103 protein-coding genes and 1 tRNA gene (1 of these 104 running past the window's edge) are annotated in these 115,343 nt (G+C 53.5%); 54 read left to right on the forward strand and 50 right to left on the reverse strand.

What is annotated here, in order from left to right; genetic code table 11:
• Positions 1-264 precede the first annotated feature (264 nt).
• The 10 genes from ACQK2Q_RS11210 (at position 265) to ACQK2Q_RS11255 (ending at position 9,206) form a co-directional block, all read left to right on the forward strand.
• On the forward strand, positions 265-456 hold the full coding sequence (locus tag ACQK2Q_RS11210; protein WP_425411151.1) for a DUF3008 family protein: 192 nt from the start codon (positions 265-267) through the stop codon (positions 454-456).
• A gap of 14 nt (positions 457-470) precedes the next feature.
• Positions 471-974, forward strand: a complete 504-nt coding sequence (locus ACQK2Q_RS11215) for an MgtC/SapB family protein (RefSeq protein WP_425409831.1) — start codon at positions 471-473, stop codon at positions 972-974.
• A 17-nt stretch (positions 975-991) separates the two neighbouring features.
• Positions 992-1,624 (forward strand): hypothetical protein, encoded by a 633-nt coding sequence (locus ACQK2Q_RS11220; protein WP_425409832.1) that lies wholly within the window; start codon positions 992-994, stop codon positions 1,622-1,624.
• Between the two features lie 102 nt (positions 1,625-1,726).
• A complete protein-coding gene (locus ACQK2Q_RS11225; protein WP_425409833.1) occupies positions 1,727-2,353 on the forward strand; it encodes a cytochrome c oxidase assembly protein in 627 nt (208 codons plus the stop codon).
• Between the two features lie 5 nt (positions 2,354-2,358).
• The gene (locus ACQK2Q_RS11230) at positions 2,359-3,513 is read left to right on the forward strand and encodes a c-type cytochrome (RefSeq protein ID WP_425409834.1); all 1,155 of its coding nucleotides are present in this window, start codon (positions 2,359-2,361) and stop codon (positions 3,511-3,513) included.
• Positions 3,510-4,499 carry a cytochrome c oxidase subunit II gene (locus tag ACQK2Q_RS11235; protein ID WP_425409835.1) on the forward strand — a complete coding sequence of 330 codons (990 nt, stop codon included), beginning with the start codon at positions 3,510-3,512 and terminating at the stop codon, positions 4,497-4,499. The genes ACQK2Q_RS11230 and ACQK2Q_RS11235 overlap by 4 nt, the downstream gene beginning before the upstream one ends.
• Positions 4,500-4,501: 2 nt before the next feature.
• Complete coding sequence (locus tag ACQK2Q_RS11240) at positions 4,502-5,542, forward strand: sodium:calcium antiporter (protein WP_425411152.1); 1,041 nt, start codon at positions 4,502-4,504, stop codon at positions 5,540-5,542.
• Between the two features lie 2 nt (positions 5,543-5,544).
• Positions 5,545-8,088, forward strand: a complete 2,544-nt coding sequence (ctaD, locus tag ACQK2Q_RS11245) for a cytochrome c oxidase subunit I (RefSeq protein ID WP_425409836.1) — start codon at positions 5,545-5,547, stop codon at positions 8,086-8,088.
• Positions 8,085-8,459: a hypothetical protein gene (locus ACQK2Q_RS11250; RefSeq protein ID WP_425409837.1), complete on the forward strand. Its 375-nt coding sequence runs from the start codon at positions 8,085-8,087 to the stop codon at positions 8,457-8,459. The genes ctaD and ACQK2Q_RS11250 overlap by 4 nt, the downstream gene beginning before the upstream one ends.
• Before the next feature lie 18 nt (positions 8,460-8,477).
• Positions 8,478-9,206 (forward strand): ZIP family metal transporter, encoded by a 729-nt coding sequence (locus ACQK2Q_RS11255; protein WP_425409838.1) that lies wholly within the window; start codon positions 8,478-8,480, stop codon positions 9,204-9,206.
• A 266-nt stretch (positions 9,207-9,472) separates the two neighbouring features.
• On the opposite strand, the gene glk is transcribed toward ACQK2Q_RS11255, so the two are convergent.
• Positions 9,473-10,432: a glucokinase gene (gene glk / locus ACQK2Q_RS11260; protein WP_425409839.1), complete on the reverse strand. Its 960-nt coding sequence runs from the start codon at positions 10,430-10,432 to the stop codon at positions 9,473-9,475.
• A gap of 510 nt (positions 10,433-10,942) precedes the next feature.
• Here glk and ACQK2Q_RS11265 point away from each other — a divergent pair.
• From ACQK2Q_RS11265 to ACQK2Q_RS11275, 3 genes are read left to right on the forward strand one after another with little or no spacing between them, the layout of a single operon-like run.
• On the forward strand, positions 10,943-12,058 hold the full coding sequence (locus ACQK2Q_RS11265; protein WP_425411153.1) for a TRAP transporter substrate-binding protein: 1,116 nt from the start codon (positions 10,943-10,945) through the stop codon (positions 12,056-12,058).
• The gene (locus ACQK2Q_RS11270) at positions 12,058-12,840 is read left to right on the forward strand and encodes a TRAP transporter small permease subunit (protein ID WP_425409840.1); all 783 of its coding nucleotides are present in this window, start codon (positions 12,058-12,060) and stop codon (positions 12,838-12,840) included. Before ACQK2Q_RS11265 ends, ACQK2Q_RS11270 begins: the two co-directional genes overlap by 1 nt.
• Before the next feature lies 1 nt (position 12,841).
• The gene (locus tag ACQK2Q_RS11275) at positions 12,842-14,455 is read left to right on the forward strand and encodes a TRAP transporter large permease (protein ID WP_425409841.1); all 1,614 of its coding nucleotides are present in this window, start codon (positions 12,842-12,844) and stop codon (positions 14,453-14,455) included.
• Positions 14,456-14,517: 62 nt separating this feature from the next.
• Here ACQK2Q_RS11275 and ACQK2Q_RS11280 read toward each other — a convergent pair whose 3' ends face one another.
• The 10 genes from ACQK2Q_RS11280 to ACQK2Q_RS11325 all read right to left on the reverse strand — a co-directional run bounded on the left by ACQK2Q_RS11280 (position 14,518) and on the right by ACQK2Q_RS11325 (position 28,818).
• Positions 14,518-15,162, reverse strand: coding sequence for a helix-turn-helix domain-containing protein (locus ACQK2Q_RS11280; RefSeq protein WP_425409842.1), 645 nt, complete (start codon positions 15,160-15,162; stop codon positions 14,518-14,520).
• Between the two features lie 151 nt (positions 15,163-15,313).
• Entirely contained in the window at positions 15,314-15,643 is a 330-nt protein-coding gene (locus ACQK2Q_RS11285) for a high-potential iron-sulfur protein (protein ID WP_425409843.1), read from the reverse strand.
• A gap of 23 nt (positions 15,644-15,666) precedes the next feature.
• Positions 15,667-16,938: a cytochrome c gene (locus tag ACQK2Q_RS11290; RefSeq protein WP_425409844.1), complete on the reverse strand. Its 1,272-nt coding sequence runs from the start codon at positions 16,936-16,938 to the stop codon at positions 15,667-15,669.
• Positions 16,939-16,979: 41 nt separating this feature from the next.
• Positions 16,980-18,419, reverse strand: a complete 1,440-nt coding sequence (locus ACQK2Q_RS11295; RefSeq protein ID WP_425409845.1) for a hypothetical protein — start codon at positions 18,417-18,419, stop codon at positions 16,980-16,982.
• A gap of 16 nt (positions 18,420-18,435) precedes the next feature.
• A complete protein-coding gene (locus ACQK2Q_RS11300) occupies positions 18,436-19,761 on the reverse strand; it encodes a DUF1552 domain-containing protein (protein WP_425409846.1) in 1,326 nt (441 codons plus the stop codon).
• The gene (locus ACQK2Q_RS11305; RefSeq protein WP_425409847.1) at positions 19,758-21,485 is read right to left on the reverse strand and encodes a DUF1592 domain-containing protein; all 1,728 of its coding nucleotides are present in this window, start codon (positions 21,483-21,485) and stop codon (positions 19,758-19,760) included. The genes ACQK2Q_RS11300 and ACQK2Q_RS11305 overlap by 4 nt, the downstream gene beginning before the upstream one ends.
• A 20-nt stretch (positions 21,486-21,505) precedes the next feature.
• Entirely contained in the window at positions 21,506-22,627 is a 1,122-nt protein-coding gene (locus ACQK2Q_RS11310) for a hypothetical protein (protein ID WP_425409848.1), read from the reverse strand.
• Positions 22,628-22,762: 135 nt separating this feature from the next.
• A complete protein-coding gene (locus ACQK2Q_RS11315) occupies positions 22,763-23,929 on the reverse strand; it encodes a hypothetical protein (protein ID WP_425409849.1) in 1,167 nt (388 codons plus the stop codon).
• Between the two features lie 65 nt (positions 23,930-23,994).
• Positions 23,995-26,895 (reverse strand): TonB-dependent receptor plug domain-containing protein, encoded by a 2,901-nt coding sequence (locus ACQK2Q_RS11320; RefSeq protein WP_425409850.1) that lies wholly within the window; start codon positions 26,893-26,895, stop codon positions 23,995-23,997.
• Positions 26,896-27,114: 219 nt separating this feature from the next.
• The gene (locus ACQK2Q_RS11325; protein WP_425409851.1) at positions 27,115-28,818 is read right to left on the reverse strand and encodes an N-acyl-D-amino-acid deacylase family protein; all 1,704 of its coding nucleotides are present in this window, start codon (positions 28,816-28,818) and stop codon (positions 27,115-27,117) included.
• Between the two features lie 188 nt (positions 28,819-29,006).
• Between ACQK2Q_RS11325 and ACQK2Q_RS11330 the strand changes: the two genes are divergently transcribed.
• Positions 29,007-30,158, forward strand: a complete 1,152-nt coding sequence (locus ACQK2Q_RS11330) for an NAD(P)/FAD-dependent oxidoreductase (protein WP_425409852.1) — start codon at positions 29,007-29,009, stop codon at positions 30,156-30,158.
• A gap of 28 nt (positions 30,159-30,186) precedes the next feature.
• Here the strand turns inward: ACQK2Q_RS11330 and ACQK2Q_RS11335 are convergent, their stop codons facing one another.
• From ACQK2Q_RS11335 to ACQK2Q_RS11375, 9 genes are all read right to left on the reverse strand, one after another.
• Positions 30,187-32,400 (reverse strand): xanthine dehydrogenase family protein molybdopterin-binding subunit, encoded by a 2,214-nt coding sequence (locus tag ACQK2Q_RS11335; RefSeq protein WP_425409853.1) that lies wholly within the window; start codon positions 32,398-32,400, stop codon positions 30,187-30,189.
• On the reverse strand, positions 32,397-33,386 hold the full coding sequence (locus ACQK2Q_RS11340; RefSeq protein WP_425409854.1) for an FAD binding domain-containing protein: 990 nt from the start codon (positions 33,384-33,386) through the stop codon (positions 32,397-32,399). The genes ACQK2Q_RS11335 and ACQK2Q_RS11340 overlap by 4 nt, the downstream gene beginning before the upstream one ends.
• Complete coding sequence (locus ACQK2Q_RS11345; RefSeq protein ID WP_425409855.1) at positions 33,383-33,907, reverse strand: 2Fe-2S iron-sulfur cluster-binding protein; 525 nt, start codon at positions 33,905-33,907, stop codon at positions 33,383-33,385. The genes ACQK2Q_RS11340 and ACQK2Q_RS11345 overlap by 4 nt, the downstream gene beginning before the upstream one ends.
• 350 nt (positions 33,908-34,257) lie before the next feature.
• Complete coding sequence (locus ACQK2Q_RS11350; RefSeq protein ID WP_425409856.1) at positions 34,258-35,685, reverse strand: aldehyde dehydrogenase family protein; 1,428 nt, start codon at positions 35,683-35,685, stop codon at positions 34,258-34,260.
• Between the two features lie 148 nt (positions 35,686-35,833).
• A complete protein-coding gene (pobA, locus tag ACQK2Q_RS11355; RefSeq protein WP_425409857.1) occupies positions 35,834-37,003 on the reverse strand; it encodes a 4-hydroxybenzoate 3-monooxygenase in 1,170 nt (389 codons plus the stop codon).
• Positions 37,000-38,223, reverse strand: a complete 1,224-nt coding sequence (locus ACQK2Q_RS11360; RefSeq protein ID WP_425409858.1) for a cytochrome P450 — start codon at positions 38,221-38,223, stop codon at positions 37,000-37,002. The genes pobA and ACQK2Q_RS11360 overlap by 4 nt, the downstream gene beginning before the upstream one ends.
• Positions 38,224-38,257: 34 nt before the next feature.
• Positions 38,258-39,739, reverse strand: coding sequence for a sulfatase family protein (locus ACQK2Q_RS11365; protein WP_425409859.1), 1,482 nt, complete (start codon positions 39,737-39,739; stop codon positions 38,258-38,260).
• A 67-nt stretch (positions 39,740-39,806) separates the two neighbouring features.
• The gene (locus tag ACQK2Q_RS11370; RefSeq protein WP_425409860.1) at positions 39,807-40,811 is read right to left on the reverse strand and encodes a Rieske 2Fe-2S domain-containing protein; all 1,005 of its coding nucleotides are present in this window, start codon (positions 40,809-40,811) and stop codon (positions 39,807-39,809) included.
• Entirely contained in the window at positions 40,808-41,224 is a 417-nt protein-coding gene (locus ACQK2Q_RS11375) for a GlcG/HbpS family heme-binding protein (RefSeq protein ID WP_425409861.1), read from the reverse strand. The genes ACQK2Q_RS11370 and ACQK2Q_RS11375 overlap by 4 nt, the downstream gene beginning before the upstream one ends.
• 94 nt (positions 41,225-41,318) lie before the next feature.
• Here ACQK2Q_RS11375 and ACQK2Q_RS11380 point away from each other — a divergent pair, with 94 nt between their 5' ends.
• From ACQK2Q_RS11380 to ACQK2Q_RS11395, 4 genes are all read left to right on the forward strand, one after another.
• Positions 41,319-42,227: an AraC family transcriptional regulator gene (locus ACQK2Q_RS11380; RefSeq protein ID WP_425409862.1), complete on the forward strand. Its 909-nt coding sequence runs from the start codon at positions 41,319-41,321 to the stop codon at positions 42,225-42,227.
• A gap of 128 nt (positions 42,228-42,355) precedes the next feature.
• Positions 42,356-44,668 (forward strand): TonB-dependent receptor, encoded by a 2,313-nt coding sequence (locus ACQK2Q_RS11385; protein WP_425409863.1) that lies wholly within the window; start codon positions 42,356-42,358, stop codon positions 44,666-44,668.
• Between the two features lie 169 nt (positions 44,669-44,837).
• Complete coding sequence (locus ACQK2Q_RS11390; RefSeq protein WP_425409864.1) at positions 44,838-45,509, forward strand: GntR family transcriptional regulator; 672 nt, start codon at positions 44,838-44,840, stop codon at positions 45,507-45,509.
• 102 nt (positions 45,510-45,611) lie between these two features.
• Positions 45,612-46,904 carry an ester cyclase gene (locus ACQK2Q_RS11395; protein WP_425409865.1) on the forward strand — a complete coding sequence of 431 codons (1,293 nt, stop codon included), beginning with the start codon at positions 45,612-45,614 and terminating at the stop codon, positions 46,902-46,904.
• On the opposite strand, the gene ACQK2Q_RS11400 is transcribed toward ACQK2Q_RS11395, so the two are convergent.
• The gene (locus ACQK2Q_RS11400) at positions 46,901-47,659 is read right to left on the reverse strand and encodes a GntR family transcriptional regulator (RefSeq protein WP_425409866.1); all 759 of its coding nucleotides are present in this window, start codon (positions 47,657-47,659) and stop codon (positions 46,901-46,903) included. The genes ACQK2Q_RS11395 and ACQK2Q_RS11400 overlap by 4 nt on opposite strands.
• A 26-nt stretch (positions 47,660-47,685) precedes the next feature.
• On the opposite strand from ACQK2Q_RS11400, the gene ACQK2Q_RS11405 reads away from it, so the two are divergent.
• The 8 genes from ACQK2Q_RS11405 to ACQK2Q_RS11440 all read left to right on the forward strand — a co-directional run bounded on the left by ACQK2Q_RS11405 (position 47,686) and on the right by ACQK2Q_RS11440 (position 57,050).
• Positions 47,686-48,450: a hypothetical protein gene (locus ACQK2Q_RS11405; RefSeq protein WP_425409867.1), complete on the forward strand. Its 765-nt coding sequence runs from the start codon at positions 47,686-47,688 to the stop codon at positions 48,448-48,450.
• 48 nt (positions 48,451-48,498) lie between these two features.
• Positions 48,499-49,338 (forward strand): hypothetical protein, encoded by an 840-nt coding sequence (locus tag ACQK2Q_RS11410; protein ID WP_425409868.1) that lies wholly within the window; start codon positions 48,499-48,501, stop codon positions 49,336-49,338.
• Between the two features lie 53 nt (positions 49,339-49,391).
• The gene (locus ACQK2Q_RS11415) at positions 49,392-51,002 is read left to right on the forward strand and encodes an FAD-binding oxidoreductase (RefSeq protein ID WP_425409869.1); all 1,611 of its coding nucleotides are present in this window, start codon (positions 49,392-49,394) and stop codon (positions 51,000-51,002) included.
• A gap of 337 nt (positions 51,003-51,339) precedes the next feature.
• The gene (locus ACQK2Q_RS11420; protein ID WP_425409870.1) at positions 51,340-52,839 is read left to right on the forward strand and encodes a putative bifunctional diguanylate cyclase/phosphodiesterase; all 1,500 of its coding nucleotides are present in this window, start codon (positions 51,340-51,342) and stop codon (positions 52,837-52,839) included.
• Between the two features lie 104 nt (positions 52,840-52,943).
• Complete coding sequence (locus ACQK2Q_RS11425) at positions 52,944-53,582, forward strand: LysM peptidoglycan-binding domain-containing protein (protein WP_425409871.1); 639 nt, start codon at positions 52,944-52,946, stop codon at positions 53,580-53,582.
• A gap of 93 nt (positions 53,583-53,675) precedes the next feature.
• Entirely contained in the window at positions 53,676-55,367 is a 1,692-nt protein-coding gene (locus tag ACQK2Q_RS11430) for a protein kinase domain-containing protein (RefSeq protein WP_425409872.1), read from the forward strand.
• A gap of 7 nt (positions 55,368-55,374) precedes the next feature.
• Positions 55,375-56,304 (forward strand): type VI secretion system-associated FHA domain protein, encoded by a 930-nt coding sequence (locus ACQK2Q_RS11435; protein WP_425409873.1) that lies wholly within the window; start codon positions 55,375-55,377, stop codon positions 56,302-56,304.
• The gene (locus ACQK2Q_RS11440) at positions 56,304-57,050 is read left to right on the forward strand and encodes a PP2C family protein-serine/threonine phosphatase (RefSeq protein WP_425409874.1); all 747 of its coding nucleotides are present in this window, start codon (positions 56,304-56,306) and stop codon (positions 57,048-57,050) included. Before ACQK2Q_RS11435 ends, ACQK2Q_RS11440 begins: the two co-directional genes overlap by 1 nt.
• A 551-nt stretch (positions 57,051-57,601) precedes the next feature.
• Here ACQK2Q_RS11440 and ACQK2Q_RS11445 read toward each other — a convergent pair.
• Positions 57,602-58,762: an acyl-CoA dehydrogenase family protein gene (locus tag ACQK2Q_RS11445; RefSeq protein ID WP_425409875.1), complete on the reverse strand. Its 1,161-nt coding sequence runs from the start codon at positions 58,760-58,762 to the stop codon at positions 57,602-57,604.
• Between the two features lie 194 nt (positions 58,763-58,956).
• On the opposite strand from ACQK2Q_RS11445, the gene ACQK2Q_RS11450 reads away from it, so the two are divergent.
• The gene (locus ACQK2Q_RS11450; RefSeq protein ID WP_425409876.1) at positions 58,957-60,555 is read left to right on the forward strand and encodes a hydantoinase B/oxoprolinase family protein; all 1,599 of its coding nucleotides are present in this window, start codon (positions 58,957-58,959) and stop codon (positions 60,553-60,555) included.
• On the opposite strand, the gene ACQK2Q_RS11455 is transcribed toward ACQK2Q_RS11450, so the two are convergent.
• Positions 60,536-60,958, reverse strand: a complete 423-nt coding sequence (locus ACQK2Q_RS11455; RefSeq protein WP_425409877.1) for a nuclear transport factor 2 family protein — start codon at positions 60,956-60,958, stop codon at positions 60,536-60,538. The two genes, ACQK2Q_RS11450 and ACQK2Q_RS11455, sit on opposite strands and share 20 nt — an antisense overlap.
• A gap of 229 nt (positions 60,959-61,187) precedes the next feature.
• Between ACQK2Q_RS11455 and ACQK2Q_RS11460 the strand changes: the two genes are divergently transcribed.
• From ACQK2Q_RS11460 to ACQK2Q_RS11495, 8 genes are all read left to right on the forward strand, one after another.
• Positions 61,188-61,964, forward strand: a complete 777-nt coding sequence (locus ACQK2Q_RS11460; protein WP_425409878.1) for an enoyl-CoA hydratase/isomerase family protein — start codon at positions 61,188-61,190, stop codon at positions 61,962-61,964.
• Positions 61,964-63,094 (forward strand): acyl-CoA dehydrogenase family protein, encoded by a 1,131-nt coding sequence (locus ACQK2Q_RS11465; protein WP_425409879.1) that lies wholly within the window; start codon positions 61,964-61,966, stop codon positions 63,092-63,094. Before ACQK2Q_RS11460 ends, ACQK2Q_RS11465 begins: the two co-directional genes overlap by 1 nt.
• Positions 63,091-63,843, forward strand: a complete 753-nt coding sequence (locus tag ACQK2Q_RS11470; protein ID WP_425409880.1) for an SDR family NAD(P)-dependent oxidoreductase — start codon at positions 63,091-63,093, stop codon at positions 63,841-63,843. Before ACQK2Q_RS11465 ends, ACQK2Q_RS11470 begins: the two co-directional genes overlap by 4 nt.
• Before the next feature lie 78 nt (positions 63,844-63,921).
• Positions 63,922-64,575, forward strand: a complete 654-nt coding sequence (locus tag ACQK2Q_RS11475) for a TetR/AcrR family transcriptional regulator (protein WP_425409881.1) — start codon at positions 63,922-63,924, stop codon at positions 64,573-64,575.
• A gap of 36 nt (positions 64,576-64,611) precedes the next feature.
• On the forward strand, positions 64,612-65,595 hold the full coding sequence (locus ACQK2Q_RS11480; protein ID WP_425409882.1) for an amidohydrolase family protein: 984 nt from the start codon (positions 64,612-64,614) through the stop codon (positions 65,593-65,595).
• 104 nt (positions 65,596-65,699) lie between these two features.
• The gene (locus ACQK2Q_RS11485) at positions 65,700-66,491 is read left to right on the forward strand and encodes an enoyl-CoA hydratase/isomerase family protein (protein WP_425409883.1); all 792 of its coding nucleotides are present in this window, start codon (positions 65,700-65,702) and stop codon (positions 66,489-66,491) included.
• Entirely contained in the window at positions 66,469-67,383 is a 915-nt protein-coding gene (locus tag ACQK2Q_RS11490) for a 3-hydroxyacyl-CoA dehydrogenase (protein ID WP_425411154.1), read from the forward strand. The genes ACQK2Q_RS11485 and ACQK2Q_RS11490 overlap by 23 nt, the downstream gene beginning before the upstream one ends.
• The gene (locus ACQK2Q_RS11495; protein ID WP_425409884.1) at positions 67,380-68,579 is read left to right on the forward strand and encodes a thiolase family protein; all 1,200 of its coding nucleotides are present in this window, start codon (positions 67,380-67,382) and stop codon (positions 68,577-68,579) included. Before ACQK2Q_RS11490 ends, ACQK2Q_RS11495 begins: the two co-directional genes overlap by 4 nt.
• A 2-nt stretch (positions 68,580-68,581) precedes the next feature.
• Here the strand turns inward: ACQK2Q_RS11495 and ACQK2Q_RS11500 are convergent, their stop codons facing one another.
• The 7 genes from ACQK2Q_RS11500 to ACQK2Q_RS11530 form a co-directional block, all read right to left on the reverse strand.
• A complete protein-coding gene (locus ACQK2Q_RS11500) occupies positions 68,582-68,986 on the reverse strand; it encodes a GlcG/HbpS family heme-binding protein (RefSeq protein ID WP_425409885.1) in 405 nt (134 codons plus the stop codon).
• A gap of 31 nt (positions 68,987-69,017) precedes the next feature.
• A complete protein-coding gene (locus ACQK2Q_RS11505; protein ID WP_425409886.1) occupies positions 69,018-70,073 on the reverse strand; it encodes an NAD(P)-dependent alcohol dehydrogenase in 1,056 nt (351 codons plus the stop codon).
• On the reverse strand, positions 70,052-71,332 hold the full coding sequence (locus tag ACQK2Q_RS11510) for a cytochrome P450 (RefSeq protein ID WP_425409887.1): 1,281 nt from the start codon (positions 71,330-71,332) through the stop codon (positions 70,052-70,054). The genes ACQK2Q_RS11505 and ACQK2Q_RS11510 overlap by 22 nt, the downstream gene beginning before the upstream one ends.
• Before the next feature lie 28 nt (positions 71,333-71,360).
• Positions 71,361-71,519, reverse strand: a complete 159-nt coding sequence (locus ACQK2Q_RS11515) for a rubredoxin (RefSeq protein ID WP_425409888.1) — start codon at positions 71,517-71,519, stop codon at positions 71,361-71,363.
• Between the two features lie 65 nt (positions 71,520-71,584).
• Positions 71,585-73,666, reverse strand: coding sequence for a hydantoinase/oxoprolinase family protein (locus ACQK2Q_RS11520; protein WP_425409889.1), 2,082 nt, complete (start codon positions 73,664-73,666; stop codon positions 71,585-71,587).
• 30 nt (positions 73,667-73,696) lie between these two features.
• Positions 73,697-74,551, reverse strand: coding sequence for a hypothetical protein (locus tag ACQK2Q_RS11525; protein WP_425409890.1), 855 nt, complete (start codon positions 74,549-74,551; stop codon positions 73,697-73,699).
• Positions 74,552-74,581: 30 nt separating this feature from the next.
• Entirely contained in the window at positions 74,582-77,023 is a 2,442-nt protein-coding gene (locus tag ACQK2Q_RS11530; RefSeq protein WP_425409891.1) for a TonB-dependent receptor, read from the reverse strand.
• Positions 77,024-77,295: 272 nt separating this feature from the next.
• Between ACQK2Q_RS11530 and ACQK2Q_RS11535 the strand changes: the two genes are divergently transcribed.
• The 4 genes from ACQK2Q_RS11535 to ACQK2Q_RS11550 are packed head-to-tail and all read left to right on the forward strand — an operon-like array spanning position 77,296 to position 81,108.
• Positions 77,296-78,921: a GMC family oxidoreductase gene (locus ACQK2Q_RS11535; protein WP_425409892.1), complete on the forward strand. Its 1,626-nt coding sequence runs from the start codon at positions 77,296-77,298 to the stop codon at positions 78,919-78,921.
• Entirely contained in the window at positions 78,918-79,352 is a 435-nt protein-coding gene (locus ACQK2Q_RS11540; protein WP_425409893.1) for a hypothetical protein, read from the forward strand. Before ACQK2Q_RS11535 ends, ACQK2Q_RS11540 begins: the two co-directional genes overlap by 4 nt.
• 48 nt (positions 79,353-79,400) lie before the next feature.
• The gene (locus ACQK2Q_RS11545) at positions 79,401-80,168 is read left to right on the forward strand and encodes an electron transfer flavoprotein subunit beta/FixA family protein (protein WP_425409894.1); all 768 of its coding nucleotides are present in this window, start codon (positions 79,401-79,403) and stop codon (positions 80,166-80,168) included.
• 13 nt (positions 80,169-80,181) lie between these two features.
• The gene (locus tag ACQK2Q_RS11550; RefSeq protein WP_425411155.1) at positions 80,182-81,108 is read left to right on the forward strand and encodes an electron transfer flavoprotein subunit alpha/FixB family protein; all 927 of its coding nucleotides are present in this window, start codon (positions 80,182-80,184) and stop codon (positions 81,106-81,108) included.
• Positions 81,109-81,129: 21 nt separating this feature from the next.
• Here the strand turns inward: ACQK2Q_RS11550 and ACQK2Q_RS11555 are convergent, their stop codons facing one another.
• The 3 genes from ACQK2Q_RS11555 to ACQK2Q_RS11565 all read right to left on the reverse strand — a co-directional run bounded on the left by ACQK2Q_RS11555 (position 81,130) and on the right by ACQK2Q_RS11565 (position 84,727).
• Positions 81,130-82,776 carry an ATP-dependent acyl-CoA ligase gene (locus tag ACQK2Q_RS11555; protein WP_425409895.1) on the reverse strand — a complete coding sequence of 549 codons (1,647 nt, stop codon included), beginning with the start codon at positions 82,774-82,776 and terminating at the stop codon, positions 81,130-81,132.
• Positions 82,777-82,888: 112 nt separating this feature from the next.
• Positions 82,889-83,776 (reverse strand): fumarylacetoacetate hydrolase family protein, encoded by an 888-nt coding sequence (locus tag ACQK2Q_RS11560; RefSeq protein ID WP_425409896.1) that lies wholly within the window; start codon positions 83,774-83,776, stop codon positions 82,889-82,891.
• 9 nt (positions 83,777-83,785) lie between these two features.
• Positions 83,786-84,727 carry a fumarylacetoacetate hydrolase family protein gene (locus tag ACQK2Q_RS11565; protein WP_425409897.1) on the reverse strand — a complete coding sequence of 314 codons (942 nt, stop codon included), beginning with the start codon at positions 84,725-84,727 and terminating at the stop codon, positions 83,786-83,788.
• A 271-nt stretch (positions 84,728-84,998) separates the two neighbouring features.
• Here ACQK2Q_RS11565 and ACQK2Q_RS11570 point away from each other — a divergent pair, with 271 nt between their 5' ends.
• Both ACQK2Q_RS11570 and ACQK2Q_RS11575 read left to right on the forward strand, forming a co-directional pair.
• Positions 84,999-85,478, forward strand: a complete 480-nt coding sequence (locus ACQK2Q_RS11570) for a nuclear transport factor 2 family protein (RefSeq protein WP_425409898.1) — start codon at positions 84,999-85,001, stop codon at positions 85,476-85,478.
• Positions 85,479-85,612: 134 nt separating this feature from the next.
• Positions 85,613-86,905 carry an ACS family MFS transporter gene (locus tag ACQK2Q_RS11575; RefSeq protein ID WP_425409899.1) on the forward strand — a complete coding sequence of 431 codons (1,293 nt, stop codon included), beginning with the start codon at positions 85,613-85,615 and terminating at the stop codon, positions 86,903-86,905.
• A gap of 46 nt (positions 86,906-86,951) precedes the next feature.
• Here the strand turns inward: ACQK2Q_RS11575 and ACQK2Q_RS11580 are convergent, their stop codons facing one another.
• The 9 genes from ACQK2Q_RS11580 to ACQK2Q_RS11620 form a co-directional block, all read right to left on the reverse strand.
• On the reverse strand, positions 86,952-88,115 hold the full coding sequence (locus tag ACQK2Q_RS11580; RefSeq protein WP_425409900.1) for a thiolase family protein: 1,164 nt from the start codon (positions 88,113-88,115) through the stop codon (positions 86,952-86,954).
• Between the two features lie 3 nt (positions 88,116-88,118).
• A complete protein-coding gene (locus ACQK2Q_RS11585) occupies positions 88,119-89,672 on the reverse strand; it encodes a class I adenylate-forming enzyme family protein (protein WP_425409901.1) in 1,554 nt (517 codons plus the stop codon).
• Positions 89,669-90,079 carry a Zn-ribbon domain-containing OB-fold protein gene (locus tag ACQK2Q_RS11590; protein ID WP_425409902.1) on the reverse strand — a complete coding sequence of 137 codons (411 nt, stop codon included), beginning with the start codon at positions 90,077-90,079 and terminating at the stop codon, positions 89,669-89,671. Before ACQK2Q_RS11590 ends, ACQK2Q_RS11585 begins: the two co-directional genes overlap by 4 nt.
• Positions 90,076-90,942 (reverse strand): hypothetical protein, encoded by an 867-nt coding sequence (locus tag ACQK2Q_RS11595; RefSeq protein ID WP_425409903.1) that lies wholly within the window; start codon positions 90,940-90,942, stop codon positions 90,076-90,078. Before ACQK2Q_RS11595 ends, ACQK2Q_RS11590 begins: the two co-directional genes overlap by 4 nt.
• Positions 90,943-91,900: 958 nt before the next feature.
• A complete protein-coding gene (locus ACQK2Q_RS11600) occupies positions 91,901-92,344 on the reverse strand; it encodes an SRPBCC family protein (protein WP_425409904.1) in 444 nt (147 codons plus the stop codon).
• A gap of 9 nt (positions 92,345-92,353) precedes the next feature.
• Positions 92,354-93,400, reverse strand: coding sequence for an aromatic ring-hydroxylating oxygenase subunit alpha (locus tag ACQK2Q_RS11605; protein ID WP_425409905.1), 1,047 nt, complete (start codon positions 93,398-93,400; stop codon positions 92,354-92,356).
• A gap of 28 nt (positions 93,401-93,428) precedes the next feature.
• Positions 93,429-93,896, reverse strand: a complete 468-nt coding sequence (locus ACQK2Q_RS11610; protein ID WP_425409906.1) for an SRPBCC family protein — start codon at positions 93,894-93,896, stop codon at positions 93,429-93,431.
• Positions 93,884-96,208, reverse strand: coding sequence for a TonB-dependent receptor (locus tag ACQK2Q_RS11615; protein WP_425409907.1), 2,325 nt, complete (start codon positions 96,206-96,208; stop codon positions 93,884-93,886). Before ACQK2Q_RS11615 ends, ACQK2Q_RS11610 begins: the two co-directional genes overlap by 13 nt.
• A 146-nt stretch (positions 96,209-96,354) precedes the next feature.
• Positions 96,355-96,975: a TetR/AcrR family transcriptional regulator gene (locus tag ACQK2Q_RS11620; RefSeq protein WP_425409908.1), complete on the reverse strand. Its 621-nt coding sequence runs from the start codon at positions 96,973-96,975 to the stop codon at positions 96,355-96,357.
• 145 nt (positions 96,976-97,120) lie between these two features.
• Here ACQK2Q_RS11620 and ACQK2Q_RS11625 point away from each other — a divergent pair, with 145 nt between their 5' ends.
• The 7 genes from ACQK2Q_RS11625 (at position 97,121) to ACQK2Q_RS11655 (ending at position 104,374) form a co-directional block, all read left to right on the forward strand.
• Positions 97,121-97,513: a RidA family protein gene (locus ACQK2Q_RS11625; RefSeq protein WP_425409909.1), complete on the forward strand. Its 393-nt coding sequence runs from the start codon at positions 97,121-97,123 to the stop codon at positions 97,511-97,513.
• A 38-nt stretch (positions 97,514-97,551) separates the two neighbouring features.
• Complete coding sequence (locus ACQK2Q_RS11630; RefSeq protein WP_425409910.1) at positions 97,552-98,538, forward strand: thiamine pyrophosphate-dependent dehydrogenase E1 component subunit alpha; 987 nt, start codon at positions 97,552-97,554, stop codon at positions 98,536-98,538.
• A 7-nt stretch (positions 98,539-98,545) separates the two neighbouring features.
• Positions 98,546-99,571: an alpha-ketoacid dehydrogenase subunit beta gene (locus tag ACQK2Q_RS11635; RefSeq protein ID WP_425409911.1), complete on the forward strand. Its 1,026-nt coding sequence runs from the start codon at positions 98,546-98,548 to the stop codon at positions 99,569-99,571.
• A gap of 9 nt (positions 99,572-99,580) precedes the next feature.
• Positions 99,581-99,802: a biotin/lipoyl-containing protein gene (locus ACQK2Q_RS11640; RefSeq protein ID WP_425409912.1), complete on the forward strand. Its 222-nt coding sequence runs from the start codon at positions 99,581-99,583 to the stop codon at positions 99,800-99,802.
• Positions 99,803-100,444: 642 nt separating this feature from the next.
• Positions 100,445-101,260: a DUF547 domain-containing protein gene (locus ACQK2Q_RS11645; RefSeq protein ID WP_425409913.1), complete on the forward strand. Its 816-nt coding sequence runs from the start codon at positions 100,445-100,447 to the stop codon at positions 101,258-101,260.
• 109 nt (positions 101,261-101,369) lie between these two features.
• Complete coding sequence (locus ACQK2Q_RS11650) at positions 101,370-103,604, forward strand: TonB-dependent receptor (protein WP_425409914.1); 2,235 nt, start codon at positions 101,370-101,372, stop codon at positions 103,602-103,604.
• A gap of 26 nt (positions 103,605-103,630) precedes the next feature.
• The gene (locus tag ACQK2Q_RS11655; RefSeq protein WP_425409915.1) at positions 103,631-104,374 is read left to right on the forward strand and encodes a hypothetical protein; all 744 of its coding nucleotides are present in this window, start codon (positions 103,631-103,633) and stop codon (positions 104,372-104,374) included.
• 150 nt (positions 104,375-104,524) lie between these two features.
• Here the strand turns inward: ACQK2Q_RS11655 and ACQK2Q_RS11660 are convergent, their stop codons facing one another.
• From ACQK2Q_RS11660 to ACQK2Q_RS11670, 3 genes are all read right to left on the reverse strand, one after another.
• A complete protein-coding gene (locus ACQK2Q_RS11660; RefSeq protein ID WP_425409916.1) occupies positions 104,525-104,950 on the reverse strand; it encodes a group I truncated hemoglobin in 426 nt (141 codons plus the stop codon).
• Positions 104,951-104,964: 14 nt separating this feature from the next.
• Positions 104,965-105,846 (reverse strand): DUF3034 family protein, encoded by an 882-nt coding sequence (locus tag ACQK2Q_RS11665; RefSeq protein WP_425409917.1) that lies wholly within the window; start codon positions 105,844-105,846, stop codon positions 104,965-104,967.
• 130 nt (positions 105,847-105,976) lie between these two features.
• Complete coding sequence (locus ACQK2Q_RS11670) at positions 105,977-108,703, reverse strand: response regulator (protein WP_425409918.1); 2,727 nt, start codon at positions 108,701-108,703, stop codon at positions 105,977-105,979.
• Positions 108,704-108,816: 113 nt separating this feature from the next.
• Between ACQK2Q_RS11670 and ACQK2Q_RS11675 the strand changes: the two genes are divergently transcribed.
• The 4 genes from ACQK2Q_RS11675 to ACQK2Q_RS11690 all read left to right on the forward strand — a co-directional run bounded on the left by ACQK2Q_RS11675 (position 108,817) and on the right by ACQK2Q_RS11690 (position 110,771).
• The gene (locus ACQK2Q_RS11675; protein WP_425411156.1) at positions 108,817-109,149 is read left to right on the forward strand and encodes a cupredoxin domain-containing protein; all 333 of its coding nucleotides are present in this window, start codon (positions 108,817-108,819) and stop codon (positions 109,147-109,149) included.
• A 117-nt stretch (positions 109,150-109,266) separates the two neighbouring features.
• Positions 109,267-109,530, forward strand: coding sequence for a hypothetical protein (locus ACQK2Q_RS11680; RefSeq protein ID WP_425409919.1), 264 nt, complete (start codon positions 109,267-109,269; stop codon positions 109,528-109,530).
• Between the two features lie 57 nt (positions 109,531-109,587).
• Positions 109,588-110,283 (forward strand): integrase core domain-containing protein, encoded by a 696-nt coding sequence (locus ACQK2Q_RS11685; protein ID WP_425409920.1) that lies wholly within the window; start codon positions 109,588-109,590, stop codon positions 110,281-110,283.
• A gap of 59 nt (positions 110,284-110,342) precedes the next feature.
• Positions 110,343-110,771 (forward strand): hypothetical protein, encoded by a 429-nt coding sequence (locus ACQK2Q_RS11690; protein WP_425409921.1) that lies wholly within the window; start codon positions 110,343-110,345, stop codon positions 110,769-110,771.
• A 119-nt stretch (positions 110,772-110,890) separates the two neighbouring features.
• Here ACQK2Q_RS11690 and ACQK2Q_RS11695 read toward each other — a convergent pair.
• Positions 110,891-110,980: transfer RNA gene (locus ACQK2Q_RS11695), tRNA-Ser, on the reverse strand.
• A gap of 163 nt (positions 110,981-111,143) precedes the next feature.
• On the opposite strand from ACQK2Q_RS11695, the gene ACQK2Q_RS11700 reads away from it, so the two are divergent.
• The gene (locus ACQK2Q_RS11700; RefSeq protein WP_425409922.1) at positions 111,144-111,416 is read left to right on the forward strand and encodes a hypothetical protein; all 273 of its coding nucleotides are present in this window, start codon (positions 111,144-111,146) and stop codon (positions 111,414-111,416) included.
• A gap of 45 nt (positions 111,417-111,461) precedes the next feature.
• On the opposite strand, the gene ACQK2Q_RS11705 is transcribed toward ACQK2Q_RS11700, so the two are convergent.
• The gene (locus ACQK2Q_RS11705) at positions 111,462-112,259 is read right to left on the reverse strand and encodes a TerC family protein (protein WP_425409923.1); all 798 of its coding nucleotides are present in this window, start codon (positions 112,257-112,259) and stop codon (positions 111,462-111,464) included.
• Positions 112,260-112,372: 113 nt separating this feature from the next.
• Between ACQK2Q_RS11705 and ACQK2Q_RS11710 the strand changes: the two genes are divergently transcribed.
• Entirely contained in the window at positions 112,373-113,227 is an 855-nt protein-coding gene (locus ACQK2Q_RS11710; protein ID WP_425409924.1) for a DUF4105 domain-containing protein, read from the forward strand.
• A 305-nt stretch (positions 113,228-113,532) separates the two neighbouring features.
• Here ACQK2Q_RS11710 and kdsB read toward each other — a convergent pair whose 3' ends face one another.
• The 3 genes in view from kdsB to galE are tightly spaced (each overlapping or abutting the next) and all read right to left on the reverse strand, a layout consistent with a single transcriptional unit that may run on beyond the window.
• The gene (gene kdsB, locus ACQK2Q_RS11715; protein ID WP_425409925.1) at positions 113,533-114,312 is read right to left on the reverse strand and encodes a 3-deoxy-manno-octulosonate cytidylyltransferase; all 780 of its coding nucleotides are present in this window, start codon (positions 114,310-114,312) and stop codon (positions 113,533-113,535) included.
• Positions 114,309-114,728, reverse strand: a complete 420-nt coding sequence (locus ACQK2Q_RS11720; protein ID WP_425409926.1) for a VanZ family protein — start codon at positions 114,726-114,728, stop codon at positions 114,309-114,311. The genes kdsB and ACQK2Q_RS11720 overlap by 4 nt, the downstream gene beginning before the upstream one ends.
• Positions 114,721-115,343, reverse strand: partial view of a UDP-glucose 4-epimerase GalE gene (gene galE / locus ACQK2Q_RS11725; protein ID WP_425409927.1) — the 3' portion only. 364 nt of this gene lie beyond the right edge of the window; only the last 623 of its 987 coding nucleotides appear in the window; its start codon lies beyond the right edge, outside the window; the stop codon is at positions 114,721-114,723. Before galE ends, ACQK2Q_RS11720 begins: the two co-directional genes overlap by 8 nt.

Genomic DNA, 115,343 nt, shown 5'->3' on the forward strand with positions numbered 1-115,343 from the left:
GCCTTGTAACTGCCTGTCCGGGTGCGGCGCTCTTCCCTAAGTCTCTATAATTGCGTTTAGCGCTTTTCCTAGGAGCGCTTGATCGATTTTGACTATCTAGTTGTCGCCTTACGAATGAGCATGCCTCTACGGAAGCGAACGCCCGACGATCTCCCCTATTCCTCAATTTGTCTTGTTACGGGAACAACAGTTCCTGAATTTTGTTTCGCAAAGGGAAGTTATGCGCCGCCAACCCATCAATCGACCCTGATAGGAGCACGAGCAATGCCTGCTAAATCAAAAGCGCAACAACAGGCCGCTGGCGCAGCGCTTTCCGCCAAGCGCGGCGAAACGAAAACTAACGCTCTGCTAGGCGCATCAACAGAGATGTATGAGACGATGCCGGAAAAAGAACTTGAAGCGCTGGCGTCAACTGACCGCGGGGATTTGCCGGAGAAAAAACTGCAACAGGATTAAAAGGACCCTTTTTGATGGTTGAGGCCGCCGCCTTTGCGTTTGAAACGTCGACGCCCATTCTTGCGATATCAGCGCGCATGCTGGCGGCGTGCTTATTCGGATTTGTGATCGGCCTCGACCGGGAATATCGCGGCCGGCCCGCTGGTTTGCGAACGAATATGTTGACCGCTCTCGCTGCATGCGCTTTTGCTATCATAGCCATCGAGATGATTGCCGATCTGGGCGGCGACGATGACAGGACCCAGCTTGATCCGATACGTGTTGTTGAAGCCGTAACGGCGGGCGTCGCTTTCTTGGCCGCAGGCGCCATTATTCAATCTCGCGGTGATGTAAAAGGGCTGACAACCGGAGCCGGTATGTGGCTCGCCGGCGCCGTTGGCCTGGCGTGCGGCGCCGGTTACCTTGCTGTTGGATTTTTGGCGACCGCGTTCGCGGTGCTGATTTTGGCGCCGATGCATATCATTGAGCGCTGGTTGCCTGCAAAAGCCGATAAACTGAAAAATGAGCGCGAAGAGTGAATGCCGGGGAAAAACGCATGCGGTACGAATTTCGTATCTGGCCGGGGGACGCAACCCCGTTCATTGAAGACATGCAAACCGTTTTTGCATACAACGGTCGTGAAAAGAGAACCGATACATATCTGCTTGCGCCTGACCGGAATGATTTGCTTCCCAAAATTCGCGGCGCCGACCAACTGGATATAAAACAATGCCTGAGTGTCGATTCTTCGGGTGTTGAAAAGTGGGAAGTTATCGTGGCGGAAACATTTCCTGTTTCACCAGGAACGAAAAACTGGCTTCGTGAGATGTTTCCCGGCCTTCAGAAAAGTCAAGCCGCATTCCGGAATGTCGGCGATTTTCTCGAGGCGGTCTCCGGCGCCGCCGAAATTTACACTGTTGAAAAATCACGTCGCCTTTATTGCTGCAATCAGTGTAAAGCTGAGGTCACCCGCGTTACAGTTAACGCCAGTTCATTTAACACTGTAGCGCTGGAATGCGATGATCGGGAAATGCTGAAGCGTTTCATGCACAAGTTAAATTTCAACGGATACCGAAACATTCATTACGGCGTAGCGTTGCGCGAGCTTTACCTTGAAGCGCCATATAGTCGATTATACGACGCGCAGGATAAACGCCGGTTCGACAATCCCGGTCGGGTTGGCTGGTAAATGCCGGACTCGACCATAAACATTCACGCCAAATAGGGAATATTGAAAAAAATGCGGAACGTGACTATCAGCCAAGCCCAGCATGGGAATAGATCGTTGATAGTGGGCGCTATTTTTATTGGCGTCGGCCTCGCGGCGCTGACCGCAAGTATGCACAACAAAAGCGGTGCTCTTTCTCATCACATGTTTATGCACATTGTACTGATGAACCTTCTGGCGCCGGGCGCTGCGCTGGTTTTTCTCAGCAGTTTTCCGGTTCTGATGGAACGCATTGGAAATCGGCTCTGGTCTGCCTTTGTGGCGCAACTTGTCTTATTCCTGGGCTGGCATTCACCCATAGGTCTTGAAACGGCGTCTATGTCAGCTATGGCGGCTATGCTGATGCAGGCGAGCCTTGCGCTGGCTGCTTTCTGGTTCTGGGCATGCGTTTTTGCGTCTGTCCAATCACGACGATGGGAGACGGTCGGCGCTCTCATTTTAACCGGGAAGATTTTTTGCCTCTTCGCAGCTTTGCTCGTTTTTTCGCCCCGGGTTCTTTATTCGTCCGTCTCCCATGCATCATCTGTGCTTATCGCCGATCAACAATTAGCCGGACTGCTTATGTTAACCGCCTGTCCATTAACATATCTTGGCGCGTGCATGTGGTTTACGGCGAAATGGTTTTATAAACTCGATCATCAGTCCGGCGTTCGCTCAATACAAATTCCGTCACATGCGAGCCTGCGCTAAAATTCATGAATTGGATTCGCGCAAACATCTCCCCGATTTTACTATCCATAGCGGCCATACTGGCCTTAATACCACTCGGCGCCGTAGTCGTTGCTTATTCCGGGCTTTACAGCGTTGCGGCGAGCCGGGGCCATCCGGCATGGCTAAACTGGTTTCTTGAAACCGGAATGCGGCAGTCGGTTCAACACCACAGCGGCGCAGTTGACGCTCCTGCGCTTGATGCGCCAGGTCTCGCCCAGCTCGGCGCTGCACATTTTCAGGGCGGGTGCGCGCCATGCCACGGCGCTCCGGGCGAAATGGTCAATCCGCTTTACGGCTCCATGTTGCCTGCGCCGCCGAAGCTGGAAACCTATGCGCCAAACTGGTCCGATGAAGAACTTTTCTGGATCGTCAAGCACGGCATTCAATATGCAGGCATGCCCGCCTGGAGCGGGACCGGCCGTGACGATGAAATCTGGCCCGTTGTCGCTTTTTTGCGCCAATTGCCGACGCAAAACAGCAGTCAATATTTGCAAATGGCGAAAGGTAATGTGCAATTTGATCCGTATGAAGCGGATGCATTGATACATCAGGGGCGCACAACAGCCGCCCTCACCGCTTGCGCACGTTGTCACGATACGCCGGCCGCCGCACCGACAAGTTCGCAAGTTCCACGCCTGGCGGGTCAGCCGGCGGACTACCTTGCGGCAGCGCTTCGCCAATACAGGAATGACAGCCGTCAGAGCGGCATGATGGAGCCGGTCGCCGCCGAGATGAACGATGAAGACATTCAAGCGCTAGCCGAATTCTACGCGACGATGTCATCACCGCTCAACAATAGCGCAGCTCCTCAGGATCAGAATGCTATTGAACGCGGCCGGGTAATCGCCAATGAAGGGTTTGCAGCGGGAAGAGTTCCACCCTGTCAGTCATGCCATGGCGAGGAAGCGGTTCCAGCATATCCACGACTCGCCGGACAATCTGCGGACTATATGGAAGGGCAGTTGGAACTTTGGCGTAACGACGGGCGCGCCCAGACGCAGATTGGTGCGTTGATGGCGGAGATCGCTGTCAGGCTGTCGCCTGAACAGGCGGCGGACGTCTCCGCTTATTATCAATCACTGGCGCCGGCGCGCGCGGCGAATACGCCGCTTTCGCCCCCGGTGGAAACTAACGAGTGAATGCAGCAGCTACATATCGCGCCGCAGCGCTTTGCTTTGTGCTGCTGATTTTGACGGCCTGTGACGGACCGCAATCGGCGATGTCCGGCGGCGGGCCGGAAGCTGCGCGCACCTTGTTACTGGCCGAGATCATGTTCTGGGGCGGCGGCGTCATCACCGTTTTTATCCTGGCGCTCACTGCAATTGCCATATGGAGCCCGCCCCGGTGGAAGCAAAATTTAAAAGATGAGCGTGCGATTATCGCGGGCGGTATTCTTTTTCCGGTCGTCACGCTTTCAGCGCTCCTGTTCTACGGATTCATCGTTTTCAGCGCAAACGCGAATATCGTGGATGATCGAGACCCTGTCCGTATAACCATTACCGGCGAGCAGTGGTGGTGGCGTGTCGTTTATGAACAGGGCGATGGAACAACGACGGAAAGCGCAAACGAATTGCGCCTGCCGGTCGGCCAGCCTGTAGAATTGAAACTCAAGTCCGCCGATGTGCTGCACAGTTTCTGGATTCCGGCCTATGCCGGAAAAGTCGATATGGTCCCAGGGCGGACTAATGTCCTTCGCCTTGTTGCGGATGAAGCCGGCGTCGTGCGCGGTCAATGCGCGGAATATTGCGGCGGCGCGCATGCGTTCATGTCTCTATACGCCATCGCGATGCCTCCGGAAGCGTATGTCGATTGGATGACGCATGAGCGCAGCGTCGCCGCGCCCGTTGTCGATTCGCAGGGCGGGCGCCTGTTTCAAGCCAGCGGATGCGGCGGTTGCCACACAGTTCGCGGAACACAAGCGAACGGCGTCATCGGTCCGGACCTTACACATGTCGCAAGCCGGCGTTCTCTTGGCGCGGGCGTCCTTGCGAACAACCACGCCGCGTTTGCGGACTGGATCAAAAACCACGACAGCATAAAGCCTGATACGCGAATGCCGCCATTCGAATTTCTGACGGATGCTGAAATTGATCATATTGCGTCCTATCTGGCTGAACTGGATTAATGATGATTGAGTTCTCGTCACTTGGCATGCCAGTCAACATTGCGATATTTGCCGCAGCGGCAATCGCCGTCTGGATCGCGGGGACAAAGATCGCGTTTTATGCGGATCAAATCGCGCAACGGACCGGTCTCGGCGAAGCGTTGATGGGATTGTTTCTGCTCGCTTTCGTCACGTCCCTGCCGGAAATCGCAACAAGCTTCACAGCGGCACGGATTGGCGATGCGCCCCTGGCGGTGAATAACCTTCTCGGATCAATCGCCATGCAAGTCGCAGTGCTCGCGCTTGCTGACCTGGCCATCCATAAACGCGCATTGACATCGGTCGTGCCAGATCCCGCAGTGATGCTGCAGGGCGCGCTCAATATTTGCCTGTTGGCGTTTGTCGCTATCGCCGTTCTGTCGGGCGACGTTTCAATTCTCGGCGCCGGCGCCTGGACATGGGTGCTTTTTTCAGCGGCTGTCTTCTCTTTTATAAAACTTACAGAGGCGGAAGGCCGCCAGCCATGGATCGCCGATCTCGACGAACCGATGCAGACGCACAGTAAACGCGCACAAAGCGAAGACGGCAATTTTATTCTGGCCATAAAAACAATCGCTAGCGCAGCGACAATTCTCATTGCGGGATATGTGGTCGCGGTCAGCGGCGAAGCGCTCGCCGAACAAAGCGGACTTGGCTCGTCTTTTGTCGGCGTCGCCCTTGTTGCAATCGCCACGTCATTGCCAGAGGCAAGCACTGTGTTCGCCTCCATGCGCCGTGGGCTATACACGATGGCCATTTCCGACATTCTCGGTACAAACATTCTAAATGTCGCCTTGCTTTTCGGTGTTGACGTCATTGCAACCGGCGATCCGGTTCTAACACGGGTCGGCAATTTCGCAGCGATCGGCGCAATGCTGGGCGTCGCTGTAACCGGCATTTTCCTGATGGGCCTCGCCGAACGGCGCGACCGGACCATCTGGCGCATGGGCGTTGATTCCATGCTGGTGCTCGCAGTCTATCTCGGCGGCCTGGTGCTGCTCTATTCCATGCGGGGAACGCCATAGACATGAGCGACGATCAATCAGCATCACCCATCAGCACGTCGCCGCGCCCCAAAGGGGAAAAAAGCGCCCTGCTTGAAATCTGGAAAACGCCGACAGGCTGGAGACTGCCGACAGCGGTAAACAACACTGTTATCGGACTATTTTATCTCGGCGCGGCATTCGTATTTTTCCTGGCCGCCGGCGCTCTGGCGCTTGTCATGCGCACGCAGCTTGCCCTCCCGGACAATGATTTCGTCAGTCAGGATCTCTACAATCAACTCTTCACCGTCCACGGCACGACAATGATGTTCCTGTTTGCCGTGCCGGCCGTTGAGGCGCTCGGCGTCTTGCTGTTGCCGCAAATGCTGGCGGCGCGGGACCTTCCCTTCCCGCGTTTATCCGCATTCGCCATCTGGGCGTATGTGGTCGGCGGGACGGTTTTTTTCTTGACGATCTTTTTTGACCTCTCGCCGAAGGGCGGATGGTTCATGTATCCGCCCCTGACGCTGACGGAATATTCGCCAGGGGACAATGCCGATTTCTGGCTGCTCGGCATCGGCTTTATTGAGATATCGGCGATCGCCGGCGCTATCGAGATTATTATCGGCACGCTAAGGACGCGCCCGCCCGGCATGTCCCTCGACAAGCTGCCGATCTTCGGCTGGGCGATGTTGATATTCGCCGGTATGATCGTCGTTGCGTTTCCCGCCGTCATACTGGCGACGATGCTGCTTGAACTTGAACGCGCGTTCGGGTGGCCATTCTTTACGGCGGCGCAGGGCGGCGATCCGCTGTTGTGGCAGCATCTGTTCTGGTTCTTCGGACACCCGGAAGTCTATATTATCTTCCTTCCCGCCGCCGGACTTGTCTCGATGATCGTGCCGACCATGGCACGAACGCCGCTCGTCGGTTACCGCCTGATCGTGGTCGCTCTCATCGCCACAGGATTCTTCTCATTTGGTCTGTGGGTTCACCACATGTTCACGACCGGCATACCGGCGTTGAGTCTTGCCTTCTTTTCAGCCGCGTCCATGGCCGTGGCCGTCCCCTCCGGCATTCAGATTTTCGCCTGGATCGCCACCATTGCCGATTCCAAGAAAAAATTTCAGTTCACCACGCCGTCCCTGTTCGTACTTGGCATGCTCGTGATTTTTACAATCGGCGGGCTTACCGGCGTTATGGTCGCCATGGTGCCGTTTGACTGGCAGGCGCACGACTCCTACTTCATTGTAGCGCATCTTCACTATGTCCTGATCGGCGGCATGGTGTTTCCATTATTCGCCACTTACTATTATTGGGCCCCCATGCTCAGTAAGCGGCGTTTGTCGGAACGCCTCGGAAAAATTTGCTTCTGGCTGATGTTCATCGGATTCAACGTCGCCTTTTTTCCCATGCATATTGTTGGTTTGTTGGGGATGCCCCGGCGCATCTGGACGTATTCGGAAAATGTCGGATGGGACTCGTACAACATGATTTCCACTATCGGCGCTTATATGATCGCCGCCGGCGTTCTGGTGTTCATTATTGATTTGATCCGTAATTTCCGGATCAGTGAAAATGAAGGCGAAGACAATCCATGGGGAGCTGCGACGCTGGAGTGGCTTCCCGGCGATGTCTACGCCACGCGCTCCATACCGCACGTGACAAGTCTCAATCCATTATGGGATCAACCGGACCTTGCAAGGCAAGTCGAAGCCGGTGAACATTATTTGCCCGATGCGCCAACGGGCGGGCGCGAGACGATCGTCACCTCGGCGATCGAAGCCAAACCGCAATATGTCGTTCAGATGCCGGGACCAAGCTGGACCCATGTCCTCGCCGCCATATTCACCGCCGCCTGCTTTCTACTCCTGACCGTAAAACTTGTTGCACCCGCGCTTCTTTGCGCAGGATTGGCGATTCTTGCCTGTTGCGTTTGGGTTTGGGAGATCGATAAAGGCCCGGACAAAGGGCCGGTTCATATCGGCCGCGGTATCAGCCTGCCTGTTTATATGAGCGGGCCGACGGCGCACGGGTGGTGGGCGATGATAGTACTGATGCTGGTCGCCGGCTCACTTTATCTCGCCTATCTATTCTCATATTTGTATTTGTGGACAGTGTCTCCGGATGTCTGGCCCGAGACCAAAAGCACATTGGCAAAGCTGCACTGGCCGGCGCTATCAGCCCTTTTAACAATACTGGGCGCAGCAGCGTTTCATTTTGCTCAAACAACGCTGGCGCGGCCTGGCCGTAAAAACCCGCTGACGCCGATACTCATTCTCGCCGGCGCCGCCCTTCTTGGCGGGGGCATGGGCGCTGAGTTCTACGGTCACTGGCAATCAGGCCTGCGGCCACAATCATCCAGCTACGCCGCCATGGTTTATATGGCTGGGGTTCTTTCCAGTCAGATCGTGCTGGCGACAATTATCATGTCGCTGTTTGTGACAGCGCGATTCTTCGCCGGTAAACTTGATGCTGTGCGATGCGCAGGACTGGAAAACACAATGCTGCTTGTCTGGTATGTCAGCGCTCAAAGCCTTGTCGGCCTGTTTCTCATCCATGGTTTTCCGAGGATGATCGGATCATGAAAGAAAAAGGGGAACGCTTGGCGTTAAAATTCTGGCCTTTAACGATCCTGTCGCTGTCGGGCCCAATTCTCTGGTCCCTGCATTTCGGTCTTCTATACGCCGGCCAGCATACCGTCTGCGCCGCCATTGACGCCGGCTCCGGTTTTCTTTCAGTCTTCGTAGTTGTGACGACGATCCTGTTTGGCTCCGGCTTGACCGCGATCGGTATGTTCGCCGGACGACTATTGTTGCTGGCAGGCGTTGTTGCGGACAATCCGCTCAACGAATTTCTTCTTTATACGACAAGGTTTCTCATCGTGCTTTCGCTGATTGGCGTTCTGTGGGCGGGCGCATCGGCGCTCTTCCCCTTTGCTTGCGCAGGTTTGCGCTGATGGGCTCGGAACTGAATCATGTCTGATTTTTTTGTTGTCGTCGCATATGCGCTGCTTCCGGCGTTAGGAAATTTGGCTGGCGGACTTCTCGCCGAAACAATGCGGACGCCCCGCTGGGTAATCGGCGCTGCGCTGCACGGCGCCGCCGGCATCGCCATTGCCTTGATCAGCATCGATTTGATGCCGCGCATTCTTTTAAATGTACCCATGTGGGGAATTGCGCTGGCGTTTTTGGGCGGTGCAGCGACGTCTTTCTTTTTGGCGCGCGGCGTCGCCGCCATACGCGGGGAAGCCAGCGGATCAGGTTTTCGCGCCTGGATGGTTTATGCCGCAATTGGCGCAGACTTGATGAGCGACGGCGCAATGACCGGCGCAGGCAGCGCCGTCGCGCTCAATCTCGGCCTCCTCCTCGCCGCCGCCCAATCAATCGCCAATATTCCGGGCGGCTTCGCCGCCGCCGCCAACCTTCGCAGTCATGGCGTTCCAAGACAGCGCCGCATTTTAACATCGCTCGCCATGTTTGCGCCGGTGTTATTAAGCGCCGCCGCAGGGTTCATATTTCTTCAGGGTACGTCTGAGATCATTAAAAGCGCGGTGCTGGCTTATATCGTCGGCCTTTTGTTGCTGGCGACAGTCGAAGACATGATCCCTGAAGGCGATGCGCCGCGACCGCCGCGCTGGAGTTCCACACTGGCCTTTGCGCTCGGATTCGCCGGCCTGTCATTGTCGTCCAGATATTTGGGATAAATCGAAAGTTACGTTCTTGTCCCCCTCGCGCACGCATAGTGAAGCATAAACTGACGGCCCGAAAAGTTTAAAGCTGATTGAATGGAGGAGGAGACAGACCGTTCTAAGGCTGGCCGGGTCAATGGCGCGCACGCCCGACATTCGCGGCGATTTCGTCTCCACTTCCATCGCCGAACATAGCCCCGCTAGCAATCCACGACCCACCGACGCAGGCGACATTGGGGAGCGCCAGACAACACGCTGGCCGTGCTCATAATTTGTTATTGTTAGTTTAACTGCAGCGACGCGGCCGCGCCGTACAGGGCCGCCTCTTCGGTTATAATCATTTTTACCGGCGCGGCGCCGACATATTCTGACATACGCCCTTTTTCAGTAAAATGCTCAACAAAGTCGCTGTTGAGGAACACGTCTTTTATTTTCGGCAATATTCCGCCGCCGAGCACGACGCCGCCGCGCGCACCCGTCGCCAAAACGGCGTCGCCGGCGACGCGGCCAAGGATTGTGCAGAACATATCAACCGCTTTGACGGCGATAGGATAAGCGCCTTCAATCGCAGCTTTGGTGATTTCGTTCGCCTGCAAGGACACGCGTTGCGTTCCCTCTACCGCACAAAGGGCCCGATGTATGTTGACAAGGCCGCGCCCGGAAAGAATCCGCTCAACAGACACGCGCGGATGTTCGCGCGCGATAAATTTTTTGATCTCGAATTCTTCGTCAGTACGCGGCGCGAACGAAACATGACCGCCTTCCGTTGCGACAATCACGCGTCCACTGTCCGGCGTGGGCACGATCAGCGCCTGGCCTAACCCGGTTCCGGGCCCGATCACCAGCACCGGCGCGCCGGTGTCGGGCTTGCCGTCTTTCACGGTAACAAACGCATCCGCGGGCATGAAATCAACGCCGGCGGCAAGCGCGTAAAAGTCATTGACGACGCGCAGACCATCCAGGCGAAGCGCTGTTTCAATTTCTTTGGGCTGAAATCGCCAATGAGAATTGGTGAACTTTATTTCCGCGGTCTTGACGGGCGCCGCGACCGCGAAACATGCCCGCTTCGGTTTGGCTTCGACGGATTCAAGATAAGCATCCGCCGCGTCGCGGATGGTTTCGAAATCTTCGGCGCGAAAATTCTGCGGTTTGCTGATCGCGATCGCGCCACCCGCCGCCTCGGCGATCGCAAAGCGGACGTTGGTTCCGCCAATATCGGCGACAAGCACCGGATCAGACATCGCGCTCTAGCAGCTCGAATGTCATCGCGCCCTCCTCTGCGCCGCCAGCCAGCGACCGCAACCCCGTGAACAACTCGCGACCTGTTCCCCAGCGATCCGCGGCCAAATCATGCGCCGGCGTATCGCGGCCGTCGAGACCAGCATGTGTCTCAAAAACACCGGATTCTGTATCAAGACGAATTATATCGCCATCGCGGATCTTGCCGATAGCGCTTGACCCAATGAAGCGTTGCTTGAAATCGTTATAAAGGATTCAACTGGCCTGAGCCGCAAAAATGTCTGCAATGCGCTAGACCGCATAACGCAACATTCCTTTAGACACCGATCCAGATTATCGGAAATTTTTTTATAAATTTGAAAACTATCAGCGAAATAAGCGCTTAACGCCTCATTTATAGTAATATTTTGAAATATTGTGGCTGGAATGTTGATTTTTTTCCTTTACGAAACACTCATTATTTTTCATAGATGAACCCTTGCAGCGTGTAACTGCGATTGGGAGGGCGGATGATTGGACGTCGCAAATTTCTGGCTGGCGGCGCTGTGGGCGCGGCTGCTCTGACCTCAGGCTGCGATTGCGGCTCCGTTAATCCGGAGGCGATCGGAGCGCTGCCCGGGCGGCGCCGAGAGCTGAAAATGGTCACGACCTGGCCGAAGGATTTTCCCGGGCTTGGCACTATGGCCGAGCGAACCGCTCAATTCATTACTGAAATGTCGAGCGGCGCAATGCGCGTCCAGGTGTTTTCCGCCGGCGAGCTTGTGCCTGCATTTGAGTCATTCGACGCCGTTTCAAACGGGGTCGCTGACATGTATCACGGCGCCGATTACTATTGGGTGGGCAAGAGCCAGGGCTGGCCATTTTTCACCGCAGTACCGTTCGGCATGACAACCTCGGAAATTATGGCTTGGATCGAGTTTGGCGGCGGTCAGGAACTCTGGGATGAACTCGGGGCGCGCTTTCGCATCAAACCGCTCGCGGCCGGCAATACGGGACATCAGATGGGGGGCTGGTTCAAGCGTCCCATCGACTCACTGGAAGATTTGCGCGGCCGTGTCATCCGAATGCCGGGGCTTGGCGGTGAAGTCCTTCGCCGCGTCGGCGCGTCTGCTGTCGCAATATCGGGCGGCGAGATCTATCCGGCGCTGCAATCCGGCGCCATCGACGGAACAGAATGGGTCGGCCCGTGGAACGATCTGGCTTTCGGCTTTTATAACGAAGCCAAATATTATTACTGGCCGGGTTTCCACGAGCCCGGCGCGCAGCTCACACTGGGTCTCAATCTTGACATCTGGGAGGAAATGACGCCTGCTGAGCAATCGATCATTATCGGCGCCTGCCATCGAGCCAATCATCTCTCCATAGCGGAATTTGCGCACTATAACGCCGTCGCGCTTCGCCAACTTGTTGAGGAGCACGGCGTTGAGCTGCGGCAAATGCCGGATGATGTATTCGCAGCGCTCGGAAGCGCGGCGCAGCAAGTCTACGAAGAAATCGCCAGCGACGGTGACGATATCACACGGCGGATTTTCGAAAGTTTCAAGGCCTCCATGGTTCGCTCTCAAGAATGGGGGCGTATTTCCGATGAGGCCTACATGGCCGCGCGCAGATCGGCTTTTTCATTCTGATGCTGGAAACTGCCGGGACTATACTGAACTGGGCGGCGGCGGCGCTGATTTTGCCGTTGATGGCGCTGCCTCTGGCGGCCCTAGCGGCCGACCGGCGGTGGACGAGCGCGATCGTTTCAACTGCACTCGTGACGGGTTTGCTGTTGGGCGGCGCAGTTTTTATCATGTTAGCGCCGCGCGTCACGCTGATCAGCGACGTTTTCATCCGTCTACCGGTTGCGATCGCTGCTGCGCTCTTCGTTGCAGTGTTGACAGGGCTTGCCGGGGGCGCGCGTCACAGCACGGCGCAGCTCGCCGTGTTTTTTGATAACGTAACCCGCTGCGCCGGACGCACTGTCATGTGGCTAATCTTCGCGATGGCCATTGTCCAATTCTCAGTCGTCATACTTCGCTACGTTTTCGGTATCAATTTTCTCGCTATGCAGGAATCAATCACTTATATGCATGGCGCGCTTTTCCTCCTCGCCGCAGGTTACGCGCTGCTTACAAATGATCACGTTCGTGTTGATATCTTCTATCGCGAGGCGCCGCCGCGCCGTAAAGCGCTAATAGATTTTCTTGGCACGTATCTTTTTTTATTTCCGTTTTCTTTATTGATTCTCTGGACGAGCAGGCCCTATGTCGCCCGCTCATGGGCCGTTAGCGAAGGTTCGTCTGAAGCGTCGGGCATTCCGGCGCTGTTCCTCCTGAAAAGCTGCATTCCGGCATTTGCGGTCCTGATGGCGATGGCTGGATTTGTCGTGGCTGCACGCGCCATTGAAATTTTACGGGAGCGGCGCTGATATGGATTTCGACGCACTTGGATTGTGTTTTTGCGCTGGCGCAGCCTGGCTTGACCTGGCGATGATTGCGGTGCTTTGCATCTGCCTAATGCTTGGTTATCCCGTCGCATTGTCGCTTGCCGGGGTCGCCCTGATCTTCGCGGTTATCGGCCTGGCTACAGGCGTATTCGATCTGTCATATGTCCGGCCAATGCCGCAGCGCATATTTGGCGCGGTTTCCAACGTCACTTTGATCGCCGTTCCGATGTTTATCCTGATGGGCGTCATCCTTGAAAAATCAAAAATCGCGGAAGAGTTGCTTGACGAGATGGCGAAGCTGTTTGGGTCTCTACGCGGCGGATTGGGCATCTCGGTCACCGTGGTGGGCGCGCTGCTCGCCGCATCGACTGGAATTGTCGGCGCCACTGTCGTCACTATGGGATTACTCAGTTTACCGGTTATGCTGAAGCGGGGGTACGATCCCGCCTTCGCCAGCGGCGCGATCGCCGCAGCCGGCACGCTTGGCCAAATCATACCGCCATCAATTGTACTCATCCTACTGGGCGATGTCATATCGAACGCGTATCAGAAATCACAGCTTGAGCAGGGCGTCTTCGCGCCTGAGACGATATCGGTCGGCGATCTTTTTGCAGGCGCGCTTATTCCCGGTCTCCTGCTCGTCGGGTTTTATATGATGTGGCAAATTATTGTCGCCGTGACGCAGCCGAACAAAGCGCCTGCTATTCCGGCCGCGGAACTCGGCTCGCGGCGCGAGGTTTGGGCGGCGGCGATGAAAACATTACCGGCGCCGTTACTCCTGATTGTCGCTGTCCTCGGTTCAATACTCGGCGGCGTCGCGACGCCGACAGAAGCTGCGAGCGTCGGCGCCATCGGCGCACTCTTCATTGCCGGCGCGCGCTTTGCGCCAGAGCACGCCAGCCTGAAACGGCTGCTGGTATATATCGGCGCCGCAGCAATTATCGGCTTGATTATGCTCACCGGGGTGATCGATTTGCGGCTGGGCCGCGAGGCCGCGCCGCTCGGTGATCGCATCGGCATTCTGGTCGCTTTTGTTTTCTGTGTTCTCGGCGCGGTCGGTCTGATTGCAAGCATTCGATTTTTGGCGCGCGACCGCACGCTTTACGCAATCGCCGATCAGACGACACGCGTTACGACGATGGTGTTTACAATACTCATCGGCGCAGCGCTGTTTTCGCTCGTGTTTCGCGGACTTGGCGGAGATGAAATGGTGCACGCCGCACTGGAAGCGACGCCGGGCGGCGTTGTGGGCGCGGTCATCACCGTTATGCTCGTGATGTTTATCCTCGGCTTCTTCCTGGATTTTATCGAAATTACACTCGTCGTCGTTCCACTTGTGGCGCCCGCCCTTCTCGCAATGGGCATTTCGCCGATCTGGCTTGGCGTGATGATGGCGGTAAACCTTCAGACATCATTCCTGACGCCGCCATTTGGCTTCGCGTTGTTTTATCTGCGCGGCGTTACACCGCCCGAAGTCAGGACCATCCATATCTATCGCGGCGCGATGCCGTTTATTGCAATCCAGATTCTCATGCTGGCTTTGCTGACCGCATTCCCGGAACTTGCGACTTGGCTTCCGGAACAGATTTATTCCTGACGCCGTCGAACGCTGGCGCAAATTCCGACGCCGCGCGTCATCAGATTGAAAAGTAAGGACGCTTAACTGGCCGGGTCGCCGGTTTGTGCACGCAGCGCATCAAGCATTTCTTCGGACGCGGATCCCGAACAGACAACCAGAAAACGCGCCCTGTCGAACGATTTCGAAATATAAGCATGACCCATAGCGCTATCGAAATAGATATAATCGCCCTCGCTCAAAAGTGTCGGCTGATAATATTCAGTATGAACTTCGACATCGCCTTCGAGAACAAAAAGAAATTCTTCGCCTTCGTGGCTAATAAGGTCGCCGAATTCCGCAAGGGTTCTCGCCCGTGTCTCTCCGATTATCGGCACCATGCCTTTGCGGGCAAGGTCGGCATTGAGATAAAGATATTCATAAAATCCGGCGCTTATCGAAACGCCGTCATTCTTCCGTCCGATGCTGCGTCTCCCGGTCACCATCGCCGGCGCCGTCTGACTGGAGCGCTCCGCGAAGAGATCCGCCAAATCCAGTGAAAGGCCGTTCGCAAGCTGTATCAGTTTGTCGTATGTCAGCGACATCTGATTGTTTTCAACCTTGGAGATCGTCGAAACCGCAAGGCCCGTCATCTTGCTGACGTCGGCAATCCGCCAGTTATTCTTTTCACGAATACTGCGCAGTATGCTGCCTAAATTCGACCGGCTGGTTGAAGCGTTCGACGCCATTGCCAATTTTCTCGTATCTGCTGACTTGCGGCCTCCTCAGCAAACACGCCGGTGCGAGACCATAAGATGAGGCAATAGGTCTATACTAAACTGTGTCGCCTAATCAATAAAATTGAGTACACGGCGACGCGAGGCAATCTCAGAGAGGGGTCTAGGCGCGGGCGCTCCAGGAAGTGCAGTGTCCATTCCGGTTAACCGGTCCATTAAATATTTGGCAGTCGCCACACTGCGCTGCATTTTCGGCCGAGAAAAACGCACAGCTATTGCATGTTGTCTCAGGGTTTGGTGACGTTTCGACATATTGCGCCGAATCGCGCAAACTCCGTTCGCCGGATGAAAGCTGCTCTGGATCAGCGCAGACTTGTACTCTCGTCGATTCTGTCTCCCCGCCGCAGCTTATCACCGCCAACCCAGCGCCTGCGATTGGCAGACGCGCGCCGAACCGTAGCAATTTGCGGCGTGAAAAATCTTTTGTCATCATTGGTTTCACCTCTTCAAAATCGGTCAGCGCTGTTTTTCGACATCTCGCTCCGACACGTTCGATCCGGAATTGCCCCAGCTCGCGCGCATATAGGTGGCCAGAATGGCCACTTCTTCATCGTCCAGCTTGTCGCCGAATGCCTCCATACTCTTCCACGCGCCTTCCGGGGCCGGCTGGGCAATCTGTGCGCCGTAGATGATGACGTTTATGAGCGACGCCGGGTCTTGCGCCTGAACAATGGCGCTGCCTTTTAACGGCGGACCTGTCGTTGGGTCGCCAGCCCCAGTCGGCAAATGGCAGGTGCCGCAATGGACTGAGTATAAACGCTCGCCTTCCCGGAGTTCGTCAGGCGACATGGACGCATTCGCGCCAACGTCCTGCGGCGGGAGGCTTTTCAAATACACAGCCATGGCCTGAACATCATCTTTTGTCAGCTGGCTTGTGCCTTTTGCGATAACCTTGTTCATGGGCCCGAAGGTTCCCGCCATGGCGCTGTGGCCAGTTTTTAGATAATCAGCAATGTCTTTTTCTGACCAAGCCGCAAGTCCCGCCGCAGCAGGCGTGAGATTAACAGCGGCCCAGGGACGGTGTTCGCCCGTGTTCTCGATGTAATCCAGATATGTCGCACCCGCAAAGGCGCGATCGTCTTTCTCCGCACCCATAAAGTTTCGTGGAGTATGGCAGGCGCCGCAATGGCCGAGGCCCTCCACCAGATATGCGCCGCGATTCCATTCTTCGGAACGCGACTCGTCCGGTTCGAACGGTCCGGTTTTCAGGTGCAAGGCTTTCCACGGACCTAAAAGCGTACGCCACCCAAAAGGAAAATTGAGTTTGTTTGCAGGCGGTTCATAGCTATGGGACGGCAAGCTCTGAAAATAAGCATACAACGCAGCTATATCCTCATCCGTGATTTTCGTGAAATCTGTATACGGAAATACTGGATACAGGTGGCGGCCTTTTGGGTCTACGCCCTTGCGCATAGCCTTTTCGAAATCCGAAAGCGTCCAGGCGCCAATGCCGGCGTTTTCATCTGGTGTAATGTTTGTGGAATAAATAATCCCAAACGGAGTGTGAAATTCATGCCCGCCCGCAAACGGCTCGCCATCATCTGATGTATGACAGCTTACGCAATCGCCAGCCGCCGCAAGATAACGGCCCTTTTCGATCAATTCCGGAGAAGATTGTTCCGACAGTCCCGGCGCGATCTTTCCTTCCTGGCCGCCCGAACAGGAAACGGCGAACGCCGCGACGAATGACAGGCCGATCCTTATCGATAAGGATAGAAGCGTTTGCAAAGAATCCTCCGGAATTCACAGGCGTCAGCGTTTGCCGTTGTTTATGGAATTGCGATCGACCACCACAACGCAGCGCCTCCGTCCATCGGAGTTCCGACGTCGATACGCGTTTCGGGGTCATGGCTCAGCGCAATATCGTATATATCGTGCCCGTTCATATCGCCCGGGTTTTTATCACCTGCATATGACCACAAAGCATAGCCCTGATAGACCCACTGTTTTCGTCCGTCGCTACGCGTAGCGACATTCCACATTCCTCGCGCTTGAGCCGAGTCAGGTGCGATAAAAGGGGTCCACTCTTTTAGGCACGCCTCTCCGCACTTCGGATCGGTTCCAATATCCCTGCCCACTGCAGGCCGAGCAGGTTGACCGCGACGCAGATTATGTCCGCCCCCGGATTGCAGGATGTGTCCGTCACGCCGGTAAAGGGTCAAACCGTCAGCTCCAGCCAGGACGGCGCCCTGGCCCGGCGTACGCTGAATGGTTACGCCCGGCGGATTATAAAGAGCGTAGACCGTGGCGACTTTCCAATCCTCGTCGCTTAACCCGTTTGCGTATCCGGGTGCAAGATCTCGTTTATTCGTATACAGCCCTTTATCGCGGAAGGTCCATTGACGAACGCCGTCTTCCCGCTCGCGCACACCAAAATCGCCGAATGGTTTTGCCACCAGCGGCGCCGCCGCAGGCGCCCAGTCCGTCAGGCAAAATTCCGCTTCACACTCAAGGGCGGCGTTGTCTCCACCGGCGCCGTTGAAAACGTAAATCGTATGTTCACGCTCGTCGACAAGTGAAAATGCTGCTGCGTCGGGTAGTTCACGGACGGTCATGCCAGGCGGCGTTTCAACCTGCGGCATAGGAAAAAAATGTGCGGGCTCCCAACCTTCAGGGAGAACATTAGGCTCAGGAAGCTCACCGCTGAAGCCCCCGCGGTATCCGCCGCCAACCGGTTCACCCGCCCCGTTGAGACGCGGAGCGCCGGTCAAGGCCGGACTGTTGCCCGCTACGGATCCCGGATCGACATCTTTCTCGTAGGAATAGAGCGCCTTGCCCCGAAGCGCCCATTGCCGCTTCCCGTCTGCGCGCTCTACGATGCTCCATGCATCAAAGGGTTCGGCGCTTTCCGAAGCAATCAGCGGGGAGAAAGATTGTTCACATTCGTCTGTGCAGGATGACGGCCCGCCATCATCTTCTGTATACATATAGAGCGTCAACCCATTTGCATCAGCGTAAACGATCTCATTTCTGGCGAGGGCGGCCGCGCTTTCTTTGTCGAGGCTATAGCCTTGCGCCTTACCCAGAGGCTGCAAGGTCACGCCCGCCGGCGTTGCAAATGGGGCTTCGTAGCGCGCTTGCGCGCCATCACTGCCCGCCGGCGCATCGTCGCCCTTGGCGTCGCCAATGCCTGCTACAAAAATCAACGCGGCGACCACGCCCGCCGCCCCGGCTACGCCGGCTGTAACCTCAAATCTGGTGAGATTCATTGTCGCCATCCTCTCGCTATGCGATGATTTCGGTGATTGTCTTCGACGTTTCGTTCGAAAGTGCGCCCCATGTACTGACCGGAACGCCTAACGCCTGCTGTATCGTCAATCCGGCCCGTGTAGCGGGGTCGCCCGGCATTGATACATGCAGACCGGTACGCAACCGTCCGCCTGCATCGCCCATGGTGATAATCGGCAGATTGTCCATCGTGTGCGTGCGCGCATAACCATGGTCAGTTTGCCAGAGAACGGTAAGGCGGTCGAACACCGAGCCGTCGCCCTCGCGCAATCCTTCGATATTAGTCAGAAACTGGGCGAACGCCGCGTTTGCCCAATTAATAAACCATGTGACGTCTTTTTGATAGCCGAGCTCTTCATCGATTGGCTCCTCGTGAGTGAGACTGTGCCAATCACGCACGCCGCCCGGCAGGCGCATGCCAAGCGTACCCACGAAGACGTTAAAGACTCTGGTTTGATCACAAGCAACGGCGTGAGCAAGAAGCGATGCGAACAGCTTGCAGTTTTTCTCCGCCGCCGCGGCGGTCAGCCCCGTTTCAGTCTCTTCAGGCTGTTCAGGCATCGAACACGACGCCAAGGGCGCAGGCTCTTGAAGTTCGATTTCCAGTTGCCGCTCAATCTGACGGACCGACGTGAAATATTCATCAAGGCGCGCACGATCCGCAGCACCCACGTTCCGCATCAGGGATTTGCGGTCATCTGCAACATAGGAAAGCACGCTTTTCCTGGCCATAACCCCAGAATCGGGTTTGAATTCCGCCGCATTCGGATCGACAAAACCGGAACCGAACAGGCGCTCATAAAGGGCGAGAGGCGAGGCTTCTGACGGATTGATCGCGCTCCCACTGCGCTTGCTGGCGCTTTGTCGGCGGCCGTTGAGCGCAACCTCAATCGAGCGAAACCGGGTTCCGGACCCGATTTTGTCAGCAATAATGGAGTCAATTGTTGGGGGCGACTTTACGCCGTGCGTAATTGCGCCGGTCGTTGCGATATCGACGCCGGTTGAGTGAGTTTCCAGCGGCCGGCCGTCCATAAAATACTTGCCGCCGCTGATAATATTCATCCGATCACGGAATGGATCAAAAACTTTGAGCTCCACGTTGTTCTCAAAGTCAGAACCGACCTTCTCCGGCATCCAGCGCCCGGGATTAAAGCCAAGATGCTGAAACCATGTGCCAAAACATACTGGGAGCGATTCCCCGGTCGCGGCGAGCGCGCCGCCATTTTCATCAAGGAAACAATCGAGAAACGGCACCCCTACAGACACGGCGGCGCCGCCGAGAGTACCCCGTAAAATAGAACGGCGATTTAAATTCTTTTTCATTGCGAATTCTCCTTAGCCATCGCTATGGAAACATTGGGCCCTGGCGAATTGTCGGCCACGGAAACAGCCGGTTCGGCTACGCGATAAAATTCATCACTTAACGCAATCTCCGCCATTAACGCCGGCAGCCGATATTTCTTGTCGGCAAATGCTTCTTCAAGGTTTTCAATCCAGGGCTGCTCCGATCGCACTGCAGCGCGCCCGCGCGCATAGGACGAAATCCGTTCGACAAGGCACGAAGTAGAGGACGGGCTATTGCTGATGGCCTGGCCAAGCCCTACGGCGTCTTCAAACTCCGCCCCGTCAAGCTCGCCGCTAGTATCAATCAGAACGCCGTTCTCTCGAAGACGAAACTCGCCCGCGCCATCGAAGTTCTCCAGCGCAAGACCAAGCGGATCCATTAGCTTGTGACAGCCGGCGCAGGATGCAACTTCGTTGTGCACGGCCAATCGTTGCCGCGCCGTTTTGAAATTCGGATTGCCTGTGTCGAGCACGAGATCAAAAGGAACATCAGCGGGCGGCGCCGGCACTTCCTGACACAGCATAACCTCCCGCACCGCCTTGCCGCGGATCGTGGGCGAGCCGCGCCCCGCAGGCGAATGGAGACCGGTAAAGCTGGCATGGGTCAAAATCCCCGCCCGCGGATCCGATTCGGAAAACCGATATTCGGACCATTGTTCCGGCGATCCGTTCGGACCAGATTGCGGCAACGCCACCTGATAGAGCGCACCGAGTTGCGGTGTTAAGAATGTATTCTTTGCTGTGAAGATTTCCCGGTAATCGGCATTTTCTTCGAGCAGAAGATGGGTAATGGTCTTGAGGGTCTGCTCCTGCGAAGCGGACGCGACTTCGGCATTGTATTTTGGAAACAGCTGCGTGTCTTTTGTCAGGTTTGCAAACTCATCAAACCTGAAATTATCAATAAAAAAGGCGCGTAAGCCGGTTTCCAGTCGCGGCGATGCCGTCATTCGGTCAACCTGCGCTTGTAGACCTTTACGCGTGTGAATCGCGCCGTTTTCCGCAGCCTCCAGCAACTGGACGTCAGGCGTCGAATTCCAGAGAAAGAAGCTCAATGCCGAGGCCTTGGAATAAGCGTCAAGCCGATGCTCGTTACGCTGTCGTGGATTGGCTTCCGTCGCCTGCCGGATAAACAAAAACTCTGGCGCTGAAAGCATTGCCGCCAGACTTAACGAAAGCCCTTCATAAAAGTCTCCGACGATGTTGGTCGCCTCCGCCGCTGCAGTGACATAGGCGTCAAGCTGGGATTCGCTGAGGGGCCGGCGGAAGAGCATCAAGCCCATTTCGGACAAAAAGGCGGTCGCGCAAGCATCGTCCGGTTCAGATGTGCTTTCAGGCGTGCACGACAAAAAAATGCGCCGGTGCTCGTCATCGAGAACTTGCGACGCGATGGTTCGCCCCATCACGTCATATTGCTCCATACCAGAACCGGTGACGCTGACATAACTGGAGCCGACTGCGAATAATCCTTCTTCACGCAAATCGGGCTCAAAGCGGCCGCCTAGCTCAATATCTCGCCCGAAAAGGTCGGCAATGACATTCTTATATTGCTCGGCCGTCAGACGGCGCATAACCGGATCCCCCGGCTCGAAGCCGTCATCGCCGCCCTGATTTGTGGCAAACCAGAAACCGCCGGCGCCGATAGCCGTGACGAGTACGATAGCGCCAACAAGTTTAAAGACGATTCCGCCGCGTTGCTTCTTCATCGTATTTAGCCTGTTCCTTTCTAGCCTGCGGTAGAGGATGAGTCGGTATCTTCCGGATTGATGACGAAGGCCGGAACAGCTTCGAAATAATACGTCGCTGATATGGAGCGATTTAAACCTGTTTCAGGATCGGGATTGGCGTCGGCGTGCTTACGCAACAAGTGGTAAAGCGCGGGAATATCGCCTGTCACTTGCAGCTCGCCGCCAATACCGATCTGCCCGAACCCGAAATAAATTGGCTCCCATGGCTGATAGCCTCCGATAAAGCCATGAATGTCTGCGCCGTCGTCAAGGTTCATTCGCAAATGAGCATTTTCAAGTTCAAGCACAGGCGCAACGAGCGGATTTTGAAGCATCCTGAAGCGCTCATGTTCCGTTATATGCAACCTTCCTCCCTCGATCTCGGCTTCAAATTCGTTGCGAGAACGAGGATCAGGATCGACGCGGTAAGTCATGTGCGCGCGCGGCGACCCATCGCTATTAGAGACGAGATGCTCGAGCGCTCTTTCAATGCGGATTGTCGCCGGGCCATCTTCTCCCGCGTCAGGACCCGTCACAGTGATCAGCCAGGCTGGCTGCGATTCCTTCGTCTGACCCCAGGCCCAGGCCCAATATGTAGGCCTTCCCTCCAGCGTGCCTCGAAAACTTCTTGCACAACCGAGCGCGCGATACATTTCATGATCAACGCCGGCCTCGCCTGTTACGGGGTCTGTGTAGGCGTCTTCGCTTTCCGCACCGGCGCCGTCGAGATCGAAGCCAAAAGCAAATTTTCCGCTATGCGAGGGCAACATGGGATCGGCGACGGCCGCAGGATGCGTATACGGATTTACCGGCTCGCCGTCGATCCGTCCTCTGCGACCCATGATTTGCATTAAGTCCGACGGCTCGCCCGCCAACAATTTTCGCCGATATTCTGCAATTTCCTCTTCGCTGTAGCCGAGCGGCTCCAAGTTTTTCAGATATTGCAGTTCAACTTCCGGATGCTGGCCGCCTTCGCAGTCCCCTTCCTGGGTGTAGGTCGCCTGAGCAAACCAGCTGATCACATAGCTGCGCGATTCAGCGCTCGCCGGCCCAACCGCAATCACATTAGCGGCTAGAAAACCGAGAAGACGGTTGAAAATCGTTTGCCGACGGGTCGCCATCGCTTGATTTAACTCCCTATGAAGACACGAGGCTGCATCGCTGCAGTCTCGAATTTTTGTTTACGTTACAATAACATTTACGGAAAAACAAGTACGATCGGAAAATTCGTTCCTATCGGAACGCCGCCCTTCTGCTCACTCCACAGATGCGCCATCGGGCTTAGAAGAGGATTTTTTCCATCTCTGAATGCGCTTCCCGGCCGCTTCCGCCGTGAATATGTCGCCATGTGAATTGAATACGGCCTGATGAACGCGGTTGAGCTGACCGGCGTAATGGCCAAAGTGGCCAAACACGCTGAGTTGCTCGCCATCCGAGCGCCGCACGAGCCTGACTTGAAAATTGCCAAGATCGGTCACAGCCAGAATGCGCTCATTCTCGTCAGGCGACAAACTTACATGGCCGACTGTTCCAGGCGGCAGCGTCTTGAGACCGTACCTGTATTCATCGCGAAATTCGCCTTGCGTTGTGAAAATCTGTATGCGGTTGTTGTCGCGATCGCAAACGTAAATGAAATCGTCTTTCGAAAGCGTGATGCAATGTGCGGTGCGAAATTGATTGGCGGGCTCTGCGTCAGGATTATATGCGGGAAGTTCTTCGTCGGTAGGCGGCTTGCCGTATGCGCCCCACTGGCGTTTGAACGCCCCCGTTGAAGCATCAAACACAATGACCCGATTGTTTCCATAACCGTCAGCGATAAAAACTTCATTTGTTTCCGGATCAATGACCATGTCTGAAGCGCCGGAAAGCTGGGAAACATCGAGGCTGCCCTTGGATGGGCCCGAACCGCCGATTTGCATGAGAAACTCTCCGTCAGCGGAGAACTTTAAGACCATGCCGTCGGGGGGCTCGCCATTGCGACCTTCCCGCGTAGAGCTGCCGCCGATCCAGACATCGCCATTATGATCGACAGTAATGCCGTGTTCGACGGTCGGCCAGTCATATCCATCGCCCGGCCCGCCCCACGCACCGACAACCTCTCCTTCGGGATTGAATTCAATCACGGGCGGCGCAGGAAAGCAGCATGAAGATCGCGGCGGCGTCATAGCGGCGCCACGCTCCCATGGAAAAAGCGTGCCCGGCCGGTGCACGATCCAAACGTGATCACGCTCATCGACAAATATACCGCCGAGCTCGCCGATCGCCCAATTATTCGGCAGCGGAAGTTTCGGCCAGCTCGTATCAACTTCGTAATGCGGCGCCGCAGGCGCCGGCGCGTCCAACTCCTCGGCCATAAGCGGCGCGACGGCGCCGCATGCAATGCCGACAAGCGAAAGGCGTATGCATCGCCAAACCCGGTTCAAAATACACCTCCTTGGCCAATAAAAGAAAAGCGGGGGAAGCGACAACCGCCTCCCCCGGAAAGACACTACATTTGGAACCTAAGCCCCGCCCGGAAAACACGCCCAAGTTGATCGTAGAGCGTCGGGTTGGTGGGAGGGACTGCGAAGGCGAGCCCCGTGGGACCGGGCGCGACGACTGCCGGATCCTTGTTTGTCAAATTACGGACCGAAAGAAAGACCTCCGCCTCCGAATTACCTAGCAACAATTTATAAGCGACAGAGGCGTCAAAGTACAAAGCGCCATCAATCTGATTGTTATTGGTCGTTCGCGCGATGGAGTTGGACGTCGGACATCCGCTTGTACACTCGATCCAGTCATTGTCGTAGACGCCGGAGCTTAATCCACGACCAGTCAAGTTAACCGTTAGAGCATCATTCGTGTACGTTGCAGATGCTCTATAAGTCCAGTCTGGCGGTCCGTTTCCGTCATTTTCCCCAACCGAATCAAACGGTGGGTCGATGCCGTTGTCAGTCAGGTTCTTTAGATAATGCGTTGCAAACGCACGCAATGAAATACTACCGCCTACACCGCCAAAGACATCATCAAGATCGGTGACATATGTTGCTTCAAAGTCCAGACCGCGCGCTTTCTCCGTCACGAAGTTAAACGGCTGGGTGCGGATCTGCAGGATAACATCGGCGCCGCCGGGTCCTGGGCCGCGCGTGATTGCATCGCAAAAGCTCTGATCGCCTTCGAAACAACGATCTACGATAAATTGCGCGCCGACTGTACCGATCGCATCGTCGATATCGATCCGATAATAGTCGACAGAAGCCGTGAAGCCGGGAATGAATCGGGGCTGAAGAATAACGCCAACGCCTATCGTATCGGCAATTTCCGGCGTGAGATTAAGGTTGCCCGTCGCCAGACCCTGATACTGGGTATTCGTGTTACCATTGAATGGGTCTGTCACGTTGTTTGTATTAGCGCGCCCCGCCTCGAACAATTCGCCGAGATTTGGCGCCCGGATGTCTCGTGAGCGCGTCGCACGAAACCGAATATCCTCGATCGGTTGCAAGGTCGCACCGACCTTCCAGGTCGTGACATAGCCAGACGAGCTGTAGTTGGTGGCGCGCACGGCGCCGTTCAGATCGAATTGATCTATTCCCCATTGGTCATTGGCAATCGGAATAACAGTCTCGAAGAAGCCTTCAGTTACGTTGTAACTCCCTTCCGTCGGAAGATAGTTGCCGGCGAACCAGCCATTGACTTGTGAAACCGGATCCGTCGAACCTTCCACCTCTTCCCGGCGGTGTTCAATGCCCGCAGCAATTGAAATTGGCCCCGCCCAATTGGACAACGGCTCGCCTTGAAACGTTCCTGCGATCACGTCCTGGGTAAATTGCTGTTCACGCAGCGCCTGCGTGTCGCCTGGAAACAACCAGTCGAGCGCCGCTTGCGAATTTACGCCTATGCCCATGGGGTTGTAAGGGACACATCCATTGTTGGGATCGGTCAGTGTTGACCGGCAGACAATTGAGCCTGAAACCGGATCACGCACGGCGTCTAGCGCCATCGCGAAATTATCCTTCTTATGAACGAAAAGTCCGCTTTCTCGCGTATTTACAACACCTCGCTGCGCGTAAACGTCCCAGGTCCAGCTTGTGCCAAACAACCCGGTTTCGCCATTCGCGCCGACCAGATAACGGTTAGCGTCCCTTTTAAAATCGCTGAAGATAATCGGAAGATCCCCATTGTTCGTGCCAAGACGAAACTCGGTAATGCCGAGAGTCGCCATTCGCGTTGCAACCGAATCTGGAATAAACGGGTTATCGTCTTTTATAACAAGATTGCCGATATTAAACTGGCGCAGCGCCCAGGCGATGTTTCCCGAATTTGCATAGCTGTATTGCGCGAACACTTCCACATCGTCCGCGATTTCATAACTCACGCGCGCGAATATGCTCTGTCGCTGCTGTTCGGGATTAAGCGACGTCGCATCATTGACTTGCGTCGACCGCCAGTCGCCGCCTTGCATATAAGGGTCCTGAACAAGCGATCCGTAGTTAAACTGATACGGGGCGCCATTGGCGCCAAACGCAGTGCCCCGCAAATCGGTATTGGTAATGATCCCGCCGAGCGTAGCCGAACTTAGGCCGACATTTTCCAGCTGCAGCCACTCCGGCTGGCCGTTGGTCGGGGTGTAATTTGGATTAATCATCCGAATACGGCCCTGATCATTCCAATCGCGCGGGACGCCGTAGATGCCTTCATTGGCTGTCGCCTCCGCGCTAATCAAAAAATGCCCGCGTCCGTCCGCAAACTCCGTCCCCGCTGTAAGATTCGCCTTCCAGCTCAAATCATCGCCATAGGTAGTAACGCCGCCTGAGAGCTCGCCTTTTACGCCGACAAAATCCTTATCAAGAATAAAGTTGACCACGCCCGAAAGCGCATCAGAGCCGTAGGCCGCCGAGGCGCCGCCGGTAACGACTTCGATCCGCTCTATAAGGGGTTGAGGAAACTCATTGATGTCCACGGCGCCTGTGTTCAGCGAACCGACCGAGCGGCGCCCATCGAACAGAACGAGCGTCCTGGTGCCGCCCAACCCTCTGAGATTAAGGGAGTTGATACCGGCGCCGCCGCTCGAAAAACTCAGATTTGAGTTCTGCGGAATGTTACTGCCCACAACCGACGGCAATTCATTCGCCAGATCGGCGATGTTTTGCGGCGCGCTGGCGTTAATTTCATCCTCGCCGAGGACACTGAGCGGCGTCGGCGCCTGAAAGCCTGAACGGGATACGCGCGTACCGGTTACGACAATCTGATCATCTCCGGACGACGCTTCTTGCTCGTTAACTTCCTGCAGGCCCTGTGCCGCGTATGCGGACGAGAACGCGCCGCCAATGAGCGCCGCCGTCGCCAGCGCGGTGGCGCTCGCGCCGGCCTTAAAGTAGCGCATACGAATGCGATGTACGGAACTTGTCATAACTTTCCCTCCCGAGGACGCGCACTGAAGCGCAAACTTTGTTCGTTATTGGTTTTGGCCGCCCCTGATTTAAGCTCGCAGTTTTTCGTATCCGCCATTTCAGAGGCACTTTGCGGCTTTAACACGGGAAAATTTATTATTCAATAGGAAATTTTATTGCGGTAGTGCTAAGTTTTTTCCGAATTTGGCTTCGCAGACGCAAGCGAATGGAAGTCTTCGCTATTCACCGGAACGGGGTCTTGAGCCTTTTCGGAGGTGCCGGCCTGGCCGTCGATTCGTCATTTGTTTATTTTGCAGCACAAATTCGCCATTGACGATGACGTCACGTACGCCCGCCGCATACAGAGTTGAATTTTCCCAATTCGAACGCGCCGCAATCTCTTCCTCACTGAAAATAACAATGTCGGCGAAATAACCATTTTGCAGACGGCCGCGATCATCGAGTTGCAGAAAATCAGCCGGAAAATCCGTCATCTTCCGGACCGCCTCCGCCAGATCGAGTACGCCTTGTTCCCGGACAAACTGGCCGAGCACTTTAGGAAAGGTTCCCGTTGATCGGGGGTGGCCGCCATGCGCGTTTTCCTGTTCCGCGAGCCAGGCGCCGTCACTCGCGATCATGGTCCAGGGTTGAACAAGCAAGGTTTCTACATCGCCGCTTGCAACCGACCCCATAGTCGCCAGCGTCGGATGCTCCGATTTCGTAATAACATCGACTAGCGTATCAAAACCGCTTTTCCCGTCTTGGTCTGATAGCTCGGAAAGATGAGCGCCCTCTATGTCGGGGGCCTCGTGGGATTGAACGATACGGATGCTCGTATATCCCACTGACCTGATCCAGCTGAAGCCGCCTTCACGGCCTTGCTCACTCAGACGGCGCGCGGCTTCACGAGTGCTCCGATCACTGAGCGCCTCTTTTATAAAATCCAGCCGCGCGCCCTGTTGTGCTTCATTTCCATCCGCTTCCACGCGCTGATTGAACTTTTCTTCCACCTCTTCGGGCAGAAGGACAATTTCGTGCAAATTTTTGGTTGCCGCGCCGTCATACGGATATTGATCGGCGACAACCAGAACGCCCTCAGACCGGGCCTTATTAATCAAGTCAATCACGTCATCAATCAAGCCTGCATTATGGAGACCGACAACTTTTAGATGTCCGATCTTTACCGGAATCCCTGCGGCGCGGCCGATCTCAATCGCTTCCCTGTCGGAGCCAAGGAGATCGAAAACCGGATTGCGAACATGTGAATCATAGACGCCGCCAAAAGGAGCGACTTCCTTCGCTAAAGCAATAATTTCTTCGGTGGAGCTCCACATGCCGGGCTCATACATGAGCCCGGTCGAGAAGCCGACTGCGCCCATTTCCATTCCCTGTTTGACGAGCGCGCCCATACGATGGAGTTCATCCTCTCGCGCCTCTCGGGGCGCGGGTCCCATCACCTCACGGCGTATCGCGTTATGCCCTACATAGAAGGCGTAGTTGGTGCTGACGCCATTTTCTTCGTAGGCGGATAAATAAGATTGTATATCCCCGGGCGAAGCCCCGCCGTCGGGTCCGCCAACAAATGTGGTAACGCCCTGGCGTACATAACCTTCATTTGCGCCCCTCCCCGGCTTGCCCACATCCCGATCCGCGTGGCTATGCGCATCGATGAATCCCGGCGCGACGACTAATCCCTCAGCGTCCAGTTCCCGCAGACCCTGCCCCGCGTAGCGTTCGCCTACAAAGATGATTCGATCTTGCGCCACCGCAACATCGCCGATGAACGGGCGAGCGCCGGTTCCATCGATAATTTTCCCGCCCCTGATAACAATATCTGCACGGTTGCCGGAATTTGCAGCGGTTTGCGCCTCTGCGCCAACAACGAGAGAAAAAATTGCGATTGAAATTATCAGGATCAACGCGCCCGCGCGGCTTGTCATCATAATACCAAAACTCCGTTTCTACGGCGTAACCGACATAGTCCCGATAAGACAAAGCCAGCTTGAGCGATTTTGAAAGATTGTTTCCGATAGGTCAATCAATTAGCGGTTAAAACGAAACTGCAGTCTAAGTTTGCCGTTTGGAAATTTTCCGATACAATAATCCCTTTTCCACGGTAGAAGCACTTCCAATGGGGCATCAATACGATTTGGCAATTATCGGAGGAGGCATCGCCGGTCTTTCAATAGCTTATGCTATTGCAGGGCGCGCGAGCGCTATTCTTCTCGAAGCTGAATCCGGCATTGGGTATCATTCGACGGGTCGCTCTTCCGCTTACCTCTCCTGCTTCAACGGAACGCGCCTAACGCGGACATTGTCGCGGGCAAGCCTTCCTTTTTTCGAATCGCCGCCCGCAGGCTTTTCTGACTATCCCCTGTTTCAAAAACGCGACTGCCTGTGGACTTGCGCACCCGGCCGCGGGCGGCGATTAAACGCCTTACTCGCTCTGGCGGAATCGGAGGGCAGTCTGAACCGCATAACGCCTGAAATGGCAGCGACATACTGCCCGGCGCTAAAATCCAACCTCCTTGAATTTGCCGCATTGGAGCAGGGATCGGGCGATATCGACGTCGATCAGTTGCAGCAAGCTCTTCTAAAACATTTCAAGCGATCAGGCGGCGTTGTTGAAAATGACGCGCGCGTCTATGAAATAAAGAAGACTACCGGCGGCTGGATCCTGAAAACCGGCGAGCATGAAATTCACGCGTCGGTCATCGTTAACGCCGCCGGCGCCTGGGCCGATGAGATCGCCTCACTGGCTGGCGCGCGTCCTCAAGGTCTTTCACCGTTACGCCGGACAGTCATAACCTTTGACCCTCCGCAAGGGTTAGACATTCGCAATTGGCCATTTGTCGTCGACAGTTGCGAAACTCTTTATTTCAGACCAGACGCTGGCCGCATATTGTGCTCGCCAGCGGATCAGGTTGCCTCAGCGCCATGCGACGCTCAGCCTGAAATGCTGGAAATCGCAACGGCTGTCATGCGGGTTGAAGGAATGACGCACTTTAAAGTTGACAAAATCAAGACAAAGTGGGCGGGCTTGCGCACTTTTGCGCCTAATCGCGAACCAGTAATAGGATGGGATCCTTCGGCGGAAAATTTTTTCTGGTTTGCCGCCATGGGCGGCAGCGGCATACAGACCAGTCCGGCCCTTAGTCGTTTGGCCGTGGGCGAACTGCTGGAGGAATCGGATAACAAAAACGCGAGTCTTTCAAACATTCACATGGAAGCGCTTCGGCCACGGCCCAGCCCGTTTGCAGCCACGAACGCGCGTCATCACTAGTCTATAGAGGGCGAGCGCATCGAAACGTTTAAGTATCACGACTGTCAAAGCCGGCTATCACCTTGTCAAGCGTCGCCGGATATTCACGCACCCTGACGCCAGTCGCATTGTAGATGGCGTTCGTCACAGCTGCGGCGGCGCCGCAAATCCCGAGCTCTCCGATGCCCTTGCTCTGGATGGGAGACGCCCACGGATCTCTTTCGGGCAACAGGGTTACTTCGATCTGCGGCGCATCGAGATTAACCGGCAGGTGGTACTCAGCAAGATCGCGATTGACGATCCGGCCGTCGCGGAAATCATGGACAAGCTCTTCTGTCAACGCCATGCCTATGCCCCAGATCATGGCGCCATAACATTGCGAGGTCGCGGTTTTTTCGTTGAGGATTCGCCCCGCACCGAAAACGCCGAGCATGCGGCGCACGCGTGTTTCGCCAGTAACGGCGCTGACGGCGACTTCTGCAAAATAGGAACCGTAAGTTGCTTGCCTGACATCGTCGGAGGTATCGCCGGGTTTTATATGGCCGAGAGCCGACAATGATTCACCTGACAGAAGCTTTTGCAGCGTTTGCGTATTGTTGCCGACGGTCGCCCCGCCCTTTTCAAGCGTCAGTTCTGATGCATCGCAACCGAAACGTTCAGCCAGCTTTTCGCGCAGGTGTTGACAGGCAAGATAAACAGAAGAACCAGCGGATGACGCGCCGAATGACCCGCCCGATCCGCACGCCGGCGGAAATTCCGTGTCGCCGAGCCTGCATTCGACATCCTCTGGCGGTAAGCCAAGCATATCCGCCGCGATTTGCGTCAGAATCGCATAGGTTCCTGTACCGATATCGGTCATGTCGGTTTCGATAACCGCCGTTGCGTCGCTGTTCAGCGTCACCCGCGCTTCCGATTCGATCAGCATGTTGACCCGCGCCGCGCCGGCCATTCCCATCCCAATCAGCCACTCTCCGTCTCGCACAGCTCCCGGCTTTGGATTACGTCGATCCCATCCGAATTGCTTTGCGCCTTCTTTCAGCGCTTCGACAAAACGCCTTGACGAAAAGGGTTTATCTTCTTCCGGATCGCATTCAGGTATATTCCGTAAACGGAGCTCAACCGGATCAATTTGAGCGGCCTCCGCGAGTTCATCCATGGCGTTTTCCAGCGCCTGCATTCCGATGGCCTCTCCGGGCGCCCGCACCGAACCTGCACAAGTGCGATTTACCCGTGCTGCCTTTAGGCTTAACTTGCGGTTCTCTCCGCCGTAAACAAAGTGGCTCGCTTGCAGGACCGGCTCCAGAAACTCTTCGTCGGGCAGGTTGGAAACCAGCGCCTCGTGGCCAAACCCTGTAAGCCTGCCGTCTTTGTCAGCAGCGAGCCGCAAACGCTGTCGCGATTCCGACCGGCGCATGACCATATCAAAAACCTGCTGTCGCGCCATCGCAACGACCACCGGCCGGTCCAGATCTTTCGCAGCGATCGCAGCGGCGACGGCTTCCGGCGCAATGCCAAGTTTCGAACCGAACCCGCCGCCCACGAATGGCGCAAGGATGCGCACATTTTCCGGCTCGATTTTCAGCGCATCGGCGATTTCATTACGATTGTATTTGAGCATCTGATAGGCGCCGCGTAGCGTCAGCCGGTCTCCGTCCCAGCTGGCGATAGAACAATGAGGCTCCATTGGCGCGCTGTTATGACAGGGTGTGCGGTATACCGCATCGACGGTAAACGCCGCTTCGCGCATGGCTTTGTCAAAATCGCCCTGCTCGGTCTGCTGATCTTCAGGCTCTTCGTGTTCGACGCCCTTTCCTTCGGGATCGAACACCCCGTCTTCCTCGGCGTCATATTCAACTTCCAACGATTGAGCCGCGTGACGAGCGGCTTCAAAACTTTCCGCCACGACAAGCGCGATCGGCTGGCCGTAATAGGCGATCTGCTGCGCCTTCTGGACTGGCGCTTCATTCGCCATGCCTTGGGCGGGATTGCGCAGAAAGCGGTCGTCAGCATAAATTCCAAGTACGCCGGAAAACGTTTGGGCCGCATCTTCATTCAAAGACTTCACGGCGCCTACCGATATTGTCGAACGCACCAGCACGCCATAGGCCGTACCCGGCAGATTCCATTCATGGGCGTAAGTCGCAGCGCCCGAAACCTTGCGCGGTCCGTCGGGCCGGTCAAACGCGGCGCCTGTCAACTGATCAGGAACGTCATCCAGAATACACTCTTCAACCGGCGCATCCATCGTAAATGTTTTTGTCACGCCGGCGCCTCCATGCCGCACGCCTCAGCGAGCACTGCGGTCAATGTCCGCCGCGTGAGCGGTATCTTGAAATCATTGTCGCCCTGGCCTTTCGCGTCCGAAAGGAGAATATCCGCCGCCTTGTCAAACAAGGCGAGCGACGGCGCCTGACCGGTCAATGCTTTTTCCACCGCTGCGTCGCGCCAGGGTTTATGCGCCAGACCGCCAAATGCCAGCGCTGCATGCGCAATCATTTTTGATTCCACGCGAATGACGGCTGCGACGGAAACCAGCGCAAAAGCATAAGACGACCGGTCGCGAACCTTGCGATAGATGTGACGCCCCTGAACCGGCGGCGGCAGCGTCACCGCAGTGATCAGATCGCCCGGTTCGAGCACGTTGTCTTTTTGCGGCTGGTCGCCGGGGCAGCGATGGAAATCGGCGACAGGAAGGGTGCGTATTTCACTGTTCGCCGTCAGTATTTCCACTTCTGCGTCAAGCGCCGTCATGGCGACCGCCATGTCGCCGGGATAAGTAGCGATGCACGACTCGCTGGCTCCGAGTATGGCGTGAATTCGATTAAAACCGTCTTTCGCTCGACAGCCGGAGCCCGGTTCGCGCTTGTTGCAGGGCATCGCCGGATCGTAGAAGAAATAACATCGCGTACGCTGACAAAGATTGCCGCCTGTTGTCGCCTTGTTGCGCAGCTGACCGCTTGCGCCCGCTAAAATAGCGCGAGCGAGCACGGCGTAATCGCGGCGAATTACAGGGTTTGCGGCGCAATCGCTATTTGTCGCCAGAGCGCCGATGCGTACGCCGCCATTTTCGCGCTCGCTGATTTCGGTCATGTCCAGCCGGTTAATATCAACCAGACGGTCGGGCGTCATGATTTCGAGTTTCATAAGATCGAGCAGGTTCGTGCCGCCAGCGATAAAAGTTGCGCCTTTCGCGGCTGCGCCTGCAGCGCCGGCGGCGTCATTGGGCCGGACGTAGTCAAATGGCTTCATTCGGCTTCCCCGGAGGTCTCGCGAATTGCGCGAACGATATTGGGATAAGCCGCGCAGCGGCAGATATTACCGCTCATGCGCTCGGAAATTTCCTCATTTGAGAGACTGTTCAATTCGTCCAGCGACTCTGAAACGTAGCTGGGCCAGCCCGCGCGGGCCTCTTCGAGCATTGCTTTGGCGGAACAAATTTGTCCCGGCGTACAATAACCGCATTGAAAAGCATCATGTGAGACAAAAGCCTTTTGAAGCGGAGATAAATTTCCTGGACCACCCAGCCCTTCGATTGTCGTAACTTCATCGCCGTCATGCATACAGGCCAGGGTCAAACAGCTATTAATCCGGCGACCGTTTAGAAGAACTGTGCAGGCTCCGCACTGACCGTGGTCGCAGCCTTTTTTGGAGCCAGTCAATCCCAAGTGATTACGCAGCGCATCGAGAAGCGTCGTTCGCTCATCGGCCTTGAGAGTATATTTCTCGCCGTTGATATTGAGAATAGTTTTTTGCAAAGACGCCTCTAGCATAAGCGATGCTGAGTAAACCCTTTTAACAATGAAAGGTTGCACCAGAGGATCGAGTTTTTTCCTACAAATTTTTATGCAACAGAATCTAGATGAGCCTGAGTGATGGACTGTCTGATATCGCCACACTCTTTCCATGGATCGGTTTTCAGACGCTCCAGACGCGCGCCGATTTCGATGACTTAGCAAGATAGCGGTCCGTCGAGGTTGCGGCGAGTATCTGTGCGAGGCCTTTAGCGAAAATCTTCACGTCAGGCCACTCGCGGCGGCGCTCCATGGCGCAATGACATGCACACGTGACCTTATCTCTATGTCCGTGAATACGAGCCCGTGGCAAGAAACACCCGATAATGTTATGTTGTGATCGGCGCTATTAACGAAACGGCGTTGACGATGTGGGGCTGCGTATACTCATGAAAGCCGGATTCGCCTAATTCACCCCCGAGGCCGGACTGTTTGGAGCCACGAAATGGAATATTTGGATCAATAGCCAAAAATTGATTAACCCAAACAGTTCCCGTCTCAATTCTTTTTGCAATGTCGATGGCGCGCTTGACATCCTGTCCCCAAATGCTTCCGCCCAAACCATATTCTGAATTGTTGGCGCGATCGACGACTTCTTCGATATTATTGTATTTTAAAACTGGAAGGACAGGCCCGAACTGTTCTTCACGCACCAGCCGGGCGTCGTCATCCAAGTCACGAACGATCGTAGGAGTAATAAAGTAGCCGTCCCGATCCATGACCTCCCCTCCGGCGATAATGACCCCGCTGCGCCGCGCATCCTCCAGCAATTCGCGAACACGCTCATATTGTTTTTGATTTTGCACAGGCCCAATTGTCGTACCTTGTTTCGAACCATCATCTACTATTGCTGATTTTGCTAATTCAGCAATCGCCTCGCAGAACTCATCATAAATACCTTCAGGAACATAGGCGCGCTTTATCGCGACGCATATCTGGCCTGCATTGGTCATTGCGCCATGATATACTTTTTCAGCTGCAAGCTTCGGATCGATGTCATCGAGGACAATCGCGGCGTCATTACCGCCAAGTTCTAATGAAACCCGCTTTATATTGCTGGCGGCTGACGCCATGACACGCCTGCCTGTAGACGTTGATCCAGTGAATGCAATTTTTGCTATATCGGGATGGATCGTCATCGCTTCCCCGAGATCGTTCTCGTCGCAGATAATATTTACGACGCCGGGTGGAAGAGTGTCTTTGCAAATTTCGCCGAATAAAAGTGTCGTCAGCGGCGTTGTCGGCGCTGGTTTCGCCACTATGGTATTGCCAGTCACGAGCGCCGGCCCCAGCTTGTTCATCAAAAGAATAACTGGGAAATTCCAAGGCATAATCGCACCAATCACGCCCAGCGGCGTACGATGCTCAATAACTCGATTATCACCCTCTTCGCGCAAAACTTTTTCTTCGAGACGCATTTTTGCAAACGCGCGCAGGGTAAATACCGACCCCATAATTTCGTACATCGCCTGGTCGTGAGGTTTGCCTTGCTCGCTGGTCAGCAGATTGGCGAACTCAATTGCGCGTTCTTCAAGCTGATTTGCAAGCGCCTCAACCAGTGACGCCCGGTCTTCAATAGACCGTGCCGACCACCCGGAAAATGCGCATTTTGCTGCAGCGACGGCGTCATTCAATATTGTCTCATCCGCTTTCGGACATGATGCAATGGGTTTTTCGGTTGCGGGGTTTATTACGGCGAACGAAGACACGCCATGCTTCAATTCACCATCGATCAATAAGTAATAATCACGCGGCATATTTTCCTCCTATAGTGGATTCGAAAAACTTCACTTTGTTTGAAACATCCGCGCGTTCTCAATTGGATGGCGCGTGTTGAGCAAGTTAGTCCAAGATCGTTTTTCCTTTGAACAAGAAACTTTGATGTAACAAGAATAAAGCCAATACCTACAAAGGGAGCCCAACATAGTTTTCAGCGATTGCGCGCCGCGCCGTTTCTGACGAAGCAATATAATCAAGCTCAGCCGCTTGGACCCGGCGATCAAAAGAGCTGTCTTCCGAAAATCGATGCATCAACATCGTAAGCTGCCAGGAAAATCTTTCGGATTTCCACACGCGCGACAATGCTTGTTCAGAATACCGTGCAACTGCGTCTTGATCGTTCTTCTTGAACCATGCAATGAACGCTCGCGACAAATATCGGATATCCGAAGCCGCTAAGTTCAATCCTTTCGCCCCTGTAGGTGGAACGATGTGTGCGGCGTCGCCCGCAAGAAACAATGAACCGGATTGCATGGGTTCAAAAACAAATGAACGCAAAGGCGCAATCGATTTCTCAAGCGCCGGCCCGCGCGTAACTTTTTTTGCCGCCGCTGGCGGCAGCCGGGCGCAGACTTCGTCCCATAATTTACCAGTCGGCCAGTCTTCCGCTTTTTCGCCCAATGGAACCTGAATATAGTAACGGCTGCGCGTCGCTGATCGCATAGACGCAAGTGAAAAGCCCCTTTCGTGATTGGCGTAGATCAGTTCTTGATCACAAGGCGGTACATCGGCAAGAATTCCGAGCCAGCCAAACGGATAAATCTTTTCATATTGCCTTCCCACACATGGCGGCATTGCTTTGCGAGAAGCGCCATGAAAACCGTCGCAACCGACTATAAACCGGGCGTCGACCTGATGTGACACGCCGCCTTTCGTGTAAGTGATAAAAGGTGCGTCGCTTTGCGTGTCATGTAAGGCTGCGGCGTCCGCCTCCCAGATAATTTCAAGTCCGCGCTTGGGTGCAGCGTCAATCAAATCCTTAGTGAGTTCGGTCTGTCCATAGATCAATACATGTTTTCCGGTAAGAGCTTTTATATCGATATGAATCAATCGTTCGCCGTCAGCGAGATTAAAGCCATGATGCGGTATGCCTTCCGCATTCATTCGCTCCGCAAGGTCCAGATCTTCTAGAATTTCCGTCGTTACTGTTTCTAAAACACCAGCGCGAATTCGCGACAAAACATGCGCCGCGCTTTGTCGCTCGACGATAACGGCGTCAAGCCCGGCTTGCCGCAAAAGATGGCCGAGCATCAACCCGGCCGGCCCCGATCCAATGATTGCAACCTGGGTTTTCATGAGGATGGCGTCACCCTGACAGGAAGGGATTTTAATGCATGCAGCGTATTGTTTGCGCGTCTCAGGACTGGACCGTCAACGATAATCGCCTGACATTTCTCCACCAAAGCGCTCAGGATAAACTGCGTTTCGAGCCTTGCGATCATTTGGCCAAGGCACTGATGAATACCCGCCCCAAATCCTACATGGCCGCTTGTGTTTCGGGTGATATCGAATCTGTCTGGATTTTCCCACTTGCGCGGATCTCTGTTTGCAGCCCCCAGAAACAGCAACACTTTCGTGTGTTTCGGTATCAGCGTGTCTCCAATGGCGACTTCCCTAGCAGTGGTGCGAAAGAATGTCTGCACTGTTGAATCCCACCGCAAACTTTCCTCCCCCGCCTTGCGCACAAGTCGAGGATTTTCGCGCAGTTTTTTCCATTGCTCGGGAAATTGCGTTAGTGCGTAGATGACTGTGGCTATCCCGTTTACCGTTGTATCCACGCCGGCGGAAAGAAGAGATCGTAGAAGTCGTTGGGCTTCCTCTTGTGTGCAGGCCCCGTTATCAGCCGCCTCATACACTGCAGCGCCCCAGCCGTCTTCACGCAAATTTTCTCGCTTACAAGCGCTGGCGACCCATGCGCTTGCTTCTCGCGCTGTATTCATACTTTCAGTAAGAAGCCTGTTTCGCGGTCCAAATGCATTAAAGACTGTCGCAGCATAAACTAAAAGATTTTCCCGGCCTTCCTCCATCAATCCCACGGCGTCCGGAAAAATCAGCATTGGAAACGCCTCGGACAAATCTGAGACCGCATCGAATCCACCCTGTTTTACAAGTTGATCCACGAGCGCCGCCGCTTTCGATGTCCAAACAGGCTCCAGGGTTTTCAAAGACGCCGGAGAAACGACGGACTGCATGATCGACCGCGTTCTATCGTGCAGCGGTGGGTCGACCTCCAAGAGTAGAGATGGCGGACGCCACGGTTCTTCCTTTGCAAAATCCGACAAACCTACGCCGCGACCGGATAGGAAGGTCTCATGGTCAATAAGCGCCGAGCGCACCTCTTCATACCGCGCCATGGCGAAAATATTGTATCGCGATAACCACACGACAGGACCGGGATCGCGCAGCGCGTCATGATAGGCGTACGGATTCAGAAGGAACTGTTCTTCAAAAGGATCGATGTCCACTTTCGGAATAAGCAAGGGCGCTCCATCGCCGATCGATTGAAGGTTGGTCATTTAAACGCTCCTGTGCTGACGAAAAAACCGCCCTTCATTCCGGTTTCGGCAACTTCGGCAAATCTTCCGGTTTTCGGGTAAGCCCGAAATGATCCGGCATTTCATTGCCCACAAAACCATGCGAGTAAGAAAGCGAATCAACTGGAAGCATTGACTTGTTCCACGCGTCATATTCTTGCTTTAGGCAATTGAATATTTCGGGTCGGCGCGCTTTCAGGTTTGCACGTTCAAGCGGGTCGGCGACAACGTTGAATAAAAATGTGTTTTCTAGAATTTTCAGATATTTCCACGGACCTGACCGGCACGCTTCCTGATCAAGATTTTTGTACCGCCAGAACAGTGTCCGCTCCTGCAAGGTCTGTTTGCCTGTAAGCGCGAAAATATCGACGCCGTCAGCGGGATAATCAGGATGCATTCGCGCACCGCAAACGCGCGCAAGCGTCGGCGCCCAGTCCATGGAAATAATAATGTCATCATGGTTGACGCCCGCTTTCAGCACTTGAGGCCATTTCACGATGGACGGCACTCTGATGCCTCCTTCCAGCAGGTGGGTCTTTTTTCCGGAGAATGGCCAGGTATCTGAAAATCTTTCACCACCATTATCGCTCGTGAAAACGACAATCGTCTGCTCTTCTAAGCCGGCGGCGCGCAGTGCGTCGAGCACGCGACCAACTTGCAAATCCATTCGCGCGACAATTTCGCCGTAAGTTTTGAGGTCGCCGCCATCCCAATGCAGCAGCGCCGCCGGGTTGCGTGTTTTTGCGAGCCTGCGCGACTCAGCTTCATCATTCGGGCCGGTCCATGGCCAATGGGGCGCGCTGAAGTGCACGCTCAAGAAAAAGGGGCGATCGGATTTTGCAAAGTGCGTAATCATTTCCGAAGCGCGCCGTCCGAGAAGATCGGTCAGATATCCGTCTTCCTCAATACGTGTTTCTCCGTCCCAAAGGTCCGGTTCCATGACGCCCATATGCGTGAAATAATCGATGGCGCCGCTTCGATAGCCCCAGAAATGGTCATAGCCGCTTTTCAATGGACCGTAATTCGGCAAAGCGCCAAGATGCCACTTACCGACCAGCGCGGTATGATATCCATGATTTCGCAAAATCGAGGGCAGCGTAGGATGCGAAGGCGGTAGCCCAACATCCCGCAATGCTATCGGCTCTTCGAGTCCCACCGGCAGACGGTATTGATAGCGCCCGGTTATCAAGGCCGTACGGGTGGCGGAACATACAGCGGAGTTTGCATAAGCTTGCAAATGTCGAACGCCGTCTTGGGCGAGCGAGTCGATATGAGGCGTTTCATATTCTCGGCGGCCATAACAGGAGAGATCCGCATAACCGAGATCATCGGCCATGATAAAAACAATATTCGGTCTCGCGCGCTCAGCCGCCGCAGCGCCGGCGTATGCGCCCGCAAGCCCTGCGCCGGCTGAAAGAAACGCACGGCGAGAAAGTCCTGCGTTCTCCGAAACGCGCAAATCGCTTATGGGGATGTTATTTCTGTTGTTAATTTTCATGTGACAACATAAGCCAGACACATCAGGCCGGCGGCGTAAATTCGAGAATGCCGCCGTCCCAACTTTCTCAGGAGATCATGTCGCACGCGATATCGGTGCGCGGAAACTCGCGAACATATCGCAGGAATGTCATCAGCATACGATCTGTTTCAGTCAGCAGGTCCTGGCGGAAGCGGATGCTGCGCATCACCATATCGTCTTCTTCAAAAAGCTGCCGGCCAAAGGCGAGCCCTTGCTGGATGATGGCTTTCACCATTTCATCTTCGCCTGGCGCGCCGGTGCTTTTTGCAGTAGCCGACATCATGGTGTGCAATGTACGGTTTCCCGGCAACGGTTTTCCAGCGGACATGTTGTAAACATGACGGCCCATCATGACGCCTTCAAACACCAGGCAGTTTGTACCGAAAATATTGACGGTCTGAGTCATTGGCGGCATGCCGGGCATCGTCATTTCTTGCGTATAACGCATCCGTCCGGGCCACCCTTCAACATTCTTGGGATCAACCTCCAACTCTATCTTATGAACAGCCCGCAGGTGTTGAATATCTGACGAATTTGAATAGGGGATAAAATGATCGACATTGGTTTCGTGATCGAACTCGACCTCAAAATCTGCGTCCTCCTCTTTCATCGCCGGGCTTGGGACCTCATAAAAAGGTTCAAGACCGTTAAAGGCCCAGATAACGCCCCAACTTTCTTCCGTAGGAAATTTGAAAAGCTTTGCCTGCTCCGGCGGCTTATCTCCGGTCATCGTGTCAACGCACTGACCCGATGCATCATATCCCCATTTGTGAAAAGGGCAGATAATCTTTCCGCCAACCACGTCCGCGTCAGACAGATCAGCGCCGAGATGACGGCAGTAGGCACTCAACACCTGCGCTTTTCCGGCGCTATCCCGAACGGCAATAACGCGACCGTTTAGAAATTCTGTTCCGAAAATCTCGCCTTCTTTCACTTCGTTGGATAAGGCGATGGGATACCAATTCTGGTCATATCCGCCAGCATCCCCCTGCTTTGGCATAGGCTTGCCGCGCGTAAATGCATCTTTGTTTAACTGCTCCTGACTGTTCACGCGTCATCCCCCTTATTGTTTTCATCGCCAACGGCGAAGACGGCGATCGCATGGTCTTGCGCGTAATGCCCGCCAGCGACCCCGATCGCGCCGATCGTTTGGTCGCCATCTTTTATCGGCACGCCGCCCGCGAGGGCCATGACTTCAGAATCTCCTGTAAAGGCGGCGAGGATTAGCGGTTCTTTCGACGCAAGATCCGCCATCGCCTGCGTTGGATATCCGAAATTCGCCGAGGTGCCGGCTTTCCGAAAAGCGACGCTGATATTCATGTACCCAACGCCGTCCATACGCGCCGACGTGACCATACGGCCCGCGGCGTCCACGACGACCGCAGCGACCGGCACATTCTGGCTGTTCGCGGCGGACAGAGCGCGGCTGAGCGTTGATTGAGCCCTCTCTAAAGTTAAAGACATAGGTTTTTCCTCCTGTCAGACAATTTGGTACGAATATCGGGCGCTCGAACATATTCAATTTGATCATTTCATTATCCGAATGTATGGATGCGAAATGGAGCTCGAACGGCTTTTGCCCGTGGCGCGGTTTCGCGCAACGTCCTTCGGCGTGGTAAACGCGGGGGCGCCGTGCGGCGTTGAGGCGCCTGACATTGATTACGCTATTATTTATAGCGTCGTTCGTGGCCCCATCTGGTTCGAGGGCGGCGGACTTTCAGAAACCCTAAACTCCGGAGACGTACTATTTCTACCGCATGGAGACCGGCACCGTCTTGCTTCCAGTTCGGACGTTGCACCCTTGGCGCCGTTGATGGAATTACTTCGGCGTAAACCTGGAAATTTTATATTTAATCATGGAGGCGCTGGGGCCCCGATACAATTTATAGCGGGCGGTTCTATCTGGGAAGATGCTGCGAAAACGACAATCTCACGTCTTCTACCTGAAGCGCTTATTTTGAGGAAAGAACAGATCCCTGAAACAGGGCATATCGCAGATGTTACCGGAATGGTTGTAAAAGAAGGGCTTTCTCCGAGAACTCAATCAGGAATCATCGTAAATGAACTCTTTAATATTTTACTTTTCGAAATTTTAAATTCGTTATTGTCTGCACACGCTGCATTTTCGGGATTCCCAAAAAACTCCACATCCGGAAAGATTACAAGAGCACTTTTGCTTATTCACAATTCATCGCCGTGTGAGTGGACGAGCACGTCGCTTGCAGAACGTGTCGGCTTGTCGCGCTCCGTATTTTCGAAGAAGTTTAAATTGGAAACAGGTGTTTCTCCAGGAGCCTACATCAAGCGGTTACGCATGCAGCGCGCCGCAAATCTATTAGAGCATCCACATGTGAGCATTGCAGACGCTGCAGAACATGCAGGCTATGCTTCGATACCGTCATTTTCACAGGCTTTTAAACTTGAATTCGGCGCTTCTCCGCATGCGTGGCGCATCTCAATAAGATGATATTCTCGGACCAAAACGAATTTTGTCACTTGCCAAATCATCAAAAATACACAAAAATTGTCTGACATTATTGAGAGGCTAGGCCTAACTAGCTCAAAATTAAGCGTTTTTTTGGGAGGGATCTGGATATGATGCGCACTAATACAGCAACTGCGCTCGCTTTGGTCGCAGGATTCACGACGTCGTTCCCGGCGGCGGCCGTTCAATCCAGCAGTCTCGACGAAATCGTCGTGACGGCGCGTAAGAAAGAAGAAAGCCTGCAAAATGTGCCGGTCGCCATCACGGCCGTCAGCGGCGCTGAACTGGAGCGCCGCAACATGTTCGACATAGTCGATCTTGGCGACTTTATTCCTAACGCCAAGTTTGAAGCGGGCACAACGGATGTCGGCGGCGCCGCCAATGCGACTTTCTTTATCCGCGGCGTCGGACAGCTCGATTACGCGCCAACAACAGACCCCGGCGTTGGCCTTTATGTCGACGGTGTTTTTTTTGGACGCGTTCAGGGCGCCGTGATGGAGCTTGCGGACATCGACAGGGTTGAAGTCCTCAAAGGTCCGCAAGGCACCCTGTTCGGCAAGAACACCATGGGCGGCGCCATTAACGTCACGACCAAGCGCCCCGAAGAAGAATTCGGAGGCTTTGCCACGCTGACCGTTGGCGAAGACGAACGAATTAATTTTGACGGCAGCGTCAATATTCCCTTCAGCGATAACCTACGAAGCCGCTTTTCGATTTCTTCACGTAATCAAGAAGGTTTTGTACGCCTTCCATTTGCGGGTGATAAGAAAATAGGAGACGAAGGTACGATCGTTGCGCGAGGCTCATTTTTATATGCGCCCTCTGACGCCACGGAAGTTCTTTTAGCGCTGGATTATACCAATATCGACGCTGATGCGAACACAGGCGTGCCAGTTTTTAATCAACCTGCAAATCTTGCGCTCTTGTGGAACAATCTGGTCGGTATTCCGAACATGACGCCGCTAAGCAACGCTTTTGAAACACAGGATTTGCGGTTGAGCTTCGGAACAGGATCATACGCCGTCGACTACAAAGGCGGAGGCGTTTCGCTGAACATAGATCATGACTTCGGCGAAACCCAAGTGCGATCCATTTCCTCTTACAGACAATTCGCTTCGCGCAACCAGCGTGATAATGACAGCTCTCCTGTCGATTTCGGACAGCTCGATTACAGAGACGAGCAGTGGCAGGTGAGTCAGGAACTGAATATCTTCGGCAATCTCTTTTCTGAAAACCTGCGCTATACGGCGGGTCTTTATTTCTTCCATGAGGAAGCCGAAAGCCTATGGACTGTGGGTCTGGCGCCAGGCCTTTATCAGGCTCTGGAAATGCTTCCGGGGCCTTTCATACCTGCAACGCCGACAAGCACATGCCCGCCTATCGGTCCGATGGACATTTGCGCCGGCGGTGCGGCGAATCCGGTAAATTTCGGTTTCGATATCGCCAGTTCGCTAAATCCGCGCGTCGACGCGAGCTCTTATGCCGCATTTGCTGAGATTGAGCTTGACCTCACAGACACGCTGACATTTGTTGCCGGCGGTCGCTTCACCTACGATAAAAAAGACTACACTTACAGTCATACAGCGATTTTCACCGGCTTCATGACGGTCCCCGAGACGAACATAAAGACCGACTGGACAGACATTTCTCCGCGGTTCACGCTAAGCTATCGCCCGACTGATTCAGTGCTTTTCTACGGCACAGTTTCAAGCGGCTACAAAGCGGGTGGCTTCAATGCACGCCCGGTCAATCCTGCAGTTGCGCAACGTCCTTTTGATCCTGAAAAGGTCTGGGCTTATGAAATTGGTTCAAAGGCGGACCTCGCCGATGGAAGACTTCGTTTGAATACGGCGGCTTTTTTCTATGATTATTCCGACATGCAGCTTCAAGCCAATGATATCGTTGGCGCACAGACAGTCCAGGTTATCGACAATGTAGGCAGTGCTGAAATCTGGGGCGTTGAAGTTGATGCAACCGTTATTGTTACTGACCAACTTCGGCTTTACGGGTCGGTGGGCTATCTCAATGCGGAGTACAAGGAAACGCAGCAGGCGATTACCGGCATCACACTGGATACAAAACTTCCAAAGACACCGGAATGGTCAACAACGGTTTCAGCGGAATACATTCTTCCTACTCAACTTGGCGAATTTCTCGCGCGGATCGATTATTCATGGGTGGATGAAAATTTCGCCGACGTCCGTAATACGCCCTCGCTTCGGCAGCGCGCGCATGGTCTTCTGAACGCGCGTCTCGGCTGGACTTCCGAAAACGGCAAGTTCGGACTCGCTGTTTACGGCAAAAACCTCACCGATGAAGCCTATGTCGCAAACGGTTTCGATGTTTCAGCCGCTACGGGTCTTGTTATTGCTATTCCGAACGAACCGAGAGAAATCGGCGCTCAAATGACAGTGCGTTTCTAACTCCATTCTTTCGCATGAATAATAAAAAGCCGAGCCAGAGGCCCGGTTTTTTATCGGCAGTTTTGATTGATTGCATCACCGGGGGCTCTTGTCTACGCTGTTGCGCCATTCCTCAATTGCATGGTAATTCCTGTATAAAGGCGTTACGCGATCAGTTTGCGGAGGATGCTTGTCAAAGGCCGAGGAATTAAACGAACAGACGTCTTCTGTAGAACGCGCAGCAGCCTGGCTGCGCGATAAAATATATGATGGCGAGTTCACTCCCGGCCAGCGGCTGATTGAAGCTGAACTCACCGAGACCATCAATGTAGGGCGCAGCACGATTAGAGAGGCGATTCGCCGGCTTACTGCGCAAGGCCTCATTGAAACGCGCCATCATTACGGCGCCCGCGTTCGAAGGTTTACGCGCGAGGACGTGACGTCCATCTATCAGGTCCGTCAAGTCATAGAAGGTTTAGCGGTACGCCTAACGACACATAAACTCAGCGATGACGGAAAAGCGATTTTACAAGCGCTAAGCGGCAAGTTACGAACCGCAAAGGATAGCGGCGAAATAAAACGCTATATTGAATTAAACGGCGACCTGCATGACTTTTTCGTTCAGGCAAGCGGAAACCCTTTTATTTCGGAGACTGCAGCGCGATTAAACACGCGTATTTTGCGCCTACAATTCAAACAAGTTTTCGATCTTGAGAATCTCGCCATCTCCCATGCTGATCACTGCGCTATACTCAACGCCGTGCTTCGCTGCGATGCCCATGAAGCCGAGTTATTAATGCGCGCTCATATCGGCCGTTCGCAGCAACAAATTGAAAATTACGACGACAGCTTCTTCCAATAATCTCAGTTGACGCCGTGTGCTGGATAGGGCTAGCCTCGCCTGATGATTGTCAGACAATTTTTCCGTCTCATTACCATCTCTGCGTGCGCAGCGGGGGTATTGGTGAATGCGCAGGCCCAATCCAGCGATGGGATCGCCGGGCAGATCAGCGCAGCGCTTGCAAACAATGACGCCGACGCGCTGTCGGCGCTTTTCGCTGAGGGTTATGTCGATCAGTCTAAGGACTTCCTTGGCGATGGCGACTTGTTGCGGCAGCTAAATGAGCTTGCCAGCGCCATGCCGGATGCGCGTGTCGAACCCACTGTATTGGAAACGACTGACGGCGTAATCGCCGTTAGCAGAAAGATAAGCGGCGTCGTTCAGCGGGACTTCATGGGGTACAATCCGCCGCCAGTTCCGGTTCACATAGAAACCATGGATTTTTTCACGGTCGATAATGGTCAGATTACATCCCGGCGCGGTTTGATTGACAAGATTGGCTTGTTAAGACAATTGACAACGCCTTTCCCGGCAAATGCTCCATCAGCGTCAGCAACCGTGCATGAAGTCATGCGCTTCAACTCCGGAGAATTTCCGGAAGGCCTTATCGATGACGGCAAAGGCGGGCTTTTATTGACCATGCTGTTTGACAATAAAATCCTTTCAATTGCTCCCGATAATGACGTTGAGGTTTTTGCGGATCTTCCCTTTGCTTCGGATCCGAAGAGCCAACAGGGAACAATGTGCATCGCCAAAAGCAAGGGTGGCGTGATATACCTAACTGTGCATTCAAGAACGCCGGAACATCATGGCCTGTGGCGGCTCGATGAAGACGGATCAGCGCGGGTAGTTGCAGCAATGCCCCAGGATGCGATTCCGAATGGGCTGGACATTGACGATCAGGGGCGCGTTTATATCGCCGATTCAAGCGGGGCCGTGTGGCAATGGCGGCCCGACGCCTCGGAACTTACAATTTGGGCGGCGGACGATCTGGTGCGGCGGCGGCCTTACATTGGTAATTTCCCTGGACCTAATGGATTGAAAGTAAATAAGAATTACGTGTATGTCACGGTTTCCGACACGGGCGCTTTTATACGCATCCCCATTCGGAAAAATGGGGACGCCGGAGACACCGAACTAATTGCACATGGCGCGCCTGGCGACGATTTCGCTATCGATTCCAATGGCGACGCCTATGTAACAACCCATCCGTTCAATTCGCTGCTGAAAGTGACGGAACGGGGGGTAGAAGAAATCGTGGCTGATCACGAAGACGGCGTAATAGGCCCGACAAGCGCCGCCTTTGTTGAAACAGCTAACGGCCCTGTATTATATGTCGTGACTGACGGTGGTTTATACGCGCCGTTACCGGGCGTTGAAATTGTCCCCAAACTTTTCCGTATAGATATCGATTAGATGGTGCGGCCGTCAGCACGCATGTTCGCTAAAACCGCTTTGCCAATCCGCTTTATGTGCGACCGCATCATGCGTTCAGCTTTCGCCGCCTTTCCATCAAGTATGTGAGAAACAATGTCTTGCAACTCTTCGTTTGAGATTGAGATAGCGGTCTTTGAGAGTTGACTGTCGTTTTCCCGTTTTGATATTTGCAGACTTAGCGGGGCGGCTACTTCATAAAGACGAGCTGCTTTGCTTTCCTTGCGTAAAAAACCGAGAAGGGCGTACCTTGCCGCATGAAATGCTGAAACCCGCCCCGATCTGCACGCCTGATTAAGCGCGCTGGCAGACGTCTGCAGACCGGCTGTGTCAATCTCGTGTCTGCGTGCGTGTTGAGCGCAAAGACGCGCCGCCACCGGCTCAAGGGCGTCCAGCATTAAATAAATTTCGCGCACATCCTTTGTGTCAAGCTTACGAACCGATGCGCCCCTGTTGGGGTGCAGCGTAACAAGACCCTCTCCCGCAAGCCGGACAAGGGCCTCGCGGTATGATCCCACGCCGCCGCCCGCCAGGGCCGATACATCCCGTGCAATCAGACGTTGGCCGGGAGCAAATTTCCCTTCTCGAATGCCCTCGCGAAGAAATTTGGCAGCTTCGTGAACGGAATTGACACTCATATGCGACCTTGATACGTTCCGTTTAGAAGATATTGTCTGACAATTTACTCGAGGATTAAATGCGACTGGTAGACTCGCAAACAGTTGAATGGCGGCCATTTTCACAGCATCGCCCCGGCTCTGCAATGAACAAAAGGCTATTAAATGGCCGCCCCGGGCAGCCTGATAACTATGAGCTTAGCCTGGTGCTGATGAATGGCGATTACAAAACGCCGCGCCACCGGCATAACTTCGATCAAATTCGATACATGATCGAAGGCGAGTTCGGTTACGGCCGAAGCAAAGACGAAATACAGCAGCAAGGCACGGCAAGCTACTTTCCTGAAGGCGTTTACTACGAACAGCAAGCGATTGGCCGATCCGTCACACTCCTGTTTCAAGGCGGCGGACCGAGCGGCGCAGGCTTTTTAAGTTATGACCAGCTCGAAGAAGGCTTTGATACGCTCGGCGAAGAAGGAACTTTTTCTAACGGCGTATACACCTGGATTGATGAAGATGGGGGCAAACATAATAAAGACGCCTATGAAGCAATTTGGGAGCGCATTCGCGGCAAGACGCTTGCCTATCCCAAACCCCGATACCGAACGCCGATTATAGCTGACGTAAACCATTATGATTGGACGCCGACTAGTGAAGAAGGCGTTGAAGCCCGCCATATGGGCGCCTTCACAGAACGTTCGATCGCCTTCGGTTTCCTAAAACTGGATAGAAACGCCATGCACGTCTGTGCGCCTCATGGGATCTATTACTTCCTCTCAGGAGAAGGCGCGGTTGCGCGCGAGGCTTATGTTACGGGCGCCGCCGCAGCCATGGACGGAGAGGAAGGCCGCGTTATCCGCGCCGCGTCGCCAACACAGCTTGCATACATTCTTTTGCCGAGATTCTCGTAGGCGCAGTTGCTGGCGCAACGCCAGTTGTAGATAGGAAGGAAGGTTATTTTGGCAATCGCTCATCGCAGCAACGCACAACGTGAAGGCGCATCCGCGCACCGTAACGAAGGCATTGCATTTGAACACCTTCTTGTCGGTGAAGAAGGGACAAAAGACAACTTCATACTCACCATTGTTACGACCGAAGACGAATACAAAACTCCACGCCACCGTCATAACTTTGAACAGATCCGATATGTTCTGAAAGGAGAAATGCAATACGGTCCGGGCGAAATCCAAAGGGAAGGCGCTATCGCTTATTTCTGCGAAGGCGTATCCTATCAGCAAAAGGGTAGTGACGGTTCGGAAACGCTTCTCCTTCAATTCGCCGGCCCCAGCGGCCAGGGATATATGAGCCAGCGCCAGCTTCGCGCCGGTGCTAGAGAACTGCAGGCGAAAGGCACTTTCGAAGACGGTGTATTCGTGTGGGATGATGAACATGCGGGCAAGAAAAAACAGGATGGCTATGAAGCTGTCTGGGAACACGTGAACGGCAAAGACGTTAAATACTGCAATCCCCGCTACGTCTCCCCAATTATAATGAACCCTGACAGTTTCGATTATATCCAACTGCGCGGACATGCCGGCGTGGCGCAAAAGCTGTTAGGCCGTTTCAATGAACGCGGCGCCGAGATCCATATGATCAAGATGGAGCCGGGCGCTGAATATGCGCTTGCAGCGCCGGAACGTCCGCTGGTAGTCGCCGTCATGCATGGCGAAGGCGCTGCGGATGGCGAGGTGTACGGTCCGCTATCAGCTTTTCGGGTCTTACGCAAAGAGCAAGTTCAATTGGCGGCCGAGTTTGAAACAGAGTTATTTATAATCGGCCTACCGTCATTTGATGATTGACAGGACAAGCGCAAACCGCCGCTCTTTGATGGCGAAATATAAAGGAGCGTTGAGTGATTAAAACAATCGCCCCAGCGAACCGTTCGTTATCCGCCGACCCTGAAAAGTTCCTCGCTCGCATAAAAAGTATTTTGAGGGACGAACATATCCTGACAGATAGTGAAACCAGGCGTTTATATTCCACAGACTTTAGCGAAGTTGAGATGCAGACGGCGATCGCTGTTATCCGTCCGCAAAATACGCACCAAATTTCTAAAATCGTCAGCGCGGCAGCCGAAACAGGCGTCGCACTAACGGTGCGCGGCGGCGGCATGTCATACACGCTTGGTTATGTACCGCGTGAGGAAAACACGGCAATTATCGACATGGCGTTTATGAGTACCATAACCGTCCATTCGGAAGATCGCCTTATCGAAATCGAAGCCGGCGCCACTTGGGCTAAAGTACATGAAGCGCTTGCTTCAACAGATCTCCAAATTGGATGTATGGGTACAATGTCCGGTATATCGGCGACGATCGGCGGCGGGCTGGGGAATAATGCAATTGGTCACGGACGCGGCGACATCACAGATGATTTGATGGGCCTCGAAGCCGTACTCGCTGACGGCAGCGTCATCCTTACCGGCGCGCTCTCAACAAACCCCGCACACCCTATATTACGGAGCTATGGCCCTGATCTCACGGGTCTGTTCACTCACGATGCAGGCGTCTTTGGCGTCAAAACAAAAGCCGTTTTTCGCCTTCACCCAAAACCTAAAGGCGTTGCGTTTGTATGCTACGGTTTTCGACAATCCCGCGATCTTGTCCGCGCCCTATGTGCAGTAGAAAAACTTGACGTCATGGCGAGTAATATGGCGTTCAGCCACTATCACCATCAATTGTTTGCAAGCCTCAAACCGACGTCTGAAGAAACAAAAACAGTCGCACGCAATGTTATGACGATGTCATCGTCAAAACTGCAAGGGGTAAAAACGCTCCTGTCACTCGCAAGACCTGGCGGGTTCGATTACCTTTTAAAGTGGCCCTTCTCCACATTCGGCGTGATTGACGCATATGATCAAAGCACGGCCGATAAAATGGCGCGCGACGCAGGTGAAGTGCTGCGCCGGCACGGCGGCGTCAAACTGCCCTCCTCTCTTGGCGTCGCGTTTCGGGCGCAGCCCTTCATGCCGATTGAGCGGTTGATGATCGGCGTCAATGGCGAGTGTACGATACCAACGAATTGCGGCGTCGCCTTGTCACAAAGTGAACGTCTGCTCGACACAATCGAGGCTTTCTTTTCAGAAAACGCCGCCGCAATGAAAGCGCATGACGTTACCTGGACCAGGCTTTTTCTGACCAGTAAAGGCGGGTTTGGCATGGAGCCTATTCTTTACTGGAATGATCGCCCGAACATACTGCGTATGGCGCAGCTTTCGCCGGATCGGCGGGCTGAATTTGAATCCAGACCTGAGAACACTGATAGTCGCGACTTTGTTCTTGACCTGAGGCGCCGCCTAGTGGAGCGGGTGGATATACTTCATCCGTATCATTTTCAGATCGGTAAATATTATGATTACCGTTCGGCCATGCAGTCGGATACGGCATGGCGTGCGCTCGTTAAAATTAAAAACATAATGGACCCGTCCGGCCTCATGAACCCGGGAGGCCTCGGCTTGCATTAACTGTGTTGTGAAACGGGCGTGTCGGTTTCTTTAAAAATTTGCTTGATAATCCGCATCGCGGCGGATGATGTTAAATTGACTGGAAATCGCTAGCAGATGGTCTTTGTTATCTAATCACAGGATCCAGAAACGCACTCTGTTCAGTACAATTTTATTTTTTGACACTGCCAAATTACAGTAAATATTTTTTCGCAAATGTAATTAGCGTCCTGCTAATATTTCTTCCGTACCAATTCAGCCAGAGTTGTAGAGTATTGAGGAGGCTGTCATTTCCTCCAAAAAACTATATCGGCCAATCAGTGCGCCGGCTTGGGTGTGGCCAGCCCTCGGCGCAGCATTGGGTGCGTTTGGCGTTAGTTTTCTTCTTTTTGATTCACACTACAGCCATCGACTTGTTCTGGCGCTAGGCGTTGCTGGATCGGCTGCGTTTGTTTCATTCATATGCTCCGCCTTCTATGCCTTTTCTCATCGCAGCATTCATGAAATTTCCCCGGACGTACAAAGCCCTGTTGAGCAAGCGCCACGTCCCAGCCGGCTCGCTCCGCATTCCGAAGAGCGATTGGCCGCCGCAATGGCGTATGACCTTGAAGGTTCCGGCCGCAGCGGTCTGCTCGCCGTTATCCGATGGTCGGAATATGAGAGGGTGGCGGCCTTTGATACCCCAGCAGCAGACCGTTTTCTTACGGCTTTTTCGGACAGATTAACGTCTATTGTCGCGAAAGATCGTCCCCTGGCCATCACCGCACCAAACTCTTTTATGATTTGGCTGAGCGGAGAGGAAGCAAGGATCGCAAGCGAACTGCGGGGAATAAAATATGCATTAAGCGCCGATCTGGAAACTTTTGATGGCGTTCTTGCACCCCAGATAGAGATCACCGGAGCGTTTTGTCCGCGCGACGCAAAGACACCGGAAGGGCTGTTGGCGCGCGCCCGGTTAACGCCGCTTTTATTCGAAGACAAAAACGGAAAATTTTTATGCAGCGACTCCCGCCCCGCAGCACAACTCGCTGAGAATTTCGCCATTGAGCAGCATCTGCGGCGCGCGATTGAGCAAAACGAACTTGAGCTGCACTACCAGCCGGTCATAGACATGCAACGGCGGCGCCTTGCAGGCGCCGAAGCTTTACTAAGATGGAATTCTCGCGAACTCGGACCGATTTCACCCGGACGGTTCATTCCGGTGATGGAAAAAATCGGCCTGGCGGATCACCTCGGGGCCTGGGTTCTGAACGAGGCGTGCCGAGAGGCGGCTCGCTGGAAAACAATGAAACTGGAGGAAATTAAAGTCGCGGTAAATATCTCTCACAAACAGATTGCCAATCCCATGTTCTCTCAGGCCATCGCCAGCGTGATCCGGCGAAGCGGAGCAAATCCGGATATGCTTGAGCTTGAACTGACGGAAAGCGCCGCTACACACGATATTGAACGCACCAAAATTTTCTTTGACCAGATGGCGTCCATGGGCGTTAACATCGCGATTGATGATTTTGGCACAGGCTATTCCAGTCTTAGCTATCTGAAACAATTGCGATTTAATAAACTCAAAATCGATCGTGAGTTTGTCACTGATGTTGATACCCGTTCGGATAGCCAGGCAATATGCAGCAGCCTGATCGCACTTGCGCGCGGGCTTGGTATTGAAGTCCTGGCGGAAGGCGCGGAAACCGCCGAGGAAGTTAAATATCTAGTAAATTCCGGCTGCTATTTATTTCAGGGCTACTATTTTTCGAAACCTCTGCCTGCCCAAGCCTTTCGAAAATTCGCCAGCGATGGCGAATGGCTCGGCCAGGAAAAAACGCTGACCGAATGCGGGGAAATGGAAAAGAAATCTGCATGAGCACATCTTCTAGCCGGCCAGGCAACGCCGTACAAATTAGTCTTCTAGCGCCGCTCCTGCTTATTGCCGTTGCTGGCTGCTCTTCCGTAATTGATTCTACTCCATTGAGTTCGCAAAGGGATAGCACGGACAATGCGGCGACGCGCGGCTCGCCGCTCGATCAGGCGATGCTTTATTTGGGTGAAGGCAGAGAACGTGAAGCGAGAGAAATTCTTGCGGAAATTCTTGAAACCAATCCAAGGCAGCCAAGAGCACAAAATCTCCTGAGCCAAATTGAAGACGATCCACAGGTTTTGTTGGGTGATGATTTTCAGACTTATAAAGTACAGCCAGGCGATACGATGTCGGAATTGGCGGAAAGATTTGCCGGCGACAGTTTTCTTTTTTACGCGCTGAGCAGGTATAACAACCTTGCCTCACCGATGCATCTGACTGGCGGCGCCGTCATAAAAGTGCCGGTTCGCAAAAGCGACAACACAACGTTACAATATCAGCCGGCGTTACGAGAAAATTCTTCAAATGACCTTCCGTCTGCCGCCTCGCCGGCGCCTATAAGTGCGGGCGACTTGCGAGCGGCGGCTGATTTAAGACGCGACGCTTTAAAAATGTTGAACGCAGGCGACGTAGAAAACGCCGTGAAGGCTTTACGACACGCCCGCCAACTGGCGCCGGACGATCCCATGATCACAAGCGATCTTTCCCGCGCAGAGCGGCTGTTAACTGCTGTGAAAACTAGGGGATAGGCAAGATCAAACTAACGCTTCCTTAATCCAATAATTGCATATTTCTCGGCATTTCCTGAGTCGTTCGCAAGCGTCAGTAGTTGGGAGTATGTAGTGTCGAAGGTGGGGCGGTATATACTAGAGCGCCCTATCGGCGAAGGCGCCATGGCTACGGTCTATCGCGCGCACGACCCACAGATAGACCGATCTATCGCCATCAAATTCCTGCGAAAGGAATTTCACACAGATAAGGAAATTGTTTCACGGTTTTTACGCGAAGCCAAAGCCGCCGGCGCGCTATCGCACGCGGGCATTGTTACGATCTATGATGTCGGAGAAGCTGAGGGCGTTCCCTATATTGCTATGGAGCTTTTGAAGGGCGCTCCCTTGAGCGATCTTTTGGCGGAGAACAGACCTCTTCCCATCGGCGAAGTCATATCTTACGGAATGCGGCTGGCGGAAGCGCTGGATTACGCACATTCCCGCGGCGTCGTGCACCGGGACATCAAACCCTCCAATATTTGGGTAGGCGATGACGGAACAGTAAAGCTGCTCGATTTTGGAATCGCACGGCGGTCCGAGGCAGACAAACTGCGGGCGGAAGTCGAAGCGCTTAAAACCTACGCCGGACAGGTTCTGGGAACACCGCGCTATATGAGCCCTGAACAAACCTTGGGCCGGGCGATCGACCATCGTTCGGATTTCTTTTCCCTGGGATCTTTAATGTATGAAATGCTCACCGGCCGCCCCGCTTTTGAAGGCGAGGGTCTCGCGACAATCGCAGTAAAAATCACACAGGAAAATCCGCCGCCTCTTAGCGAGTGGATCGGCGACTGTCCGAAAGGTCTTGCCCATATCATCGCGCGGCTGATGGATAAGTCTCCAGACCGGCGATTTGATACTGGCGCTGAACTCGCCGCGGCGCTCCGGCGCGAAGAACGCGCCCTGACGGCCGGAAAAACACCTTCAGGCCCGGCGCTCAGTCGTAAAAATCAGTTGCTGCTCCAATATATGGTTGTCATTGCAACGCTGGTGACGCTGAGCTTTAGCGCCATTCACAGCCGCGAGACGGAGATGCTGGAGCGGATGAACGCTACGTCAGGTTCGTTCATCACGACGTTCATTGCAAAAAACGCCGCTCTTAGCGTTGCAGAGAACGCAAGCCTTGACCCGGCCGAGCAAGACTGGCTGCCGCTTCAGGAATTTATTTCGTCGGCCGCTTCAGACCCGAATGTGCTGGAGCTGCGCGTCATTGATGCGGACGGCATGATCAGAGCGTCTAGTATAACAGAGGAGACGGGCCGGGTTTTAGCTTTAGAGGATGATCAGGCGCCGAAGAAAATAAGCAGCGCCGAGTCCAGTGGTTCTGACCAGCGATCACAATTCGAGCAGACGATTGTCTACGCCGGTGCAAATTTCGGATCTGTACAGTTACTGCTGGACACTACTGAATCCAATTCCGTCGCTCTCAGGAATGGACAACTTCTTTTCCTGCTGGGCCTCATTATTTTCGCTGTGACGATGGGGGTGACCATTGTGCTATCCAGACAACTTCTGCATCCGCTTGGCGCGCTGAAAGACGCCCTTAACGATCTCGCACAAAACAATTTCAATTATCGAATTTCTCATGACCGTCGAGATGAATTCGGCGAGCTGTTTGACAAGGTAAACGATCTTGCGGCTCGCCTGCAGGATGAATCAATCGCTGAGCTACCGAATGATAAGGAAGACGCACAGACCGAAAAACAGCCCGATCTCAACGCCACGATCATCAAAGCACGACCCGAAAAACAAAAAACAGCATAGGCATTCAATGTTAGTTCTGCATTTGCGCAAACTCTCCGATCCTGACACTGATATACAAACCAGAAGCCTTGGCGCGGATCCGATTGTGCTGGGCCGGGACGAAACCGCCGATTGGGTGATGCCAGAGGCGGACATGGCTGTGTCACGGCGTCATATGGAACTGACCCCTGCCGGAAATTGTCTGCGCGTGACAGCGCTGGGACAAAACGGGATGCGTCTTCCGCAAAGCGATGAGTGTATCAGCGCCGGCGAAACAGTGGTGCTTAACGATGGGGACAGGGTGCTCTTTGGCGACTATTGCCTACTTGTTCGATCGCAAACAGCATCGCCAGCCAAGTCCTTTGAAGACCATAAAAACGACCAGTTGGATTTGTTGGACGCATTTTTGGAAGGCGCGGGCTTGGATCCTTCCGCATTCGTCATCGATAACGCCGCTGATATACTGCGCCGGGCCGGAAAGATGTATATAGAATCTGTGTGCGGGCTTTGTGAATTGATGAAGGAGCGCAACCAGATCAAGGAACGGCTCGCCATCGAGCAAACCACGATTTCGGCGGGCGATAACAATCCCATGCGCTGGGGGGCGCCCAACAGGGTCGCCATAGAGCTTTTGCGCGAAACGGAGCCGGGATTCCTGGAAGGGTCTGAGGCTTTAAGAGCTTCATTACAGGACATTCAATTTCATCTTGCGTCGTTGGATGGCGGATACAAGGCTGTCATCGACGCCATGATTGAGCGTTTAGCACCAAAACATCTTGCGGCGGAGAATGACCGAACTGCGCTTCTTTCCGGCGCTAAAAAGAAATGGGAAGCCTATGCCGCTGCTCACAAGGCGCTGGAAGAGGAAATAAACGCCAGCTCCCTACCGCTCAGCCGCGCTTTCGCGTCGGGTTATCAAACGAAACTTGATGCGGCCAAGAGGGGTAATGCGGCCTGATGAGACTTTTTCCGCAAATCAACCGCTCAGCGGCAAGCGCCGCTATGACAGATGAGGAAGAAGAGACCCCTTCAGGCTTCCGCTTTGCAAGCTCTGGCTGTTCGGAAGCGGGTCCATGCCGTGAAGTCAATGAGGACCATCTGCTCGACGCTGGAGAGCATGGGCTTTGGGCCGTTGCAGACGGCATGGGCGGTCACCGTGACGGCGGGCGCGCCGCGCGTTCAAGCCTCGATGCAATTGCTAACGCAGCAAAGACGCAGGACAGCATTCCACAAGCATTGAAGACCGTGAACGCCGCGCTTTACGCGGAAGGGTTGTCTCTGGGTACTATCGGCGCAACCATTGCAGTGCTGCAAATCAAAAAGGATAAGTATCAATGCATCTGGGCGGGAGACTGCCGGATATACAGACTTCGTGACCAGACCCTCTCCGCGCTGACGCATGATCACAGTGAAGTTAATCAATTAATCAGATCCGGACTGATTTCACTTGAAGAAGCCGCCACTCACCCTCTCCGTAACATCGTGACGCGGGCAATTGGCGCGCACGAAAACATTGAGCTTGAAGTCAGCGAAGGGACAGTACAGCCAAAAGACATATTCTTTCTGTGTACCGATGGATTAACCAATACGCTCAGCGAGAATCATATCATATCGCTCCGCGCCAATGCACGAGATCTCGTGCTGAAAGCTGTAAGTAAAGGCGCTAAAGATAATGTGACCGCGCTATCGGTTGCGATATCGTGACAGTGTTTTTTTAGAAAAAAGCGGCGTGATTGCGAAGAAATGTAAACGATCTTTGTGCCCCAACCCTTTGTTCCCTCATCTTTCATGGTCACGCCGCCAATTCGGATTCCCTTCAAGCGCGGATTGTTCGATATTTTCCGGTTGACGATTTCGTGAAGGGAAAGACACCGGAAAATATAGTTCCTTGACAGCGGCGTTGTGACGTTCGCTTTGCCGCGCCGGTGTATGACCGTCCTTATTTGCCCGCACAAACTAACGTACGCTGATTTTGTGACAGCGCTTCGGGCATTCTAGCGTTCAGGATTTTAGGCACTTGCAGGCGATGCGGAATACATTCATGCGCAACCAGGCTGACAGGTTCTCGCGTCCTGCGATTTTCTTATTGCGCCGGCGCCTGGGTTTAAAGCTGCTTTAGGCTTTGATCATGCTCGGATATGGGCGGCGAATGTTTTCGCATCTCGCATGGGCCGGCCCCGGTGTCGAATGATCAGTAACGACAGCCGGTTTTATACGCCCTTCACGTCGCTTTAGAAACGAAAGCTTGGCGTTGTCTATTTCCGTTGATCAAAACGTCGCCCTATCATTGCCGAAGCAATATTTACTTTCTGTATATCTATGGTTCCGCCGGCGATCCCCCAACCCCATGCGTCCCGAAACCGGCGCTCGGCGTTAAATTCTTGAGAATAGCCATATGCGCCCATAAGCTGCATGGCGGAACCGGTCACTTCGCGGGCGATTTCATTTGCGAAGCATTTTGCTACGGACGACTCAACAATGCTGGGAAGTTCGTGTTGCGAATTACTGGCCGCCCGATAAATCAACAAACGTGCGGCTTCGACACGCATTTGCATTTCTGCAACCCGAAGCTGCACCGCCTGAAAGTCGATAATCGGCTTTCCGAATTGTCGTCTCTCTTGAACATAGGGAAGAATTTCTTCCAGAGCGCCCGAGGCTTGGCCGAGCGCCATCGTCGCATTTCCACAACGCTCCAAATCAAACGCTTGCATCAGGCTTTTGAACCCGCCAGGCGCGACAACGACATTCTCTTTCGGAACTTCGGCGTTATCGAAATATATATCGCTGGATGGGACGCCCCTGAAGCCCATCAGATTTTCCTGGCTCCCGAACGAGACGCCAGGTGTATCCTTTTCGATGTAAACGGCGCCGATGTGTTTTGCTCCCGGCTCATCCGAAAAGCGGCAATAGACAAGATATCCATCAGCATGTCCGCCGCCGGAGCACCAGCGCTTGACGCCGTTCAACAATATTTTGCCGCTTTTCTCTATTGCCCGCGTTTTCAGATCGGTCAGAGCCGAGCCGGCGTCAGGCTCGGACATGGCAATCGCCACAACACAGTTCCCATTGCAGACAGATGGCAATATACGGGATTTAAGCGTGTCGCTCCCAAACCGTTCGATTGCTTTAACCGGCCCTACGCAGGACTCAAAAATAGGAAAGGCCACCGCTGATGAGATTTTTGCAAATTCCTCAAGGATGATCAGCGCTTCAAGATTGCCAAGCCCAAGCCCGCCATAGCTTTCAGGAATATTGACGCCGAGAAACCCCAATTCAGCAAATCGCTGTATTAGAGGCTTCGGCGGCGGCGCACCGGTCTTCTCACAACACTTGGCGGCCTCAATAAGCTCCCCTTGAGCAAATTCCCGCGCCGCGTCGCGCAGCGCCGCCTGATCTTCTGAAAGTCTAAAATCCATTGCTTCCGTACAAGATTGCCGTCTCCAGGGTTTTGAATAAAGCGAGGTTTACAGCCTAACGAATTTTGAATATAATTCAAATACTAAATTGCCTGCAACAGCGCGGCTGTATTCACAACTGGAAAGGGCTACACTTGGCTGGACCGGACAAAAGCGTAGCATCTGAGCGCAGAGACAGCGGACAAGAGCGCCGGATGGATGCTGTAGAACTGGAAATTTTCCGATTTGCAACAAGTTCAGTTGTTGATGAAATTGAAGTTAATCTGACCCGGACCGCCTACAGCGAACTGATCTACGAGTATAAAGATTATTGTGTCGGCCTGATCACCGCTGATTTCGAGTTGCTGACCCAATCAATTGGCAGCATGCCGATTTTTTTGGGCGACCTGGGCCCGCAGGTGAAAGACGCGGTTGAAACCATCGGCATTGACTCCTTGGAGGAAGGCGACGTTTTCATTCATAACTGGTCGGGCGTGAATGGGCAGCATCTGAATCATATTGCCTGTATAGCGCCCGTTTTCGATGACGGCCGTATAATCGCTTACATCATTATTCGCGCCCACTGGGCGGATGTTGGCGGTCGCGCGCCGACCTCTCTCAGCTGGGAGGCCAAGTCCATATTCGAAGAAGGCGTACAATACCGCGGCCTGCGCGTCGCGCGGGCGGGAAAAATTCAGCCTGAAATTATAGCGACTATCCAGGCGAACACGCGTTCGCCGACCGAAATCACCGGCGACCTGATGGCGCAAATCGCAGGCTGCAGTCTAGGAAGAAGGCGTTGGGCCGAGCGCGTAGCCAAAAGATGGTCAATTCCGGAACTGTCAGCGCTGATTGAGATGCAGTCGGAAGAAAGTGGAGCGCTTGCTCGTAGTGCAGTAAAGCGTATTCCCGATGGCGAATATGAAGCAGAATGCCGGCTGGATAACGCCGGCGTAGAAGGCACGGCGCCAGTCGATCTCCGCATTAAAGTCATTATTCGCGATGATACTATGGAAATCGACTTCTCAGGCATGCCTCCCGAAGTTGATACGCCAATCAATTCGGGCGCATATGGCGGCGCGATTAATATTGCAAAGCTCGCTTTCAAAGCACTTTGCCTTCCGGCGCGTCCTTGCGACGACTGGATGTTCGAGCCGCTAACCATCACAGCGCCGACTGGCACCGTTGTGACGGCAACGCCGCAAGCAGCCAAGGGCTTTTGGGTAATGATACCGCCGACGGCCGTCGATCTCATTTTCAAAGCGATTGGCAGCGCTCACCCTGAATTCGTTCCGGCCGGGCACCACGGCACCGTGTCGGGCGTGTTTTTTACGGGCAACCGGGAAGAAACAGGCGATTTCTGGCTTGCAATTGAATCTTATGGCGGCGGTTTCGGCGCTACTTCTGAAACAGACGGTTACGGCCCGCTTAAATCCTTAATCCATGGCGATAACCCCGGTATTGCGATTGAATTGCTGGAAGCGAGATTTCCCTTAAGGATTAGATCGAGCCGGCTCCGCAGTGAAGCCGGTGGGAACGGCAAACACCGTGGCGGCGGCGGAATTGAACGAATTGTCGAAGCGCTAGAGCCCATGGCTCTTCAAACCGCATTCGACCGTATTCTTGATCCGCCCTGGGGTCTTGCCGGTGGAGAGCCGGGCGCTCCCGGAGAAGTGCATGTTTTGCAGCCCAATTCCGACACCTGGAAATCGGCAAGCAAGGTAACGGGATTTGAATTACAAAAAGGCGCGCTGGTCAGGATCCGCACAGCCGGCGGCGGCGGCTGGGGGACGCCTACTCAGAATCCATCTTAACCGTATACGAATTGACTGGCAGCAACGGAATGCCTTTGCGGCGAAGTATCTTCCACCCCTCCGTAGTGCGCACAAATCGATCTTTGTAATAACCCTTCGCCGAAATAGGACTAGAATCTTTCAGGAGGCCTTCCATGACGTAATAAGAGGTTCCGCTTGCCTCATTTTTAGCTATGTCTACTCGAAAATTGCCTGCCAGATGTTGCGAGCATTTATGGGTTTCAAGCAGGGTCTGGAAAAAGTCACGCAGTGACTGTCGACCCTTGATAACAGGAAGACCAAATTCGCTCGCATCCATAATCCCATCTTGATCAAACAAGGATACGAGAGCGTCAATATCCTGCATGTCAGCAAACCAGCAATAATCAAAAACCACACGCTCTATAGCGAGAAAATCATTCATAGCTTACCTCTGGGTAGGGTCACGAAAAATCAATCCATAACCGCGCGGCATAAAAACTTACAAACCAGCCCCGCGCATTCCGGCAAATCTTGAACCTAATTCAAATTTATTGCAATATCGACTTCGTACACAGGCGGCTGATCTGTGAATAAGTTTCGTTACCGCTGTGCTCGTCATCGCACATTCGGCGCATAAGGTAACATAAAATGTTTTTAGGCGGACGAACCCAATGGACGACATAGTAGTTGAAAATAGAGATTCAGTTTGCTGGATCAGATTAAATCGGCCTGAACGCATGAACGCCTATGATTTCGAAATGGCGCAAGCGCTGGCCAAGGCTATAGAAGACAACGCTCAAAGCGGTGTTATCGTCATTACCGGGACTGGCAATGCTTTTTGCGCGGGCGGCTTTTTGGGTAGCCTTCAGGAGGCAGACGAAAATGAACTCCGCACAATGTTCTATAACTCGCTTAAGCTCTTCGACGCGATCCGGCGCTCCCCACGTCCGGTAATTGCCGCAGTCAACGGCCCCGCTGCAGGCGGCGGCAATGAACTTGTCGTGGCTTGCGATCTCGCTATCGCGGCGGAGTCCGCCACCTTTGGGCAAACCGGGGTCCGTGTTGGCAGCGCACCCGTGCTGGGGGGAACCAATTTTCTTGCAATGAACATTGGTGAAAAGCGGGCTAAAGAAGTCGCATTTCTATGCCGGAAATACTCGGCCGCACAGGCGTTGGATCTCGGGTGGATCAATGCTGTCGTTCCTGATGACGAATTAGAACTGGAAGTTGGGCGTTGGGCGGATGAACTTTTGGAGATGAGTCCGCGCTATCTCGAGATCGCAAAGATTAGCTCCAATGCCTGGTGGAATTTATCGCAAGAATCCTACTCGAGCGGCCTCGGCATGCTTGTGCAGGCAATTGGTTCCGAAGATATGCAGGAAGGCGCGCGCGCATTTTTTGAAAAAAGGAAGCCGCGTTTTCGGCAGAGCCCGCAGAAAGAGGAATAATGTTTCATACATTGGAAAAGAAATATGTGAGCCTGCAAAGCGAAGCCCGTGAATTTGCAAAAATAATTGAGCCGCTTGCCGTCGAAGCGGACAATATGAGCGAAATGCACCCCGGTGTCCTTGCGGCCTTTCGTGATAGTCAATTGAGCGACTTGATGGTGCCCGCCGGTTTTGGAGGAAGATTCGATACAGTCGACCCTATGGCGATCTGTGTGGTGCGCGAGGTTTTAATGGGAACTTCGGCGCATGTTGACTCACTATTCGCCTTGCAAGGTATTGGCAGCTACGCTTTAACAACCGCCGGATCTTCAGCGCAATGCGAGAAATGGCTTCCAAAAATAGCACGCGCCGAAGCTATTCCCGCATTGGCGTTAACTGAGCCCGAAGCAGGGTCCGACCTTAAATCCGTTTCCACATCGTTTGAAAAGGCGGGAGATGGTTTTATCCTGAATGGCAAAAAATCATTCATATCAAATGCTTCGTGCGCAACGTTTTTTGTGGTATTCGCCAGGGAAGCTGAGACATATTCAATGGTGTTGGCCCCGGCCGAAACGCCGGGCATAAGTATTACGCCTTCGCCCGAGATCATTGCGCCGCATGTATTAGGCGAGGTTGAATTTAATCAGGTTCATCTGCCTGCGGGGTCGCGAATTGGAGATCCGGGCGACGGGCTTAAGCTTGTACTGGCAACGCTTGGCGTCTTTCGCGCGTCTGTCGCTGGCGCAGCAGTCGGCCTAGCTTCTGCCGCACTTGAAGAAGCTGTTCGGCATACACGCAGCCGCGTTCAATTCGGCCGCCCCCTCTCCCGCCTGGGGCCGGTGGCGCAATTGTTGGCCGACTGCTGGACCGAAATTGAAATGGCGAGACTGCTGACCTACAAGGCGGCGTCGATCGCGTCCCGTGACCCTGACAGTGCGCTGAACATGTCGTCAATGGCGAAACTTGGCGCAACAGAAACAGCTTCACGCGTTGTTGATCGGTGCGTACAAGTTATGGGACGATGGGGACTGGTTCGGGATTCTAAAATCGAACGGCTTTATCGGCAAGCGCGCCCTATGCGAATTTATGAAGGATCGTCCGAAGTATTGCGCCTCGGTATAGCAAAAGAATTAACTGAGTTGGTGGAATGATTGATTTGCAATTAGATGGTGCAGTTGCGCTTGTAACTGGCGCAAGCCGAGGATTAGGCCGAGCGATCGCATCCGCTTTGGCGGAACAGGGGGCGAGTGTTTTGGCCACCGCACGTTCCCAGGAGGATCTTTCCAACCTCGAAAAAGAAGGCGACGGAAACATTCGAAGTATTGCTTGTGACATGAAGGATATTGATCGCGTTCGTCAATTGCCATCGGAAACAGTCAATACGTTTGGAAAAATCGACATTATTGTAAATAATGCCGGTATCGCGCCCGCCGGTTCATTTATCACTCAGTCTGAAGATCTTTGGCGGGACGTGATGACTGTTAACATAGAGGCGCCTGCAGCGATCTGCCGCGCCGCAGGCCAATATTTCATTGAACAGAAGTCCGGGAAAGTTATCAATATCGCTTCAACTTCGGGAATATTGGGAAAGCCGCAATTGGTTGCATATTCGGCGTCAAAAGGTGCGATGCTACAGTTTACCAAGGCGCTCGCAGGGGAATGGGCTGGCTTTGGCATTCAGGTCAATGCCATTGCGCCGGGCGCATTCGAAACCGATGCACAGCAAGCCGTTCTCGATTCGCCGGAGATTATGCAGCGGCGGCTCAAAAAAATACCTGCCAAAAGAATGGGTAGGCCAGACGAGATTGGGCCGCTCGCATGCTATCTGGCTTCCCCCGCTTCCAACTTTGTCACCGGTTCCGTATATGTAATTGATGGCGGAGAATCAGGCAGACTTTAAGCTTTCATATCTTCGCGCAATGAAATCAACGGTGCGACCCGAAAGGAATTCCGTCGTGAGCCAAACAGACCTAAAAAAATGAGCGCTACAGCAACATCCGCCAAAATTGAAAAAAGCAAACGGCAGCCAAAGAAACGGCGCGAGGCGATTTTCACCGCGTTGAGACAATGCATCATTGACCAGGGTTACGCCACAACGACATTGGCTGACATCGCCCACGCCGCCGATATGACACCCAGTCACCTTTTGTATTATTTTTCAGACAAGGCCGATATTCTTTCCCAATATTTTGGGAATGTTTCTCTCGCCATCACATCACGCCTCGCGGAATTTGAAAATGAACCTCCAATCAAGCGCATAGATTTTCTGGCAAAATTATTTTTTAGCGGCAAAGGATTGTCGAAATCGGAAATCGGTTTCATGCTCGAATGCTTTGGCGTTGCCGTTCATGCACCGGATATCAAGCAGCAAAAAACTGAACTTGATCGCATCTGTAAAGAATACCTGCGAGCCTTATTCAAAGACGCCGGCGCTAAAGCGTCGTATTCTACTTACGCGGCCGAAGTCTCTTATGCGCTGCTCGTTGGTTTGCGCACCGCAGTTTATTTTGATGAAGAGCTTAATTTAAAAAAAGCTTATGAGATTTTTCGAGGCGAAATGATGAAGCTTGTGGAGTCGCTCCCAGCCAACGAACGCAAACTTAAAAACTCCGGCGCCAACGCGGCCACCTAATTCGATTTGAGACCGGCCAGAGAAGAAGAGGCGATTATGGGCAGCTGGCTGGAGCTTACGCATGAAGAGCCACTTTCGCCTGATATCGAGATCTGTGACCCTCACCACCATTTATGGAAAGACCCTGTTAATAACTATTTTCTTGAAGAGTTTCTTAGCGACATAAGCAATAACAACGTCACGTCATCGGTATATGTAGAGTGTCAAAGGCAATATAACAAAGACGGACCCGAGCAATTTGCGCCAGTTGGCGAGACAAAATTTATTGACCGTGAAACAGGTTCGACCCAACATCAAGCGTCACCCGTCCAGATTGCCGCGGGAATTGTCGGTTTCGCGGACTTAACCCTTGGTTCGCGTGTCGCGCCTGTTCTCGAATCGCATCTCGCTGCAAGCGACCGGTTTCGCGGCATTCGATACGCCACTGCTCACTACCCTGATCCGGCAGTTCATTCGGCTCATACGAATCCGAACGCCTTTCTCATGTCAGATACGACCTTTCGCGAAGGGTTCGGACTGTTGGAAAGGTTCGAGCTGACTTTTGACGCTTGGGTATATTTCACACAGCTTCTCGAAATAGTGGATATCGCTGAAGCGTTCCCAAACATCAAAATAATCGTAAACCACACTGGCGGGGTTTTAGGTATTGGTCCGTTTAAAGACAGCCATGCCGATATTTATCCGGAATGGTTAAGAGGGATGCGGCAGCTATCGAAGTGCGAAAATGTTTTTGTGAAGCTTGGCGGCCTCACAATGAAGATGAATGGGTTTCAATGGCACAAGCGAAACGCCCCGCCAACATCTTCTATCTTAGCCGATGTACTGAGCCCGTATTTTATTGCGTGTATTGAGCTGTTCGGCAGCAACCGGTGCATGTTCGAAAGCAATTTTCCAATCGACCGCGTCTCTTGCTCATATACGGTGCTTTGGAACGCCATGAAGCGCATAACAAGTGGTGCAAGCAGGGATGAGCGCTCAAATCTGTTTAGAGACACCGCCACCCGCGTCTATGGAATTTAATTGTAAAGCTCTTAAGGCTGGCAATTCGCCTTGTCCTTCTGGCAATTTTTGAATATTATTAAAAAAACTGAAACTCTACGTCGCCAGAAACGAGAGGTCCGCAAATGACCGCGAACGGGCAAAACCGCGCCATTGAAGTGGTGAAACGAGAGGGCGTTGGCTGGGTCATTCTCAACCGTCCGGATTCTATTAATGCAATAAACGACGACATCCGTTCATTTGCGCCAATGGCTCTGAAAACTCTCGATGAAGACAGGGAAATCCGCGTTATCGCGATACGCGGCGCTGGTGAGAGAGGCTTTTGCGTCGGCGCGGATCTAAAAGAAACTCGTTCGAACTCGTCAGCCCAAGCCAGTCGAACAAAAGATCTTTCCTGGATTGAGTCAATTAGCAGTCTTAAAAAGCCCATCGTCGCCGTAATACACGGCTTCTGCATCGGCGGCGGTCTGGAAATCGCGCTAGCATGCGACCTGCGCATCGCGAGCGGCAATGCGGTTTTCTCGTTACCCGAAACGGGTCTCGGCGTGATCCCTGGCGGCGGCGGTACGCAGCGTTTACCACGATTGATCGGCCAGGGTCGTGCTAGCGATATGATTCTCTCGGGCGAGAAACTCTCCGCCGGAACCGCATTTCAATGTGGATTGATCAATCGACTATTCACGGACGACAATGCTTTTTTCGCAGACGCGGAAGCTTACCTTCAGCAGGTTGCGCAGCGCCCGCCTCTCGCACTACAGGCTGCAAAAAAAGCAATCAATCAAGGGCTAATGTTGGAACTGGAAGAAGGTTTGCGTCTTGAGCGCGTTCTGTTTTCCGGCCTTCTTTCTACTGAAGACAGAAAAGAAGCGCTTGCCGCTTTTCGGGAGAAACGTGATGCCACTTTCGCAGGCGCATAATAGTGATGAAACTATAGCGGTTATCGGCGCCGGCCTTATGGGGACCGGCATCGCTCATGCAATAATTACTTCGGGGCGAAAGGCTTCTTTGGTCGATACTGACAGCAGCGCGCTCGAGCGCGCCTTCAGCAATATCGCAAAAATCCTGGATGACGGCGTCAAGAGAGGAAAGGTTGATGATCTCGAGGCGCAGGCTGCAGTCAAGCGGTTGAAAACGTTTAACTCATTATCTGATGCCCTTGATCAATCCGTCTCCCTACTAATCGAAACCGTTTCAGAGTCTCTCGAGGCGAAAATCGCCGTTTTGAGCATTGCGGATGCTGAACTACCAGACGAGACCATACTGGCTACAAACACGTCCGCGCTTAGTATTTCTGAGATCGCCGCATCTACAAAGCGACCGGATAAAGTGATCGGAATGCACTTCTTTAACCCGGTCCACAAAATGAAGCTTGTGGAGATTGTCCGCGGATTGTCCACCAGCGCTGAAACTGTGGAAACGACAAAACGCTGGGTGGACCAGCTCAACAAAATTTCGATAGTTGTTCGTGAATCGCCCGGTCTGACGACAAGCCGGATGTCCGCTCTTCTCGGTAACGAAGCGATGTACATGCTCTCTGAGGGCCTTGCCAGCGCAGAAGACATTGACGCTGCAATGCGCGGAGCATTCAACCATCCTATGGGACCTCTTGAGCTCGGCGATTTAACAGGCTGGGACACGAGGCTCTCAGTCCTGCAGCATTTGCACAAGACTTTAGGCGAAAAATACCGCCCCTGCCCCTTAATTCTAACAATGGTGAAAGCCGGTCGTTTTGGCCGAAAGACCGGCCACGGAATATACCGGTATGAAGACGGCAAACGTATTGCAAATTCGGGCATGGCAACACGATGAGCTATCGTTCAGAATTCAACCCCTCTATCGATACAGTGATACTCGACGCCGTCAGGACGCCGATTGGCCGCTTTCGAGGAAGCCTTTCGGATGTCCGGGCGGATCATCTGGCGAGCGCTCTCTTGCAAAGACTTTCGGAAAGAACAGGTATCGACGGCGAAGTCGTTAATGATGTCGTTTTAGGTTGTGTGACCCAAGTCGGCGAACAATGCGGAAATATTGCACGAACGGCGCTGCTTGGCGCAGGATGGCCGACCAACATCCCTGGCATGACAGTGGATCGAAAATGCGGTTCGTCCGAGGCCGCGATCCATGTCGCGGCGGCGCAGATTTGGTCTGGCGTAAGCACGGTCGTCGTTGCGGGCGGAGCCGAATCCATGAGTCGCGTGCCGATGGGAGGCAATCGGGACGTACATGGCGATCCTTTTGGGTGGCGCGTTCTTGAAAGAGCTGAACTGGTTTCACAGGGCGAGGCTGCGGAGAGAATCGCAGACATGTGGGGCTTTTCTCGCAGCGAACTCGACGAATTCGCTGTGAACAGCCACAGACGGGCGGCGCGTGCTGCAGAGTCCGGATACTTTGAAAATGAAATTGAACCGGTCACGTTGCGTGATTGGTCCGAAAGCAGGGCACCGGAAGAAGCTGTCATTTTCGACAAAGACGAGACTATTCGGCCTCAGACCAATGCCGAAAAGCTCTCCGAACTCAAAAGCGTTTTCCGGCCTGATGGCAAAATGACGGCCGGAAACTCTTCTCAAATTTCGGATGGCGCCGCGGTGCTTTTACTCGCCTCGGCTGAGTTCGCAAAACACAATGGCTTGAAACAGAGAGCTCGCATTCGCTCTGTCGCGACAGTTGGGTCAGACCCCACATTAATGCTCACCGGGCCGATTGAGGCGACGCGCCAGGCTCTCCACAAAGCCGGCCTGAACGCAGCTGATATTGATCTGTTCGAAGTAAATGAAGCATTTGCCCCTGTGCCGTTGATGTGGATGGCGGAAACCGGCGCCGCCGAAGACAAAACAAACGTAAACGGCGGCGCTATCGCCTTGGGCCATCCACTCGGCGCAAGTGGCGCTCGAATTATGACCTCTTTGCTAAACGAGCTTGAACGTCGCGATGCAACATTCGGACTGCAAACAGTCTGCTGTGCGGGCGGCCTCGCCACCGCAACGATTATTGAGCGTTTCGAATAATGCTATTTTGAAATGGCGCTCAAAGCCGCGTCCACAATCTGAGCGTCTTGATCAGGCGCTCCGCCTGAAAAGCCGACACCGCCGTCAGGACCGCCTGATTCTCCTGGAACCGGCAAACCGCCGGGAAGGAAAAGCATACCACTCGTTCCATGCGCTATAATTTGGCCGAATGCTGCATTATCCGTAAACATATTAAACCAGTCGCTTGTGGACATACCGGACACAGCCGCTGTGTTCGCCTTTCGTATAGCGCCATCAGCTGAGCCAAGAAGCGATCCATCCATCCGCAAAAACGCCGTCATATTGCCGTCCGCATTGACGACCGCCACACTGCCGGCAATTCCGAGTTCACGGGCCTTTTCTATCGCTGCTTCAACCATTTTTTTTGACACGTCATGTGTTATCACGTTGAACTTCCTTTCTAATTTCAAGACTTTTTCAAGGAACCAGGATTGCTCGTCCCTCTACCTTTTTGTTGCGTAAATCATCCAAAGCAATGTTCACATCATCTAAGGGGTAATATGTCTGCTTCAGCTTAAGTTGGCGCCGCACTGTCAACTGAGCGAGTTGGCTAAGCTCGCCAATCGTACCCACCAAGTTTCCCGTTATGGAAAGTTCTTGAACAGTCATTGCAATTGTGCCGCAACAAACCTGGCCTTTGTCAGCGCCAATGATTGAATAGTGCCCTCCACGCGCGAGCATTGCGAGCGCTTGTTCCGGAACAGGGTCAATTCCCACGCAATCAAAAACCAAGTCTACGCCCTTGCCGCCATTAGACTCAATCACGCGCGAGACGATGTCAGGACCTGTTTCAATGGCGACATCAGCGCCGGCTTGCTTTGCCGCCAGTAATTTGCTTTCCGCCACATCAACGGCAATCGTGTGTACCGGCGAAAATAGCTTCAATATCTGAAGTGCAAAAAAACCTACGCCGCCAAGCCCGATTATTACAGCCGCGCCGTCTGGCGGAAGAGCGCCGAGCGCATTGCGAACAGCATGGTATGCAGTCAGGCCAGCATCGGTCAGCGACACTAACGACTTCGGATCCGAACCGGATGGAAGTTTGACAAGCGCCCTCTCATTTGTACGAAAATACTCTGCAAACCCCCCAAACCGAACACCGTCAATGCCAGGGAAGACGAGCGTTTCACAAAACGTCTCATTTCCCCGGCGGCACGCCAGACAAAGCCCACATGTGATATGCGGATGCGCAAGGACCGGATCGCCAACCTTTATCGTGGTAACGCCTTTGCCGACAGCGTGTACGAAACCGACATTTTCATGGCCCATAACATACGGGAATCGCGGCGTTCCCAGCCCATCTTTAAACATTCCTTCAATGAGATGAATATCAGAGCCGCAAATACCAGCGCCCGCAATTTTAACGATGACATCCTGCGGCCCTTCCAGACGAGGGTCTTCTACTTCAGTGATTTCAAGCGGGCAGTCAAAGTCATGTAGAACCGCAGCCTTCATGACTTTGTAACGTCCCATTCCACCAGAAGTCTTTTGGGTGTCGGCGTAATAAAGTTCGGATACAACTCAAATTCCTGATCTGGCACTGTCAAATGCGGCAGACGGTCGAAAAGGGCGTTGAAGGCAATTTTTGATTCAAGCCGCGCCAAGGGGGCCCCGATACAAAAATGCCTGCCCCCGCTAAAGGCGACATGCTCATGCAGGCTGGGACGCGCCGGATTGAATTTTTCTGGCTCGTCAAAAACTTCCTTATCGCGGTTCGCGGCGGACCCCATCCAATAGAGGACGGATCCTTTAGGAATTTTTACGCCCGATAGCTCGGTGTCTTTCGCGACCACGCGGTTTAACCCGCGAACGACTCCGCAGAAACGAAGCGATTCTTCCATTACATTGTCAAGCTGCGCGCGGTCTTGCACCACCGCATCCCACATGCCCTCAATATGTAATCGTCTTACTGTTTGTGTAATAAGAATTGCTGTTGTATCCGTTCCCGCGACGATGAACGCGATAACATTCGCTGCAATTTCGGCGTCGGAGAGAGGTTCAATACCGTCGCCGGGATTAGCAGCGATAAGGTCGGAAATTAAGTCGTCGCCCGGCTCTTTGCGTCTGCTCTTCACCAGTGCGTCGATTTGAGTCCACCAGTCAATTAAGCCGGTCCATAATTCGCGTGCTTCGTCTTCCCCCATCTCTGGAGATCCCATCAGGTTGAGAAACTGATCTGTCCACGCGCGGAAAGAATCCGTATCTGATTTTTTGAAGCCCAGCACCGCCGCGATCGTTTGCATTGCAATCTTATTGGAAAATTCTTCGACGAGATCTGCTGAGCCACGATCAGCGAACGCATCAATCAACTCGTGAGCAATCTCCTCGATCTGCGAAGAAAATTGGGCCACGCGAGACCGGCTGAACGCGCCTTGCATCAGTTTACGAAGGCGTAGATGCGCTGCGCCGTCGGCATTCGCCAGACTTTCGCCCACGCTCGGGAACGGGCACCCTTCCGGAATATCGATTCCCTCCGGCAAAGGAACGCGCATTAAGTTGGCGCCGCCATTCGTAAATGTTTCCGCGTCGCTGTGAATAATTCTCACGTCGCTGTGTTTTGTAATACAGTACATCTGAAGTTTTGGCATCCAGAAAACTGGCTGCTCTTTTCGAGCCCGCGCCAAGAGCGGCCACGGATCACGAATATGATCAGGCGTTAACGGATCAAATTCGGGAAATTCCGGTTTATCGAAATTCCCGCTAGCACTGGATTGGTCGGAACTGGCATTCATTACACTCACCTGTTGAAGCTGGGAAATATCAATCGTCTATCTTCTCAAAGTCCGCTTTTCTCGCACCGCATACGGGACAGATCCACGATTCCGGCAAATCTTCGAAAGCCGTACCCGGTGGGATTCCACTGTCGGGATCGCCTTGGGCAGGGTCGTAAATTTCGCCGCACGCCCTACACATCCACATAGAAATCCTCCATCGATTAGTCGTTTACTCAAGGCGCAATTAATCTGCAAAAACTGTTCGCATAACTAAAGCGTCACCAAAATTGTCATATCGTCCAAGACTTCAGCATTTGCTCCCGGCGGTATCACCGAAGTCGAGCCTTCTTCAAAAATTATAGCTGAACCTTCGATTTTATCTCCGCGGGACAGCGTTCGACGATCTATCACAACCGTATCAAGAGGCTGTTCGCTGGAATCGAAATACACCTTCGTGTGTCGGCGCTCGGCTTTGAGCGATGCATGAGCCGGAACGATGTCAGGGTGAGGCAACGCCCTCCTTCCCACGACTTCAAGTTGAACAACTTCAATTTCCGAGAGGGAATTCGCATGACCGAACCTGACAGTATACTCTTCCTCAAACCATCGGGAGAACTTCTCCTCGAAATCTTCAGGCACGAATAGTTTGTTTTGCCCAGACCCGATTTTCAATGAATGTTCCTGTCCGACATAGCGCAACATTAGCGAATAATCATATTCGATATTTTCGGCGCTGGCGCCCACTCCACCGAGCATGTCAGCTAACGAGGCGCGCATATCAGTCATCATTGAATGAAGCTGGTCCGGAGTAAGCGCCGACAAACGTTCGTTTACCGCAACAGTTTTCTCAAAACGCAGATCGGCGCTTAACATGCCAATTGCGGAATAATGTCCCGGATGCATGGGAATGGCGACTGTTCGTATGCCGACTTCCCGCGCAACTTCACAGGCATGCATGGGGCCCGCGCCACCTGACGCGACAAGCCAAAACTCTCTCGGGTCCCGGCCACGCTCAAGCGTTTGGCGACGTACAGCGGTAGCCATGGAAAGTACGGCAATCTTTAAAACGCCCAAAGCCAATCGCATAGGCGGCAAATTCGCCCTAGCGGCGAGCGACTCGATGGCGTTGTGCGCCGCTTCTGCGTCCAGCGCCAACGCCCCTGACAGATGAGTTTGCGGCATCCGGCCACTGTAGAAATTTGCGTCGGTTACGGTGACTTCAGTACCGCCAAGTCCATAGCAGGCCGGCCCAGGCGAGGACCCTGCGGAACGCGGCCCTACTCTGAGCCGTACATCATTTTCAAGCCAGGCAATCGATCCGCCGCCGGCGCCGACTTCGATAATATCGATACAGGGAACCTGTACCGGGAAACCTCGCGCGTACTCGCCAACCCAATACAAATCAGTTGAAGTGAATTTACCGTTTTCGATAAGACAGGTTTTGGCTGTTGTCCCTCCCATATCGAAAGTGACCAAATTCGCCACGCCATGCGCCATTGCCAAATTTCTGGAAGCTAATGCGCCGGACACCGGCCCGGACTCGACTGTGCGCAACGGGAATTCCATGGCGACATCGAGACTTTGCGCTCCTCCGTTCGAGTCAAGCACGACCAAGTCGCCGTCAAATTTTAATGCGCGCAGTCCGTCATCCAGTCTCGATAGATAATTCCGCATGAGCGGCGCCACTGCGGCGTTGGCGGCGGCGGTCGTAAACCGCTGGTATTCGCGCGACCTTTGGCTGAGATCGGACGATAGTGTAATGGGAATGTCAGGAAACGCTTTGCGCAACGCCGTTCCGATAGCGATCTCGTGCTCTGGTTGCTTGTATGAATTCATGAACGCTACGGCGACCGAATCAACGCCCGCATTGCGCAAGGTTTCGATTAATTCATCAATATCGGCGGTGTCGGGCTTTTGCAGAACATTGCCGAAAGCGTCAATTCGTTCATCAACTTCAAAACGCATTTCCCGTGGAACAAGTGGGGGGTTCCGCCCAAAATCCAAGCAAAAAGGTTCGGGACGCGCGTCGGTTGCAAGTTCATGTATATCGGCGAACCCTTTGGTCGTAACGAGCGCTGTTCGCGCCGTCTCTCTTTCCAGCAGAGCGTTGATCACCAAAGTCGTGCCATGAGCCAGCAAGTCTACGGACGATAGCTCAACGCCGCTTTCTCCGGCAGCCTGGGCGGCTGCGAGGTGCTCGTTACCGCTCGACGTTAATCGCTTCCCGATATAAATTTTTCCATCTGACCCAGCCGCAGCAACGTCAGTAAACGTACCGCCGATATCTATGCCTACGCGGCTAATGGCGCGGACATCGCCGTTTGCCGTGGCTGAATTTTTTCTAACATTCATGGCTGTTCAACATAACAATCATTTAGCGCATCAGCGCTCCAACTTTAGTAACACCCTGGCGGCCTCTGATGCCCGCATCCCTTCGGAAACACCCCGCTCTGCGGCTAATTTATTCGCTGCGGTGATAACGCCGTCGTGATATGTGCTTAAACCATCGCCCATTCGCGCCGTGCACGCGTCCACAGCAGCGCCTGGAAGCCCTTTTTCTCCGACAATTTTCAGCGCTGCTATTCCGGAGTCGTCTCGGCCACGTCCGCCGTCGCTGCAGATAAAACCGCGTGGGAACGACGAAAGCAGATAGGGTACAGCGCTGCGCCCGGTATGCCCTCCGGTGCATAACACGTTGCGTTGTTTATCTTCAGGCAATGCAAACGCAATAGAGTCAGAACACACAATCGCCCCGTCCTCATCTGAATATACGACCGAACGATTAGTGATTTCTGATGGCTCCAGTGATCGTTTTTCACGATTCATATGAATCAACTCTACCGCCTCGCGAACTTTCATTCCTTTTACGACACCGCATCTGTGCGCGGGCTCGTTTACTCTGGACACGATGCCGTTTTCATAGACATCAGCCCCATCTCCCAGCCGCACACTCATGACATCCGCAGCAGCCGCTGGAATGCTTAACGCCTCGTAGTACCACAAGCCTGCAATTGCAGCGCCTTCCGGACCGATGGCGCAATCCACCCCGATCACGGCCGCTGGGCGATAGTAGGATGCGAAACGCGCACATAGCACGCCGCAGTAAGAGCCAGTGACGACAATATCCGTATGTCGAGTTCGCTTATCTACGTCATAAGCTGAATCTACGCAGATAACGTTTTCCAGCTTTGTCGCCGGCCTGTTTATCGACCGCAGGTTTCCTTCACCCTCGCTCATCACCAAACGCCAACCGTTGTCGCCAACGCCTTACAACTCCATGCTTATTTGCACCATCACTGTGCGCGGGTTATCCGCAAGCCCTATAGAATCGGCTGGAATTGCCGCATTCGTCCCTGTTCCGAAACCGGAGTTAGGCAGGTCGAGGTGGCTGCTGATTCGGAAACTGTTCGTGAGATTTCGGCCAATTAGAGAAATCTGCCACGGCCCCTCAGGCTGCCGGAGAATGATCGAAGCATCCACGTTGATATAAGAGTCCTGAAATGACAGCGGCGTCGCGAAGTTCGAGGCAAAATAATCTCCGACATATTGGATATTCGTACCGAGCTCTAACTCAAGAGACCGCGCCACATCGACGGTATAAACGCCGCCGCCGGAAACTGTCCATTTAGGTGCGACCGCAGTGGGCGCGCCGCTTAGGTCCTGGCCAAGAGAAGTCCCAAAAGTCGTATTACAACCGGCGGCTATCGATTGGCCTGTATAACAGGGCGCGATATATTCCTGATATTCAGCGTCATTGTAGTTGACGTCTGCGCTTAGAAACAGCCCGGGCGCCGCAGCAGGCGCGTATTCCATCTCGACTTCCACACCCTTGATCACTGCACTACCGGCGTTCGTTGTAATAAACTGGAACGTTGCAGAATCGAAGAAATCCACCTGGAGGTCTGTGTATTCGGTTCGATAAGCATCAATATTCAATCTGAACTGATTATCGAACAACGTGCTTTTAAAACCGAAATTGAAGCCTTCCGCCTCTTCAGGCTCGAAAGTCAGATCGGATGGCGCTGTTGCCGCAACAATAACAGCGCTCGTTGAAAACCCGCCTGATTTGTAAGCGGTTTTATAGGCGCCGTATATAGTGAGATTGTTCGCGGGACGATAAGTGAGCGTCACTTCAGGCGTTACGTCGTCAAATTCCTGATCCGCCGAAATTCTCAAATCCTGCGGAAACAACCCGCGCAGCGCCGGATGAACATATTCCGACACGACGGTGCCTTCATTGGTTTCGTGAATATAGCGCGCACCCCCGGCAAGCTCGAGCTGCGATGTCAGGTCCCACACAACTTGGCCGAAAAAGGAGAGCGTTTCTCCGGAATTTGCGCCCGGGCGAAGCAGATTAAGAAACTCCAGATCTGCAGGCTGACTTGAATCTGTTAGACCAGCGAGCGTATTAGACTGCAGGAAATCCATTTCTGAATTCTGATAATAGCCGCCCAAAAGGAAATTCAAGGGGCCGGAAAACGTCGACTGGAACCTGGTTTCATTTGAAAACGTATCGACCTTTACACGCTGAGTAGCAGCAATAAAGCTTGTGGGCGAATGAACATTCTGATTGAGCCCCCACAGATTTTCGAACGTGTTGAAGTTGGAAATCGAAGTGAAGGAACCAAAATCAGCATCGTAATTCAGCGCGGCAGTTACCTGAAACGACTCATATTCATTGTAACTAGAACCATCGGGACGGCTGAATGGAGCCTTCCCGGCAATGCCTGTAGGGCTGTTTGGCACATATGTGATGAAATCCCGGTTACACGGGACAGCCGGATTAACTTGTGTAAAGCCAGTACCGTTGCCGCACGCCACCGGAACATAATTCCAGGCGTTTTGCTCGTCTTCCCGACTGGTCCAGCTTGCTTTCAGATTGCCTGAAAAGCGGTCAGTAGGCTCCCAGACAAGCGTTCCGCGCAGGGAGTATTCAGTTGTGCCAGGCCCATCGCCTGCGTTTGGGAATTGTGTGCGCGTTGTAACATCACCTGTCGCCGTATCCACGGTAGTGACCGGGGTCGCAACAGCCTGATTGTCGAACAGGCTTCCAAACTGGGTAAGGGCCTTGAACGCGATGCGCCCCTTTAATGACTCGCTCAGCGGTCCGGAAACGATCGCTTCGCCGGATATTTCTTTTGCGTTGAATTCGTAACCCGCTCGAGCAATTATTTCCAACTCGTCGGTGGGTGAGGCGGTGTTGAGCGAAATCACGCCTGCGGTTGCGTTCTTGCCAAAGAATAGCGCTTGCGGTCCTTTCAGGATTTCAATTCCACCCAGATCAAACATTGCCTCGTTAAGAATAAAGCCCGACCCGTAATACACGCCGTCGACAACGATTGCAGTAGATTGCGGCAATGCAATTGAAGTCGATTGCGAGCCGATACCGCGCATTGAAATAGTGGCGCCGGAACCGTTGGACGCGCGGGCGACAAATAAATTCGGCGTACTGCCGGCGATCCGCTCAATGGAAGTGAGGTTGCGGCGCTCGATTTCATCTTCCGAAATCACAGTCGCTACGACAGGAACGTCCTGCAGGGATTCTTCGCGTTTACGCGCCTTGACGACAATTTCGTCAAGCCCCCCCTGACTCGCCGCCGGTTCAGTTTGTGCATGCGCAATATCAGGCGAGAAAGCAAAGAAACTCAACGACAAGGCTGGTGTTAAGAGCAGATAATTCTGAGTTTTTTTCGTATTTGTAGTCCGCATCGGTCGCCTCCCAAGACAATTATGGTTTTACTCCAGTCGGCGCCGTCGTCAGTCGGTTAACGCTGGCCCGATCGCTCAATTAAGCCGCCATTCGCCTCTTGAACTTTATTCAAATTTTGTGTCACACTGTCATTGTACCGCGGAGGTGTCAAGGTGATTGAATGAATGAACAGACGAGCTTTGGCTTCTTGCGCCAAATAGAGCGAACTCATAACGCAAGGCCGGTCGATATAATTCGGCTGTAAACCTGCGCAAACATTTCGGATGGAAATATGCAAGAGACTGGTACGCCGGATGTTTTGATTATCGGCGCTGGCGCATCTGGCGGCGTTGTAGCAAAACATTTGAGCGCAAACGGCTTTTCCGTAGTTGCGCTGGAGCAGGGCGACTGGACAAGTCAAGGAGACTACCCCGGTCCGCGTGCGGAACATGATTTATTAGCCGGACAAAAATGGAGCGCTGATCCAAACTTACGGGCGACGCCGGCGGACTACCCGATAATACAAGAGGACTCTGACGGCCCTCCCATTATGATGTATAATGGTGTTGGCGGCAGCACTGTCATGTTTGCGGCTGTGTGGGTGCGTCCTACCCCATCTGATTTCCGCGCATATACGCTTGACGGCGTTGGCGACGATTGGCCCATCAGCTATGCTGACCTTCTGCCCTATTATGAATCCACCGACATTGAATTCGGCGCATCCGGTGTTGGCGGCAATCCGGCATACCCGCCCGGCAAACCGCCGCCGCTCCCTTCCCTGCCAATCGGCGACACAGGACGCAAAGCCGCCGAAGGCATGAACGCACTTGGGTGGCATTGGTGGCCAGGCGTTAACGCCATTGCATCGGCGGCACACGGCAACCAGGAGCCATGCAAAAGATACGGCACATGCGTTACAGGCTGCCCGGCGGGAGCGAAGGGCTCGACGGACATAACGCACTGGCCTGAAGCAATTAAGCAGGGCGCACAATTAATAACCGGCGCGCGCGTCAAGGAAATCACCCTGGATAGCAATAATCGGGCGACCGGCGCGGTATACATAGATCGCGACGGAAACGAGCAATTTCAACCTGGGGCTTTAGTAGTGCTCGCTGGAAATGCTATCGGCACATCCAGGTTATTGCTGATGTCGCAATCCTCCAGATTTCCCAACGGGCTCGCAAACAGTTCAGGCCTGGTCGGCAAGCGCCTGATGCTTCATCCATCAGCCAGCGTTGCCGGTACTTTTGACGATGAATTCGAAGAAATGGGCCCCAGCGGTCAAAAAATCGGATCGATGCAATTTTATGAATCGCAGCCCGACCGTGGTTTCGTCCGGGGAGGCTATTGGACCCTTTACGACGGCGTAGGCCCCTATTCCAATATGGTAAGACGCTCCCTTGCTGAAGGCTTATCCGGCGAATCTTTCTGGGGATCGAATTTTGAAACAGCAATGAAAGAATCTGCACGGCATACAATTATGTGGGCCGTCGTGGCGGAAGACCTTCCAGACGAGAATAATTTCGTGGAGCTGGACACCAGTCAAACTGACAGTGACGGTCTAGCTGCTGTGCGTATTCATTACACGCTGGCTGAAAACACGAAAGCCATGATCGATTGGAATTGCGAGAAAATGAAAGAAGCTCTTGACGCGGCTGGCGCAAAGCGGAGCTTTGTTGTGATGCGGAACGTACCGCCAGGGCACGTGCTGGGCACGGCGCGGATGGGCGCTGATCCTGCGTCTTCTGTCGTCGATCCGTGGTGCCGGAGTCACGACATACCAAATCTTTATATTGTGGATGGCAGCGTTTTCGTGACTGCGTTTGGCGTCAACCCAACATCGACAATTGCAGCAATCGCAAAACGCGCCGCTACGCGAATTGCCGAAACTGCCCGCGATCAGGAGACAGCGGCATGAGTGATTCAAAAAACGCGCAATCATTAACCGGCAATCAACGATCCCGGATTGCTGAAATCGCGGACATTTTGATGCCGCCAGGCGATACGCTGCCGGCGCCGAGTGAAGTCGATATCAGTGGAATATGGATAGACAGCGCACTTAATGCTGCGCCGGGAATGCGCGGAGTACTGGACTCTGTTCTTGAAATGCAGGGTTCCGCTGATGCGATTGTGAAAGAACTGCGGGATCGTTCGCCCGAAATGTTCATGGCATTCAGTTTTTTTCTAGCAGGGGCTTACTTCATGCATCCACAAGTGCGAAACGCGCTCGGCTATGAAGGACAGGCGATAGAAGAAAATCCTGTCCTCGAAGGCGAGGCCGAATTCTTTCTCGAGGATGGCTTATTGGAACCGGTAAAGTCGCGTGGTCCAATTTATCGCGAAATCTGAATATTGTTTTGTCGCAACTGTCTGTTTTAGTCGCTTATACGGAATATCATGAAAATCGTCGTCTGCATAAAAGAAGCCAATTACCTGCCGGGCCCAGCGATTCTGAAAGAAGATGCATCCGGCGTGAATCCTCACTTCTTACAGCGCCGCATAAGCGAAGCAGACGAAAACGCTGTTGAGGAAGCATTGAAACTCGCTTCTCAGCATGACAACAGTCAAACAATCGCTATATGCGCCGGAAATGAAAAAACAGAACAAACACTGCGCAAATGTCTGGCGTTGGGGATTCAGCGGGCGTTGAGAATAGACATCGACGACGAGATTTTGCTTGATCCGCTTGCAGTCGCTGCGGCGCTCGCGGAGGCGATAAGGAGTGAAAACCCGAACTTGGTTTTGTGCGGCGTGCAGTCGAGTGATTTAGCGCAACAAGCCACCGGCCCAGCTCTCGCCGCGAATCTCGATTTGCCCTTCACGCCTGTCGTCGTTTCTTTGACAGTTAATCAAGACGGACAAAGCCTTACCGCCGAACGCGAACTCGGCGCCGGAAGGCTTGAAGTCCTCGAAGTCACAATGCCATCAGTGCTAACAGTTCAAACGGGCATGAATACGCCGCGCTCTGCAACATTTGCAAATACCAGAAAATCTAAAAAAGCGCCCGTGGAGACGTTTGACTATAGTGGAAGGCCAAATCCTCGAATAAAGTTGGCGCAAATGGAGCTTCCAGAAACAGCAGGCAAAAATACGCAATTGCTGGAGGGAGAGCCCGCCGCCATCGCGGAAAAAATCAAATCCATACTGAAGGAGGCTGCAAATTAGTCGCCCCATTGTCATTACCGATACGGTTTCCGGTCAATTACATCCTTCTACGGAAGAGCTGTTAAGCGCGTCAGAAAAAATAGGCAAAAAGCCGGCGCTCGCCGTTTTATTGTGGAACACGGCCGACATACCTGAGGCGGCGCTTGGTCTTACCGATCGGCTATATGCTGTAAGAATGGATGTCGCAGAACCGACGATCCATGAGAGAATTCGGGCGCTTGAAGTTTTGTTCAAGCATACGGACTGCCAAGAGGCTTTATTTCCGAATACATGGGATTTCGCCGCAGCATGCGCTGCGCTAGCAGTGAAACAGGACGCAATATTTTTAAACGAGATAATTGACCTTTCGCGGAAAGACGACGGGACCGTGGTCATCAAACGGCCAATATTCTCGGGCAAAGTCAATGCTTTGCTGGAATTGTCTCCTGAGACAGCCAGTATGTTGCTGCTTCGCAGCGGGTGCTGGCGGCCGGAGCCGAGGCCCACGCGCGATACAATCGTTGAAGATGTCAATGTAAGCCGACCTGAAAGTCACGGTGTGAAACGTGTAAAAATTGTTGAGCCGGAGCAAAGCGACAATGATTTGTCATATGCTAAAATCGTATTCGGCGTAGGGCGCGGGCTCGGCACAGCGGAAAAAGTCGCACTGGTTTCGGAAGCGGCGCAGCAATGCGGTGCGGCGGTGGCTGCCTCGAGACCGCTTGTCGATTCAGGGCTGTTGCCCCGATCACGACAGGTTGGTCAATCCGGACAGTCAGTGTCTCCCAAAGTATATGTAGCGTTTGGTATTTCCGGCGCTGTGCAACATTTGGAAGGCATCCGCAACAGCGAAACCATTATAGCTGTAAACACCGATGAAAATGCGCCCATATTTGCCGTCGCCGACTACGGATCACACGCCGATGCGGTGGACATCGTTAAAAAGCTAGCCGAAAGCTGAGATGATTGATCCGCTTCGGAGTTAACGCTCTAGCTGAATACCGGCCTTTTCCCGATCCCAGCAGTCAGCGGTGACGCCTTCCGCTTTCAACTTATATTTTTCTACGCGTTCGCTTGGCGTCTTGGGAAGATCAGGTCTGAACGCCACATAACGGGGAACTGCAAAGTAAGCCATACGCTCTGCACACCAATGAATAATATCCTCTTCGGTTGCATTTTGGCCCGGCTTTAGTACGACGACCGCTTTAACTTCCTCTTCTCCCATATCGGAAGGCACGCCAACCACGCACGATTCAAGAACGGCCTGATGAGAAGAAATTACAGATTCGACTTCAAACGAGGATATGTTCTCGCCGCGCCGTCTTAACGCCTGCTTTTTTCTATCTTCGAAGTAGAAATATCCCTCTTCGTCGCGACGACCGAGATCGCCAGTATGTATCCAGCCGTTCTGAAGCATATCAAGTGTCGCCTCAGGATTCCTGTGATAGCCTGCTGTTCCTACCCACATTCTGTTTGAACGCGCAATGAATTCACCCACTTCACCCGGCGGAAGCTCCATGTCGTTCTCGTCGACGATGCGCACATCCCACCCGGTAATAGCCTTTCCGCAAGAACCCGGCCGGGGAGCGTCGAAGGGTGACGCGAGACAACAGTAACATTCCGTCATCCCGTATACTTCAAGCAATTTTGTTTGAAACCGCTTTTGAAACTCCTCCCACTGGCGTTGCGGCGCAGCGGCGCCGAGCATTAACCGCACAGGATTATCCGCGTCATCAGGGGTTTCGTCGTTCTTCAACAAAATTGGCAGCATGCTGCCAATGTAGTTTGCAGCAGTGCATTCCCATTGGCGGCAGTCATTCCAGAAACGACTGGCTGAAAATCGCTCGACAATAACAGCGGAAGCATCAGCCATGATGGACGAGCCAACGGTCAGGCCCTGCGCATTGCCGTGAAAAAGCGGGAGTCCCGAATAAAGAATATCGAGATCCGTGTATCGCGCATAATTAACCGCCTCCCTCCAAATATCGTACCAGTAATGGTGGCTGATCATCACCCCCTTGGAGCGGCCGGTTGTGCCGGAAGTATACAGAATACTGGCCAGATCGCGATAACTGACATTGATATCGGGCAAATGAACGGGAAACGAGTTTAATTCATTAAATGAAATTGTTTCGATGCCTGGCATATCGAATGCCGGGGCCCCAACGCGCACGATGGTTTGCAGTTTGGGCAGCCTATCCGCCACCTGCTGGATGCGTGCGGCGTAATCTGCGTGGACGATGAGCACTTTCGCTTCCGAATGATCGACCTGATAGGCGAGCCCCTCCCCACGCAAAGCCGTATTAATCGGAACCTCTACTGCGCCAATTTCATTAGCGCCGAACCAAGAGTAAAGAAATTCCGGACAATTCGGAAGCATGATAGCGACTTTGTCCCCGTGGGAAACGCCCACTTTCTGCAGCCCGGTCGCTACGCGCCGCCAGGTTTCAACAAGTTCGCCAAGGGAAATGCCGCAATTACGAAATTGAAAAGCCACATGGTTCGGGCGCCGGCGCGCTTTGTCCTTTATGACATCGGTCAAAACGCGGTCGGTAATCGCATAGTCCTGGGGGCGCCAGGATTCCCATCGACGCGCCGCAATCTCAGTTTTGTCGTCCCAGCGTCCCATAGATTTAGGCGTTCGATGATTTATTGCTAAACCTTGTCAGGCGATACTTTCGATATGTCCGGTTGACTTGCAGGCGCGACATCGGCAATTCCATGCGCAGCAGCGGCGCGGTTTAATATGTCTCAACAGGGTTTTCAATTTCACAAATTGAAGCGATGCCGCTTCGGATTACATCGCCGTCCTGCAGCCATCTTTCCGGAACTTCTCCATGACCAATAGATTCTGCAGTCCCAGTTAAAACAACGTCGCCCGGTTCAAGCGTCATCCCGAAGCTTATTTCAGAAAGAATTTCCGCGGTTTTGAGAAGTCCGGATTCAGCATTCCCGCTTACGGCCATTTTATCGTTGAGCCACAACCGGCAGGCCAGTTCCGGCACACTTACATCATCGGCGGTAACGACAACCGGTCCCCATGGAAAGAACGTATCAAGCGATACAGCCTTATCCCACTGACCATGTTTGCGTTTAAGGTCGTAGCTATTAATATTGGTGGCCACGGTATAACCGAACACATTGTCCAATACATCGTCCGTATCCGCAAAAAGCGTGCGCGCGCCCATGATTACGGCGACGTGCGGTTCTGCATGCACCTGCGATGTAAGCTCGCGGGGCCACGTAATCGGCGTTCCAGGATCCGCCACCGCAGAGGGGGCTTTAGTGTGATAGCGGAGTTTTGGTTTGCCGTTCCTGGTGCGTTGAGCCACAAACTCGTCAGACGTATTCCCGCCGGCGATCAGAATATTCTGATGAGGCCTGTAAGGCGCGTGCAATAAAACGTCTTTTATCGGTCGACACCAACTCTCATCGACCGGCTTCGGGAAACTCCCGGCCATTTCACGCAGCAACGGCAAATACTCTGTGTTTGCAATGCCGAGCAGACTTGTATCTTCCGGTAAACGGATGTCCGCATGATTCCCGGCGGCTTGAAGGTCAAAAATGTGGTCATCGACCAGAAATCCCGTCGCCCGATCGGCGCCCGTACTATAGGTAACAAGTTTCATAAAATTTCCCTACGATGCGCCTGCAAGCTTAATCCTGTTCGTCAGCATGCCGATTCGAGAAATCTCCGCCTCCAGCAAATCGCCATGTATCAGCCAGTCCTGAGGTAATTGCTCAAACCCAACCCCAGGGACAGTGCCACAGATGATGACTTCACCAGGTTCAATCGTCATTCCTTGTGAGAGTACTTCTATCAGCTTGTCGATCTTGTAAATCATATCGCCCACGGGCCAATCCTGCTTCAGCTCTCCGTTCAGCCATTGGCGCATGCGCAACCGGTTTGGATCGCCAGTTTCGCGCGGCGTCGCAATTACCGGACCCAGAGGACAAAAGCCGTCCAGACTTTTTCCGCGGTGATATTGTTGGTGGCCTAACTGCAACTCACGGGCGGATATATCATTTGCAATTGTGTATCCAAAAACCCAGTCGTAAGCGTCAGCGACAGACACGTCTTTGCCAGTTTTGCCAATGACCACGGCAAGTTCCAGCTCGAAGTCTACGGTTCGGGTGGACCTTTTGTCGAAAACAATATCCGCGTTATCGCCGATGATTGAGTTCACCGCCTTGGAGAAATACTCCACATGAGGCGGAGCGATGGCTGGCCGCGGAATGCGCGCAAATCCATTTGCAAGGTGCTGATAGTAGTTTGCGCCGACGACCCACGGATTTTTCCGTGGGATTAAGGGCGGCTCAAATGTAACGCTTTCTTTTGTCCACCACCACTTATCCTGCGCGTCGGATGGGAATTCCCCGTCACGCAGCGTGTCGTAAAAGCTTTCGAGTTCCGCCCAGTAATCCGGACCTTTTTCAATCACTCCCAAAACGGTTGAGGGAAGCGATTCGGCGATCGAACTACCCTGCCCCGCCGCGCAGTCCCTGATCGAAACAACGCGATCTTCAACGACAAACGCCACAATTGAATTTTTGTGAACACGGGTTGTGGCAAGGTACATATAATCTCCGCAGCAATCAGCCAATCGGGAAAATCCGGACTTCCTTAAGCGGCGCGGACCTGCTTCGCAATAATCAATAATCGCAGGCGCATATGACGATTATCCCGCCACAGCCCCGCCAGCTCCGTCGCCGACATTTTTGAATATTATTAAAATTTTTGCCGGTTGTAAATACGTTGCGTTCTTATGAGGCCAGGGCAGAGAAATTTTTCTGAACTTTCTTCAAAATCTCATATAGGCTTATAACTGCATTTTGATTCAAGGGATGTTCATGGATAAAACGCTAAAGACCGACGCTCAGTCATCCGTTCTGAGACAATTATCTGATGAGCGTGAAATTACAGCGATCTTGTATAAATACGCTTTTGCGCTTGACCAGAAAGATTGGAAAGCGCTTGAGGACTGTTTTCTCGAAAATGCGACTGCGGAATACGACATGGTCGGTGCGCTTTCAAATTACAACGAAATTGAAGCCTTATGCCGGCGAGCCCTCACGCCCATGACTCAAACGCAACATCTTATAGGAAATGTATCAATTTCAGTTGTAGACGACCATGCCTCGAGCGTTTGTTACCTTCAAGCCCAGCATGTTCGATCGGGTTATCCGGGAGGAGACAAGAATATAATTGCAGGACAATATTTAGATAAGTTTATCCGTACAAAGCATGGCTGGAAAATTCAGCATCGAATCCTGAAAATTCAGTGGACCTTCGGAAATGCGGATATCCACGACTTGGGAGGAGACGGATGAGCGAGCGCAGTGCGTCGCCGAAGATATCGCGATTCTAACAGGGACGAGCGCAGTGCTTGATTTTATCGTTACGAGCGCAATATTTCCAAACGCGCCTTACTCTACCAGATCAATTTAACTAAGAAACGAAATTTATGAACGCCGTTAAAAACGAATCCTTCGCTGAGCCGCCCAGTGGCTGGCAGACACGTTTCAACGTGATCGGGCTTTGTTTTTTCGCCACGCTTATTTGTTATATTGACCGCGTAAATATTTCTATCGCCGTCATACCCATGGCCGCAGATCTCGGCTGGGATCAAACCCTGCGCGGTCTCGTGCTTTCTGCATTCTTTTACGGGTATTTAGCGACACAAATTCTGGGCGGCTGGCTGTCAGACAAGTTCGGCGGGAAAATTGTACTCGGTATTGCTGTTTTGACATGGTCGTTTTTTACAGTGATCACACCGCCCGCTGCGCTTGCTGGAGTCGCCACCTTGTTATTAGCGCGTATCGGCATGGGGCTTGGAGAAGGGCTGGCGTTTCCTGCGATTTATTCGCTTTATGCGCGCTGGGTCCCGCCAGTTGAACGCGGCCGGGCCGCCGCCTTAAATTTCAGCGGCACGTCGTTCGGCACCATTGTCGCACTTCTTGCCACCCCATTGATTGTAGTAAAGTTCGGATGGCAATGGGTCTTCTACATTTTCGGCGCATTGGGGTTTTTTTGGTTTGCAGCGTGGCGTGTATTTGTGACCGACGGGCCGGATTCCCATCCGAAAATCACGCAGAGCGAAAAGTCCTATATTGAACGCGATCAGACAATCGCGCCTAAACAAGATAAGGATGTCTGGCGCATACTTCTTTCCAAACGACCTGTTTGGGCGCTCATTCTTAATCATTTCTGTTTCACATGGGGTTTTTATGTAATCTTGACCTGGCTGCCAACCTACATAAACGAAGGCCTGGGCGTCGAAGTCAGCGCTGTCGGCTACTATGCTGTCGTTCCGTTCATTGCGAATGTGGCTGGCTTTACAATTTCGGGAATTCTTGCTGACCGCATGATACGCAAAGGTGTCTCTATTTCGCGTGTGCGGAAGATCATGCAGATTATTTGTTTTGGCGGGCCGGCCGCGGCGCTGGTTTTGATTAATTGGGTCACAGACGCTGAAACAGCAATGGCTGTTATGACCGCAGCTTTATTCTTGGCGGGTTTTGCGGCTGGAGGCTTTCTGGTGAACCATCTTGATATCGCCCCGCGTCATGCTGGCGTATTAATGGGCATCACCAACACAGCCGCCACTCTTCCGGGCATCATAGGCGTAACAGTCACGGGAATGATCCTCGACGCGAGCGGCTCGTGGGCGCTCGTCTTCAGTATATCCGCACTGTTATATTTGCTCGGGCTCATACTTTGGCTATTGTTTGCGAGCGGCGAACGAATAATCGAATGATTTCAAGATCTCGTACAAGAAACCGCCACGGTGCAAGCTTCGCCGTTCAAGCAGGTTCGCGTCCCAGAAGGGCGACATTATAATACTGCGCGCCAGAACCGGCGCCGCCCGCTAACGCAATGTCACAGTTTTTCACTTGACGGCCATTCGCTTCGTTACGCAATTGATGAACAGCTTCGACAATTTTCAGGGTTGGTCCGCCCCATCCGATATGACTGTAGGAGAGCAAACCGCCATCGGTGTTAACGGGCATTTTTGAGTCGGCTCCGACGCCAACTTGTTTGACATAACCGGCGGCCTCACCCGCATTGCAAAAGCCAAGGACTTCCATCTGCCGAAGCACCTCGAAAGAATTGATATCATATAACTGTGCAACGGAAACTTCGTCCCTTGAGACGCCGGCCATTTTAAACGTCCGTTCGCCAGCCTCTGTTCCGATTGTCCAGACTTCGTCATAATCCGGAGGATTCACATATTGTTGCCGCTGGTACTCGCAAGCGCCGCCAAGAATCCACACCGGCGCGCGCGTATCCCGGGCTATATCTTTTGACGTCAGGACCATCGCCGCAGCGCCTTCCGTCGCTAGGCATAAATCCAATAAGGTGAAGGGCGTTGCTATGGCCGGCGCAGCCAAAATATCTTCGGCCGTATATGGCCCCCGCCCGTACATCACAGCCTCTTTATTTTCGTGACCCCGGTTACGTATCGCCGCAGCAACTGCAGCCGCTGCTTCACGACTTTCTGGATAAGCCTTACAATAGCGCTGCGCCACCAAAGCGAATTGGACCGCCGTAAAAGCGCCCCACGGTTGAACAAACTCATTTTCCGGACGGGTATAAGCTGCAACGCTTCCGGTCTCGTCTTTAATCGACGCTTGTCCTCCGACCACCAAGACAGTGTTGCACAGGCCCGCCGAAATGGCAGCGGCGGCGTCAAGCAGAGCCGGAACGCCCTGGGGATAGGTGTCCTGCACCCAACGGACCTTCTGGTTCAATAATGTCGACCAATCGAGCGATCCGGGATGCATGACCGTCCCTCCCGGACCGGGCCAACGCCCGGCGACGCCGTCAATGTCCGAAACGTTAAGTCCAGCATCATTCAAAGCGCCCAGCGCCGCTTCAAGACAAGCGGATAATGCAGAACGTCCTAAACGGCGTCGTTGTTCAGTCGTGTGGACGCCAACGACAGCGACATCCTGTAGACCCGTCATGGTTTAACTCTTTGCATTCAGCGCGCCGAAACGTTCGCGTAGTTCATTCTTGGCGATTTTTCCGACTGCATTTTTGGGAAGGGCGTCCAAAAGCTCTATTCGTTCTGGCCGCTTGAATGAGCTAAGTTCACTATTCTCGGCAACAAACTTCAACAATGCGTCTCTGTCGGCGTTAGCGCCCGACTTCAAAGCAGCTACGGCGACAATCGCTTCTCCCCATTCTTCATCCGGCACGCCGATCACGGCAACTTCCAGAATATCCGGGTGACGATGCAAGACGGATTCGATCTCTACAGGCGCAATATTATAGCCGCCCCTGATGATAAGGTCTTTTTTTCGGTCAACAATGTAAAAGTAGCCGTGCTCATCAATTTCTGCAATGTCGCCTGACCTTATCCACCCGTCAACGAGCGTGGACGCGGTTCTTTCGGGGTCCCTAAAGTAACCCTTCATCATATATGGCGCAGCAAAGATAACCTCGCCTCGTTCGCCAGGCGCTACGTCGTTGCCTTCTTCATCAACAACACGAACGTCAATCGCATATGAGGGTTGTCCAGCGGATCGGAAAAGTTCCGTACGCCCATTTAACGCCGCAAGATGATCTGATTTGCGCAACATGGTGCCTATAGAGGCGATTTCAGCCATCCCGTATAGCTGATTGAATATCGTTCCGAAACGGTCAACCAGCTGCGCTGCTTTATCAGGCGACATCGGCGCCGCGCCGTAACCGAGTGTTTTCATCGACTGTAGACAATTACTATCAGGCGCAGATTCCAGAAGGCGATAGAGTTGGGTGGGAACCAGGTAGGAATGAGTTGCGCTCGTCTTTTGGGCGAGCCGTACAAAGTCTGCGGCGTCAAAGCGCCGACTATCGACGAAGCCTACGGCGCCGCCCATCATCATGCTCGGCGCAAGGGTGATATTGACTGACGAATTATGCGGAATCGCCAACAAATATCGGGAATTGCTGTCGAGCTCGTATTCTAGTGCGGCAACGCTGGCATGTTGCAATATGCGCGCGTGATCGAACCAGACGCCCTTTGGCGTGCCGGTGGTTCCGCTGGTATAGACAATGCAAAAGTCGTCTTCCGGACGGACATGACGCAAACTGTCTGGCTCTCCGTCAGCCGCTTTTTGCAATACTGAATTATAGCTGTGCTCACCTTGAGCGGCATCGATATCGACAATGCGAATTTCACTACCGGCGCATAATGCTTCAGCGCGCTCCCGAAATTCTCCTGCGACCACCAAGGTGCGCGGCGCGGCGTTCTCGAAGACATTGCGAAGATCCGCATCATTCATCCGGAAATTCAACCCAACATAGGTAAGCCCGGCCTTCGCTACACCCGCCAGTATTTCCGGCACTTCGATCCGATTGGGCAGCCATACAGCAACGCGCTCTCCCTTTTCGAGCGCAGCGCCGCCCCGAAGGAAATTTGCGAATCGATTGCTGCGCGTATCGACATGTTTCCATGTGAATTCACGCTTTTCGTCAAAGGCGGCGGTACGATCCAGATATCGGCGCGCAGAACGCGCGGTAGCGAGGCCGACGTTCATGAGCGCTCCTGTTTGACAAGTTCGAATACCGGGACGGTGACGCCGTTTTTCAACTTTTCAAAACAAACTGATACCGGATCGCCGATCCTGGGCGCGTCAGGCGCGCAGTTTACAATGTTGGTCATCATCCGCCATCTTTCTTCCAACGCCACCACCGCCACAATATAGGGCGGCTCGCGTTCTCCGGTCGGCGCGCGATGCACAACCGTAAACGTCTCGACGACGCCGCTTCCGCTGCTAGGTTGATAACTCCACGATTCCGAATAGCATTTCGGGCATGCCAATTGCGGAGCAAAAAAATTGAGGCCGCATTGATTGCAAACAGGCCTAACCAAAATGCTTTCCCGCGCCGCATCCCAAAACGGCCGCGTGAGCGAGCTTACACCGGTCGGCAATGCTTCATTCACTTTGCGTCAAACTCCTGAAGCAGTTTGCTTGCGGCTTCACGCGCACTCATTCCTACACTCACTCCGCGCATGCGCGCATGCTCGTTGCAAGCCACGATGACGCCGTCGTAATAAGAAGAAAAAGCGTCACCTAAGGCGGCGCTTTCGGCCGATACGCTGGCGCCAGCCAAGCCATGTTCATCTACAATGGCCAAACCCGCTGTTCCGGAATTATTTTTTCCGCCGCCTCCGTCCGAACATATAAAACCCCAGGGACGAAATTCGAGCAGGAAAGACGCGCCCGATGTGCCGGTGTGCCCGGCGGTGACCAAAACGTTTCGATTACGATCTTCCGGTTTGGCGTGAATAATAGAGTCCGTGATTACGACCTGCCGCCCGGTCTGAGACGTTTCAACAGTCTTCCGCCTGATAGTCGCCCCAGGTGTTATATCTCCGGGGTCATTCTCAATGAGCAGCTGAGCGGCCTCGGAGACGGACTGGCCCCGTTCAATCCCGCAATTCTCAGCGAATATGTTCATCCGGCTGATTATGCCCGCGTCATAGAGATCGCGGCCATTCCCCAATTCGGCGGAACCGCCTTCCGCCGCTGCTGCAGGTATCCCTAACGCTTCCAGATAAAAAAGCCCTTGTATGCCTGCTGCATCTTTACCGATACCGCCGTCGTGGCCTATTACACCCCTCGGGCGGTGCGGAGCGATCAGCCGGGCCGGTAAAACACCGATGTAAGATGCGGCGACGACAACGTCATTATCTCTGTTTCTGGCGTCGACGTAACGCGCAGAATCCATCGCCACAATTCTCCGGCCATTCGCTTCAGACAGAACGTGATGCGGATGATCCTCCGTCTGCAACAAATCGCTCATAATCAAAGCTCCAGGTTAAAAACCAGCAATCTGCTCAGTTTACAGACTTTATCCCTCAAATTACCGCGGAAAACAACGATAAGCGAACAAATCCACACAGCGCCCAAACCATAACAACTACATGACTCGGTCTACTCTAACTGACGGCAATTCAAACTGCAGCGAAACCCGCCAAGCCTTGCCGTTGCCTCATGTCCTCATAGTTTTTGAATTATATTCAATTTTTCAGAATTGAACATAGAGCCTGGCGTCTGTCAAGCAGCCGTAAAGAAACCCCGATTGTGCAGCCGCTTTTTCATGCAACTTTCGGCGGGCGACGTGTAAGCGCCATTCGAAGAGCGAGGCAAAAATGATCTTATCATCTGCGAAACCAATCGAACGTGCGAGCGTGCGCAGGATCATTTTACCCGCGAATGATACGATTTACGGTTCCGCGTTTAACAAGCATCTCGCCGACATGGGAGCACGTGTTGAATCAACGGCGTCCAGGCCGCCATGGCGGAATGGGTATGCTGAATGAATTGCTTGAGACGTTCCAGTAGCGCGGATACTCCAGCCATCTGCTCCGATAAATTCCATCCACGATTGCCGGCGGGCTCCATCAGGAGCAGGCCAGAATCTAATTTTAAGTAAAGGCACGGCGTTCGATCGGGGTCGGCTGGCGGTGGAAGCGGACAAGTTCGAACCCGTCTCCGGCGGAATACCCTGATATTCGGGAATTTACTGGGAAATTTCGTAATTTTAGGCTTATTTCGCTATTTTTTATATCCAGAATTCAGGCCAACTCAATACTTTAGGCTTGAATTCCCTACGCAAAATATCAGGGAAAGTATTACCCGGAGCAGCGAAATTCGTTCTGCATCAGGGAAAAATTTCTTCAACTTCAGTTGAAGGTAGAAAGAAGCATCACACAGTGGGCCAGCATACAGAGCTTCTGGTAAGGCAATCTAAATTGCCTTTACTGAACACCCAGTTCCTCTTTCAACCTCGCCACGTCCATCAACGCGTGAGTGACCCAAATATGACGGCATTCTTCATCAGAAATATCCAACGGAGTGATATCGACTGAGAATTTTATGGCGCAAGCGTCCGGGCCACATGGCGTGACTACAATGACGCCTTCATAATCTGTCCAGGGAAGCGGGCCGTTATCAGCAAGACGATAAACATAGTGTCTCCGGCGCTCGTCTATGGATACGAGTTCCTCAACGATGGAGCCGCCGCCGAGCCGCACCTTGTCCAGATGAAAAATTCGGCGCGCGCCGATACCATCGCCTTCAAAGCTAACGCCCTCCATCTGGCCGGGGATTGGCATTAGCGCCTCACACCCTTTCCAGTTTGAAAGCGTCCACACTTTTTCTGCAGGCGCTTCAATTTTTTTTGCAATTACGGCCTGCACCATCCTCGGCTCCTATTTGATAAATGCGCCGGACGGATGCGCGCGCGGAAAGCGCCGCAAAAATTGCAAGAACTTGCCAAGCGTGCGATCGCCCGCCGTCAGCGTCCCGGGACAATATTTAATAGTATTCAAAATATCGATGTCCTCGCCGATGGTGCGGTTCATCAACATCTCGGCAACACCGAAATTCTCCTCCAATTGTGCTTCAAATTCAGCACTACCGTCGCCTTTTTCAAGCGCGAGAATTGCGAATAATTCGTGTTTACCGGGCGTCGGCAGACCGAATCCGACCATGCCGCCAATCCAGAAATCGCCATAGGGTCCTTCCTGCCAGAAAACACTGGTGCCGCGAATTCCCACTGTCCATTCGATGGGAACGCCTTGTTGGTGCGCGGCGATGACTTTGTAGCGAAAGCCGTAATCATCCCACGTCACAGAATCATGCGGGTCTTCCGTGGCGAACTCTGTTTTGTGTACGACCTTGAAATGCTGCATGTCCGGCGTGTTGGCGGCGAATACCCAAGGGTCACAGTTCAAAAGTTCAGGGAAACGAAACACCCGGATGGCCAGCTTTTCGTCAGGGAGTTCAAAACTAGGAATATCAAAATCCGGCGTCTCGCCGTTAAACGCCCAAACCACCCCGTATTGTTCTTTTGTCGGGAATTTGAAAAGGCGCGCCTTAGTCGGAGCCGGATCGCCAATCGCCGTTTTTACACAAGCGCCATCGCCCCCATACTCCCATTTGTGAAATGCACACTGAACATGGTTTCCCACCACAGCGCCGATCGATAGGTCGGCGCCCACATGGGGGCAGTAAGCGCTCATCACACGGGCGACGCCATCATCGCCGCGAAATACGATCACTTTCCCATCGAGAAAGCGCTCGCCCCTGACCTGCCCCTTCTCGACTTCCGACGACATGCAGATCGGGAACCACGATTGCGAAAATACGCCGTCTTCTCCTTCTGCCGGAAGGCGCTTGCCCACCCTTTGGGAAGGGTTTCCATCGGGCATATCGACATCCGTTCGCGAGAAGTTTTTTATTGTTTGAGCCGTCATCAGTCCCGTCCTCGTAAGTCTTGTAAGTTCACGTACGCCCTTTAAGAGCCTCTTTAAGATTGCGTTCAACCAGCTGCAGAAGTTTGTGCGATTGCGCCTTCATATCCGCCACCGCTGCAGGAGCGGCGCGGTAGCGGTTCAGCCACAGCAACCGGCAACTATTTTCATCTACAGGAACTACATGAGCGCAGGCATAATAGTCCGTAAAAGGAATACCCCCGGTATCAATCAACTCGAAAGCGTAGTACATGCCGCGTTCATCCCGGCCAGTCTGGCGCTCTCGCACGACGTCGCCAACAACGTCATTTGTTAGGTAAAGCGTTCTTACCGCCCCAACGCCTTCGCCTTCGAGTTCGACTTTTGTAACAAAACCCTTGCCCAAGGTTGGCTCCCCGAACGCTCCTACAATCGACCAAACATCCTGAGACGGCGCATCGATTGCCATATCTGCGGTGATATAGACCTGTTCGAGTGTCGTTTCGTCTAAAACGACCATTTTGCCATCACCCCCCACTCGCGCGGACGCCCGAACGTCACATCCGTTGTGCCGAGGGTGTCAAACTGGCTAAGACCGTTTGAGATATAACGCTCATCGGTCAAGTTCGTGCCGAATACCGACACTTCCCAAGGTCCGTCCACAGGCGCGAGAGACAGCCGGAGGCTTAACAATCCGTATGCATCTTGTGTCAGCAACGGATTGTTATCCGCAACGTGCTGGGTGCGCGTGCGATAGGAATAATCTGCACGAAACGTCGCTTCAAGAGCGCCGCCTAGCGCCGCCGTATACTCGCCGCCAAAATTTAATGACCACTTCGGCGTTTTCACAAGCTCGCTGTCGAGTGAGATCGAAGCAACGCTGGGATCAAGTTCGGAGTACTCTGCGTCGAGGAACCCGATGCCCGCATCGAGGCGTAAATTGCGCGCAGGCACTGCATTCATCTCAAGTTCAAAGCCCTTTATTTCAGCAGCGCCTGCATTCTCCACCAGCGCCACAATCCCGCCGAAATTGTCGATCGAGACGGCCAATAACTGCATATTTGTGTAGTCCGAATAAAACATAGCGCCATTGAGAATGAAGCGCCGGTTTGCAAATTCGGATTTAAAACCCGTTTCATAGGTCCAGACATATTCCGGGTCGAAGGGCTGCATGGCGACGAATGCGTTTGTCGGACGACCGTTGAAACCACCCGATTTAAAGCCGCGCGCAGCCGATGCATACACCATGATATTATCTGTCAAATCATAGTCCAGGCTGATTTTCGGCGTCCATGCGCTCCAGTCATCTTCAATCGAAACATCATGAGTGACAACACCAGCGGAGAAGCGCTCCAGAATTGAGTCAAAACCTTTTTCATCATACGTGTACCGAATTCCTCCCGATACGCTTAGCCGGTCGGTGACCGCAAAATTCGTATGCGCGAAGACGGCGTAACTGTCATTGTCAATTCCTGCCGAGACGGCGCCGTCAAAGTCCAGTAACGGGTGAACCGGATTGCCCATGCCCCCGAGCCCGTCGATGATTCCCGCAGGCAACATTTCCAGCGCGTCATAGAGCCCAGGTGCAAAGATGATGCGGTACGTGCTCAGCCCTTCTTCGTGGAAATAAAGCGCGCCCAGAACCCAATCGAACCGGCCGTCAAAATGCGACCCGTTGATTTGCAGTTCCTGAGAAAACTGTTTCTGATTATCATCAACCGTCTGTTCAAAATATGTGAGCGGCGAATGATCAGAATCATGTCCGAAAAACGCATCCTGGTTGCGGTAAGCCGTAACCGACTTGAAGGTCAGATCACCGGCGCGCAGCGTGGCAACGCCGGACACGCCCCAAAGATCGAGATCACTGAAATTCGGTCCCGTACCATTACTTACAAACGGGTCTTCAGAAATGTAGCTGTCATCGTAAAACACCATTTGCGCCGGCGCCACGAGACCGTTCCATAGGGCGATAAGACTACCAGTCTGGTCGACATCGATCAGCGTATTCGCGATCGCATCATCACGATGGCGCGTGTAGTCTGACGACAATAAAAGGTCAAAATTTTCCGTAGGCGTCCATAGAACCTGTCCGCGCACACCCTTGGAATTAATGCCGCCAAGCTCATCGCCTGCAAGCGGGCGTTTTACATAGCCGTCAATATCGTGGGATGAAAAAGCAAGCGATGCGGCAAGCTTGTCCTCAACAAGGGGAACGTTAAGGTTTGCACGTACGTCGACGCGGTCGAACCTTCCATATACCGCTTCTATGCCGCCGGAGAATTCATTCCCGGGGCGCCGAGAAACAACATTGATCGCGCCGCCAACACTGTTTTTGCCAAACAGCGTGCCTTGGGGGCCTTTCAAAACCTCAACGCGTTCGATGTCTACAAGGTCCATAATGGAGCCGATCGAGCGCGGATGATAAACGCCATCTACATAGATGCCCACGCCAGGCTCGGTTGTGAACAGGAAGTCGGCCTGTCCAATCCCGCGAATATAAATCTGCGTGCTGGTGCTGCCGCCAGTCCCGCCTGTGCCTTTATCGAAAACAAGGTTCGGCGTGTAATCGCCGATACCGTCCAATGTCACGACGCTGCGTTTTGCGAGGTCGCCCGATGAAAATGCCGTGATTGCAACTGGCGTTTCCTGCAGGTTTTCTTCGCGTTTCCGGGCGGACACGACGATCGTGTCAATTCCGGCTACTGGTTCATCTTGAGCATGCGCCGACATTGTGACGCCGCCCGCAGCGGCCAGGGTAATGGCGATGCTGCTCGCCCCGCCAGCCAGACCGAAACCTCTCGTACCACATCCACTAGAATTTGGTTTCAACATGAGCCCCTCCCAGAATTCACGAGCGCTCATAGCGCTGAAACCAGCTTATCCGATTTTTATAATATATGCAATAATATTCTATTTTTTAGTTGTAGGCGTGTTTCTTGCTGGAAAAATAGGCGTTTTAAGCGCATTAGTCCGGGACCTTATCCGCCGTCTCCGCTCCATGATTCAAATATCAGACGCATTCGGCGATGGGTGTCGACGAGGATTTCTTCGTAGGTTTGAGTGTTCGAAATAGTCACATGGGCGTTGAAAGCGGTACGAAGCAAATTGTACAAAATGAAGGCGCCGTCCTCGGCGTCGACAATTCTGCTAAGCCGCCCAAGTTCCTGCAGCCTGGAGAGCATTTCGGCAATCTGCGCCGTGAGTTTGGTGTCAAATGCGTCAGTAATTTGCGTCAGATTTTCGTCAAGCGGCTCGAAACGGGGGTCGAAGGCTCGCAGTATGTTCACGTGTTTCCACTCATTGGTGAACCTGTAAGCCTCGTATAATGCGGCTATTGCATCAACAGCCCGCTTTGGCGGATTGGCGATCACGGCTTTTCCCTTGGCCAGCATGTCAAAAATAACCGGTTCCATCAGCGCACGCATGATGCCGCTCTTTGAGCCAAAATATTTATACATAGTGCCAATCGAGACATCTGCCTCGCTGGCAATTTCTTCTATTGTCGTGCGCCCATAGCCTTGCCGGCGAAACAATACTTCAGCCGCATCCAGCACTAAGTCCCGGCGTCTTTGTTTTGACCGTGCTCTTAATCCGCTCATGCTTTCCTTCTAATCAATCTTCGTTGTTGCGATGTGTTAGCAGAATTTGTCTGTTTATGTGATCCGACAATTTTAGAATATAATTTTGTTGATTATATTTTTATAATGACCGATACTATTTTTCATATTTTAGCAGGAGGCCGCGATGAACATCGAGCGACGGTATGGGAATGAGGCGGCGGAACGCCAGCTTGGGTTTTGTCAGTGCGTCCGCGCCGGCAATCTGGTTTTCATTTCAGGCGCTGTGAGTTGGGACGAAAATTTTGAACCTCTCCATAAGGGCGACATGGCGGCGCAGATTGATCAGATCTACCAGAATCTATCCGGCGCGTTGAAGCAATTTGATCTCACTTTCGACGACGTCGTGAAGGAAACCGGCTTTACGACGGACATGGACTCAACACTCGGCGCGCTTGCAGCGCGGGCCAAATACTACGCCAGCGGACTATTGCCCGCCGCCACCTGGGTTGAGGTTTCGCGGCTCGCCAATCCGGATCTGCTGCTCGAAATCGAGCTCATTGCCTGCACGAACAAATAGTGCGCTGAGAACGCACACTCACCTTTAAGGAGGCAGCTATGAAAGCTGGTGTCGATCAACGCCTTGAGATGTACAAGATGATGTTCACCAGCCGCCGTTATGAAGAAGCGATACAGGCGGTATATTTCGAGGAGAAACTTCCGAACTTCAACATGGCGAACGGGCCTATCCCTGGCGAAATGCATTTGTCCATGGGTCAGGAACCATGCGCTGCGGGCGTATGTATCCATTTAACAAAAGATGACTATGTCTCCGCGACCCACAGGCCGCATCATATCGCCATCGCCAAAGGCGTTGATCTCAACCGAATGACGGCGGAAATTTTCGGCCGCTCGTCAGGTCTCAGCGGCGGCCGCGGCGGGCATATGCACCTCTTCGATACGGAGGTGAATTTTTCCTGTAGCGGTATTGTAGGGCAGGGCATTGCGCCCGCGGTCGGCGCGGCGCTTTCTTTCAAAATGCGAAATCTTCCTCATGTAGCAATTGCATTTATCGGAGAGGGCGCCGCCAACCAAGGCGCCTTTCATGAATCGATGAACCTCGCCGGACTTTGGAAAGTGCCGTTTATCTGCGTGATTGAGGATAACGCCTACGGCATCTCGGTTGATAAAAAGACGTCTACAGCCGTACCGCGCAATGATATACGCGCCGCCGGATACGGCATGCCGGGAATTTATATCGAAGGCAACGATCCGGACGCCGTATATGCGGCGGCCGGCGAAGCGATTGGACGCGCGCGCGCAGGCGGGGGCCCGACCCTTATTGAAATCGAAACAGATCGCCTTACCGGGCACTTTACGGGTGATCCTGAAACCTACCGGCCGGAAGGCGAAAAGGAAAAAATTAGCGGGCGCGACGCCCTTCCCGCTTATCGAACGCGGCTTCTTGAAGAAGGCGAGGCACCTGAAGAAATTATTTCAGAAATAGAGCGTCTCGCGGAAGAAGTCGTTCGCAGCGCGATTGAGTTTGCACGCGCGGCGCCGGAACCCCCTCCGGAAGACGCGATGACAACGGTTTTTGCTTGAGGCGATTATGACCGATAGAACAAATGCAAGAAAACTCACCATCGCCAAAGCTATGACGGAAGCGCTCGGCGAAGCTATGGAAACAGATGAACGCATTTTCGTCATGGGTGAAGACGTTGGCAAGCTCGGCGGGCCTTTTGGCAACTACGCCGGTCTTTATGAACGCTTCGGCGCGGAACGCGTTCGCGATACGCCAATTTCTGAGACTGGCTTTATAGGCGCGTCAGTCGGCGCCGCCGCATGCGGAATGCGCCCGGTCGTAGAATTGATGTTTGTCGACTTTTTCGGCGTGTGTATGGACGCAATTTACAATCTCGCTGCAAAAAACGCATACTTTTCCGGCGGCAAACAACCCATTCCCATGGTGTTGACCAGCGCTGTGGGCGGCGGTTACAGCGATGCCGGACAACACTCGCAATCTCTTTATGCAACGTTCGCCCACTTGCCAGGCATGAAAGTTGTGGCACCGTCTATCGCCTATGACGCCAAGGGATTAATGCACGCGGCGCTCAAAGACGATAATCCGGTCATTTTTCTTTATCACAAAGCACTGCATGGTCTGGCATGGCTTGGCACGACTCCCGGCTCTATTACTCATACGCCAAAGGAGTCTTATGAGACGCCAATCGGCAAGGCTGCCATATTGCGTGAGGGTCGTGATGTGACGATCGTGGGCTTGAGCTGGCCCGTCCATCTTGCACTCGCTGCTGCGGAAGAACTGGCGGAAGATGGCGTCTCGGCGGAAGTCATCGATCTGCGCTCACTCGTTCCGCTCGACAAAGAATGCATACTGAAATCCGTTCGCAAGACCGGCCGTCTCGTTGTCGTCGATGATGACTATCAGAGCTTTGGTATGACCGGCGAAATTATTGCCCTTGCATCGATTGAGGCGTTCGGCGCACTTAAATCGCCGCCGCAACGCATCGCTTACCCGGATATCCCGATCCCCTTCGCACGACCGATGGAACAATTCGCGCTGCCCAACAAAGAAAAGATCGTCGCAAGCGTCCGGGCGACGCTTGCTGCGCATTAAGAGAGCGTCATGAATATAGTTATTAACATGTGGACCAACGATGACGACGGCGCACTCAGCAAATGGTTTGTCAGCGACGGCGACGAAGTGCGCGAAGGCGACATGATCGCCACCGTTGCGCTCGAAAAAACCGAGTTTGAAGTTATAGCGCCCGCCAACGGACGGATTTCGATTGAGGTTCAGGAAGACGGCGTCGTGCGCCCGGGGGATGTCATAGCTAAACTGATATGATTCTTACCCGCCGTCCTTCGTCCCTACTGAAAACTCGATTTATGTTCAGTTTTGCGTAAGATTGGGGGAAGCGCAAAGCTTGAGTCATTAAAGAATGGCTGAATATTCTCCCAAGATTATTGCTGGATTTGGCCCAAACAAGAACGGCGTCGCTGGCTGACAAGACAGCCTCAAGACCCGGGCATGGAAGCGTGATAGACAAATGCTTTATCAATGCATACACGCGACTCTATAACCATCCGAAAGCGGTCTTTCGAACACGGGCGCCATAGCAGACCGCGCACAAACAAAAACTTAGCCAAAAAAGCAGTGCAGCCCCCACCGGAACGATGCGAGAGCCGTTGTGCGCCGGATACGAAATTTCGGCGGCGCAAATCGCCTTTCAGAGCTTTTATCAACTAACCTTTATTAGAGAACCGCCGGCGGGCGCCGATATATACAGCGCCGCTGAAATAATTTAGCGGTCGGCGGCTTGGCGATATCGTCTCGCGCTATATAGATGAAGACGGCTTAAAAGCGCGCGTGAGCGAACCCCGCTTTGCAGGCTTTCACCAAGATGTGAGCTTACGTGTTTAGACAAAATGCGCTCTCTTGATCCAGTAAAGCCGGTGTGACGATCACAACGATATTGATAAGGTACACATGAAACAATTTATTTCTTTTACAAGTACGGTTATTTTTCTGCTCAAGATCAATTCAATTGCATTGGCGCAAGGATCGTTTGCGGAGTTCAATAACTTTACGTACAACAGCACGGAAACGCTTTCGCACGATGCCTTCGCGTCATTCATCGAAACATACGCAGCCGAAAATGAAAGCGGGGTCGTTTTGGTTGATTATGGACGAGTATCGCAGGCCGATCGCGCTGCGCTGAAACAATATCTTGAAAAACTGCAAGGCATAGACCCGACAGCCCTTAACAAGAATGAAGCGTTCGCTTACTGGGCCAATCTGTACAATGCGCTGACGATCGATATCGTGCTGGACAACTATCCAGTCGAGAGTATCCGCGATATCAAGTCAGGGCTTTTTGCAGCGGGACCTTGGAAAAAAGATCTTGCTTCCGTTAACGGCGTGACGGTAACGCTCGACAATATCGAACATGATATTCTGCGGGAATTCTGGAACGAGCCCAGAGTGCATTACGCCGTCAATTGCGCGTCCATAGGGTGTCCGAACCTCCCCTCCCCTCCGTTCACAGGCGCTAGGCTGGACGACCGCCTCACGCAAGCGGCGAAGGCTTACGTCAATCATCCTCGCGGCGTTCGCGTGCGGAACGGCAGAGTTGAAGCGTCATCTATCTACAAATGGTTTCAGGAAGATTTCGGCGGCGGCCAAGCCGGCGTCATCGCCCATTTGCGCCGCTATGCGGAACCTGAACTGGCGGGCGCGCTCGCGGAAACAAAAGGCGTCGAGCGTTATAATTACGACTGGTCGCTTAACGACGCATCAAACTGACGTTTTTGTACGTATTTATCATCATGACCTGCATCGGGCGATATTCTTTCGCGCCGATAAACCCGCCTGACGCAAAAACCCAAGACAAGCGAGCACACAATTGAAGCACATGACATATATCATTAATCGCTGTTGCACAGCCTTTATATGCCTTGCAGCGCTTGGCGCCATGATCAACGGCGCCGCTTCGGCGCGATCCGCCGCCGACGAAGACATCATCATCGTGACCGCGCAAAAGCGCGAACAGCCCTACAATGAGGTGCCGATTTCCCTCGACATATTGGCGGGCGAAAAACTGGACGCGATCAGCGCTCACGGCGAGGATATTCTCTTTCTGTCCGCGCGCGCGCCAAGCCTTTACGCCGAAGCATCGTCCGGACGGACATTTCCGCGTTTTTATATCAGAGGGCTCGGCAATACAGATTTCGACTTGAACGCCAGCCAGCCGGTTTCGCTTGTTTACGATGAAGTCGTTCTTGAAAATCCCATCTTAAAAGGCTTTCCCGTTTTCGACCTTGACCGCATTGAAGTCTTGCGCGGACCGCAGGGCACGCTTTTCGGACGCAATACGCCGGCGGGCGTGATCAAGTTCGAATCCGCAAGACCGACGAAAACGGTTGAAGGCTACGGCCGGATCTCTTACGGCCGTTTCAACACAATCGATGCCGAAGGCGCCGTGAGCGGCCCGCTTGCCGGCGATGTTTTGACCGCACGCCTTTCGGCCCTTTATCAGCGGCGCGACGATTTCGTCGAGAACGCATTCGACGGCGGCGGCGAGAACGGTTTTGAGGAGTTCGAGGAATTCGCCGGACGGCTCCAGTTTCTCTATGCGCCTTCTGACAATTTCAGCTCATTGTTGAACATTCACGGCCGCCGGCTAAACGGCGGCTCGCGACTGTTTCGCGCCAACATTATCGAACCGGGAGAAGGCGGCTTAATTGGCGGGTTCAACAGGCGCCAGTCAGCACAAGACGCGACGCAAATTCTCGACGTTTTTAACATTGGCGCCAGCCTGAAAAACGAAATCGGCCTTGGGTTCGGCGACCTCACCACCGTTACGGCGTATGAAAAAATCGGCGTTACCGCGCGGGGCGACGTCGATGGAGGTTTCGGCGCTGTTTTCGCCCCGCCTTCAGGGCCGGGTCTTATTCCTTTCGCGGCCGAAAGCGCTGATAACATCACGGGGCATGATCAGTTTACGCAGGAAGTTCGCCTTCAATTCGAGTCTGCCGCTCGCGTAGACGCAACTGTCGGGGGTTTCTTCTTTTATGAAGACCTTCAAATCGAGAATTTGAGTTTTGATACGCTTGCGGGCGGAACGCTGAACGGTTTCGCCACCCAGGATCAGGAAACCTTCGCCTGGGCGCTCTTCGGTTCCGCCGACTGGCGCATTACCGAACGGCTGACGCTCACGACAGGCTTGCGCGTTTCCGGCGAGAATAAGGATTTTTCCACAGAGCGTCTGGTCGGCCCGTTCGGCGCGCCACCGCTGGGGCCGATCACTCGGGATCTGGAGGATACGGTCGTCACCGGCGACATTGCCGCGCATTATGAACTCACGCCGACAGTCAACATCTATGCGCGTTACGCCCGCGGTTTCCGGGCCCCGAACGCGCAAGGCCGGATCGTCTTCGGCGATGTCGTCACCACTGCGGACACCGAGACGATCAATTCATACGAGGCCGGATTTAAATCTGTATTCTGGGACGGGCGCGGCAGCTTCAACGCCTCCGCTTTTTATTTTCGCACCAGCGATCAGCAACTGACAGCCGTCGGCGGCGCGGGCAATTTCAATCAGTTATTGAACGCCGACGCAGTTGTCGGTTACGGCTTCGAGGTCGATGCGGCGCTGGAGCCGGTGGATCGGCTGCAAATCACCGCCGGTTACAGCCTTAACGAAACCGATATCCGCGACGGCGATCTGGAAGCGGGCATATGCGGGGCGCCCTGTATTGTGCTCGATCCCGTAAATCCCGTGACTGGAAACGCGCGGATCGACGGCAATCCGCTCCCGCAGGCGCCGCGTCATATCGCCAACGCCACCCTTCGATACGGCGTTCCGGTTTTTTCCGGTCACGGAGAGTTGTTTGTGTTCACCGACTGGGCCTATCGCAGCCGGGTCAATTTTTTCCTTTACGAAAGCGCCGAGTTTCAAAGCCGGCAACTGCTCGAAGGTGGTGTGCGCGCAGGCTACGCAGACGCTTCGGGCCGGTATGAAATCGCCGCTTTCGGGCGCAATGTTCTTAATGCGGAAGAAATAGAGGGGGCCATTGACTTCAACAATCTATCCGGCTTCGTCAATGACCCTGCAACATGGGGGGTGGAAGTTCTTGCACGGTTTTAGCCCTGTAAAAGTAGGAGTTTCAACATATGCCAATGTTTAGCCGATTGATCTGCCCCGGCGCAGCCTCACAATTTTTTATCGCCGCATGTGCGATATTCATTATTATCAGTCATACTGGACCGGCTGTTGCTGAACAAGATTCGCTGCCTGCCCCGGTCGATACGGCGTTGCGCGAAGCTGAAGCCGTCAGCGATTTACGCGTATCTTTCACAATGGAATTTCAATGGATGGGCGGGCTGACGGTCGTGGAGCGATACGATGCCGGCCGGGACGAGTGGGCCCCGGTCTCCGGCGACAAAACCGCATTAAGCGATAACGCGAGAGATAACCTCGAAAAATACAAACAACTGGAGTCAGCGCCCGGCGGTCTTATTTACGCCGACTATCGCGACCATCTTTCAAATGTGCGATTAACGGATGAAACAGCCGATACGCTGACCTATTCGTTTTCTTCGCCGCAAGCCCCCGATATGGACGGCGAATCGCCGGTCCGGACTCAGCTCATTATCGATAAAGACCGCCAGGAGCTGATGCTTTATTCCGTTCGCTCGCTTCGATCTTTCAAACCCGGTGCGCTCGCCAAGATTAACGATCTTGTTTTCCGGCAGCGCTTCGAGCGCAAAATACAAGGTGCGCCGCCGCTGATGACGCATTTTTACTGGCGGATGAAAGGCGAACGCATGTTCGGCGCCGTCAATAAGGAATTCTCAATGCGCTTTTCCGATTTTCAACTCGAAAAAACCGGTAATGCACAGCAAAGATTGAAATGAGATAGCATCGCCCCGACAGTTTTGCGCCTCACAAAGGTGTCTTGCTGTGTCAGCGTTGGATTTTATAGCATTTACATTGCATAGTGGATTTTGGTTCGCGCTAGTATAATGCGAAAAAATCGATAGCCGTACGGCGTACGGGCTTAACGTCTATTCTACGACAATATCACGTTTCATAGGCGCAAGCAGTTTCAGGAGCTTATTCTGTGTTCGGAACGGAATATTGTGATTATTCATGGCGTTCTGAAGAATTTCAACAATAGCGTTGAAATCCGCTGTTGTCATGTCTAATCCGGAATGCGCTGCATGCATGTCCAGACCGTCATAGACGCAAGGCCCTCCGGTTAATTCGCACAATTGCAGCGTCAGTTTTTCCTTAAAGCGCGGAATACTCGTCTCATCGAACGTCGCCGATACGCGCGGATCATCGAGCGCCATCGACGTAAAATCCTCCACGATGCGGGCAATGCCGTCTTTTCCTCCAAAAGCGCGATAAAGGCGATCATCTTCAGCGGACGCGGCGTCGGAAAGCATAAGCGACACAGCCAATGTAATGACGAGCGTGCGAATATTCATTTGTTAGTCCTTAGTTAAAACCCAACTTGCAGCGAAAGATATGCGCCGCGCTGATTGTCCTGTAGCGCGATCGAACCGAGGTCCGCGTAAGCGGCGGTTAGGGAGACATGCTTATTGATGAACCACGCACCGAAAATATCAAAGGCGTCGTTTTCCGCCGCAAAACCAAGGTTATCCGGTTTTGTGCGATATTCGACGCCGGCGGCGAGGTTGCGGCGGATAAGATAGACAAGCGAGCCTTCGAATTGCACGGACCTGTCGTCATTGGCGTCGCCGCCATAGCCGAGAATGCCGAACTGGTTGGCGCGAGTATATCGCAGCGTCGCATTGGCCAGAACACTCTGACCAAGAAACAGCTTACTGGCCGCCACATAAAAATCGACATCATCGTCGCGTCGCGCGCCCACCGCCGCGAGAACAGTCGCATCGCTCGTATTTTTATACTGAACGCCGGCGGCGATTTGCGGCAGCCATTTGTCCTGATCGTAAATAGCGTCGCCTACCAATCTGACTTTCACGCCAACAACGTCCTGTTCAAACGTATAACCTTGCCCTAACCCTAGCGCCGCGCCTGTATCGCCAGTATCGAACCAGCTATGGGCGTAGGAAACCTCAACACGATCAAACAAACCAATGGCCGCGCCAGCGGAACGGAGCGTGTAGTCAGGTAAAATCACATGAGTGTAATGGGCATTGGCGCCGATGCTGCGGTCGCTGCCGTAACCGGAAATCAAGGCCCATGCGGAGAGACCGCCTCCTCCCGCGCCTTCGACCTGGCTCACGCCTCCGGTTGCGATGAGTTTCGCTGAATCGCCAATCGGAACGCCTTGCGCGGAGACGATAGCTGGAAACAGCGCAGCGCCCAAGATTATGGTGTTCAACAAGTTGAAACGCATGATGACAAGCCTTCTGCAGTCACGACCGACACTGCACAAAACTGGTTAACACCCGGTAAGAACAATTTTTCTATGTTGAAAAATTACAGCAATGCGCTGAACAGACATCCGTCTGACGTACACTTTTATGCTATGCGCTAGCGCTGGCGCGGCGGTGCGATCGGGGCGCTGTCCATTTCTCAATCATGGCGTCAAGCGCATCCTTGCGGATCGGCTTCGCCAGAAAGTCATCTATGTCGGCGCTTGTCACAGCCTTGCGATCAGCGTCCAGCACATGGGCGGTAGCAGCGATGATCGGCGTTCGCGGCAATCCTTTTTCTCGCTCGAGCGTGCGTACCGCGCGCGCGGCGCCAAAACCGTCCAACACAGGCATCGAAAGATCGGTGATGAAAAGTGACGGACGCTTTTCCTCAAACATGCTCACCGCAATTTCACCGTTCGCCGCCATAGCGACGTCGTATCGCGAGGCGTCGATCAAGTTTTTAATCACCATTTGATTGACGATATTATCCTCGGCGATCAAAACCCGGGGGCGGTCTTGAGATGTCTCGGTATTAGTAGAGTCGCCGCCGGCGCTGCGTAAATCCAAGGCCGTATTCTTCAGTTCGATCGCCGCCGCGTCGTTTAGCGCTTTGACGATTGCGTCCATCAGTTTCGACGCGCCGAGCGGTTTCGAAATCCACGCCGCATACCGGCCTTTCTGATGATCAGACGCGTTCGGTCCCGTGTCCACGGATGAAAGCATGATGACAGGCGTCGCCGCGTACCGTTTGTCACGCTGGATACGACCCGTGAAATCGTCGCCGGATTCGCCCGGCATCTGGTAGTCCATGAGAATTAATCGGTAGGGTGCGTTCTCGGTGCTTGCGCGCTCCAGCGCAGCCTCGCCCTCGCGCGCCGACCCGACAATATCGGCCTGCACGCCCCAGTTTTCCAGAAGTTCCTCCAGCAACATACGATTGATCCGGTTGTCATCGATGGCGAGCACACGCAATCCGTCGAATAGAGCGTGATTGACGCACGGTAGCCTTTCAACCGAATTATCGACGGGCAAGGTCATATCTATGCGGAAACAAGAGCCCTCGCCTATCGTACTAGTTGCACTAATCGCGCCACCCATCAGGTCGATAAGCTCCTTGCAAATAGCCAGGCCAAGACCCGTTCCCTCATAATTTCGGGATTTCGAGTCATCCGCTTGCTCGAATTTTTGAAACATGCGGGGCAGGTCCGCTTCTGCAATGCCGATGCCTGTGTCGCTGACTTCAATGCGCAACTCGACGCACTCGCCGTCAACTTTTCCATCAACATTGATGAGCACATGCCCTTCCTGGGTGAACTTTACTGCATTGCCGGCGAGGTTGCCGAGAATCTGCCGAATACGCGTCACATCGCCAAAAACGCCTTCCGGCACTGAAGGCGCATAGCGAACGATCAACTCTAAGCCCTTCTGCTGGGCCGTAGCCTGCATCATGGCGCCGACCTCGACGACCGTTCGGCGAAGATTAAAAGCTTCATTGCATAGCGTCATTTTTCCGGCGTCGAGCTTTGAAAAATCAAGAATAGCGTTAATGACAGCCATAAGATTGGCGCCGGAAGACAAAATAATAGACACCAGTTCGTGCTGACGCTCTGTCAGATTTGATAGTTTCAAAATCTCCGCCATGCCGAGCACGCCATTCATTGGTGTACGAATTTCATGACTCATGTTGGCGATGAAGTTCGATTTTGCAACCGCCGCCGCCTGAGCCGCTTCCTTGGCTTCGCGAAGGCTGGCTTCGCGCTCCTTTAACTCCGAAATATCGGTCCAGATTAAAACTGAACCCCCATCGCTGGATTCAGAACGGGAAACACTGACCCAGCTTCCATTCGAAAGAGGGATTTCATCCTTGTCAAGAATGCCTGCAAGAAGCGCTTCCGAAACCTCGCCGTTATTGCGGAGTATAAACTCCATATCTTCGAGCGACTCGTTAAAACAGGCGCCGGGGTCCAGCGCGGCCGCTAGTTCAGGAAAACAGCTCTCAACCTTTGAATTGGCATAGATAATTTTATGATTCTCATCGAGCAGCATTACCGCTGCATCCGCCGTTTCGAGCGCGTCAGCCATACGGGTTTCTGCGGATCTGGCTCGCGCCTCTTCCCGCGCCAGCATGTCTGCGATATTCAGTTGCATTACGCGCATGGACCGCAGCAATGCGCCGGTTTCATCGGCGCCGCCGTCCGGCAACGTAGCTTGAAAGTTACCTTGGCTGACCTTGTCAGCCGCGTGAGCTGCAATCCTCAAGGGCCTTGAAATCTGCCGTGTCAATATTATCGACATCAAGATGGCAAGCACCATGGAGGCGACGACTGCGCCGATCGCGAGTTTGCGCGAGCGCGCAATAGCATCGACAGCGCGCTGGCGTTCCCGAAAACTATCAAGCGACATGGTTTCCGTCAGAAGATCAAAATGCGCGGCGATCTCAGCGGCAAGTGCAGATTCTCGCGGACCCGTGTTTGATTCCCGGATATAATTCAGCCAACTGCTGAACTCGCGGCGAATAGTGTCTACCTGACGGCGTGCATCATCGCTCAGTACGCGCTGCGCCGCAATGTCGAGATCATCGTGAAACAGCGTTTCAAGCTCGCCAAGCGGCTTGCCGTCTCGATGCAGGACGCGCATCTGGTGAAAAGTCGAATTGGCTGCGCGCGCATAATTAAGCGATTGCAGGGGCCGGTCATAAGTATCCTTAACGATATCACCCGCTTCGGATATCGCGTAAATACTCCAAATGCCGTAGGCAAACAGTAGGGCGCAGACGCAAAACAGCGCCGCAAAAATCTTCGCCCCAATTGATCTAAATCGCTTCTCGATTCGCATCCGCGGCCCTGCTTGCCTTACGCGCCAGACGCAGAGAGAATTCACCATTTTTGTTAAAACCAATTAAAGAATTCCGGCTCTACATTAAGAAACAAGGTGCGCTTATGATTAAAATGAACCATTTGTTTAAGTTAACGCTTTGTTGCGTTTTGGGCGTTATCGCCCCAGCCAGCGCGCAAGATTCCTCGAAAATTGAAATATCCCAAAAGGACCGGCGGTTTCATCCCGCCGCCATCAGCGTTCCCCGAAATTCGACTCTTTATGTTCTGAACGATGACAAGTTCACACATCATGTTTTTTTTAATAAGGGCGGCAAACAATTTGACTCCGGCGAACAACCGCCCGGCGAAACGGTTAGCCTCACCATGGACGAACCAGGCGAATTTGAAGTCCTGTGCGCGATCCATCCAAAAATGCGCCTGAAAATATCGGTAGGCGACGAATAAACAGCTTGCGAGATTGCGCCAAATGTGACCCGACTCCTTTGAATGCTGCCTGTCCCTACCGAAAACCGGATCGGCTGTAGGCTTGCATAGGCTATTGCCATTCGCCATGCTCAGTTTATGCTGGGTTGGCTAAAACTCTTTATTCTTTTTCTATCGGACTTTGCGAAACCTCGCTCGGTTCTCGAAGCTGAGATCACCGCGCTTCGCCAACAAGTTATTACCCTAAGACAACAGGCGGCCAAACAGATCACTTTGCGTCGGAGTGATCGACTGCTTCTAGCATTCCTTTATCGCTTTTTCCCCGAAATCCGAAAAGCAATCCATATCGTTCAGCCCGAAACGCTTGTTGGCTGGCATCGCATGGGCTTGCGGGCCTTGTAGCGCTGGAAATCGCGACCTCGCGGCGGGAGACCCAAAATTTCGAAGGAATTCCGAGATGTGATCCGCGAAATGAGCTTGGCAAATCCGCTCTGGGGAGCACCGCGCATTCACGGCGAACTGAAGATGCTGGGAATCGGCGTCGCGCAATCAACAATCGCCAAATATATGATCAAACACCGCGGGCCGCCGTCACAAGGCTGGAAAACATTCCTGCGCAATCATACGGATGGGATCGCGTCTTGTGATTTTTTCATTGTCCCCACGATTGGCTTCAAGTTGCTCTATACCTTTGTCGTTCTAGGTCATGGCCGCCGGAAACTGTTGCATATTGGCGTAACCGCGCATCCGACTGCCGAATGGGCGGCCCGGCAAATTACAGAGGCTTTCCCTTGGGACACGACACCAAAAACACTCATTCGTGACAATGATGCGATTTATGGCGCCGTCTTCAAGAGTAAACTGAAATCAATGGGTATACGAGACGGCCCGACGGCGCTGAGATCGCCATGGCAGAACGGCCATGTGGAAAGACTAATCGGCTCCATCCGATGCGAATGTCTCGATCATATGATCATTCGTGATGAAGATCACTTGCGCAAAGTTCTGAAAGCTTATGTGAAATATTACAATGAAGTTCGAACGCACCTTGGTTTAGAAAAAGATGCTCCTCATCAGAGACCCGTTCGGCGAACTGGCATGATCAAATCAGCTCCGCATCTCGGCGGATTGCACCACGAGTATGTCAGAATCTAGTTTTCGGTAAGGACAACGGGATTGTCATCGACGCACTGAATCAATCTCAGACGGAGCAAGTGAGCATACGCATTCCGTGCCAGCTTGAAAAACCGAGCCATCGCCGTTACATCCTGCAAGCTGGCGGAAAAAACAACCGAAATGAAGGTCTTATCAAAGCTGTCGCCCAGGCGTATGGGTGGCGCAAGGCGCTTGAGATCGGCGCATTTTCGTCGGTAAAGAACTTGGCGAAGGCTAAGTCGCTTTCAGAGCGATATGTCTGGAAAATCCTGCGCCTTGCGTATCTCTCACCGAACATCATTGAGACCATCCTCAATGGAAAGCAGCCGCCAGGACTTTCGCTCCGGCAGATCAACGAAACGCAGCTGTCTCCCATCTGGAGTTCGCAAACTCACTCGCTCGGATTTGATGCTGCACGCCAAACCGTCTCTCGCGCCGACACTGAATCACTCAAATACGCCGAGAGACGTTCGGTCACCGCCCTCTAAATCACGCCGACCTCAGCGGCCCGGGAGACTGCATGCCTATCAAATTAAGCCAACAACGCATTGAAAAACCGGCGCTAAATCAAGCGCTCCCGGGAACTGCTATTTTGATCGAAATTAGATGGCGGACAGAGAGGGATTCGAACCCTCGAGACGGTTACCCGCCTACACGCGTTCCAGGCGTGCGCCTTCAACCACTCGGCCACCTGTCCTTCAGAACCGCCGCAAATACCAGCGAGGTGCCAAGCGCGCAAGGCTTAATCCCCTGCCTTTTCAAGCCCCTTGGGCGGTCTGCGTTTTGGGGGTTTGCAGGTATCGGGCCGCCGGGTTATCTTTAATTCCAGAGTTTTGCGTTAACTATAAGAGGGGGCCGGCATGGCGGCGTTTCGGTTTATTGCGTGGGTGCTGGTGGCGCTAGCAATCGCATTGTTAGGGGCGGACGGCGTCTCATCGCTGGAAAGCGGCGAGCCCGTGATGCGAACAACAGAATCTGTGCTGGCGCTGATGGGCGTTGATGGCGCGTCCATCGTGGACAATTCTCCCGGCGGCGTCTCCCAGGCGCTTGGCACCATTATGGGACTCCCTTTGTGGGGCGTCCTCGGCATTATTGGCGTGGTGTTGACGCTTATTTTCCGCCCGATGGAATAAAGCGTCTGAAGTTACTTTTCCATGATGACACGCAGACGCCAGAGCCTAGTGCGCTGCGTCGCCAAGTTCTTTTGCGCGTAACGCCTCAAGCTTGTTGCGGTAGCGGGTCTGCACAATCGATACAATCACCATCACGAATATGACGAAATAGAAACTCGCTTTTGACATCGCCTCAACTTTGAACGTGAACAACTCCATATGCGCGAGATGGCCGCCCTCGGTAATCAGCAACACCCCGACAATAAACAGAATGAACAGGCCGATCACTTCAAACATGCGATTTTTCTTCAGGAAAATGGAAACCTGATCGGCCAGCACGATCATCATGACGCCGCTGATGATTATGGCGGCGGCGATCACCCAGACGACATGCGTCAGCGCAATCGCCGAAAGCAGCGAATCAAATGAAAAAATGAGGTTCACGAAGACGATTGTTGCAATTGCAACGGGAACGGATTTCGTGTGCTGCTTGTCGAGATTTTCGACATGCTCTACAGCGAGCAGATGCATGATTTCTTTTACCGCTGTATACATGATGAAGCCGCCCCCCAGAATTGACACCAGCGCGTGAAAGGTAAAGGAAGCGACAAATACGCGCTCGATTTGTATGTCAAAAAGCGGCTGGGTCAGCGAATTGATAAGCCCCAACACGACAACCATCAAAACAAGCCGGAGGATTATAGCGAGCCCGATGCCGATCCAGCGCACCCTTCTCTGATAGGCTTCGGGCACACGCCCGGATTCGATGGATATATAAAGAAGGTTATCAAAGCCCAGCACCGCCTGCAGCGCGATCAGCATAAGCAGCGTAAACAGGTTTTCCGGGGAAAGTAGAGATTCCATAGGTTGAGCCTTATTTTTTGCCTTCGCTGCAGTGGGCCATGTTCGCAGCATATTGGCAAGTCATGCAGCCTGCGCCAGGGTTTGATACGGCCGGTTTTTTCAGGGGAGCTACAGTGCGTATTCAGTTTATCATCGCAGGCGTCGTATTACTTGTCCTTTACAGCGTCTTGCTGGTCATAACCATGCGTACGCCGCGTAATGACCGGATTTGGGAGCACGCGTTTTCCCGAACGCCGTATTTCGAAACGCTCAGCGCGAAGGACATGGTGTTGCGTGAGATGCGCGATTTTGAGTTCGGCAAAGACGGCGCGCCTTTCAAACAGCAATGGGTTGATCAGATTATCAATAGAGAAGATCTTGCGGAAATCTGGTTTTTTATCGAGCCGTTTGAATCATGGGACGGCGCGGCACACAGTTTTTTGAGTTTTGTTTTTGACGGTGAAACCGCGCAGACCATCAGTATTTCCGTTGAAGCGCGCAAAGAAGAGGGCGAGACCTACTCAGGTTTGCGCGGCGCCTTCAACGCCTACGAATTGATTTATCAATGGTCCACAGAGAAAGACATACTCTCGCGTATCGCTGTTGGTCTTGATCATGAGCTATATGCCTACCGTCTCGACATAACGCCGGAGCAGACGCGCATTGTTTTTAACCATTTCGTTGACCGCACCAATCAATTGCGAAACCAGCCGCGATTTTATAATACGCTGACGTCCAACTGCACCAATGAGCTCGCAAAAGCGGTGAATTCTGCATTTCCGGGCGCGTTACCCTGGCACTATTCCCATGTTCTGACTGGGTATGCGGCAGAGCATCTTTACGCACGCGACTTAATTGATGGCGCGCAGTCCTTTTCAGCTTTGAAAGCGGATGCGGCGATCGGCGATCTCGTCCGCGCACATTCCGGCGCGGATACGGCAGCCTTTCCAAAAGACTGGCGCCAAGCTGTTTCACGCCGAAGCGAGTGAGCGCAGCGACAATCCGAATTGGTTAAAATCGTCATTCGACGAACTGTTTTCCCTTCGCGCCAAAATGCAGGCGGCGTATCTTTTCACCGCTGCTGCGCACGCTTATCTCCCGCTCATAACAAGAAACGGAGAGAACCCCTTGGCCAGACTGATTACAATCATCACCACCGTCAGCGTTATCGCCGCTGCAGCTTACCCCGCGATCTACGCATATTCAGCGTTGGCGTAAACAACGCTCCAAAAACCAGGCGGTCCGCCACCCTGCGAACCGCCGACAGGCGCCGCCTGCACGCACACCCCAACCCTTAGCGTCCGGCGGCGCCGTTTTTTGTCCTTTGGACGAACGCAGCGTAATCTTGCTGCGTGTCGACGCCCGGCGCGGCCTCGCCCACAACGCCAACCGCGATTTTTTCATTCATTTCCAGAATACGAAGTTGCTCCAGCCGCTCAGCAGTCTCTAAAGCGCCCGACTTCGCTTGAGCAAAACGCGTAAGACTTGATTTTGAAAAAGCGTAAACGCCCACATGAAGGAAATAATCTGATGGCGAGGCAATAAAATTGTTGTTATCTCTCGGCCACGGACAGACAACCCGCGTAAAATATCGCGCCCAATGCAAGCGCGTCTCTATTTCTTCACCCAGAAGCGCTTTTACCGCCGCCGGGTCCTCCGGCGAACCGGGACCATAACGCGCAGTATCAGGGAAACGGCAGGCCAGCGTCGAGGCAAATGGTTTTACGTTCGCCTGAATTTCGATCAGCCGGTCAATATGCGCCGGTGAAATCTCGGGCTCGTCCCCTTGCAAGTTGACGATGATTTCCGCTTCTATCGTCTCCGCCGCCTCGGCGGCGCGCGCACTTCCGGAACTATGCGTTGGCGAGGTCATAACCGCCTCTCCGCCAAAACCCATTACGCAATCACGGATGCGTTCATCATCGGTGGCGACAATAATGCGGGAGGCGTTTTTCACCAGCCGTGCATTCTCAAAGACATGCTGAATGAGCGTTTTGCCGGTGTCTTTTAACAAAGGCTTACCCGGCAAGCGGCTCGACTGATAACGGGCCGGTATGATGATCGCCGCGCTCACAAAACGCGTCTTCTCACGATTTGCGCTGCGCCTATTGCGGCGAGAAACCCGCACAGCGCGCCCAGCGCGTTTGCTATTGCGTCCGCTAATTCTGGCGAGCGCACACCGCCCATCCCTTGCAGTATTTCTAGCGCTATTCCGTATAGCGCCAGCCCGATCATCGTCGCCCACCGTCTTGAATATAAAAACAGACGCGCCCAGAACGCTGATACGGCAAGCGCAGCATAGGCGATAAAATGACCGATTTTATCGGCGTTTTCAGCATCCCCCAATATGGCCGACGACAACCAGCGCGTAAACGCAAAGCCGGATTCTGTCTCCACTGGATTAGGCGTCAATGTGAGAAAAGTAACGCATAGAAAAAGCGCGACAAAGAGAACACGCAGCCACAAACGGTGCACCGGCATATCAGCCATCGCGTTTCGCCAGTTGACGTTCCCACTCAATCGCTGTTTCCACGATGAAGTCGATATCATCATAGCGCGGTCGCCAGTCGAGAACAGTGCGTATGGCGGCGTTGTCCGCGATTAATTGCGCAGGGTCGCCCGCGCGCCGCGGCGCGGTTTCGTAGGATAATGCTTCGCCTGTAACCCTGTGGAAGGCTTCTACAACTTCGTAGACGGAATAGCCGCGCCCATAGCCGCAATTCAGCGTGATCGACGAACCGCCGCTGCGTAATCGCTCCAGGGCTTCGAGATGCGCTTGCGCAAGATCGCTCACATGTACATAATCGCGAATGGCGCTGCCGTCCGGCGTCGGATAGTCGCCGCCATAAATTTGCAGTTTTTCCTGGCGCCGGCCAAGCGCAATCTGAGCGGCCGCCTTGATCAGATGCGTCGGCTTGCCGATTTCTCCGGCGCGCATATCAGGATCAGCACCGGCGACATTGAAATAGCGCAGCGTTACATAGGAAAGATCGTGCACTGCGGACGCATCTTTCAGTATGCGCTCACTCATCGCCATAGAAGCGCCATAAGGCGTAATCGAATGCAATAACGCCTGTTCGGAAATCGGCACGCGATCAGGCACGC

The sequence above is a fragment of the Hyphococcus sp. genome, assembly GCF_965228385.1.
Taxonomy (GTDB): Bacteria; Pseudomonadota; Alphaproteobacteria; order Caulobacterales; family Parvularculaceae; genus Hyphococcus.

Excerpts from the sequence above, each read along its gene's own strand:
- ACQK2Q_RS11610 (WP_425409906.1), bottom strand. The coding sequence starts at position 93,896 with ATGGTCGTTTTAGACGAAACGACACTCGAACAGGTCTATATCACCGCA.
- ACQK2Q_RS11465 (WP_425409879.1), top strand. The coding sequence starts at position 61,964 with ATGTTTCATACATTGGAAAAGAAATATGTGAGCCTGCAAAGCGAAGCC.
- ACQK2Q_RS11295 (WP_425409845.1), bottom strand. The coding sequence starts at position 18,419 with ATGAATCTCACCAGATTTGAGGTTACAGCCGGCGTAGCCGGGGCGGCG.
- ACQK2Q_RS11450 (WP_425409876.1), top strand. The coding sequence starts at position 58,957 with ATGGATGCTGTAGAACTGGAAATTTTCCGATTTGCAACAAGTTCAGTT.
- ACQK2Q_RS11350 (WP_425409856.1), bottom strand. The coding sequence starts at position 35,685 with ATGCCGCGTGATTATTACTTATTGATCGATGGTGAATTGAAGCATGGC.
- ACQK2Q_RS11635 (WP_425409911.1), top strand. The coding sequence starts at position 98,546 with ATGACCGATAGAACAAATGCAAGAAAACTCACCATCGCCAAAGCTATG.
- ACQK2Q_RS11300 (WP_425409846.1), bottom strand. The coding sequence starts at position 19,761 with ATGAAAAAGAATTTAAATCGCCGTTCTATTTTACGGGGTACTCTCGGC.
- ACQK2Q_RS11525 (WP_425409890.1), bottom strand. The coding sequence starts at position 74,551 with ATGAGCGAGGGTGAAGGAAACCTGCGGTCGATAAACAGGCCGGCGACA.
- ACQK2Q_RS11255 (WP_425409838.1), top strand. The coding sequence starts at position 8,478 with ATGTCTGATTTTTTTGTTGTCGTCGCATATGCGCTGCTTCCGGCGTTA.
- ACQK2Q_RS11570 (WP_425409898.1), top strand. The coding sequence starts at position 84,999 with ATGGATAAAACGCTAAAGACCGACGCTCAGTCATCCGTTCTGAGACAA.
- ACQK2Q_RS11325 (WP_425409851.1), bottom strand. The coding sequence starts at position 28,818 with ATGATGACAAGCCGCGCGGGCGCGTTGATCCTGATAATTTCAATCGCA.
- ACQK2Q_RS11400 (WP_425409866.1), bottom strand. The coding sequence starts at position 47,659 with ATGGCCGCCATTCAACTGTTTGCGAGTCTACCAGTCGCATTTAATCCT.
- ACQK2Q_RS11700 (WP_425409922.1), top strand. The coding sequence starts at position 111,144 with ATGGCGGCGTTTCGGTTTATTGCGTGGGTGCTGGTGGCGCTAGCAATC.
- ACQK2Q_RS11495 (WP_425409884.1), top strand. The coding sequence starts at position 67,380 with ATGAGCTATCGTTCAGAATTCAACCCCTCTATCGATACAGTGATACTC.
- ACQK2Q_RS11445 (WP_425409875.1), bottom strand. The coding sequence starts at position 58,762 with ATGGATTTTAGACTTTCAGAAGATCAGGCGGCGCTGCGCGACGCGGCG.
- ACQK2Q_RS11675 (WP_425411156.1), top strand. The coding sequence starts at position 108,817 with ATGAACCATTTGTTTAAGTTAACGCTTTGTTGCGTTTTGGGCGTTATC.
- ACQK2Q_RS11655 (WP_425409915.1), top strand. The coding sequence starts at position 103,631 with ATGCCAATGTTTAGCCGATTGATCTGCCCCGGCGCAGCCTCACAATTT.
- ACQK2Q_RS11365 (WP_425409859.1), bottom strand. The coding sequence starts at position 39,739 with ATGAAAATTAACAACAGAAATAACATCCCCATAAGCGATTTGCGCGTT.
- ACQK2Q_RS11275 (WP_425409841.1), top strand. The coding sequence starts at position 12,842 with ATGGATTTCGACGCACTTGGATTGTGTTTTTGCGCTGGCGCAGCCTGG.
- ACQK2Q_RS11230 (WP_425409834.1), top strand. The coding sequence starts at position 2,359 with ATGAATTGGATTCGCGCAAACATCTCCCCGATTTTACTATCCATAGCG.
- ACQK2Q_RS11680 (WP_425409919.1), top strand. The coding sequence starts at position 109,267 with ATGCTGGGTTGGCTAAAACTCTTTATTCTTTTTCTATCGGACTTTGCG.
- ACQK2Q_RS11360 (WP_425409858.1), bottom strand. The coding sequence starts at position 38,223 with ATGACCAACCTTCAATCGATCGGCGATGGAGCGCCCTTGCTTATTCCG.
- ACQK2Q_RS11600 (WP_425409904.1), bottom strand. The coding sequence starts at position 92,344 with ATGGTGCAGGCCGTAATTGCAAAAAAAATTGAAGCGCCTGCAGAAAAA.
- ACQK2Q_RS11575 (WP_425409899.1), top strand. The coding sequence starts at position 85,613 with ATGAACGCCGTTAAAAACGAATCCTTCGCTGAGCCGCCCAGTGGCTGG.
- ACQK2Q_RS11640 (WP_425409912.1), top strand. The coding sequence starts at position 99,581 with ATGAATATAGTTATTAACATGTGGACCAACGATGACGACGGCGCACTC.
- ACQK2Q_RS11530 (WP_425409891.1), bottom strand. The coding sequence starts at position 77,023 with ATGCGGACTACAAATACGAAAAAAACTCAGAATTATCTGCTCTTAACA.
- ACQK2Q_RS11455 (WP_425409877.1), bottom strand. The coding sequence starts at position 60,958 with ATGAATGATTTTCTCGCTATAGAGCGTGTGGTTTTTGATTATTGCTGG.
- ACQK2Q_RS11480 (WP_425409882.1), top strand. The coding sequence starts at position 64,612 with ATGGGCAGCTGGCTGGAGCTTACGCATGAAGAGCCACTTTCGCCTGAT.
- ACQK2Q_RS11340 (WP_425409854.1), bottom strand. The coding sequence starts at position 33,386 with ATGAAGCCATTTGACTACGTCCGGCCCAATGACGCCGCCGGCGCTGCA.
- ctaD (WP_425409836.1), top strand. The coding sequence starts at position 5,545 with ATGAGCGACGATCAATCAGCATCACCCATCAGCACGTCGCCGCGCCCC.
- ACQK2Q_RS11470 (WP_425409880.1), top strand. The coding sequence starts at position 63,091 with ATGATTGATTTGCAATTAGATGGTGCAGTTGCGCTTGTAACTGGCGCA.
- ACQK2Q_RS11515 (WP_425409888.1), bottom strand. The coding sequence starts at position 71,519 with ATGTGGATGTGTAGGGCGTGCGGCGAAATTTACGACCCTGCCCAAGGC.
- ACQK2Q_RS11270 (WP_425409840.1), top strand. The coding sequence starts at position 12,058 with ATGCTGGAAACTGCCGGGACTATACTGAACTGGGCGGCGGCGGCGCTG.
- ACQK2Q_RS11565 (WP_425409897.1), bottom strand. The coding sequence starts at position 84,727 with ATGTACCTTGCCACAACCCGTGTTCACAAAAATTCAATTGTGGCGTTT.
- ACQK2Q_RS11595 (WP_425409903.1), bottom strand. The coding sequence starts at position 90,942 with ATGAGCGATTTGTTGCAGACGGAGGATCATCCGCATCACGTTCTGTCT.
- ACQK2Q_RS11440 (WP_425409874.1), top strand. The coding sequence starts at position 56,304 with ATGAGACTTTTTCCGCAAATCAACCGCTCAGCGGCAAGCGCCGCTATG.
- ACQK2Q_RS11215 (WP_425409831.1), top strand. The coding sequence starts at position 471 with ATGGTTGAGGCCGCCGCCTTTGCGTTTGAAACGTCGACGCCCATTCTT.
- ACQK2Q_RS11385 (WP_425409863.1), top strand. The coding sequence starts at position 42,356 with ATGATGCGCACTAATACAGCAACTGCGCTCGCTTTGGTCGCAGGATTC.
- ACQK2Q_RS11555 (WP_425409895.1), bottom strand. The coding sequence starts at position 82,776 with ATGGGACGCTGGGACGACAAAACTGAGATTGCGGCGCGTCGATGGGAA.
- ACQK2Q_RS11310 (WP_425409848.1), bottom strand. The coding sequence starts at position 22,627 with ATGGCGACCCGTCGGCAAACGATTTTCAACCGTCTTCTCGGTTTTCTA.
- ACQK2Q_RS11375 (WP_425409861.1), bottom strand. The coding sequence starts at position 41,224 with ATGTCTTTAACTTTAGAGAGGGCTCAATCAACGCTCAGCCGCGCTCTG.
- pobA (WP_425409857.1), bottom strand. The coding sequence starts at position 37,003 with ATGAAAACCCAGGTTGCAATCATTGGATCGGGGCCGGCCGGGTTGATG.
- ACQK2Q_RS11485 (WP_425409883.1), top strand. The coding sequence starts at position 65,700 with ATGACCGCGAACGGGCAAAACCGCGCCATTGAAGTGGTGAAACGAGAG.
- ACQK2Q_RS11615 (WP_425409907.1), bottom strand. The coding sequence starts at position 96,208 with ATGTTGAAACCAAATTCTAGTGGATGTGGTACGAGAGGTTTCGGTCTG.
- ACQK2Q_RS11380 (WP_425409862.1), top strand. The coding sequence starts at position 41,319 with ATGGAGCTCGAACGGCTTTTGCCCGTGGCGCGGTTTCGCGCAACGTCC.
- ACQK2Q_RS11320 (WP_425409850.1), bottom strand. The coding sequence starts at position 26,895 with ATGACAAGTTCCGTACATCGCATTCGTATGCGCTACTTTAAGGCCGGC.
- ACQK2Q_RS11505 (WP_425409886.1), bottom strand. The coding sequence starts at position 70,073 with ATGGGACGTTACAAAGTCATGAAGGCTGCGGTTCTACATGACTTTGAC.
- glk (WP_425409839.1), bottom strand. The coding sequence starts at position 10,432 with ATGTCTGATCCGGTGCTTGTCGCCGATATTGGCGGAACCAACGTCCGC.
- ACQK2Q_RS11475 (WP_425409881.1), top strand. The coding sequence starts at position 63,922 with ATGAGCGCTACAGCAACATCCGCCAAAATTGAAAAAAGCAAACGGCAG.
- ACQK2Q_RS11240 (WP_425411152.1), top strand. The coding sequence starts at position 4,502 with ATGATTGAGTTCTCGTCACTTGGCATGCCAGTCAACATTGCGATATTT.
- ACQK2Q_RS11280 (WP_425409842.1), bottom strand. The coding sequence starts at position 15,162 with ATGGCGTCGAACGCTTCAACCAGCCGGTCGAATTTAGGCAGCATACTG.
- ACQK2Q_RS11540 (WP_425409893.1), top strand. The coding sequence starts at position 78,918 with ATGAGTGATTCAAAAAACGCGCAATCATTAACCGGCAATCAACGATCC.
- ACQK2Q_RS11305 (WP_425409847.1), bottom strand. The coding sequence starts at position 21,485 with ATGAAGAAGCAACGCGGCGGAATCGTCTTTAAACTTGTTGGCGCTATC.
- ACQK2Q_RS11620 (WP_425409908.1), bottom strand. The coding sequence starts at position 96,975 with ATGAGCGGATTAAGAGCACGGTCAAAACAAAGACGCCGGGACTTAGTG.
- ACQK2Q_RS11250 (WP_425409837.1), top strand. The coding sequence starts at position 8,085 with ATGAAAGAAAAAGGGGAACGCTTGGCGTTAAAATTCTGGCCTTTAACG.
- ACQK2Q_RS11625 (WP_425409909.1), top strand. The coding sequence starts at position 97,121 with ATGAACATCGAGCGACGGTATGGGAATGAGGCGGCGGAACGCCAGCTT.
- ACQK2Q_RS11210 (WP_425411151.1), top strand. The coding sequence starts at position 265 with ATGCCTGCTAAATCAAAAGCGCAACAACAGGCCGCTGGCGCAGCGCTT.
- ACQK2Q_RS11705 (WP_425409923.1), bottom strand. The coding sequence starts at position 112,259 with ATGGAATCTCTACTTTCCCCGGAAAACCTGTTTACGCTGCTTATGCTG.
- ACQK2Q_RS11665 (WP_425409917.1), bottom strand. The coding sequence starts at position 105,846 with ATGCGTTTCAACTTGTTGAACACCATAATCTTGGGCGCTGCGCTGTTT.
- ACQK2Q_RS11645 (WP_425409913.1), top strand. The coding sequence starts at position 100,445 with ATGAAACAATTTATTTCTTTTACAAGTACGGTTATTTTTCTGCTCAAG.
- ACQK2Q_RS11345 (WP_425409855.1), bottom strand. The coding sequence starts at position 33,907 with ATGCTAGAGGCGTCTTTGCAAAAAACTATTCTCAATATCAACGGCGAG.
- ACQK2Q_RS11535 (WP_425409892.1), top strand. The coding sequence starts at position 77,296 with ATGCAAGAGACTGGTACGCCGGATGTTTTGATTATCGGCGCTGGCGCA.
- ACQK2Q_RS11660 (WP_425409916.1), bottom strand. The coding sequence starts at position 104,950 with ATGAATATTCGCACGCTCGTCATTACATTGGCTGTGTCGCTTATGCTT.
- ACQK2Q_RS11650 (WP_425409914.1), top strand. The coding sequence starts at position 101,370 with ATGACATATATCATTAATCGCTGTTGCACAGCCTTTATATGCCTTGCA.
- ACQK2Q_RS11330 (WP_425409852.1), top strand. The coding sequence starts at position 29,007 with ATGGGGCATCAATACGATTTGGCAATTATCGGAGGAGGCATCGCCGGT.
- ACQK2Q_RS11520 (WP_425409889.1), bottom strand. The coding sequence starts at position 73,666 with ATGAATGTTAGAAAAAATTCAGCCACGGCAAACGGCGATGTCCGCGCC.
- ACQK2Q_RS11585 (WP_425409901.1), bottom strand. The coding sequence starts at position 89,672 with ATGAACGTCGGCCTCGCTACCGCGCGTTCTGCGCGCCGATATCTGGAT.
- ACQK2Q_RS11460 (WP_425409878.1), top strand. The coding sequence starts at position 61,188 with ATGGACGACATAGTAGTTGAAAATAGAGATTCAGTTTGCTGGATCAGA.
- ACQK2Q_RS11285 (WP_425409843.1), bottom strand. The coding sequence starts at position 15,643 with ATGATGACAAAAGATTTTTCACGCCGCAAATTGCTACGGTTCGGCGCG.
- ACQK2Q_RS11560 (WP_425409896.1), bottom strand. The coding sequence starts at position 83,776 with ATGAAACTTGTTACCTATAGTACGGGCGCCGATCGGGCGACGGGATTT.
- ACQK2Q_RS11670 (WP_425409918.1), bottom strand. The coding sequence starts at position 108,703 with ATGCGAATCGAGAAGCGATTTAGATCAATTGGGGCGAAGATTTTTGCG.
- ACQK2Q_RS11605 (WP_425409905.1), bottom strand. The coding sequence starts at position 93,400 with ATGACGGCTCAAACAATAAAAAACTTCTCGCGAACGGATGTCGATATG.
- ACQK2Q_RS11580 (WP_425409900.1), bottom strand. The coding sequence starts at position 88,115 with ATGACGGGTCTACAGGATGTCGCTGTCGTTGGCGTCCACACGACTGAA.
- ACQK2Q_RS11545 (WP_425409894.1), top strand. The coding sequence starts at position 79,401 with ATGAAAATCGTCGTCTGCATAAAAGAAGCCAATTACCTGCCGGGCCCA.
- ACQK2Q_RS11630 (WP_425409910.1), top strand. The coding sequence starts at position 97,552 with ATGAAAGCTGGTGTCGATCAACGCCTTGAGATGTACAAGATGATGTTC.
- ACQK2Q_RS11510 (WP_425409887.1), bottom strand. The coding sequence starts at position 71,332 with ATGAATGCCAGTTCCGACCAATCCAGTGCTAGCGGGAATTTCGATAAA.
- ACQK2Q_RS11720 (WP_425409926.1), bottom strand. The coding sequence starts at position 114,728 with ATGGCTGATATGCCGGTGCACCGTTTGTGGCTGCGTGTTCTCTTTGTC.
- ACQK2Q_RS11490 (WP_425411154.1), top strand. The coding sequence starts at position 66,469 with ATGCCACTTTCGCAGGCGCATAATAGTGATGAAACTATAGCGGTTATC.
- ACQK2Q_RS11220 (WP_425409832.1), top strand. The coding sequence starts at position 992 with ATGCGGTACGAATTTCGTATCTGGCCGGGGGACGCAACCCCGTTCATT.
- ACQK2Q_RS11435 (WP_425409873.1), top strand. The coding sequence starts at position 55,375 with ATGTTAGTTCTGCATTTGCGCAAACTCTCCGATCCTGACACTGATATA.
- ACQK2Q_RS11405 (WP_425409867.1), top strand. The coding sequence starts at position 47,686 with ATGAACAAAAGGCTATTAAATGGCCGCCCCGGGCAGCCTGATAACTAT.